Source organism: Stenotrophomonas mexicanensis, assembly GCF_032911605.1.
In the GTDB taxonomy this organism is placed as follows: domain Bacteria; phylum Pseudomonadota; class Gammaproteobacteria; order Xanthomonadales; family Xanthomonadaceae; genus Stenotrophomonas; species Stenotrophomonas maltophilia_A.
In genome coordinates this window covers 1-93,147 of the sequence record NZ_JAWJTG010000010.1, presented here as the reverse complement: position 1 = coordinate 93,147, position 93,147 = coordinate 1, and the positions used below count along the sequence as shown (strand labels likewise).

Annotated in this window: 75 protein-coding genes and 1 riboswitch; of the genes, 30 read left to right on the top strand and 45 right to left on the bottom strand. The window is 66.9% G+C overall.

The features are described 5' to 3' along the window. Window positions 1–74 precede the first annotated feature (74 nt). From pbpC to prpB, 9 genes are all read right to left on the bottom strand, one after another. Window positions 75–2,456 (bottom strand): penicillin-binding protein 1C, encoded by a 2,382-nt coding sequence (gene pbpC / locus R1L06_RS06840; protein ID WP_317217262.1) that lies wholly within the window; start codon window positions 2,454–2,456, stop codon window positions 75–77. 64 nt (window positions 2,457–2,520) lie between these two features. Further along, window positions 2,521–7,428, bottom strand: a complete 4,908-nt coding sequence (locus tag R1L06_RS06835) for an alpha-2-macroglobulin family protein (protein WP_317217261.1) — start codon at window positions 7,426–7,428, stop codon at window positions 2,521–2,523. Window positions 7,429–7,605: 177 nt separating this feature from the next. Beyond that, window positions 7,606–9,066 (bottom strand): bifunctional 2-methylcitrate dehydratase/aconitate hydratase, encoded by a 1,461-nt coding sequence (locus tag R1L06_RS06830; protein WP_317217260.1) that lies wholly within the window; start codon window positions 9,064–9,066, stop codon window positions 7,606–7,608. A gap of 124 nt (window positions 9,067–9,190) precedes the next feature. Beyond that, complete coding sequence (gene prpF / locus R1L06_RS06825) at window positions 9,191–10,369, bottom strand: 2-methylaconitate cis-trans isomerase PrpF (RefSeq protein WP_317217259.1); 1,179 nt, start codon at window positions 10,367–10,369, stop codon at window positions 9,191–9,193. A 23-nt stretch (window positions 10,370–10,392) separates the two neighbouring features. Next, on the bottom strand, window positions 10,393–10,719 hold the full coding sequence (locus tag R1L06_RS06820) for a type II toxin-antitoxin system RelE/ParE family toxin (protein WP_317217258.1): 327 nt from the start codon (window positions 10,717–10,719) through the stop codon (window positions 10,393–10,395). Next, window positions 10,706–10,963 carry a type II toxin-antitoxin system ParD family antitoxin gene (locus R1L06_RS06815; RefSeq protein ID WP_032127809.1) on the bottom strand — a complete coding sequence of 86 codons (258 nt, stop codon included), beginning with the start codon at window positions 10,961–10,963 and terminating at the stop codon, window positions 10,706–10,708. The genes R1L06_RS06820 and R1L06_RS06815 overlap by 14 nt, the downstream gene beginning before the upstream one ends. A gap of 100 nt (window positions 10,964–11,063) precedes the next feature. After that, complete coding sequence (acnD, locus tag R1L06_RS06810) at window positions 11,064–13,682, bottom strand: Fe/S-dependent 2-methylisocitrate dehydratase AcnD (protein WP_317217257.1); 2,619 nt, start codon at window positions 13,680–13,682, stop codon at window positions 11,064–11,066. 109 nt (window positions 13,683–13,791) lie between these two features. Next, window positions 13,792–14,949 carry a bifunctional 2-methylcitrate synthase/citrate synthase gene (gene prpC / locus R1L06_RS06805; RefSeq protein WP_025877010.1) on the bottom strand — a complete coding sequence of 386 codons (1,158 nt, stop codon included), beginning with the start codon at window positions 14,947–14,949 and terminating at the stop codon, window positions 13,792–13,794. A gap of 35 nt (window positions 14,950–14,984) precedes the next feature. Further along, window positions 14,985–15,878: a methylisocitrate lyase gene (prpB, locus tag R1L06_RS06800; RefSeq protein ID WP_059064829.1), complete on the bottom strand. Its 894-nt coding sequence runs from the start codon at window positions 15,876–15,878 to the stop codon at window positions 14,985–14,987. A 162-nt stretch (window positions 15,879–16,040) separates the two neighbouring features. Between prpB and prpR the strand changes: the two genes are divergently transcribed. Continuing rightward, window positions 16,041–17,624 carry a propionate catabolism operon regulatory protein PrpR gene (gene prpR / locus R1L06_RS06795; RefSeq protein WP_317217256.1) on the top strand — a complete coding sequence of 528 codons (1,584 nt, stop codon included), beginning with the start codon at window positions 16,041–16,043 and terminating at the stop codon, window positions 17,622–17,624. A gap of 136 nt (window positions 17,625–17,760) precedes the next feature. Here prpR and R1L06_RS06790 read toward each other — a convergent pair whose 3' ends face one another. From R1L06_RS06790 to pdxH, 3 genes are all read right to left on the bottom strand, one after another. After that, complete coding sequence (locus tag R1L06_RS06790) at window positions 17,761–18,222, bottom strand: DoxX family protein (RefSeq protein WP_317217255.1); 462 nt, start codon at window positions 18,220–18,222, stop codon at window positions 17,761–17,763. A 161-nt stretch (window positions 18,223–18,383) separates the two neighbouring features. Further along, complete coding sequence (locus tag R1L06_RS06785) at window positions 18,384–18,743, bottom strand: YqfO family protein (RefSeq protein ID WP_317217254.1); 360 nt, start codon at window positions 18,741–18,743, stop codon at window positions 18,384–18,386. Window positions 18,744–18,752: 9 nt separating this feature from the next. Continuing rightward, window positions 18,753–19,352, bottom strand: coding sequence for a pyridoxamine 5'-phosphate oxidase (gene pdxH, locus R1L06_RS06780; protein ID WP_032127805.1), 600 nt, complete (start codon window positions 19,350–19,352; stop codon window positions 18,753–18,755). 40 nt (window positions 19,353–19,392) lie between these two features. On the opposite strand from pdxH, the gene R1L06_RS06775 reads away from it, so the two are divergent. Next, window positions 19,393–20,220, top strand: coding sequence for a kinase (locus tag R1L06_RS06775; protein WP_317217253.1), 828 nt, complete (start codon window positions 19,393–19,395; stop codon window positions 20,218–20,220). Between the two features lie 6 nt (window positions 20,221–20,226). Here the strand turns inward: R1L06_RS06775 and R1L06_RS06770 are convergent, their stop codons facing one another. Continuing rightward, complete coding sequence (locus R1L06_RS06770) at window positions 20,227–20,430, bottom strand: dodecin family protein (RefSeq protein ID WP_005410663.1); 204 nt, start codon at window positions 20,428–20,430, stop codon at window positions 20,227–20,229. Window positions 20,431–20,528: 98 nt separating this feature from the next. Between R1L06_RS06770 and R1L06_RS06765 the strand changes: the two genes are divergently transcribed. The 5 genes from R1L06_RS06765 to mdtD all read left to right on the top strand — a co-directional run bounded on the left by R1L06_RS06765 (window position 20,529) and on the right by mdtD (window position 25,098). Continuing rightward, window positions 20,529–21,071, top strand: coding sequence for a shikimate kinase (locus R1L06_RS06765; protein ID WP_317217252.1), 543 nt, complete (start codon window positions 20,529–20,531; stop codon window positions 21,069–21,071). After that, the gene (gene aroB, locus R1L06_RS06760) at window positions 21,068–22,180 is read left to right on the top strand and encodes a 3-dehydroquinate synthase (protein WP_317217251.1); all 1,113 of its coding nucleotides are present in this window, start codon (window positions 21,068–21,070) and stop codon (window positions 22,178–22,180) included. Before R1L06_RS06765 ends, aroB begins: the two co-directional genes overlap by 4 nt. Window positions 22,181–22,247: 67 nt before the next feature. Continuing rightward, on the top strand, window positions 22,248–22,487 hold the full coding sequence (locus tag R1L06_RS06755; RefSeq protein WP_032127800.1) for a WGR domain-containing protein: 240 nt from the start codon (window positions 22,248–22,250) through the stop codon (window positions 22,485–22,487). A gap of 26 nt (window positions 22,488–22,513) precedes the next feature. Next, on the top strand, window positions 22,514–23,596 hold the full coding sequence (hemE, locus tag R1L06_RS06750) for a uroporphyrinogen decarboxylase (RefSeq protein ID WP_019336385.1): 1,083 nt from the start codon (window positions 22,514–22,516) through the stop codon (window positions 23,594–23,596). A 92-nt stretch (window positions 23,597–23,688) separates the two neighbouring features. Beyond that, window positions 23,689–25,098 carry a multidrug transporter subunit MdtD gene (mdtD, locus tag R1L06_RS06745; RefSeq protein WP_317217250.1) on the top strand — a complete coding sequence of 470 codons (1,410 nt, stop codon included), beginning with the start codon at window positions 23,689–23,691 and terminating at the stop codon, window positions 25,096–25,098. A gap of 588 nt (window positions 25,099–25,686) precedes the next feature. Here mdtD and R1L06_RS06740 read toward each other — a convergent pair. Then, entirely contained in the window at window positions 25,687–29,214 is a 3,528-nt protein-coding gene (locus R1L06_RS06740) for a hybrid sensor histidine kinase/response regulator (protein ID WP_317217249.1), read from the bottom strand. A 96-nt stretch (window positions 29,215–29,310) separates the two neighbouring features. Then, window positions 29,311–32,856, bottom strand: coding sequence for a hybrid sensor histidine kinase/response regulator (locus R1L06_RS06735; RefSeq protein WP_317217248.1), 3,546 nt, complete (start codon window positions 32,854–32,856; stop codon window positions 29,311–29,313). 165 nt (window positions 32,857–33,021) lie between these two features. Here R1L06_RS06735 and R1L06_RS06730 point away from each other — a divergent pair, with 165 nt between their 5' ends. Genes R1L06_RS06730 through R1L06_RS06720 form a run of 3 tightly spaced genes read left to right on the top strand, consistent with a single transcriptional unit; the run spans window position 33,022 to window position 34,813 of the window. After that, complete coding sequence (locus R1L06_RS06730) at window positions 33,022–33,654, top strand: YceI family protein (RefSeq protein ID WP_049461928.1); 633 nt, start codon at window positions 33,022–33,024, stop codon at window positions 33,652–33,654. A gap of 10 nt (window positions 33,655–33,664) precedes the next feature. Next, a complete protein-coding gene (locus tag R1L06_RS06725) occupies window positions 33,665–34,237 on the top strand; it encodes a cytochrome b (protein ID WP_317217247.1) in 573 nt (190 codons plus the stop codon). Between the two features lie 3 nt (window positions 34,238–34,240). Next, window positions 34,241–34,813 carry a YceI family protein gene (locus R1L06_RS06720; RefSeq protein ID WP_010482754.1) on the top strand — a complete coding sequence of 191 codons (573 nt, stop codon included), beginning with the start codon at window positions 34,241–34,243 and terminating at the stop codon, window positions 34,811–34,813. A 99-nt stretch (window positions 34,814–34,912) separates the two neighbouring features. Here R1L06_RS06720 and R1L06_RS06715 read toward each other — a convergent pair whose 3' ends face one another. Beyond that, entirely contained in the window at window positions 34,913–35,143 is a 231-nt protein-coding gene (locus tag R1L06_RS06715) for a glutaredoxin family protein (protein WP_149909241.1), read from the bottom strand. Window positions 35,144–35,243: 100 nt separating this feature from the next. Here R1L06_RS06715 and R1L06_RS06710 point away from each other — a divergent pair, with 100 nt between their 5' ends. Continuing rightward, window positions 35,244–36,626: an L-serine ammonia-lyase gene (locus R1L06_RS06710; RefSeq protein ID WP_024956918.1), complete on the top strand. Its 1,383-nt coding sequence runs from the start codon at window positions 35,244–35,246 to the stop codon at window positions 36,624–36,626. A gap of 122 nt (window positions 36,627–36,748) precedes the next feature. After that, on the top strand, window positions 36,749–37,744 hold the full coding sequence (locus R1L06_RS06705) for an alpha/beta fold hydrolase (protein WP_317217246.1): 996 nt from the start codon (window positions 36,749–36,751) through the stop codon (window positions 37,742–37,744). Between the two features lie 48 nt (window positions 37,745–37,792). Here the strand turns inward: R1L06_RS06705 and R1L06_RS06700 are convergent, their stop codons facing one another. Genes R1L06_RS06700 through metX form a run of 3 tightly spaced genes read right to left on the bottom strand, consistent with a single transcriptional unit; the run spans window position 37,793 to window position 41,120 of the window. Beyond that, a complete protein-coding gene (locus tag R1L06_RS06700) occupies window positions 37,793–38,860 on the bottom strand; it encodes a homoserine dehydrogenase family protein (RefSeq protein ID WP_317217245.1) in 1,068 nt (355 codons plus the stop codon). Further along, window positions 38,857–40,092, bottom strand: a complete 1,236-nt coding sequence (locus R1L06_RS06695; protein WP_032127792.1) for an O-succinylhomoserine (thiol)-lyase — start codon at window positions 40,090–40,092, stop codon at window positions 38,857–38,859. The genes R1L06_RS06700 and R1L06_RS06695 overlap by 4 nt, the downstream gene beginning before the upstream one ends. Next, window positions 40,089–41,120 carry a homoserine O-succinyltransferase MetX gene (metX, locus tag R1L06_RS06690; protein ID WP_049401407.1) on the bottom strand — a complete coding sequence of 344 codons (1,032 nt, stop codon included), beginning with the start codon at window positions 41,118–41,120 and terminating at the stop codon, window positions 40,089–40,091. Before metX ends, R1L06_RS06695 begins: the two co-directional genes overlap by 4 nt. 77 nt (window positions 41,121–41,197) lie before the next feature. Further along, a riboswitch (SAM riboswitch) is annotated at window positions 41,198–41,316 on the bottom strand. 149 nt (window positions 41,317–41,465) lie between these two features. On the opposite strand from metX, the gene R1L06_RS06685 reads away from it, so the two are divergent. The 4 genes from R1L06_RS06685 (at window position 41,466) to R1L06_RS06670 (ending at window position 46,931) form a co-directional block, all read left to right on the top strand. Further along, window positions 41,466–42,350 (top strand): M23 family metallopeptidase, encoded by an 885-nt coding sequence (locus R1L06_RS06685; RefSeq protein ID WP_317217244.1) that lies wholly within the window; start codon window positions 41,466–41,468, stop codon window positions 42,348–42,350. 66 nt (window positions 42,351–42,416) lie between these two features. Next, on the top strand, window positions 42,417–44,021 hold the full coding sequence (locus R1L06_RS06680; protein WP_014038155.1) for a peptide chain release factor 3: 1,605 nt from the start codon (window positions 42,417–42,419) through the stop codon (window positions 44,019–44,021). A gap of 214 nt (window positions 44,022–44,235) precedes the next feature. Continuing rightward, window positions 44,236–44,874: a PAQR family membrane homeostasis protein TrhA gene (gene trhA / locus R1L06_RS06675; protein WP_005410682.1), complete on the top strand. Its 639-nt coding sequence runs from the start codon at window positions 44,236–44,238 to the stop codon at window positions 44,872–44,874. Between the two features lie 83 nt (window positions 44,875–44,957). Continuing rightward, window positions 44,958–46,931 carry an AsmA family protein gene (locus R1L06_RS06670; protein WP_317217243.1) on the top strand — a complete coding sequence of 658 codons (1,974 nt, stop codon included), beginning with the start codon at window positions 44,958–44,960 and terminating at the stop codon, window positions 46,929–46,931. Between the two features lie 490 nt (window positions 46,932–47,421). Here R1L06_RS06670 and R1L06_RS06665 read toward each other — a convergent pair whose 3' ends face one another. From R1L06_RS06665 to mtgA, 3 genes are read right to left on the bottom strand one after another with little or no spacing between them, the layout of a single operon-like run. Then, window positions 47,422–47,853: a CBS domain-containing protein gene (locus R1L06_RS06665; protein WP_019336409.1), complete on the bottom strand. Its 432-nt coding sequence runs from the start codon at window positions 47,851–47,853 to the stop codon at window positions 47,422–47,424. After that, window positions 47,813–48,832, bottom strand: coding sequence for a glycosyltransferase family 2 protein (locus R1L06_RS06660; protein ID WP_032130071.1), 1,020 nt, complete (start codon window positions 48,830–48,832; stop codon window positions 47,813–47,815). Before R1L06_RS06660 ends, R1L06_RS06665 begins: the two co-directional genes overlap by 41 nt. A 57-nt stretch (window positions 48,833–48,889) precedes the next feature. After that, window positions 48,890–49,639: a monofunctional biosynthetic peptidoglycan transglycosylase gene (gene mtgA, locus R1L06_RS06655; protein ID WP_032130069.1), complete on the bottom strand. Its 750-nt coding sequence runs from the start codon at window positions 49,637–49,639 to the stop codon at window positions 48,890–48,892. Window positions 49,640–49,716: 77 nt separating this feature from the next. Between mtgA and hslO the strand changes: the two genes are divergently transcribed. From hslO to R1L06_RS06640, 3 genes are all read left to right on the top strand, one after another. Further along, window positions 49,717–50,610, top strand: a complete 894-nt coding sequence (gene hslO / locus R1L06_RS06650; RefSeq protein WP_032130068.1) for an Hsp33 family molecular chaperone HslO — start codon at window positions 49,717–49,719, stop codon at window positions 50,608–50,610. Between the two features lie 116 nt (window positions 50,611–50,726). Further along, window positions 50,727–51,575, top strand: coding sequence for an XOO1806 family protein (locus R1L06_RS06645; protein ID WP_049420960.1), 849 nt, complete (start codon window positions 50,727–50,729; stop codon window positions 51,573–51,575). Between the two features lie 382 nt (window positions 51,576–51,957). Continuing rightward, window positions 51,958–54,711: a TonB-dependent receptor plug domain-containing protein gene (locus tag R1L06_RS06640; RefSeq protein ID WP_317217242.1), complete on the top strand. Its 2,754-nt coding sequence runs from the start codon at window positions 51,958–51,960 to the stop codon at window positions 54,709–54,711. A 138-nt stretch (window positions 54,712–54,849) separates the two neighbouring features. Here the strand turns inward: R1L06_RS06640 and R1L06_RS06635 are convergent, their stop codons facing one another. After that, a complete protein-coding gene (locus tag R1L06_RS06635; RefSeq protein WP_006464233.1) occupies window positions 54,850–55,452 on the bottom strand; it encodes a TetR/AcrR family transcriptional regulator in 603 nt (200 codons plus the stop codon). Between the two features lie 141 nt (window positions 55,453–55,593). On the opposite strand from R1L06_RS06635, the gene R1L06_RS06630 reads away from it, so the two are divergent. The 4 genes from R1L06_RS06630 to R1L06_RS06615 all read left to right on the top strand — a co-directional run bounded on the left by R1L06_RS06630 (window position 55,594) and on the right by R1L06_RS06615 (window position 59,951). Continuing rightward, the gene (locus R1L06_RS06630; protein ID WP_317217241.1) at window positions 55,594–56,511 is read left to right on the top strand and encodes an alpha/beta fold hydrolase; all 918 of its coding nucleotides are present in this window, start codon (window positions 55,594–55,596) and stop codon (window positions 56,509–56,511) included. Then, the gene (locus tag R1L06_RS06625; protein WP_032130064.1) at window positions 56,508–58,985 is read left to right on the top strand and encodes an acyl-CoA dehydrogenase; all 2,478 of its coding nucleotides are present in this window, start codon (window positions 56,508–56,510) and stop codon (window positions 58,983–58,985) included. Before R1L06_RS06630 ends, R1L06_RS06625 begins: the two co-directional genes overlap by 4 nt. A gap of 75 nt (window positions 58,986–59,060) precedes the next feature. Next, on the top strand, window positions 59,061–59,540 hold the full coding sequence (locus R1L06_RS06620) for a hotdog fold domain-containing protein (protein WP_121504652.1): 480 nt from the start codon (window positions 59,061–59,063) through the stop codon (window positions 59,538–59,540). Window positions 59,541–59,567: 27 nt separating this feature from the next. Next, window positions 59,568–59,951, top strand: a complete 384-nt coding sequence (locus tag R1L06_RS06615; protein WP_317217240.1) for a hypothetical protein — start codon at window positions 59,568–59,570, stop codon at window positions 59,949–59,951. 29 nt (window positions 59,952–59,980) lie between these two features. Here R1L06_RS06615 and R1L06_RS06610 read toward each other — a convergent pair whose 3' ends face one another. Both R1L06_RS06610 and R1L06_RS06605 read right to left on the bottom strand, forming a co-directional pair. Continuing rightward, window positions 59,981–60,328 (bottom strand): DUF1304 domain-containing protein, encoded by a 348-nt coding sequence (locus R1L06_RS06610; RefSeq protein WP_049463540.1) that lies wholly within the window; start codon window positions 60,326–60,328, stop codon window positions 59,981–59,983. 77 nt (window positions 60,329–60,405) lie between these two features. After that, entirely contained in the window at window positions 60,406–61,686 is a 1,281-nt protein-coding gene (locus tag R1L06_RS06605) for an NTP/NDP exchange transporter (RefSeq protein ID WP_317217263.1), read from the bottom strand. 334 nt (window positions 61,687–62,020) lie between these two features. Between R1L06_RS06605 and R1L06_RS06600 the strand changes: the two genes are divergently transcribed. Continuing rightward, window positions 62,021–63,418: a serine hydrolase domain-containing protein gene (locus tag R1L06_RS06600; protein ID WP_317217239.1), complete on the top strand. Its 1,398-nt coding sequence runs from the start codon at window positions 62,021–62,023 to the stop codon at window positions 63,416–63,418. Window positions 63,419–63,525: 107 nt separating this feature from the next. Here the strand turns inward: R1L06_RS06600 and R1L06_RS06595 are convergent, their stop codons facing one another. Next, a complete protein-coding gene (locus R1L06_RS06595; protein WP_032130070.1) occupies window positions 63,526–64,284 on the bottom strand; it encodes an SDR family NAD(P)-dependent oxidoreductase in 759 nt (252 codons plus the stop codon). 114 nt (window positions 64,285–64,398) lie between these two features. Here R1L06_RS06595 and R1L06_RS06590 point away from each other — a divergent pair, with 114 nt between their 5' ends. Beyond that, complete coding sequence (locus R1L06_RS06590) at window positions 64,399–65,292, top strand: LysR family transcriptional regulator (protein ID WP_317217238.1); 894 nt, start codon at window positions 64,399–64,401, stop codon at window positions 65,290–65,292. A gap of 119 nt (window positions 65,293–65,411) precedes the next feature. On the opposite strand, the gene R1L06_RS06585 is transcribed toward R1L06_RS06590, so the two are convergent. Continuing rightward, a complete protein-coding gene (locus R1L06_RS06585; protein WP_032130057.1) occupies window positions 65,412–65,930 on the bottom strand; it encodes a hypothetical protein in 519 nt (172 codons plus the stop codon). A gap of 183 nt (window positions 65,931–66,113) precedes the next feature. On the opposite strand from R1L06_RS06585, the gene R1L06_RS06580 reads away from it, so the two are divergent. Then, window positions 66,114–66,413, top strand: a complete 300-nt coding sequence (locus R1L06_RS06580) for a hypothetical protein (RefSeq protein ID WP_125895567.1) — start codon at window positions 66,114–66,116, stop codon at window positions 66,411–66,413. Window positions 66,414–66,705: 292 nt separating this feature from the next. Here the strand turns inward: R1L06_RS06580 and gcvH are convergent, their stop codons facing one another. From gcvH to nudE, 9 genes are all read right to left on the bottom strand, one after another. Beyond that, window positions 66,706–67,101: a glycine cleavage system protein GcvH gene (gene gcvH / locus R1L06_RS06575; RefSeq protein ID WP_005410701.1), complete on the bottom strand. Its 396-nt coding sequence runs from the start codon at window positions 67,099–67,101 to the stop codon at window positions 66,706–66,708. A gap of 93 nt (window positions 67,102–67,194) precedes the next feature. After that, entirely contained in the window at window positions 67,195–68,307 is a 1,113-nt protein-coding gene (gene gcvT / locus R1L06_RS06570) for a glycine cleavage system aminomethyltransferase GcvT (RefSeq protein WP_125895566.1), read from the bottom strand. Window positions 68,308–68,795: 488 nt separating this feature from the next. Continuing rightward, entirely contained in the window at window positions 68,796–69,230 is a 435-nt protein-coding gene (locus R1L06_RS06565) for an NfeD family protein (protein WP_317217237.1), read from the bottom strand. A gap of 1 nt (window position 69,231) precedes the next feature. Next, window positions 69,232–70,191 (bottom strand): SPFH domain-containing protein, encoded by a 960-nt coding sequence (locus R1L06_RS06560; RefSeq protein WP_317217236.1) that lies wholly within the window; start codon window positions 70,189–70,191, stop codon window positions 69,232–69,234. Between the two features lie 66 nt (window positions 70,192–70,257). Then, a complete protein-coding gene (locus R1L06_RS06555; protein WP_049422150.1) occupies window positions 70,258–70,560 on the bottom strand; it encodes an Mpo1-like protein in 303 nt (100 codons plus the stop codon). A 245-nt stretch (window positions 70,561–70,805) separates the two neighbouring features. After that, window positions 70,806–71,135: a YnfA family protein gene (locus R1L06_RS06550; protein WP_032130110.1), complete on the bottom strand. Its 330-nt coding sequence runs from the start codon at window positions 71,133–71,135 to the stop codon at window positions 70,806–70,808. Further along, window positions 71,132–71,971 carry a nucleoside triphosphate pyrophosphohydrolase gene (mazG, locus tag R1L06_RS06545; RefSeq protein ID WP_049422149.1) on the bottom strand — a complete coding sequence of 280 codons (840 nt, stop codon included), beginning with the start codon at window positions 71,969–71,971 and terminating at the stop codon, window positions 71,132–71,134. The genes R1L06_RS06550 and mazG overlap by 4 nt, the downstream gene beginning before the upstream one ends. 13 nt (window positions 71,972–71,984) lie before the next feature. Next, window positions 71,985–72,788, bottom strand: coding sequence for a 3'(2'),5'-bisphosphate nucleotidase CysQ (cysQ, locus tag R1L06_RS06540; RefSeq protein ID WP_006385123.1), 804 nt, complete (start codon window positions 72,786–72,788; stop codon window positions 71,985–71,987). Further along, entirely contained in the window at window positions 72,785–73,348 is a 564-nt protein-coding gene (gene nudE, locus R1L06_RS06535) for an ADP compounds hydrolase NudE (protein ID WP_010482713.1), read from the bottom strand. The genes cysQ and nudE overlap by 4 nt, the downstream gene beginning before the upstream one ends. Window positions 73,349–73,425: 77 nt before the next feature. Here nudE and bioA point away from each other — a divergent pair, with 77 nt between their 5' ends. Continuing rightward, a complete protein-coding gene (gene bioA, locus R1L06_RS06530; protein ID WP_317217235.1) occupies window positions 73,426–74,817 on the top strand; it encodes an adenosylmethionine--8-amino-7-oxononanoate transaminase in 1,392 nt (463 codons plus the stop codon). Then, entirely contained in the window at window positions 74,808–75,545 is a 738-nt protein-coding gene (locus R1L06_RS06525) for a 16S rRNA (uracil(1498)-N(3))-methyltransferase (RefSeq protein WP_317217234.1), read from the top strand. Before bioA ends, R1L06_RS06525 begins: the two co-directional genes overlap by 10 nt. 108 nt (window positions 75,546–75,653) lie before the next feature. Here R1L06_RS06525 and R1L06_RS06520 read toward each other — a convergent pair whose 3' ends face one another. The 7 genes from R1L06_RS06520 to pilG all read right to left on the bottom strand — a co-directional run bounded on the left by R1L06_RS06520 (window position 75,654) and on the right by pilG (window position 87,625). After that, complete coding sequence (locus tag R1L06_RS06520; RefSeq protein ID WP_065723902.1) at window positions 75,654–76,118, bottom strand: chemotaxis protein CheW; 465 nt, start codon at window positions 76,116–76,118, stop codon at window positions 75,654–75,656. Further along, window positions 76,115–77,455 carry a chemotaxis protein CheB gene (locus R1L06_RS06515; protein WP_317217233.1) on the bottom strand — a complete coding sequence of 447 codons (1,341 nt, stop codon included), beginning with the start codon at window positions 77,453–77,455 and terminating at the stop codon, window positions 76,115–76,117. Before R1L06_RS06515 ends, R1L06_RS06520 begins: the two co-directional genes overlap by 4 nt. Then, window positions 77,442–84,134: a hybrid sensor histidine kinase/response regulator gene (locus tag R1L06_RS06510; RefSeq protein WP_317217232.1), complete on the bottom strand. Its 6,693-nt coding sequence runs from the start codon at window positions 84,132–84,134 to the stop codon at window positions 77,442–77,444. The genes R1L06_RS06515 and R1L06_RS06510 overlap by 14 nt, the downstream gene beginning before the upstream one ends. 100 nt (window positions 84,135–84,234) lie before the next feature. Continuing rightward, window positions 84,235–86,271 (bottom strand): methyl-accepting chemotaxis protein, encoded by a 2,037-nt coding sequence (locus R1L06_RS06505; protein ID WP_032130100.1) that lies wholly within the window; start codon window positions 86,269–86,271, stop codon window positions 84,235–84,237. A gap of 41 nt (window positions 86,272–86,312) precedes the next feature. Continuing rightward, window positions 86,313–86,843: a chemotaxis protein CheW gene (locus R1L06_RS06500; protein ID WP_005410716.1), complete on the bottom strand. Its 531-nt coding sequence runs from the start codon at window positions 86,841–86,843 to the stop codon at window positions 86,313–86,315. Continuing rightward, window positions 86,843–87,205 (bottom strand): response regulator, encoded by a 363-nt coding sequence (locus tag R1L06_RS06495; protein WP_005410717.1) that lies wholly within the window; start codon window positions 87,203–87,205, stop codon window positions 86,843–86,845. Before R1L06_RS06495 ends, R1L06_RS06500 begins: the two co-directional genes overlap by 1 nt. A gap of 18 nt (window positions 87,206–87,223) precedes the next feature. Beyond that, entirely contained in the window at window positions 87,224–87,625 is a 402-nt protein-coding gene (pilG, locus tag R1L06_RS06490) for a twitching motility response regulator PilG (RefSeq protein WP_005418455.1), read from the bottom strand. Window positions 87,626–87,865: 240 nt separating this feature from the next. On the opposite strand from pilG, the gene gshB reads away from it, so the two are divergent. Beyond that, on the top strand, window positions 87,866–88,813 hold the full coding sequence (gene gshB, locus R1L06_RS06485; protein WP_012511876.1) for a glutathione synthase: 948 nt from the start codon (window positions 87,866–87,868) through the stop codon (window positions 88,811–88,813). Next, window positions 88,813–89,697 carry an energy transducer TonB family protein gene (locus R1L06_RS06480; RefSeq protein ID WP_049422140.1) on the top strand — a complete coding sequence of 295 codons (885 nt, stop codon included), beginning with the start codon at window positions 88,813–88,815 and terminating at the stop codon, window positions 89,695–89,697. Before gshB ends, R1L06_RS06480 begins: the two co-directional genes overlap by 1 nt. Window positions 89,698–90,193: 496 nt before the next feature. On the opposite strand, the gene tsaB is transcribed toward R1L06_RS06480, so the two are convergent. Then, a complete protein-coding gene (gene tsaB, locus R1L06_RS06475) occupies window positions 90,194–90,907 on the bottom strand; it encodes a tRNA (adenosine(37)-N6)-threonylcarbamoyltransferase complex dimerization subunit type 1 TsaB (RefSeq protein ID WP_317217231.1) in 714 nt (237 codons plus the stop codon). 9 nt (window positions 90,908–90,916) lie between these two features. Then, complete coding sequence (gene yoaA, locus R1L06_RS06470) at window positions 90,917–92,965, bottom strand: DNA repair helicase YoaA (protein ID WP_164081507.1); 2,049 nt, start codon at window positions 92,963–92,965, stop codon at window positions 90,917–90,919. Window positions 92,966–93,147: the final 182 nt, after the last annotated feature.

Below are 93,147 nucleotides of genomic sequence, written 5' to 3'. Positions count from 1 at the left end.
AGCCATGCTCGACTGGGGAAAAGCAGTCGAGCATGGCTCGACTCTACAAGGGCCCGGTACCTACCGCAGGACATTTACCGGAGAACGTTGAACCGCACCTGCGTCCACGCGCCGTCGGTCGCCAGCGCGGTCAGGGTGTGTGCGCCCGGCTCGGCGAATTCGCGCTGCATCAACTGCGCGCCGTGGGTCTGTGCGATCCAGCGTCCATCCAGCAACCAGTCCACCACCTGTTCGCTGCCCAGCGCGCGCAGCTGCAGGCGCACGCCATGTTCCGAGTTCGGCGCACGCGCCAGCGTGGCGCCATCATTGAGGCCATCGATGTGCAGGGCCACGCTGGCCTCACGCCCGTCGTCGCGGCAATCCGGCGACAGCGCCGGCAACTGCGAGGCAGCGCGCGTGGCCTTGGGCAGCCACGGTGACAACAACGCCGGCCAGCGCGCGATCTCGCGCGCTACTTCCTCATGTGGATTACGGCAATCGGCCGATACACGCAGTCCGGTCCGCGCGTCGGCCAGGTAACGCTGCCGCCCCGGCTGCCAGCGCCGCGCCTCGCGCTCGGGGAAGGTCGGTGGTGCCGCGCCGTCCAGCAGATAGGCTGGCATCCGCCGTTGGCACAGCGCCGTCGGCAGGCCTTCGGCGCGTTCACCGGTCGGCCAGCAGATGTCTTCCTGGCTGACACTGGCCGGCATCGGCGCAGCAGCGGAATCGCCGCGCTGGCGCGGCAGGCTGTCCACCACTTCGAACATCAGCGGCAGCGCGGTCACCGCGCCGTACTGGCCCGGTAGCGGTGTGCCGTCCGGCCGGCCCACCCACACGCCCACGGTGTAGTGGCGCGTGCTGCCGATTGCCCACGCATCGCGGTACCCGTAACTGGTGCCGGTCTTCCAGGCCACGCGCGGGCGACCGCCAACATCGAAGGTGCCAGCGCTGTAGCCTGGGCGCGGGTTCGATTCCAGCATTTCGCGCACGATCCAGCTGGCGCCGGGCGAGGCCAATCGCCGCTCGATCATCGGTTCGTCATCGGTGTAGCGCACGCGTCCGGCAATGCCGTTGCGGTTGAGCGCGGCGAACGCGCCGACCAGATCTTCCAGCCGCGCACCGGTGCCGCCCAGAATCAAAGACAGGTTGGGCGTGCTGCCCGGCGGGAAGCGCAGCTGGATGCCGGAGTGCGACAGGCGCGCGGCGAAGCGCGCGGCCCCGACCCGCTGCAGCAGGTCCACCGAGGGCACATTGAGTGACAGCCGCAATGCACTGGAGGCACCAATCGGCCCATTGAAGGCCATGTCGAAGTTGCCGGGCCGGTAGCTGCCGAAACTCTGCGGCGCATCGACCAGCAGGCTTTCCGAATGGATCAGGCCATCGTCCAGCGCCATCGCATACAGGAACGGCTTGAGCGTGGAGCCCGGCGACCGCCAGGCCTGCACCATGTCGACGTGGCCGAGCCGCTGGCGGTCACCAAAGGACAACGTACCGACGTAGGCACGCGCCTGCAGAGTCTGGTTGTCGACCACCAGCAAGGCCGCCGAAGTACGCTCGGGCAATGTCGAGAAATAGCTCGCCACGCGTTCTTCCAGCGTGCGCTGCAGGCCGATGTCGATGCTGCTCTGGATGCGCGCCTGGCCCGGATGCGCCGAATGCAGGCGCTGCGCCAGCAGCGCGGCGTGCAACGGAGGTCGCAGCGAGCGTGCCACCACGTTCTCGATGCGCGCATCCTGCACTTCCTCCGGCGTCCACGCGCCCAGTTCGGCCATGCGTGACAGCACCTTGTCACGCGCTTTCTGCGCGGCTTCCGGGTGGCGGTCCGGGCGCAGCCGGCTCGGTGCCTGTGGCAGTACCGCCAGCAAGGCGGCCTCGGCATGTGACAGCTGCGCCGCCGGCTTGCCCAGATAGGCCCAGCTGGCCGCTTCCACGCCCTCGATGGTGCCACCGTAGGGCGCGCGCTCCAGATACAGGGCCAGGATCTGCCGCTTGCTCAGGTGAACTTCCAGCTGCACCGCGCGCAGCATCTGCTTGAGCTTTCCCCAGGGCGTGCGCGTATGCGGGTCGAGGATGCGCGCGACCTGCATGGTCAGGGTCGAGCCACCAGAAACGATGCGACCACCGCGCAGCAGCTGGCCGCTGGCACGCAGGATGGCCAGCGGGTTGATACCCGGATGGCGCCAGAACCAGCGGTCTTCGTAGGTCAGCAGCGCCTGCAGGTACAGCGGCGAGACGCTGTCGATCGACGCCGGATAGCGCCACACGCCCTCGGCATCGGCGAACGCACGCAGCGGCGTACCGTCGGCAGCCACCACCAGGGTGCTGGTATCGCGCTGCTTCGGCAGCGGCGGCGGGAAGGCGAAATCCAGCACCAGCAGCAGCGCCAGCGTGGCGGCCGTGCCCCAGCGCAGCCACGGCCACAGCGGCCGCAGCCGGCGGCGCAGGGCCGCCAGCCGGGTCGTCATCGTCTTCTTCATTGCAGCGTGCCGGATTGGAGCTCGCCAGCAGGACGGGCCGCGCCGTCGCGGCCCGTCCGCGCGGTCACGGCTGTACCACCGTGATCGTGGTCGGGTTGCTGCGGCCGACGCCACGCAGCTGCGGCCGGTACATGTCCTCCACCAGCGGCGGCGGCACCGAGTAGGTACCCGGGGTCACCGCACGCACCAGATAGAACACGTTGGCCTTGCTGCCACGCGAGAGCTTCAGCGCAGCCACATAGCGGTCGTCGCGGAACTCTTCGTGCTTGGTGTCGGCAGCTTCGCCGCGGTCGCTGATGGTGATGCCATCAACCACTACGTCGGCCCACTGCTTGGCATCGCCCAGGTTGAAGTTCTCGATCTCCAGGCCGGCCGGCAGCAGGTCGGTCAGCAGTGCATCGGGCATCGTGGTGTCGGCGGTGACGGTGACGCGCACGATCAGCGCTTCGCCTTCCTTCAGCGGACGCGGCGACCACAGCTTGCCATCGGTGCCGAAGTAGCTGCGCTCAATGCCCAGCACGCTGTTGTCCGGTGCCGGCGCACTGCGCGGGATGCCGGCCACGTCGATGCTGGCGAACATCGGCGGCTGGCCCTGCGGGGTGAAGCGCACGCCACTGGCCAGTTCGCTGGCACTGAAGTTGCGGCCGAACAGCTTGCGCTCACCGATGGCTTCGGTGTTGCCACCGATCACCAGCTCACCGGCCACCAGCGCCTTCTGATTGGCGGCGAGCGCCTTGCCAAGGCGGGCGATGGCCACCTGCTCCTGCGTGCTCAGCCACATCCAGCCGGCATTGCGGCGCGCATCCAGGCCACGGCCGAGGTCAACCGCACGGGCATCCCAGGCCGGCTTGGCCAGCTTGTTCTCGTGCGTCAGCGCGATCATCAGCGCGTCATCACGGATGGCGCTGCCATAGTCGCCGAAGTACGACGGGCGTTCGCTGCTGGACTTGGCGAAGGCTGCGGCCAGCGCAGCCTGGCCACGCTTGGCGTCACCCTGCAGCGACAGCGCCACGCCCAGATGGACCAGCGACAGGCCGCCGACCGCCTTGCTGCGCTCGTTGTCGTACAGCGTGCGCAGGGTACCCAGCGGCGCGCGGTTGACGCGGGCCAGCACGTAACCCGAGTACGCCTGGTTGGCGAACTTCAGGCTTTCGCGTTTTTCCTGGCCGTAGAACTGGTTGCCACCGGACAGCAGGTCTTCGCTCAGGCGGTTCAGCGCCTTCTGCAGCACGTTGTCCGGCACCGCGAAGCCACCGTCCTTGGCATCGAGCAGGAACTCGGCGATGTACGGGGTCAGCCACGGGTTCACGTAGCCGTCGTCACCCCACATCGAGAAGTTGCCGTTGGCCACCTGCATCGATGCCAGGCGACCGAACGCACCTTCCATGCGCTCGCGACGGGTCTTCGCATCCAGGCCGTCAGCGCCGAGCATGGACGACGTGGCCTGGTCCAGGATCAGCGCGGCGTAGCCCTTGCTGGTGGTCTGTTCGGCACAGCCGTACGGGTAGTTCAGCGCGCCCTGCAGCGCGCTGGCGAACGGGATCGGCGGCAGCGGGCTGACCAGCAGGCGGGCATTGACCGACTCGGACATCAGGCCATCGGTCAGGCTGTTGTCGAGGCTGACCGCGGCCAGGGGATCCAGCGTACGCACCTGCGAACGCAATACCTGCGGCCACGCCGCACGCACCGGCAGCTCGTAGCGGCGGTCGGCCTTGAAGCCGTTGCCGTCCACACGTACGCGCACCTTGGCCACGCTGTGGCCCTCACGCGCGGACAGCGGGAAACTCAGCGTTGTCTTGGCATCGGCATTCAACTGCACGCTGCGGCTGCCCTCGCCCAGGTTCAACGGGCCCTCGGTGTCCACCTTCACGTTGAACTGGCCCGGCTTGCCGGTGAAGTTCTGCACGTCCAGGGTCACCGTGCTGCGGTCGCCCGGGGCCAGCACGCGCGGCATGCTGGCTTCGGCCAGGATCGGCGCGCGCACCACGGTTTCCACGTCGCGCTTGCCGTACTGGTCATCGCTGTAGACCAGCGCCGACACCCGCAGGGTACCGTTGAAGTCCGGCACCTTCAGGCGGATGCGGGCGATGCCCTTGGCATCGAGCTGCACCGGGCCGGAGAACAGGTCCACGGTCTGCACGCGCGCGGTCGGGCGCTTGGCCTGCGGCAATGCCTGCAGCGCCATGTCGCCACCGAACTTCAGCTTGCCGGCACCGCCGTCAAAGCTCTCGATCACCCGGCTGTAGATGTCATAGGCATCAATGCCGAGGCGACGCTGGGCGAAGAAGTGCGCACCGGCATCGGGCACCGGGAAGCGGGTGATGTTGAGGATGCCCACGTCCACCGCCGAGACGGTGACGTGCGCCATCTTGCCGGCCAGCTGCGGTGCACTGACCGTCACCGGCAGGTCCTGCTCCGGTCGCATCTGCTTGGGCGCTGCCAGGCCGACGGCCACGGTGCGGCCCTTGCGGTCCATCGGCACGTGCACCACGCCCACGGCACGGGCTGGGGTGATCTTGCTCGGCGCACTGCCGCCACGGAACACCAGCGCGGTGATGTAGACGTCGTGGCGCTCCCAGTCGGCGGTGACTGGAATCTTGAAGGTCGACCCCGGCTTGGCGTCGATGTCCTGCACGTACAGCATGCGGTCGGTCTCGACCATCAGGATGCCCTTGCCGGCATGCGGCGGGGTCACCGTCACTTCCAGGGTGTCACCGGCCTTGTAGCCGGTCTTGTCCAGGCCCAGCTTGACCTTGTCCGGGCGCGCGTCCAGGCCGCGGTTGTCATCGCCCCAGCTCCAGCCGGCACGGAACGGGTAGCGGCTGGTCAGGCCGGTGGACGGATCGAACACGTCCACCCGGTACTCGCCCCACTCCACCGGGAAATCGAAGGCGACCGCGCTGCTGCCGGCGTCGACGGTGCGCGTTTCCTTGTTCTCGAAGCGGCGGGTGAAATCGTAGTCCCAGCGGTTGTCGTTGAAGGTCCAGTGGTAGTCGCGCAGCTCGCGCACCAGGGTGATCTTCAGGCCCTTGGCCGGCTGCGGCTTGCCGGCGACATCCACGCGCATCAGTTCGAAGCGCGCATTGCCGTTGGAATCAGCACCATCGTCGGGGTTGAACAGCGGCCGCACGCCGACCAGCGCGTTGGCCGGCCACATCACCCGCTTCAGGGTGCGGGTGACGGTACGGCCACCGGTTTCATACAGGCTGCCGGACAGCACCACCGCGATCGGTGCCTTGGCCTTGGCGGCCTCTTCCGGCAACGCCACATCCTCACGCAGCTGGCCGTTGCCCGGCAGCGTGGTGTCGATCACGTCCTTGGCTTCGCGCGGCAGCTGCAGGGTCGGGTCACCGAAGAAGTAGCCCGGCAGGCCTTCGACTGGCTGCTGTTCGGCGGCCACCGCCATGCGCGCAGTGAAACGGTTGCCGTCGGCCGGCGCACCGTACAGGTAGGCACCATTGGCCTGCAGGCGCAGGTCCTCGCCCGGCTTCAGCGTCTTCTGCGCGCTGTCCAGGTCCAGCTTCATGCGCTCGGGCAGGAACTCCTCGATGCGCAGGGTCATGCCCTGGATCGCTTCCTTGCTGGCCGGATCGGTGCGGAACTCGACCTGCCAGCGCCCGGTCGGCGCCTCGGCGGGGATCACCTGCTCGAAGTTGATGTAGCCCTGCTCGCCCGGCTGCAGGCGAGTCTCGCGGAAGGTCTTGCCGTCGGGCTGCTTCAGGCGCAGGAACACCGGCTGTGCCTTGACCGGCTTGCCATCGTTGTCGCGCAGCAGGGCGGACAGGCGCACGGTCTCACCCGGGCGGTACAGGTCACGGCCGGACCAGGCGTAAACGTCGAACCAGGCATTGTCACGACCGGCCACGGCAAATTCGCTCAGGTCCAGCGCCGGCTGGTTGAACGGCAGGAAGCTGGTGTCCTTGCCCGTGCTGGCGACCAGCACGTGGGTGGCATCCAGGGTGTAGTTCAGCAGCGCATTGCCATTGCCGTCGGTGCTGCCCTTCAGCACCACCTCGCCCTTGGCGTCGAGCACGCGCAGGTCGATGCTCTTCAGCGGCGCACCGTCCTTGAGGCCGGCGGTGTGCACGAACAGCTTGTCCTTGTAGGCACGGGTATGCAGGCCGATGTCACTGACCGAGAAGAACGCGGTATCGAACTCGCCTTCGTAGTCACCGGTACGCTTGAGCAGGGCGAAGTACAGGCCTGGCTCCTGCAGTTCCTTGATGTCCTGGGTCGGCAGGTAGGTCAGCACCCGCTCGTTCTTCTTGCCACCAAGGATGAAGCGGTTGACGTAGACCGGCTCGGCCAGCTTGTTGATCGGGCTGCGCTCGTAGTCGCTGCTCAGTTCCCAGCTGCCGCGGCGGCCGCCGCGCTGGTACTGGCTGAAGAAGGTCGGCAGGTCCTTCTCGCGCACGCGCAGGAATTCGACGTCGACTTCCGGCACGTTCACCGAGACCACCGGCAGGCCACGGCTGTCCTTGGCCGGCAGCACGCTGCCCTGCGAGGCGAAACCCACCACCGGCTTCAGCTCGCCGCTGAACACCTTCTGCTTCAGTTCATTGCCCAGCCGGCTGCCATCGGCGGCCAGCAGGTCGGGCGAGACCACCAGGCTGAATTCCTTGCCGGCCTCGACGAACGGATAGCGCAGGGTCAGGCCGTCATCGGACAGCGTCCAGCTGCTGTCGTCGGTGCCGACCTTCTCCTCGAAGCGCACCAGCTTGTCGAAATCCTGGGTGCCAACCAGCGGCCGCGAGAACTCCAGCGCCAGCGACAGGCCGTCATTCTTCTGGTCCGGGTAGGCACGCAGCAGGGTGAACTCCTTCACCTGCTCGGCCTGGGTGGTGATGGCTTCACCGCTGGCCTTGGGCAGCTGCCCGCTGTCGTTGCGGCAACCGGCCAGGCCCAGCAACAGGCCTCCTGCCAGTACCGCCGCCGCCCATCCCCACCGCTTCCGCCGTGCCGGACCGCTCATGTCGTCACTCCTTGATCGAGGCGGCCATTATAGGCAGGCCGCGTCAAGGTGTTGACGCGAATTCGGCAGCAAAGCATCGGAACGGTAGCGCCAGGCCATGCCCGGCGGGACCGGTAGTCGCCAACCTTGGTTGGCGTTGGGCCCGTGCCAACCAAGGTTGGCACCCACCAACGACGCCTACCCCGGCAGGTACAGGTCCACGTAATCGGTCACCGGCATTGCCGCCAGCGCCACCGGATCCAGCGATGCCGCCAGGATGCGCTGCTGCTGGGCGGTCGGGAAGCGGTGGGCCAGGTGCCGGCGGAACTTGTCCATCAGCAGCGGAATGCCCTCCCCGCGGCGCCGGGCGTGGCCCAGCGGATACTCCACCAGCACCTCCGGCAGTTCACTGCCATCGTTGAAGCGCACGCTCAGGCCGTTGGCGATGCTGCGCTTGTCCGGGTCCAGGTAATCGGCGCTGAGCTGCGGGTCTTCATGGCAGGTCATCTTCGCGCGCAGCGCATCGATGCGCGGATCCGCCGCCACATCGTCTTCGTAGTCCTCTGCCAGCAGCCGCCCATGCAGCAACGCGATGGCGACCATGTACTGCACGCAGTGGTCGCGGTCGGCCGGATTGTGCAGTGGGCCCCTCTTGTCGATGATGCGGATGCAGGCTTCCTGGGTGCGGATGGCGATGTGCGCGATATCCTCGACCTGCCGCCCCATCGCGCGCAATTGCTGGTGCAGCGCGATCGCTGCCTCCACCGCAGTCTGGCCGTGGAACTCGGCCGGGTAGCTGATCTTGAACAGCACGTTCTCCATCACATAGCTGCCCAGCGGCCGCTCCAGCGTCAGTGCCTGTCCATGCATGGACACAGCCTCGAAGCCCCAGGTCGGTGCACTGAGCACGCTCGGATAGCCCATTTCACCCGTTGCCGCGATCAGCGCCAGGCGTACGCCACGGCTGGTCGCATCGCCTGCGGCCCAGCTCTTGCGCGAGCCGGTGTTGGGCGCGTGCCGGTAGGTCCGCAGCGCCTGGCCATCGACCCAGGCCAGCGACACTGCATTGAGCATGCGTTCGCGATCCAGCCCGAGCAGCTGCGCCACCACAGCGGTGGTGGCGACCTTGACCAGCACCACATGGTCCAGCCCGACCCGATTGAAGGAATTCTGCAGGGCCAGTACACCCTGGATCTCGTGCGCCTTGATCATCGCCAGCAGCACGTCGTGCACGGTCGGCGGCGGGCGGCGCAGGGCCTGCGCGTTGCGACCCAGCCAATCGCAGACGGCAAGGATGCCGCCGAGGTTATCCGACGGGTGGCCCCATTCGGCGGCCAACCAGGTGTCGTTGAAATCGAGCCAGCGCACCATCGCGCCCAGGTTGAAGGCGGCCTGCACCGGGTCCAGCACGTAGTGCGTGCCCGGTACGCGCGCGCCGTTGACCACGCTGATGCCCGGCACCAGCGGACCAAGCAGCTTGCTGCAGGCCGGGAAGGACAGTGCTTCCAGGCCGCAGCCCAGCGTATCGAGCAGGCAGTGGTGCGCGGTCTGGAACGCCAGGGGTGAGTCGATGCGCGCGTCGCGCACGTAGTCGACGATGTCCACCAGCAGCGCATCCCACGCTGCACGCTCGTTGGATGGGGTGTGGTTGTCGGACATCGTCGATCTCCTCGTTACGGTGCACGGTTGCCCGTGCACCATGCCAACCAAGGTTGGCATCTACCAAAGCAATTGGTCACTGCGGCCCGGTAGTCGCCAACCTTGGTTGGCGTTTACCAACGCATCACTCGGCCGGCACCCGCACCTTGCCTTCCATCAGCACACGGGCGCTGCGGCTCATGATGGCCTTGGTCACCGTCCACTGGCCGTCAACGAGACCGGCCTGCGCACCCACGCGCAACGTGCCGGACGGATGGCCGAACGTCACCGCTTCGCGTTCGCCGCCACCGGCCGCACGATTGACCAGGGTGCCCGGAATCGCCGCGGCAGTGCCGATCGCCACGGCGGCGGTGCCCATCATCGCGTGGTGCAGCTTGCCCATCGACAGTGCGCGCGCATGCAGGTCGATGGCCGAGGCCGGAATGGCCTTGCCGCTGGATGACACATAGTCCTGCGCCGGCGCCACGAAGGCGACCTTCGGCGTGTGCTGGCGGGTTGCCGCATCTTCCAGGTTCTTGATCAGACCCATGCGCAGCGCGCCATGCGCGCGGATGGTCTCGAACTTCTGCAGTGCGGCCTTGTCCTCATTGATCGCCGGCTGCAGCTCGGTGCCGGTGTAGCCCAGGTCCGCGGCGTTGAGGAAGATGGTCGGGATGCCGGCGGTGATCATCGTCACCTCGAAGCTGCCCACGCCGGGAACATCGAGGGTGTCGACCAGGTTACCGGTCGGGAACATCGCGCCCGCATCACCGTCATCGGACGGATCGATGAATTCCAGCTGGATCTCGGCCGCCGGGAAGGTCACGCCGTCCAGTTCGAAATCGCCGATCTCCTGCACTTCGCCATCGCGCATCGGCACGTGCGCGATGATGGTCTTGCCGATGTTGGCCTGCCAGATGCGCACGGTGCACAGGCCATCGCGCGGCACCCGGGCCGGATCGATCAGACCATTGGCAATCGCGAAAGGACCCACTGCAGTACTGAGATTGCCGCAGTTGCCGCTCCAATCGACGAAGGCGGTGTCGATCGACACCTGGCCGTACAGGTAGTCCACGTCGTGGTCAGGCACCGAGGCGGTGGAGATGATCACGCACTTGCTGGTGCTGGAGGTGGCGCCGCCCATGCCGTCGGTCTGCTTGCCATACGGATCGGGCGAGCCGATCACGCGCATCAGCAGCGCATCGCGCGCGGCGCCCGGCATCTGCGCGGCCTCGGGCAGGTCCTGCAGGCGGAAAAACACGCCCTTGCTGGTGCCGCCGCGCATGTAGGTGGCGGGAATTCGGAGTTGCGGAAGAAAATTCATCGTCGGATCCAAGCGTTTGGATTTCAGGAAATGTCTTGCATCAGTGCGTCAAGGCCACGATCAACGCACCACACCCGCATGACGTCCACGCGGTCCGGCAGATCGAGGTAGTAGACGAGATAGCGTTCAAAGCCCGGAACCTGCATGAAGCGCAGGAGTGCCGGCAACTGTGCGGCGAGGTCGGCATGGCGGACGGAATCTGACGCAGGGAACATCGCAATACGTTGAAGCGTGGCCTCCAGCTCGGCGAGAAAGCGCTGACCCAGTGCCAGCCCTCCCTGTCGTGCGTACCACAGCGCGGCGTCGGCTGCGTCTGTCTCGGCCCGGGGCCTCCATTCAATCGCCTTCACGCTCCATCCTTTCGGTCAGTTCGCGACGCATCCGCTCGAATGTGGCCGCAGTCACCGGAACGGCAGGCCCCGACGCCAGCCCCTCGGCAATCAACTGCTTGAGCAGCGCTTCAGCCTTGCTGCGCTGACGCTGGCGGATCAGGTCACGCACATAATCCGACGTACTGGAGTAGCCGCCTTCGCGCACTTCCTCGTCCACGAACTGCTTGAGCGGATCGGTCAGCGAAATGTTCATGGTGGCCATGAAACTCTCCTTTGGCAGTTTTTGCCAAGTCAGTGTGCGCCCTGCCCTGGTGTCGGACAAGCCCGCCCCCGGCCTCCGGGGGCAGGCATTCAGTCCGGCATCACGCCACCTTGGCGCCTTCCAGGAAGTCCTGGGCGAAGCGCTGCAGCACGCCGCCGGCTTCGTAGATCGCCACTTCCTCGTCGCTGTCCAGGCGGCAGGTGACCGGCACGATCACGTCCTGGCCGTCGCGGCGGTGGATGACCAGGGTCAGGTCAGCGCGCGGGGTGCGCTCGCCGATCACGTCGAAGGTCTCGGTGCCATCGATGCCCAGGGTCAGGCGGGTGGTGCCCGGCTTGAACTCCAGCGGCAGCACGCCCATGCCGATCAGGTTGGTACGGTGAATCCGTTCGAAGCCTTCGGCCGCGATCGCCTCCACGCCAGCCAGGCGCACGCCCTTGGCGGCCCAGTCGCGCGAGCTGCCCTGCCCGTAGTCGGCACCGGCAATGATGATCAGCGGCTGCTTGCGGTCCATGTAGGTCTCGATCGCTTCCCACATGCGCATCACCTTGCCTTCCGGCTCCACGCGCGCCAGCGAACCCTGCTTCACGCTGCCGTCGTCGTTGCGCACCATCTCGTTGAACAGCTTCGGATTGGCGAACGTAGCGCGCTGCGCGGTCAGGTGGTCACCGCGGTGGGTCGCGTAGGAATTGAAGTCCTCTTCCGGCAGGCCCATCTTCGCCAGGTACTCACCGGCGGCACTGGACGCCAGGATCGCGTTGGACGGCGACAGGTGGTCGGTGGTGATGTTGTCCGGCAGCACCGCCAGCGCGCGCATGCCAGACAGCGTACGCTCACCGGCCAGCGCGCCCTCCCAGTACGGCGGGCGACGGATGTAGGTGCTCTGCGGGCGCCAGTCGTACAGCGGACTGACCGCCGCACCGTGCTCCACGCGCACGTTGAACATCGGGTTGTAGACCTTGCGGAACTGCTCGGGCTTCACCGAAGCCTTCACCACAGCATCGATCTCGGCATCGGTCGGCCAGATGTCCTTCAGACGCACCTCGTTGCCATCGGCATCCACACCCAGCACGTCCTTCTCGATATCGAAGCGCACGGTACCAGCGATGGCATAGGCGATCACCAGCGGCGGCGAGGCCAGGAAGGCCTGCTTCGCGTACGGGTGGATGCGGCCGTCGAAGTTGCGGTTGCCCGACAGCACGGCGGTGGAATACAGGTCGCGGTCGATGATTTCCTGCTGGATCTTCGGGTCCAGCGCACCGCTCATGCCGTTGCAGGTAGTGCAGGCGAAGGCGACGATACCGAAGCCCAGCTTCTCCAGGTCCGGCAGCAGGCCGGATTCTTCCAGGTACAGCTGCACCGCCTTCGAGCCCGGCGCCAGCGAGGACTTCACCCACGGCTTGCGCAGCAGGCCACGTTCGTTGGCCTTGCGCGCCAGCAGCGCGGCGGCGATCACGTTGCGCGGATTGGAGGTGTTGGTGCAGCTGGTGATGGCGGCGATGATCACCGCGCCATCGGGCATCAGGCCCTGCGCCTGCTCGGCCTTGCCCGCTTCCAGCTTGGCTTCGTCGGCGATGCCGCGCTCGGCCAGCTCGGCGGTCGCCACGCGCTTGTGCGGGTTGGACGGGCCGGCCATGTTGCGCACCACGCTGGACAGGTCGAAGCGCAGCACACGCTCGTATTGTGCGGTGGCCAGGTCATCGGCCCAGAGGCCGGTGGTACGGGCGTAGTTCTCCACCAGCGCCACCTGCGATTCCTCGCGGCCGGTCAGGCGCAGGTAATCGATGGTCTGCCCGTCGATGTAGAACATCGCGGCGGTCGCGCCGTACTCCGGGCACATGTTGGAAATGGTGGCGCGGTCACCGATGGTCAGTGCCGCGGCACCCTCGCCGAAGAATTCAAGATACGCACCGACCACGCGCTCCTTGCGCAGGAACTCGGTCAGCGCCAGCACCACGTCGGTGGCGGTGATGCCCGGCTGCGGCCTGCCGGTCAGCTCGACACCGATGATGTCCGGCAGACGCATCCACGAGGCGCGGCCCAGCATCACGTTCTCGGCTTCCAGGCCGCCAACACCAATCGCGATCACGCCCAGTGCATCCACGTGCGGGGTATGGCTGTCGGTACCCACGCAGGTATCCGGGAAGGCCACGCCGTCCTGCACGTAGACCACCGGCGACATCTTCTCCAGGTTGATCTGGTGCATGATGCCGTTGCCCGGCGGAATCACGTCCACGTTCTCGAAGGCCAGCTTGGTCCAGTCGATGAAGTGGAAACGGTCTTCGTTGCGGCGATCTTCGATGGCGCGGTTCTTCTCGAACGCCTGCGGATCGAAACCACCGCACTCCACTGCCAGCGAGTGATCGACGATCAGCTGCACCGGCACCACCGGGTTGACCTTGGCCGGATCACCGCCCTTGTCGGCGATCGCATCGCGCAGGCCGGCCAGATCCACCAGCGCGGTCTGGCCGAGGATGTCATGGCACACCACGCGCGCCGGGAACCACGGGAAATCCAGGTCGCGACGGCGCTCGATCAGCTGCTTCAGCGAGTCGGTCAGCGTGGCCGGATCGCAGCGACGCACCAGGTTCTCGGCCAGCACGCGCGATACGTACGGCAGCGTGGCGTAGGCGCCGGGCTGGATCGCGTCGACGGCGGCGCGCGCATCGAAATAGTCCAGCGAGGCGCCGGGGAGGGACTTGCGGTAATCGGTATTCATGGGCTGGCGGAATGCTCGTGGCGGGCCGGGTGCCGGCAATACGGCGGTGACGGCATCCGGCCGGCACGGGGCCGGCCGGATGCATGCAGCAGTGCAACAGTGGCGATGATCAGGAACGCTTGTCGATGGCCACGAAGTCGCGATCTTCCGGGCCGATGTAGTTGGCGCTCGGGCGGATGATCTTGCCGTCGATACGCTGTTCGACGATGTGCGCGCTCCAGCCGGCGGTGCGGGCGATCACAAACAGGGGGGTGAACATCGCGGTCGGCACGCCCATCATGTGGTAGCTGACGGCGCTGAACCAGTCCAGGTTCGGGAACATCTTCTTGATGTCCCACATCACCGTTTCCAGGCGCTCGGCGATGTCGTACATCTTCATGCTCGACTGCTCTTCGGACAGTTCGCGGGCGACGTCCTTGATCACCTTGTTGCGCGGATCGGACACGGTGTAGACCGGGTGGCCGAAACCGATCACCACTTCCTTGCGCTCCACGCGGGCCTTGATGTCTTCCTCGGCTTCGTCCGGATTGTCATAGCGCTTCTGCACTTCGAACGCCACTTCGTTGGCGCCGCCGTGCTTGGGGCCACGCAGCGCGCCGATGCCACCGCAGATCGCGCTGTACATGTCGCTGCCGGTGCCGGCGATGACGCGGCAGGCGAAGGTCGAAGCGTTGAACTCGTGCTCGGCGTACAGGATCAGCGAGGTGTGCATCGCCTTCACCCACGAATCCTGCGGCTTCTCGCCGTGCAGCAGGTGCAGGAAGTGGCCACCGATGGAGTCATCATCGGTTTCCACGTCGATCGCGCGGCCGTTGTGGCTCCAGTGGTACCAGTACAGCAGCATCGAACCGAGGCAGGCCATCAGCTTGTCGGCGATGTCGCGCGCGCCCGGATGGTTGTGGTCATCCTTCTCCGGCGCCACGCAGCCGAGCACGGACACGCCGGTGCGCATCACATCCATCGGGTGCGCCGACGGCGGCAGTTCTTCCAGCGCGGCCTTCACCGCGGCCGGAATGCCACGCAGCGACTTCAGCTTGGCCTTGTAGGAGACCAGCTCGGCGCGGGTCGGCAGCTTGCCATGCACCAGCAGGTAGGCGATTTCCTCGAACTCGCTGGTGTTGGCCAGGTCCAGGATGTCGTAGCCACGGTAGTGCAGGTCGTTGCCACTGCGGCCGACGCTGCACAGCGCGGTGTTGCCGGCAGCGGTGCCGGACAGGGCGACGGACTTCTTCGGCTTGAAGGTCGGGGTTGCGGTCGTATCGTTCATGTTTCCCTCCGAAACTTGATGGTGCAGGGTACTGCTTATTTCTTGGCGGCGAACAGCGCATCGAGCTGCTGCTCGAAGGCGTGATAGCCGATACGGTCATACAGCTCCTCGCGGGTCTGCATGCTGTCGATCAGGTTGCGCTGGTGGCCCTCACGGCGGATCGTCTGGTAGACGTTCTCGGCGGCCTTGTTGGCGGCGCGGAAAGCGGACAGCGGGAACAGCTGGATGGCCACGCCGGCCGAAGCCAGCTCGTCGCGGCTGAACAGCGGGGTCGCGCCGAATTCAGTGATGTTGGCCAGCACCGGCACCTTCACCGCATCGACGAAGCGGCGGTAGGTCTCCAGGTCATAGGCGGCCTCGGCGAAGATGCCGTCGGCACCGGCTTCGACGCAGGCGATGGCACGCTCGATGGCCTTGTCCACGCCGTCCACCTGGATGGCGTCGGTGCGCGCGATCAGGAAGAAGTCCGGATCGGTCTTGGCATCGGCAGCGGCCTTCACGCGGTCGACCATTTCGCCCTGCGAGACGATCTCCTTGCCCGGGCGATGACCGCAGCGCTTGGCGCCGACCTGGTCTTCGATATGGCAGGCGGCCGCGCCGGCCTTGATCAGCGACTTCACCGTGCGCGCGATGTTGAACGCGCTCGGGCCAAAGCCGGTGTCGATGTCGACCATCAGCGGCAGGTCGCAGACATCGGTGATGCGGCGCACGTCCACCAGCACGTCTTCCAGGGTGTTGATGCCGAGGTCCGGCAGGCCCAACGAGCCGGCGGCCACGCCACCGCCGGACAGGTAGATGGCACGGAAACCCGCGCGCTTGGCCAGCAGCGCATGGTTGGCGTTGATCGCGCCGATCACCTGCAGCGGCGATTCGGCAGCCAGTGCCTCGCGGAAGCGGGCACCGGCGGAAGAGAGGGTCGAAACGGTCATGCGGCGATCCAGGTTGAAGAACGGATGGGTAGGCGCAAGCACCATGCCAAGCTGCAAGCCGTTGATTTCACGGACATGACCGTCACTCAACAGTGAAACATATGAAACATATGAAACACTGAAACAGATGTATCATGAAACACTTCGCCCGAACCCGCCGCCATGTACCTGCCCCGCTCACCCCTGCGCCATGCCGATGCCGACCCCGGCCGCCCGGTGATCTGGACGGTCAGCGTCTCGCGGCTGACCGGCCTGCTGGGCGACGTCATTCCGGAGTTCGACCGTCGCGCGCGCATCGAGCAGATCAACCTCGGCTTCGAGGAAGCGGTGGAGGTGATCGGCCAGCGCCTGCGTCGCGAGCACTGCGATGTGGTGATCGCGGGTGGCTCCAACGCCGCCTGGCTGCGCGGCCGGCTGGAGCTACCGCTGGTGCCGATCCAGGCCAACGGCTTCGACCTGATGGAGGCGCTGGCCCGCGCCCGCCGGATCGCCAGCCGCATCGGCCTGGTCACCCACGCCAGCGACGTACCGGTGTTCAGCAACTTCCAGCAGAGCTTCGGCCTGGACATCGAGCATCGCCGCTTCGTCACCCGCGAGGACGCACGCGACTGCATCGCCGACCTGCGCGCCAACGGCATCGAAGTGATCGTCGGCACCGGCATGGCCATCGACCATGCCGAGCAGGCCGGCCTGCCCGGAGTGCTGCTGTATTCGGCCGACTCGGTGCGGCAGGCGTTCGAACATGCACTGGAACTGACCCAGACCCTGGCACGTTCCGGCAGCAACCGCCCTGCCCCGCGCCGGCGCCCGGCAGCGCGTGCCGATGCGCATGAACTGCTCGGCGACAGCGATGCGATGGCGCAGGTGCGCGCACAGATCGCGCTGTATGCCCCGCATGACAGCACCGTGCTGGTCACCGGCGAAACCGGCACCGGCAAGGAACTGGTCGCGCGCCAGCTGCACGCGGCCAGCGGCCGTCGAGGCCGCTTCGTCGCGTTGAACTGCGGCGCGATCAGCGAATCGCTGCTGGAAGCGGAGCTGTTCGGCTACAGCGATGGGGCATTCACCGGCGCACGCCGTGGCGGCCGTGTCGGCCTGATCGAGGCCGCAGACGGTGGCACCCTGTTCCTGGACGAAATCGGCGAATTGCCGCTACCGCTGCAGACCCGCCTGCTGCGGGTGCTGGAAGAACGCGAGGTACTGCGTGTCGGCGCCACCGAACCCACACCCGTGGATCTGCGCGTCGTCGCTGCCACGCTGCAGTCACTGGAACAACGCGCCGCCGCCGGAAGTTTCCGCCGTGATCTGTATTACCGCCTGGCCGCGCTGCGTATCGCGCTGCCGCCGCTGCGTGCGCGACGCAGTGATATCCCGCTGCTGGCGCAGCACTTCTTCCGTCAACTGCGCGGCATCGACGCGCCGTTGGATGAGGACGCACTGGCGGTGCTGACCACCGCCGAGTGGCCCGGTAACGTGCGCGAACTGCGCAATCTGGTCGATCGCCTGCGCATCCACTGGCAGCCCGGTGAAGGGCTGATTGATGCGGCGCGACTACTGCAGCTGGCGCCCGAACTTGTGAATGAGGGCGTTGCAGCATTGCCGGTGGAAAGCAACGGCAAGCGCCCACCGCGCGCGCAGCTGGAAACGCTGTTGCAGGAACACCGCAATGATCGCGAGGGGATGGCGCAGGCGCTGGGCGTGTCACGCACCACGCTATGGCGCTGGCTGCGCGCGGAGGGGTTGTAACCACTCGTTGCCTGGTGGGTGCGAACCTTGGTTCGCACCGCTCTTCCGTCAAGCATCTCATCCACGCATGGCGTGGATCTACCGGAACACACCAAATGCTACAGGCGCACTCCGGCTGCGCGCGGACGAGGAGCACTCACCGTACCCAGCGCGCCTCGATGGCGAACCGTCCACTCCCCACCGCCGCAATCCAAAGCAGCAACACCCCCAGCGGCACTTCGCTCAGGTAGAAGAACCAGCTCAACCAATCCGGCACGCTCAATCCTGCTGGAATGCGTGCGATGCCATCCGTCAATGCGGCCACCGCGCAGATGCCCGCCAGCAGCAGGGCCGAGGGCCGGCTGAGCAGGCCCAGCACCAGTAGGCCACCCGCAATCCATTCAATGCCGCCGAGCACCGGCGCACTGAATACCGGGAACGGGATACCCGCATCGACCAGCGTATGCACCATGCGCTCGCGCCCGGCATCGGTGAACACCTTGTTCCAGCCAGACACACAGAACATCACACCGGCGACAATGCGGGCGAGCAGTAACAGAAAGGCTTCCACGCCACGACGCGGTGATGGCACGGCAAACAGGCAACGCCAGGAGGGCATGGCGACTCCGGAAATCGAGGGCATTCGTCGGAGTGTGCCGGTTGCTGGCCTGCTCGCAGATGAAGCTGACCTGTCCGTTCGCGACAACCTGCTCTTATAGAGCCAAGCCATGCTCGACTGCCTTGCGCGCCAGAGCACCCGCAGTCGAGCATGGCTCGACTCTACGACGACCGCCTGTCGGCCAGCAGCAGCTCGATTTCCTCCACCTGCACCACCGGCACCTGCCACGGGTGATGCGGCACGATGCCCTGTTCGAAGATGCGCTGCAGCCGCTGCGCGTCGCGTGGCAGGCAGAATTCCAGGCGCACGCTGTCGACCACTTCGGTGCGGCCCGCCTCACCCTGCACGGGCGACGCACCCATGCGCGGGCGGAACTGCTCGAACCCCGGCGCCGACCACCACATCCCGTGCTCGTAGTCGCCGGCCGCCAGCGCGTCCACCGCCAGGATGCCCTGCTTCACCGCATCCAGTGCTGCCGACGGCACGAAAACCACCACGCGGTACAGCGGCAGGCGTTGCATCGGGCAGCCTTACGGGTACAGCAGGCGCTTGCTCCAGCGCCCTTCGGCACCGGCTTCATAGCACCAGCGCTCGTGCAGGCGGAACTGCGCGCCGTACCAGAACTCGATGCGGTCGGGCACCACGCGCAGGCCGCTCCAGCCGTCCGGGCGCGGCACGTCCTTGCCCTCAAAGCGGGCTTCGATCTCGGCCACGCGCGCGTCGAATTCCTCGCGCGTCGCCAGCGTCTTCGACTGCTGCGAGGCCCAGGCGCCGATCTGGCTCATGCGCGGGCGGCTGGCGAAATAGGCGTCGGCTTCAGCATCGGCAACCTGCTCGACACGGCCTTCGATGCGCACCTGGATGCCGGCCTCGCGCAGGCTGCGCCACAGGAACAACAGCGCGGCCTGCGGATTGGCCTGCAGCTCCTGGCCCTTGTGGCTGTCCAGGTGGGTATAGAAGACGAAGCCACGCTCGTCGAAGGCCTTCAGCAGCACGGTACGCGCCGAGGGACGGCCCTGCGTATCGGCGGTGGCCACGGTCATCGCATTCGGCTCGACCTCGCGGCTCTGCTTGGCCTCGTCGAACAGGCCGGCAAACGTGGACAGGGCTTCGGCGTACAGGTCGCTCATGATTGCGTTCTTCTCACACGGATTGGGCTATTGTGGCTGCATGGCCGCTGCTGCGTATATGCCCCAGGTGAAAGGATTCCCCGAAACATTGGCCGAACAGGCGCTGGATGATGCGCTGGGCAGCGGCGCAGCGGTTCCAGTATTGGCGATCAGCGGCCTGCAGGGGAGCGGCAAATCGACGCTGGCCGCGCAGGTGGTGGCGCGCGCCCAGGCACGCGGCCTGAACGCGGCCACGCTGTCGATCGATGACGTCTACCTCACCCGTGCGCAGCGCCAGCGACTGGCCCGCCAGGTGCATCCGCTGCTGATCACCCGCGGCCCGCCCGGCACCCACGACCTGCCGCTGGCCCATGCCGTGCTGGACGCCGTGGCCACACGCCAGCCCTTCGCGATGCCGCGCTTCGACAAGCTGGCCGATGAACGCCTGCCCGAGGCTCAGTGGCCGCAGCTGCAGCAGCCATTGGACCTGCTGGTGTTCGAAGGCTGGTTCCTCGGCACACCGGCGCAGGATGACAACGCACTGGACAGCCCGCTGAACGCACTGGAGCGCGAGGCCGACGCCGATGGCCGTTGGCGCCGCTGGTGCAACCAGGCGCTGGCCCGCGACTACCCCGCGTTGTGGCAGCGCTGCGACCGCCTGTGGTTCCTGCAGCCGCCGGATTTCTCGGTGGTACCACGCTGGCGCTGGCAGCAGGAGCAGAACCTGCAGGCCGCGCAGCCGGGCCGACACGGCATGAGCCGGCCACAGCTGGAACGCTTCGTGCAGTACTACGAGCGGGTCAGCCGGCAGGCACTGCGCGCCCTGCCCGCCCTGGCCGACCACGTGGTGGTGCTGGACGGCCAGCGCCAGGTGCAGGACGTACGCTGAGCGCGCCTATTCCACCAGGAAGGTTACACGCAGGTTGACCCGCCATTCGGTGATTTCGCCGCTGCCATTGGTGACCACCTTGGTCTCGTTCACCCAGGCGCCCTGGATGCCCTTGACCGTCTCGGAAACCTTCTTCAGCCCGCTGCGCACGGCGTCTTCCACGCTTTTGGGCGAGGAGGCGGTGATTTCGATGACCTTGGCGACCGTCATGGCCTGTACTCCGGTTGGCGCGGGACACCCCGCAGGAACGCCTACCCTGACGTGAAGGACGTAAAGGCAAGGGCACGGAGGTGTTAGCATCAGAGGGCATGAATCCTGCTCCGAACCTGATCCTGATCGGCCCGATGGGCGCCGGCAAAACCTGCATCGGCCGCCGCCTGGCCGAGCGCTTCACGCTGGACTTCGTCGATGTCGACCAGGCCATCGTCGATGCCGCCGGCGCCAGCATCCCGACCATCTTCGAGCACTCGGGTGAAACCGGCTTCCGCAGCCATGAGCGCGAAGCCTTGGCCCGTGTGCTGGAAGGCCGCGGCCAGCTGGTCTCCACCGGTGGCGGCGCTGTACTGGATCCGGACAACCGTACGCTGATCGCCCAGCGCGGCTTCGTGGTCTACCTGCGGGTCAGCGTGGCCGCGCAGCTGGAACGCCTGGCCCGCGACAAAGGCAGGCCACTGCTGCAGCGCCGGGACCGCGAGCAGGTGCTGCACGATCTGGCTGCTCACCGCGACCCGCTGTACCGCGAACTGGCCGACCTCACCCTTGATACCGACCCGTATACCGCTGCCGACGCGACCGCCCACCTGGTGGTCAAGCTGGCCACGCAATGGCAGCGCCAGGACCTGACCGCATGACTTCCCCCGCCCTGCTGCAGGTCGCCGTTGGCGGCGACCGCCCCTACTCCATCACCATCGGCGCTGGTGCCCAGGCCGACGGCACCGCGCTGGCCTCGCATGTGCGCGGCCGCCACGTGCTGCTGCTCAGCGACAGCGAAGTGGCTCCGCGCTACCTGGCAGCCGTGAAGCAGACGCTGCTGGCCGCACGCCCCGACCTGATCGTCGGCGAGCACGTGCTGGCCGCCGGCGAAGCCTCCAAGACCCTGGCCGAATTCGGTCGTGCGATCGAAGCGCTGGCCGCGCTCGGCGCCACCCGCGACGCCTGTGTGTTCGCCCTCGGTGGCGGCGTGGTCGGTGATCTCGCCGGTTTTGCCGCGGCCTGCTGGATGCGCGGCGTGGACTGCGTGCAGCTTCCGACCACCCTGTTGGCGATGGTCGATTCGTCGGTGGGCGGCAAGACCGCGGTCGACATTCCGGCCGGCAAGAACCTGGTCGGCGCATTCCATCCGCCGCGCGCGGTCATTGCCGATACCCGCGTGCTGGCCACCCTGCCACCGCGCGAGCTGCGCGCCGGCCTGGCCGAAGTGGTGAAGTACGGCGCGCTGGGCGACGCGGTGTTCTTCGAATGGCTGCAGCAGCATGCCGATGCACTGCTGGCCGGCGAGGATGCGGTACTGTCCGAAGCCATCGCGCGCAGCTGCCGGCACAAGGCCGCCATCGTCGAGCGTGATCCGTTCGAGAAGGGCGAGCGTGCCCTGCTCAACCTCGGCCATACCTTCGGCCATGCCATCGAGACCGAACAGGGCTACTCGGCCCCGGGCCGCGATGCGCTGAACCACGGCGAAGCGGTGGCGGTGGGCATGGTGCTGGCGGCAACGCTGTCCACCGACCTGGGCCTGGCCGACGATGCCGACCGCGTGCGCCTGCAGGCACTGCTGGAGCGTCTGGGCCTGCCGGTGACGATCCCCGCAGGACTGGATCCGCAGGCCCTGCTCGGCCGCATGCGGCTGGACAAGAAGAACGTGGCCGGCCGCCTGCGCCTGGTGCTGTGGCGTGGCATGGGCCGCGCCGAAGTGGTGCCGGACGTGGATGAGGCGGCGGTGCTGAAGGTGCTGTCGGCCCGGTAGTGCCGGCGAGCGGCCGGCACCACCGCGTTGCGGCCGGGGTCACCCTGGCCCCGCTACAATCGGCGCCATGCACGTCTACCTGCAACATCCCGACGCCGGTGCGCAGGCACCGCGCTTCCTGCGCCTGAGCCTGCAGCCGGATCTGTTCGGCGGCTGGGAACTGCTGCGCGAGAGCGGTCGCGTCGGCAGCCGCTCGCAGCTGCGGCGCGAGCTGTTCCTGCAGGCCGACGAAGCCCGCCATGCCTTCGAGAAGGCCCGCGATGCCGAACTGCATCGCGGTTTCCAGATCCTCTCGCACGGCGACTGACGCCGCTGCCAACTTTCGTCCAAGGAATGCCCATCGTGACCAGCCCTCTCCGCAACGATCGCCTGCTGCGCGCCCTGCGCCGCGAACCGGTGGACTGCACCCCCGTCTGGCTGATGCGCCAGGCCGGACGCTACCTGCCGGAATACCGCGCGACCCGGGCCAAGGCCGGCAGCTTCCTGGCCATGGCCAAGAATCCGGAGATTGCCTGCGAGGTCACCCTGCAGCCGCTGCGCCGCTTCCCGCTGGATGCGGCCATCCTGTTCTCGGACATCCTCACCATTCCCGATGCGATGGGCCTGGAGCTGTACTTCGTCGAAGGCGAAGGCCCGAAGTTCCGCCACCCGGTGCGTGATGAAGCCGCCATCGCCAGGCTGGCGGTGCCGGACATGGAACAGGACCTGGGCTACGTGATGGACGCGGTGCGCCTGATCCGCCGTGAGCTGGACGGCCAGGTGCCGCTGATCGGTTTCTCCGGCAGCCCGTGGACGCTGGCCTGCTACATGGTGGAAGGCGGCGGCAGCAAGGACTTCGCGCGGATCAAGGCGATGGCACTGAACCATCCGCAGGCCCTGCACCGCCTGCTGGAGGTCACCACCGAGGCGGTGATCGCCTATCTCGGCGCGCAGCGCGCGGCCGGTGCACAGGCACTGCAGGTGTTCGACACCTGGGGCGGCGTGCTGTCGCCGTCGATGTACCGCGAGTTCTCGCTGCGCTACCTGCAGCGGATTGCCGAGGGTCTGGAGCGTGGCGAAGGCAGCGAGCGCACGCCGCTGATCCTGTTCGGCAAGGGCACCGGCCTGCACCTGGAAGCGCTGTCGCAGACCGGCGCCGATGCGCTGGGCCTGGACTGGACCCTGGACCTCGACGAAGCGATGCGCCGCACCGGTGGCCGCGTCGCCCTGCAGGGCAACCTCGACCCGACCACGTTGTACGCCTCGCCGGATGCGATCGCCGCCGCTGCAGCACGCGTGCTCGACACCTATGCCGCCGGCAACGGTGGTTCGCGCGAGGGCCATGTGTTCAACCTCGGCCACGGCATGTCGCCGGACATGGACCCGGCGCACGTGCAGGTGCTGGTCGACGCGGTGCACGCGCACAGCCAGCGCTGAACAATGCCCATGCGGTTGCGGCGCGATGTTGATCGCGCCGTGACCCGCAGTGCGCGATCATGGCGTCCCCCACGCTGCACCGGCCGCACCCCATGTCCACATCGCCATCGACCTACAACCGCCAGCGCCCCCTGCTGTGGCTGGTTTCGTTGGCGATCTTCATGCAGATGCTGGACTCGACCATCGTCAACACGGCCTTGCCGGCGATGGCGGCCAGCCTGGGCGAGAGCCCGCTGCAGATGCAGTCGGTGGTGTTCAGCTACGCGCTGGCAGTGGCCACCTTCATTCCCGCCTCCGGCTGGATCGCCGACCGCTACGGCACCCACCGTACCTTCCTGGTGGCGATCATCCTGTTCACCCTCGGCTCGCTGGCCTGCGCGCTTGCCCAGCACCTGCACCAGCTGGTCGGTGCGCGCGTGCTGCAGGGTATCGGCGGTGCGATGCTGCTGCCGGTCGGCCGCCTGGCAGTGATGCGTTCGGTGCCACGCGAGGATTTCCTGCGCGCGATGAGCTTCATCGCCATCCCGGCCCTGGTCGGCCCGTTGATCGGCCCCACGTTGGGTGGCTGGCTGGTCGAGATCGCATCGTGGCACTGGGTGTTTCTGATCAACCTGCCGATCGGCGTGATCGGTTTCATCGCCGCGATGAAGATCATGCCCGACCACTACGCCAGCCATCGCACCCGTTTCGACCTGCGCGGCTACATCATGCTGGCCTTTGCGATGGTGGTGCTGTCGCTGGCGCTGGACGGCATCTCCGGGCTCGGAACGCCACATGCGCTGGTGATGCTGATGACCGTGGCCGGCCTGGCCGCACTGGTCGGTTACTGGCTGCATGCCGCCAACTCCACCGCGCCGTTGTTCTCGCTGGCCCTGTTCCGCGTGCCCAGCTACCGCATCGGCATCCTTGGCAACCTGTTCTCGCGCATCGGCAGCAGCGCCATGCCGATGCTGATCCCGTTGCTGCTGCAGGTCGGCCTGGGCCTTGGCCCGATGAACGCCGGCCTGATGATGGTGCCGGTGGCGGCGGCCGGCATGGTGTCGAAGAAGCTGGCGGTGAAGCTGGTCGAGCGCTACGGCTACCGCCGCGTGTTGATGGTCAACACCGTGCTGGTGGGCCTGGCGATGGCCAGCTTCATCCTGATGACACCCGGCCAGCACCTGGCCTGGCGCCTGCTGCAGCTGGCGTTCTTCGGCGCGGTCAATTCACTGCAGTTCACCGTGATGAACACCGTGACGCTGCGGGATCTGGACCGCGAGTTCGCCAGTTCCGGCAACAGCCTGCTGTCGATGGTGATGATGCTCGCCGCCGGTTTCGGTGCTGCGGCGGCCGGCAGCCTGCTGGCCGCGTTCGGCAATCACCTGGACAGCAACAGCGCCACCGCGGCACTGCATGCGACGTTCCTGTGCGTGGGCGCGATCACCCTGACCTCGACGATGATCTTCTGGCAGCTGCCGGACACCAAGCCGGAGCCACGGCAGGTCGAGCACGTCGCGGAGTGAGGGGGTTCGGCAGGGCTGCGCCCTGCACCCGCTAGAAGCCGCAGCAACAGCAAAAACCGGCTCTGTGAATGCTGTGCGCTGGGCGGTGCGGTGTGGGGCTTCAGGACACGCCGTAAACCCATCCTTGGGGGCTCGATGGCGCCATCCATGGCGCCAACGGTCCTGCAGCCCCACACCGCCCCACCCCCGACAGTTTCCCGGTGACGGTAAGTAGATCCACGCCATGCGTGGATGAAACTTCATCGAAATCGAATATTTCGATATCGGAAAGATCTGAGCCGAGCATGGCTCGGCTCTACAGAAAGCAACTGTCGGCACCTCGCGAGAATCTGTCGAAGGCGGGGTGGGTTTGGTTGTGGGGGCGTGAGCCGCATGGGCCCGAGGCATGCCTCGGGCGAGTTGGGCAGGAGGCCCAACCCCGGTCTTGCCGTGTGCGCAGGACAGCGCACACGAGCAAGCGGCGACCGAGCTTACATGGATGTACTTGCAGCGTCCCCCGCAACCGGATCCACCCCGCCATCGCATGGAATGCACGCTTTTGACGTTGACGTTGATCCTGCGGGTGCAGGGCCGCAGGCCCTGCCGAACCTACCTTCCCATCACCCGGGCGATCGCTTCCACCAGCAGTTCCCCGGTCACCGGCTTGCGCAGGAAGCCACCGATGCCGGCCGCCTCCACCTGCTGCTGCAGGTCCGGGTCGGTACGCGCGGTCACCGCCAGCAGCGGCAGCATGTAGCCCTGGTTGCGCAGATGCTGGGCCAGCTCGAAGCCGCTCAGGCCCGGCAGGTCGAGATCCAGCAGGCCGACGTCGAAATCACCGGCACTGATCTCACGCAGTGCCGCCAGCGCATGGCCCGCATGTACCACCTCGTGCCCGCGCGCACTCAGCAGCCCGCGCACTACATCGGCCACAGTCGCGTCGTCCTCCACCAGCAGTACCCGCAATGGCGGCATGTTGGCCGCGTCCTCGCGGTGCGTTTCACCATCTGCTTCGGCATCGGCATCGACCACCATCGGCAACGGCAACGTCACGCCGAAGCAGGTGCCGCGACCGAGCTGGCTCTCCACCTGGATCCGCCCCTGCATCGCATGCGCCAGTTCGCGGCAGATCGCCAGGCCCAGGCCACTGCCGCCGTACTGCGCCGCGGTACGTGCACCATCGGCCTGCTCGAAGCGGCGGAACAGGCGTTGCTGTTGCTCCTGGCTGATGCCGGGGCCGGTGTCGCGCACTTCGAAATGCAGAGATCGCAGCTCGGCGTCGCTGCGCGCGTGCAGGGTGATGGTGCCGCGGCTGGTGAACTTGACCGCATTCGAAAGCAGGTTCAGCAGGATCTGCCGTACCCGCATCGCGTCGCCGGTGGCCTGCAGGCCGGGCGGCAACTGGTTGTCGAGGGTGAAGCGCAGGCCCTTCTGTGCAGCCAACGGGCCCATCAGCGCCGCCAGGTCCTGCAGCAGGCAGCTCAGCGCGAACGGCTTGGACTGCAACTCCAGACGGCCCGATTCGATCCGCGCCAGGTCCAGCGCATCGTTGACCAGATGCAGCAGGTGCTCGCCGGCGTGGCGGATTGATTGTGTATAGCCGCGCTGCTGCGGATCCAGCGGTGAGGACAGCAGCAGCTCGCTCATGCCGAGCACACCGGTCATCGGCGTGCGGATCTCATGACCAAGGTTGGCCAGGAAGCGGGTCTTGGCCGCCGACGCCTGCTCGGCCAGCTCCTGCTTGTGCAGCGCCAGCTGATAGGCGTGGCGACGCTGCAGGCGGCGACGGTACAGCCAGGCGAACCAGCTGGTCAGCAGCAGCGCGAACGAGGCCAGCACCAGCAGGCCGGACAGGCTGCGCCACCACGGTGGCTGCACGCGGAATTCCAGGCTCTGCACCCGTGACCAGACATGGTCGGCCGACCGCGCCTGCACTTCCAGCCGATAGCTGCCCGGTGCCAGCCGCGAGAACAGGCGCTCACCGGCCGGTCCCACTTCCACCCAGTCCGGGTCATAGCCGGCCAACCGGTAACGATAGGTATTGGACGCCGAATCGGCGAACGACAACAGGCGCGCGACGATGCGCAGATCGCGGTCGCCATCGGCGATCTGCAACGGCGTGTCGTGGGTGAGGTCCAGCACCTGCTCGTTGCGGCGCACCTCCACCCGCTCGATCACCAGCGGCGCACGCCGCATCGAGGGCCGCACCTGCTCCGGGTCGAACACCACCACACCGGCCGGCGTACCCGCCACCAGATGGCCGTCTCCCGACATCACCAGCGTGTGCTCGCGAAATTCCTGGCTCGGCAGGCCGTCATGCACGCCATACAGGCGCACGCTCTGGCCATCGGCGCCGATGCGCACCAGGCCACGCGCGCTGGTTGCCCACGCCACCCCCTGTACATCGACCACCAGCCCCGAAGCGGAGATCGCCGGGTAGCCCTGCTCGGCACCGATCACGGCCTGCCGCTCCAGCCGGCCCTGGCTCCAGCGGTAGCGCGACAGGCGGCCATCCTCGGACAGCCAGACCTGGCCATCGCTGCCCACGTGCAGTGCATGGATCGCGGTCGCCGGTGCGCCCGGCACCGGCTGGAAGCGCTCGCTTTCCGGCAGCCACTGCAGCAGGCCTCGGCTGCTGGCCAGCCAGATATGGTCCTGCGGCCCGCATTCCACATCGAGATTGAGCTGGCCCTGCTGCAATCCGCGCTGGCCATTGTCCAGCTGGCGCCGCAGGCGCCCATCCAGATCGCGCTGCTGAAGACCCGACGGCAGCATCAGCCAGAGGCTGTCACCATCACAGGTCATCATCGATTCGATGACCCCTTCCATGGTCGCGTCGGCGGCGGCATCCCGGCCCCAGCGGCGCAGATCTCGCCGCTTCGGGTCGTAGCGCAGCAGCGCGTCGTTGGAGCCGATCCAGACCTGGCCGCGGCGATCCTCGCGCACCGAGGTCAGCCAGTGCATGCCGTTGACCCAGGTGCGGTGCTGTTCGATGCGGCCGGTCTTCGGATCGAAGCGGTCCAGCGCGCCGTGGCTGCCGACCGTCCAGATGCCGCCGTTGCTGGACGGGCTGGTACCCAGCACGAAGGCATTGCGCAGCGAGCGCGGGTCGTCCTCCAGCCGCGACAGCACCGAGAACTGCCACCAGCGCGGCAGCAGGTGCCACAGGCCGGCGTTGGTGCTGGCCAGCCAGATGCCCCCCTCGCGATCCTCGTAGGCGCCGGTCCAGTTCGGGCGTACCGGGCCACGCGCCACCGCGCTGTACAGCGGCACGGCCTGGTACTGGCCATCGACCGCGCGGCCAAGGCCGGTGCGGGTGTCCAGCCAGTGCCCGCCCTGCTCGTCGCGCAGCATCATGCCCAGCACCTGTTCGCCTTCGGGCAGCTTCCAGGACGGTGCCTCGAAACGACCATCGGGACGACGCACGATGGCACCGGCCATCGTGCTGATCCAGAGGCTGCCATCGGGCTCGGCCGTCAGGCCATTGATCAGCAGGCTAGGAACGATGCCGGCACCAACCCGTTCAAAGTCCGTGCCGGTCCAGCGCGCGACACCATGCTTGGTGCCGATCCACAGGCTGCCATCGGCCAGGGTTGCCAGATAAGGCACCGATGCGGCCGGCAGGCTGCGTGGGTTGTTCGCTTCGGGCAGGAAGCGCTGCAGCCGGTCCTGGTTGTCCAGGCGGTACAGACCACCTTCGTGGGTGCCGAACCAGACCGAACCATCCGGCGTGGTGGCCAGGCTCCAGACCGTGTTGGTGCCCATCAACGGCTGGCTGCTGCGGTCGTAGAAATGCAGCTGGCGGCGATCGGCCGACATCCGTACCAGACCGGCGTTCTCGGTGCCGATCCAGAGCTGGTTGCGGGCATCGACCAGCACCGTCCAGATGCGGTTGTCGCGCAGGCCGTCTTCCGAGCGCCAGATCCGGTAGTTGCGCCCGTCGTAGCGGGCCAGACCGTCGTTGGTGGCGATCCAGAGGTAACCGTAACGATCCTCGGCCATGCGGTTCACGGTATTGGACGGCAAGCCGTCGAACACCGTCACCTGGCGCGGGCTCGGTGGCACCGGCTGCGCCGCAGCGGGCGACAGGCAGCACAGGAGGACCAGCAGCAGCATCGCCGCCCGCAGATACACCACCGATTGCCTCCTCACGCTGCTTCTGATGATTCCCGCACTACGGGCGTCGGCATGGTAAACCGAAAGTCGCGCCGTTCACGCCCGGCGCTGGCGCATTCAAAGGGCGGTTTGTCGTTTTGCGCGCGCCTGGGCAATGGCAGTCACCAGCATGTCACCGGTCACCGGCTTGCGCAGGAAGCCATCGAACCCGGCCGCCAGGACCTGGCTCTCGGCGTAGGCATCGGAGCGCGCGGTGACCGCCACCAGGGGGAGTTCATAGCCCATGGTGCGCAGCTGGCGAGCGATGGCGGTGCCGTCCAGCGCGGGCAGATCGAGATCGAGCAGGCCCACGTCAAAACCATCGGTGGCAATCTCCGAAAGCGCGCCCAGGCCATGCAGCACGTGCACCACGTCGTGGCCACGGCCACGCAGCAGGCCGGCGATGACCTCGGCCACGGTCGCGTCATCTTCCACCAGCAGGATGCGCAGCGGCGGCAGCACCGGCAGCACCGGCGACTCGCCCGGCGCATTGGCGGCCTGCCGGATCCAGGGCAGCGGCAACCACACCCGGAATCGCGCGCCCTTGCCCGGCTGGCTGTCCACTTCGATGCGTCCGTTCATGGCCACGGCCAGCTCCTGGCAGATCGCCAGGCCCAAACCGCTGCCGCCATAGCGCGACGCGGTGCGCGGGCCGTCCGCCTGTTCGAAGCGATGGAACAGGCGGTCCTGCTGTTCGGCGTTGATGCCCGGGCCGGTGTCATGCACTTCGAAGCAGAGTCCGCCACCGTTCTCTTCCAGGCGCACGGCCAGGCCGACGTGCCCGCGCTCGGTGAACTTGATTGCATTGCCCAGCAGGTTGAGCAGGATCTGCCGCACGCGCATCTCGTCGCCGCTGACGCTGATCGGCCCCGGCGGATCGCCCCCACGCTGGAACCCCAGGTTGCGCTGCTTCGCCATCGGCTCCATCAACGCCTGCACCTGGTCGAGCAGGCCAGCCAGATCGAATGGTCGCAGGTCCAGCTCCAGCCGGCCTGCCTCGATGCGGGCCAGATCCAGCGCGTCATTGACCAGCCGTAGCAGGTGGCTGCCAGCCTGCTGGATCGAGCCTGCATAGCTGCGCTGCACCGCATCCAGCGGGGTGGCCAGCAGCAACTCGCTCATGCCGAGCACACCGGTCATCGGCGTGCGCACCTCATGGCCCAGCGTGGCCAGGAACCGGCTCTTGGCCTGAGAGGCCTGCTCTGCCAGTTGCTGCTTGTGCACGGTCAACTGCCATTGCTGGCGGCGGCGCAGGCGCGCACGGATCGACCACACCAGGATAAGCAGCAGCAGCGAGCCGATCAGCAGGTAGCCGAAGATCGCCATGCCGCTGCGCCACCAGGGTGGCAGCACCTTCACCTGCAACCGCTGTGAAGGCGTCCACGTGCCACTGGCCGTTGCCGCCTGGACTTCAATGACGTAGCTGCCGGTCGGCAGCCGCGACAGCGTGCGCTGGCCGTCACCGCCCTGCTCCACCCAGTTCTGGTCGTAGCCCTGCACCCGGAAGCGGTAACGGTTGCCCTGCGGATTGGCATAGGAAAGCAGTCGCGCATCGATCTGCAGATCACGATCATCCGGCCCCAGCAACAGCGTGCCGGTGGTCGGCAGCGGTTGCCAGCCACGGGCATCATCGCGCCGCACGCGGACCTCGGCGATCACCAGCGACGACGGCGGCAGCACCGCATCGGCAGCATTCACATCGAACACGACCAGGCCGGTCTGGGCCACCGCGAGCACGCGACCATCGGCATTCACCGCCGGCGGCCTGCTGGTGAACTCGGCGTCGGGCAGGCCATCGCGTTCGTTGAACTGCTGCAGGCGGCGCGTCTTCGGGTCCCACCGCAGCAGGCCACGTGGCGTGGTCGCCCACAGGCGGCCGTCTTCGGCCAGCGCCAGTCCTCCCATGCTGACCGACGGCACACCAGCACTGCCATCGATGCGCTGGATCAGGCGCAGGCTCATGCCATCCCATTGGTAGCGTTCCAGCGCCCCCTGCCGGGCCAGCCACAGCTGCTGCGGATCCACCCACACCAGATCGTAGATCAACCCGCGCGAAACGCCCGGCACCGCTTCGAAGCGCCCGGCCTGTTCACGCCAGATCCCCATGTCGCCCATCACCCAGGCCTTGCCCTGTGCATCAAAGCGGATCTGCTCGACAGGTGAATCGGCGGTCTTGCGGAGATCCTCCAGCGGGTAACTACGCAGCACGCGGCCATCGGCGCTGCGCTGCTGCAGGCCCAGGTTCATCACCGACAGCCAGACCGTGCCATCGGGGGCCTGCCGCATCAGATCGATGCGCTGGCGCAGATCGGCTCCCCCATCGATATGCCAATCGTGCAGCGCGCGGGTGGCCGGGTCGTACACGCTGATGCGGCCGGCACGCCCCAGCCACAGGCGCCCGTCCGGCCGCGGCAGCACCGACCACACCGCCCCGCTGCCGATCTCGCGATCGCTGGCCAGCAACTTCAGTACTCCCTGCGCGTCCAGCTGGTACACGCCATGCGCTGAGCCGACGTAGTAATTCCGGCCATCACTGGCTGCACTCAGCAGGTACTGGCTGTCCAGCGGCTTGCCGTCAAGCTGGTTCCAGATCGAAAACCGGCGCCAGTCCGGCGGCAGGTAGGCCAGGCCCTGGGTCAGCAGCGCCACCCACAATCCGCCCTCATGGTCCTGCATCAGATCAAGCACACCGCTCTGGGCAGTGAGGAAGCCACTGCCGCGGTCGCCGTCGAGCCGCCGCAGCATGCTGGCATCTCCACGCAACAGGCCATCGGAGGTGCCCGCCCAGTAACCGCCCTGGCGATCGGCCAGCACCAGTGCCGAACGCAGGTGTGCACTGTCGGCCCAGCGCGGACGGCTGACCCGGTCCTGCGCGTCGATACGGTAGAGGCCGTCATTCTGGCTGCCGGCCCAGATCGAGCCATCGGGGTCGCGGCTCAGCCGCAATACACTAAGCGCCCCCAGTTCGCGCGGCGCGACAGCCTCGAATCCAGTCCCGTTCCAGCGCGCAATGCCCGCCTCGGTGCCGATCCACAGTCGCCCCTGCGCATCGACCAGGCTGCTGTAGATGGTATTGCTGGGCAACCCGCCAGGACGGGCCGGATCATGCTCGAAGAAGCGCAGGCTGCCGTCTTCACCGAAACGGCAGACGCCATGGCCACTGGTGCCGATCCACAGTGCATCCTCGGCGTAGGCCAGCGTCCAGAACTGGCTCATGCAGGGGCCGTTGACCGCATCGAAGGTCTTGAAGCGTTCGCGGTCAGCATCCAGCCGGGCCACGCCCTTGCCATTGATGCCGACCCAGACGCGGTCCAGGGGATCGACCAGCAGGGTCTCGATCTCGTTGCCGGGCAGCGAGCCCGGCTGCTCCGGATCATGTTCCCAGACCCGCAGGTTGCCGCCGTCATAGCGCACCAGGCCACCATCGGTGGCCGCCCAGATATGGCCCTGGCGGTCCTCGGCCAGCGCCAGCACCATGCGCGAGGGCATGCCTTCGGCTGCACCGAAACGGCGCAGGCGCGGTGTTTCCGCCATGTCGAGGGCCGTGGCCGCCGTGGCGAACGCCATCAGCAGCAGCCCCATTCCCGCGATGCCTCGGCACCACCGGCGCCAACCGCTCGTCATCCTGAACCCCCTGTCCTGTCCCGATTGTCACACAGGGCCGGGTTCATGGCTGCAACAGGCTGTTTCCACCGGTGGACCCACCACGAACTGTTGCAGCCATGCACGCAACGTTGGCAGGGGGCTGTGCGTATGATCGCAACGTCCCCCTTCCGGAGCCCGCCATCGATGCGTCCCTGCCTGGCCCTGCTGCCGATGCTGCTCGCCACCGCCCCCGCCTGGGCGGATGCAGATACCTATCGCCTCGATCCGGTGCATACGCGTGTGCTGTTCACCATCGACCACGCGGGTTACTCGCAGGCGATGGGGACGGTCTCCGGCAGTGAGGGCCGCCTGCAGTTCGATCCCGACAACTGGCGCGAGGCCACACTGGATGTCGAGGTCCCCGTGTCGCGATTGGACCTTGGTGATGCCAAATGGAACCAGGCCACGCTGGCCCGCAGCCTTCTGGATGGCGAGCGTTTCCCGAAGGCACATTTCGTCTCCAGCCGGGTCGAACCGATCGATGCCAGGCGCGCCCACGTGATCGGTACCCTGACCCTGCGCGGCGTCAGTCAGGAAGTCACCCTGGACGTGACCCTCAACGCCATCAAGCGCTACCCCCTCCCCCCGTTCCGACGCACCGCCGGTTTTTCCGCCAGCACCACGCTGAGCCGGCGCGCGTTCGGCATCACCGCCTGGCCGGGCGTCATCGGTGATGCAGTACAGCTGAGGATCGAGGCTGAAGCCACCCTCGACCGCAGCGACGCCCCGGGAACTCCCGCTCCCGTTCCGCACTCCGACCCCAAGACGGCCCGCTAGAGGACCTTTCATGACCGCCAAGAACACCCCCGCCGCCTGGGGGAGTGTCAGCCAGATCCTGCATTGGTTGATCGCACTGCTGATCCTCGCCCTGGGCATGGTCGGCCTGACCATGGGCGAACTGCCCAAGACGCCCAAGTACTTCTGGGTCTACACCGCACACAAGTCGATCGGCATCACCGTACTGGCGCTGGTGCTGTTCCGCCTCGGCTGGCGCCTGTACGCCGGCGCCCCCAAGCCGGTGCCGGGCGTGCCCAGCTGGCAGGAGCGCATCGCCAGCGCCACCCACGTGCTGTTGTATGTGCTGATGTTCGCCATCCCGCTGTCGGGCTGGCTGTACGACTCGGCCAGTGGCCTGCGCCCGTTCCGCTGGTTCGGCCTGGTTGATGTGCCCAAGCTGAGTGGCCCGGATCCGCAGGTCGTCGCGGTGTCCCACGCCATCCACGAATACGGCTTCTGGCTGTTGATCGCGGTGGTGCTGGCCCATGCCGGCGCTGCCTTCTACCACCACCTGTTCCAGCGCGATGCAACGTTGTCCCGCATGTTGCCGCGCGGCTGGCTCGCCTCCCCTCAGAAGGACTGACCGATGAACCTGAAACTGACCACTCCGGCCGCCGTGGCCGCCGCCCTGGCCGGCATGCTGGCCACCGCCCCGGCGCTCGCCGCGGACTACGCGCAGGCCCCCGGCGCCGGCTCGATCCTGGTGTTCGCCACCAAGTACGACGGCGAAGTGTTCACCGGCAGCTTTCCGGGCTTTGCCACCAAGCTCAGCTTCGACCCGGCCAACCCGGCCGCCGGTTCGCTGGACGTGGTGATTCCGCTCGCCGGTGCCAAGAGCGGCAACAGCGACCGCGACTCGACCCTGCAGACCGCCGACTTCTTCAACGTCGGCAAGTTCGCCACTGCGCGTTACACCGCCAAGGGCTTCCGTGCGGTGGGCAACGACCAGTTCGCCGCCGACGGCACGCTGGAGCTGCGCGGCGTCAGCAAGCCGGTCACCCTCACCTTCACCTGGAAGCCGGGCACCCAGCCGGTGTTGACCGGCAAGGCCACCGTCAAGCGCCTGGACTTCGGCGTCGGCAGCGGTGACTGGGCCGACACCAAGACCATCCCGGACGAAACCGCGATCAGCACGATCGTGAAGTTCGACGCGAAATGATCAACAGGCCGGGGCACCGCCCCGGCCATCATCTCCGGTGGTGCCGGCCGCTGGCCGGCAACCTCACCGATGCGGGCAGGTGCCGGCCAGCGGCCGGCACTACCGATCGACGGCCAGCCACGCCCGAACCGCAGCCGCGTCGAACGGCCAGTCCAGCTCACGGTCGCCGCGCTCGTCGCGCAGCACCGGCACCCGCGCGCCGTAGCGCGATTCCAGCGCTGGCTGGTCATCCAGGAACACCGATTCGAATTCCGGCGCCCGGGCCTTGGCCAGCTCGGCCAGCGCCATGTCGCACAGGTGGCAGTCGTCACGCTGGAACAGAGTCAACACCGGCAGGGTCCCCTTGGTGGAAATGCTGCGCCGCAGCCATTGAAGTGCGGCGTGAACCGCTAGAATAGCGGTCTCTTCCGGTACCCGCAGTACGGCAACCATGGCTGTCAGCACGTTCGACGTTTTCAAGATCGGCATTGGCCCGAGCTCCTCGCACACCGTCGGGCCGATGAAGGCCGCCGAGCGATTCATCCACCGCTGGTTGCTCGACCCGGGCCGCCTGCACGAGGTCGCGCGCATCCGTGCCGACGTCTACGGCTCGCTGGCGCTGACCGGCCGCGGCCATGGTACCGACAAGGCGATCCTGCTGGGCCTGGAAGGGCAGCGGCCGAACCTGATCGACCCGGACATCATCCCGGCCACGCTGGAGCGCATCCGCAGCAGCAAGCGCATCCAGCTGATGGGCCAGCACGAGATCGCCTTCGACGAGAAGCGCGACCTCGGCATGAACAAGCGCCAGAAGCTGCCCTACCACACCAACGGCATGCGCTTCACCGCGTACAACGCCGAGGACGAAGTGATCGCCACCCGCGATTATTACTCGGTCGGTGGCGGCTTCGTGGTCAACCAGGACGACGCGGCCGATGACCGCATCGTGCCCGACGAGACCCCGCTGCCCTACCCGTTCAAGAGCGGCGACGAGCTGCTGGCGCAGACCGCACGCAGCGGCCTGAGCATCGCCCAGCTGATGTTCGAGAACGAGAAGTGCTGGCGCAGCGAAGACGAGATCCGCGCCAACCTGCGCGAGATCTGGAGCGCGATGCAGTCGTGCGTCGCGCGTGGCATCCGCGAGGAAGGCGTGCTGCCGGGCGGCCTGAAGGTCGGCCGTCGCGCACCGGCGCTGTACCGCGAGCTGTCGTCGAAGCCGGAAGCGGCGATGCGCGATCCGCTGACCACGCTGGACTGGGTCAACCTGTACGCACTAGCGGTCAACGAAGAAAACGCCGCCGGTGGTCGCGTGGTGACCGCGCCGACCAACGGTGCAGCCGGCGTGCTGCCGGCGGTGCTGCATTACTTCGACCGTTTCTGCCCGGGCGCCAACGAGCAGCGTGTGTTCGACTTCCTGCTGACTTCGGCGGCGATCGGCATCCTGTACAAGGAAAACGCTTCGATTTCCGGTGCCGAAGTGGGCTGCCAGGGCGAAGTGGGCGTGGCCTGCTCGATGGCGGCCGGCGGCTTGGTCGCGGCGCTGGGCGGCAACCCGAGCCAGATCGAGAATGCTGCGGAAATCGGCATGGAACACAACCTGGGCCTGACCTGCGACCCGATTGGTGGACTGGTGCAGATTCCTTGCATCGAGCGCAATGCGATGGGTGCGGTGAAGGCGATCAATGCCTCGCGCATGGCGATGCGTGGCGACGGCAAGCACAAGGTGTCGCTGGACAAGGTGATCAAGACCATGCGCGATACCGGCCGCGACATGCAGGACAAATACAAGGAAACCAGCCGCGGTGGCCTGGCGGTGAACGTCATCGAGTGCTGATGGCCGCAGCCAGGCATGGCCTGGCTCTACCCTGCAGCCGGGCGTGAGCCCGGCTCAACATCGGACGACACCGTCACCGCGTTCCGGTTAGGCTCGGGGCTCCCCTACCCCGGATTGGCCCCATGCGCGTGATCGCTGCTGCCCTGCTTGCCTGCCTGCCGCTGTCCGCGCTTGCCGCGCCGACCTATGGTCCGCGGCTGGAAGGTTTCGACTATGGCTATCCGGTGAAGACTTTCGCGCTGGAGTCGCAGCGGCAGCCACTGGAAATGGCCTATCTGGATGTCCTGCCCAAACGCCGCGCCATCGGCGTGGTGGTGCTGCTGCACGGCAAGAATTTCTGCGCAGCCACCTGGCAGCAGACCATCGCGCCGCTGCTGAACGCCGGCTACCGGGTCATCGCCCCGGACCAGGTGGGCTTCTGCAAATCCAGCAAGCCCGAACGCTACCAGTATTCGTTCGCGCAGCTGGCCGCCAACACCCATGCCCTGCTGCAACAGCTGCAGCTGGGTGATGTACCGGTGCACCTGGTCGGTCATTCGATGGGCGGCATGCTGGCGGTGCGCTACGCGCTGATGTTCCCGCAGGACCTGCGCAGCCTGTCACTGGTCAATCCAATCGGGCTGGAAGACTGGAAGGCGCTGGGTGTTCCCTGGCGCAGCGTGGACACGTGGTACGCCGGCGAAATGAACATCAGCTATGACAGCATCCGCCGCTACCAGCTGGACGTGTACTACGACGGCAAGTGGAAACCGGCGTATGAACCGTGGGCGCGGATGCAGTCGGGCATGTATGAAGGCCCGGGCAAGCAGGTCGTTGCATGGAGCCAGGCACTGGCATCGGACATGGTGTTCAACCAGCCGGTGGTCTACGAACTGAAGAATCTGCAGGTGCCGACCACGTTGTTCATCGGCCAGAAGGACCGCACCGCGATCGGCCGTGACCTGGCGCCGCCTGCGGTGAAGGCGACGCTGGGCAATTATCCGGTGCTGGGCAGAGCAGCGGCCGCGGCCATTCCGGGCGCGACGCTGGTCGAGTTCGCCGAACTGGGCCATTCGCCGCAGGTGCAGGACCCGAAGCAGTTCAATGCGGCATTGTTGAAGGCGTTGAGGTCGCGTTGAGATTGCGGGCCCGCCGGGCATGGCCCGGCGAGCGCAGCAGCACGGACATCAACCCACGATCCGCAGCACGTCATCCAGCAACGCGGCCGCAGTGACTTCCGCACCCGCGCCCGGCCCCTGGATCAGCAACGGCTGGCGGCGGTAGCGATCACTGTGGATGGCCACGCGGTTGTCGGTGCCCGCACCCTGCGCCAAGGGGTGATCGGCCGGCAACTCGCGCAGGCCTACCTGCGCACCCTCGCCATCAACGCGGCCGACGAAACGCAGCACACGACCATTGTCGCGTGCCTGCTGCCAGCGCGCCTGCAGCGGCGCATCCAGCTGCTCGAGCGCAGCCACCGCATCCTCCAGCGGCAGCGCTGCCAGCGCTTCAGGCACCAGTGAATCCACCTGCACCTGCGAAGCATCCAGCGCCAGCCCGCTGCTGCGCGCCAGGATCAGCAGCTTGCGGCGCACGTCCTCGCCGGACAGATCCAGACGCGGGTCCGGTTCGGTATAACCGGCCGCCAGCGCCTCGCGCACCGCCGCCGAGAACGGCGATTGGCCGTCATAGCGATGGAACAGCCACGCCAGCGAGCCGGACAGCACGCCCTCGATGGCGTGGATGTGGTCGCCACCGGCTACCAGCGCGCGCAGGCTGCTCAGCAACGGCAGGCCGGCACCGACGGTGGCGCTGTCGCCATAGCGTGCGCCACTGTCTGCGCAGCTCTCGGCGATGGCCGTGGCACGTGCCAGCTGCGCACCGCGGCCCAGCTTGTTGGCGGTGACCACGTGCACCCCACGCGCCAGCCACTGCACGTGACGTGCGGCCACATCTTCGCTGGCAGTGGCGTCGACCACCACGTCACCCCGTTCCAGCCCTTCGGCGTTCGCCCATGGCGGCGAACTGAGTCCGTCACGCGGTGCGCGTCGTGCCAGCTCCAGCGGCAACGCCAGATCACGGTCGATCGCCAGTGCGGTGCGCGAATTGGCCAGCCACTGCACGCTGGGCAGTTCCAACCCGCGTGCCTGCAACGCCTGGTAACGCTGCACGAAGGCCGAGCCCACCGTGCCGGTGCCGAGCAACGCCAGGCGTCCCACGCCCAGCGCAGGAATGTCAGCGGCGAGCGCGTTCATGCATCCACCACCTGTTTGCGGCGCGCAGCCGCATCGATCACCGCTTCGGCGCGCTGCAGCGCTGCGCCGAGATCAGCCAGCAGGTCACGCTCGGCCTCGATGCCGACCGACAGGCGCAGCAGGCCTTCGCTGATGCCGGCGGCCGCACGCGCTTCAGCGGTCATCGCTGCATGGGTCATGGTGGCCGGGTGCGCGATCAGGCTTTCGACGCCACCCAGCGATTCAGCCAGGGTGAAGCAGCGCAGGCCATCGACGAAGGCACGCACTGCGGCATGCGGATCATCGCCTTCGCAGTCGGCCAGTTCGAACGACAGCATCGCGCCGAAGCCGCTTTGCTGGCGCGCGGCGATGGCGTGGCCCGGGTGATCGGCCAGGCCTGGGTAGTACACCGCGCCGACCGCCGGATGCTGGTCCAGCAGGGCGACGATCGACGCGGTGTTTTCCTGGTGCACGCGCAGGCGCGCATCCAGCGTGCGCAGGCCGCGCAGGGTCAGGAACGCATCGAACGGCGAGCCGGTCAGGCCCAGCGCGTTGCCCCACCACACCAGCTGCTCGTGCAGCGCCGGATCGCGCGCGACCACCGCCCCACCGACCACATCGCTGTGGCCATTGATGTACTTGGTGGTGGAATGCAGCACGAGGTCCGCGCCGAACGACAGCGGCTGCTGCAGTGCCGGCGACAGGAAGGTGTTGTCGACTACCACCAGTGCACCGGCCTTGTGCGCGGCCTCGATGACGAAGCGCAGGTCGGTGATGCGCAGCAGCGGGTTGGACGGCGTTTCCACCAGCACCAGCTTCGGCTGCGTGGCCAGCGCCTGCGCCAGCGCGCGCGGATCGGTCAGGTCGGCGGTGACCAGTTCGAAGTGGCCCTTCTTCGCCAGCGCATTGAACAGCCGCCAGCTGCCGCCGTATGCATCGTGCGGCACCACCAGGGTGTCGCCCGGCTGCAGCAATGCGTTCAACACCAGGTTGATCGCACCCATGCCGGTGGCGGTGATGACACCGCCGGCGCCGCCCTCCAGTTCCGCCAGCGCCTCGCCGAGCAGGTCACGGGTCGGGTTGCCACTGCGCGTGTAGTCGTACTGGCGCTTGTTGCCGAAGCCTTCAAAGCTGAAGTTCGACGACAGCACGATCGGCGGCGTGACCGCACCATGCGCGGTGTCCCGATCGATGCCGGCACGGACGGCGGCAGTGGTGCGACTACAGGACGGCTCGTTTGCGTGCAGGCTCATGCGGACTCTCCAGAAGTGCGGAAGGCGGTGGCGAGGATCGCGTCGATGCGATCGGTTTCTTTGAGGAAGGCGTCGTGGCCGTAGGGCGAGCGCAGCACGCGCAGACTGCCGCGCGGGCCCAGCCCTTCGACCAGACCGACCAGGTCGGCCAGCGGCACCAGGCGGTCACCCTCCACCGCGACAACTACGGTGGGCGGCAGGATCGCGGTGGGGTCGACGCGGTGCAGGTCGATCGATTCGGACAGGCGCAGGTAAGCAGTCACTGGCGTGCGCGCGACGTACTGCGCACCGGCCGCATCGAGATAGTCTTCGGCGGCCACGCGCACGCGGCCATTGATCACTTCCGGCGCGGCATCGAAGCGCTCGCCGAACTCTTCCGGGGTGCGGTAGCTGAGCATGGCGAACTGCCGGGCCAACGCCAGACCGTGGTCTTCGCCGCACTGCAGCTGGCCCAACGCGACCGCGCGGCGCTGCAATGCGCGCCAGGCGGCGGCATACGGATGCGGGCGATGCGCGCCACTGGCCAGCACCAGCTGGCGCACGCGTGCACGGTGGCGGATCGCGAACTGCTGGCCGACCAGCGCCCCGTAGGAGTAGCCCACGAACGCCTTCAGCGTGCGGATGCCGAGATGGTCCAGCAGCAGCGCCAGTGCATCGGCCTGGTCGGCGGTATCGATCGGCACATCCAGTGCACCATCGGCGCCGATGAAGTCGAAGGCCAGTACACGCAGCTGCTGCGGATCCAGCGCGCGCCCGCTGCCGACCAGGTCTTCGGCCCAGCCCTTCTCGCTGAACTGTGCATTGGACGCCACGTGGCGATGGGCGGAAATGCCGCCGGCCAGCACCACCACCGGCGCATTGGCCGGGCCGACCCACTCATAGCGCAGGCGCACCGGGCTGGGGCCGGCGTGACGCATCGACAGCACCGCGGCGAACTCACCGCGCTCGGCATGCACGCGGTCTTCGACCGGCACGCTGACGGGGACAAAGGGTTCGGGGCGAAGCGCGGTACTGGCGGCGAAGCTCATGGCGGGATCCGGTTGGGGAATCGGCCATCGAGCCTTCGCGGGGCCCGCGTTCGAGATGCACGTGGGGTGCATGGTTCGAACCATCTTTCGGTGGACGCCACGGTCCCCGCAGGATTTGGCACCTACGCAGACGCTTTCGCATCCGCGGGCTGCCCCGGCTTCAAAGGGCCTGTCCCTCTGCCGGTCTCGATGGTGGGGCCACGATGCCAGCCCTTTCCGGCACTGTCAATCCCTTCATGCGGATAAAGCGATGAATATTTTCAACGCGACTATGCGAAGGCGGTCGCGGTCGTCCTGTTCAGGATCGGCTACAGTCCCGGCGGTCCCTACCCTCTGGAACCACTGATGCTGCGCCTGCCCCTGACCTGCCTGCTGATGTCCCTGCTGGCGAGCACGACGGCCAGCGCCGGTGACTGGCGCCAGGGCTGGGGACTGGCTGCCTCGCCTGCCCCGGCAACCCGCGCAGGCAGCACCGAGGGCGCCGCCCCCATGGCCCGGCTGCGCCTGCAGCCGGTCGGCACGCAATGGCAGGCCCGGATCGACAATGGGCTGGCAGGACCGCTGCAGATCGAACTGCGCGCTGCACCCGGACGCCCGGTCGAAGGGCTGCCGCTGCAATCGCTGATCCAGGGCGACAGCAGCCTGGTGGTCGGCCACCTGCCCGCCCCGCTCGATGGCCGCACGCTGGATCTGCGCCTGCAGTCGGTGCCGGGCAACCCGGCCGCACAGGCCGAAGATGTCGCCTATCGCCTGCCTTTCGATGCGGCCCGTCCGCGCGTGGACCAGGCGCCGCAGGGCCGGTTCAGCCACGATGACGAGGAGAACCGCGACGCGGTGGACTTCGCACTGCCGGAGGGCACGCTGGTGCTGGCCGCGCGCGAGGGCACGGTGATGCAGATCCAGGATGGCTTCCGTGGCAACGGCCAGGACCGCGAACGTGATGGTGCCCGCGCCAACTTCATCCGTGTGCTGCACAGCGACGGCAGCATGGCGCTGTACGGCCACCTGCAGGCCGGCGGCATGCGCGTGCGTCGCGGCCAGGCGGTGGGGACCGGACAGCCGCTCGGCCTGTCCGGCAACAGCGGCTTCAGCAGCGCGCCGCACCTGCACTTCGTGGTGCAGGTCAACCGCGGCATGGGCCTGCGCTCGGTGCCGGCACGCATCTTCGCCGAGCAGGGCCAACTGCAGTTCGCCCGCCAGGGCGAGGTCGAGGGCGGCATCGGGCGCTGAACGGCCCCGGCCGGTATAATCGGGCGCTTATCTCTTTGAAAAGCGCCCCGGGCGGGCGCCACTGCCATGTCCGAAGTCGCCAACGAAGCGTCGCGTCGCCGCACCTTCGCCATCATCTCCCACCCTGACGCCGGCAAGACCACGCTGACCGAAAAGCTGCTGCTGTTCGGAGGCGCGATCCAGATGGCCGGTTCGGTCAAGGGCCGCAAGGCCGCCCGCCACGCCACCTCCGACTGGATGGCGCTGGAAAAGGAGCGCGGCATCTCCGTCACCTCCTCGGTGATGCAGTTCCCGTACGAAGGCAAGATCGTCAACCTGCTCGACACCCCCGGCCACGCCGACTTCGGCGAGGACACCTACCGCGTGCTGACCGCGGTGGACTCGGCGCTGATGGTGATCGACGTGGCCAAGGGCGTGGAAGAGCGCACCATCAAGCTGATGGAAGTCTGCCGCCTGCGCGACACCCCGATCATGACCTTCATCAACAAGCTCGACCGCGAGGGCAAGGACCCGATCGAGCTGCTGGATGAAGTGGAAACCGTGCTGGGCATCCAGTGCGCGCCGGTCACCTGGCCGATCGGCATGGGCCAGCGCCTGAAGGGGGTGGTCCACCTGCTGACCGGCGAAGTGCACCTGTACGAACCGGGCCGCAACTTCACCCGCCAGGACTCGACCATCTTCCCGTCCATCGATGCGCCCGGCCTGGCCGAGAAGATCGGTGCACAGATGCTGGCCGACCTGCGCGACGAACTGGAACTGGTGCAGGGCGCCAGCCATCCGTTCGACCTGGACGCCTACCGCGCCGGCAAGCAGACCCCGGTGTTCTTCGGTTCCGGCGTGAACAATTTCGGCGTGCAGCCGCTGCTGGACTTCTTCGTCGAACATGCCCCGTCGCCGCAGGCGCGTTCCACCACCGGCCGCGAGATCGCCCCGGAAGAGAACAAGCTGACCGGCTTCGTGTTCAAGATCCAGGCCAACATGGACCCGCAGCACCGTGACCGCGTGGCGTTCATGCGGGTCTGCTCGGGCCGCTTCAGCGCCGGCATGAAGACCTTCCACGTGCGCACCGGCAAGGAAATGAAGCTGGCCAACGCGCTGACCTTCATGGCCAGCGACCGCGAGATCGCCGCCGAGGCGTGGCCGGGCGATGTGATCGGCATCCACAACCACGGCACCATTTCCATCGGCGATACCTTCACCGAAGGCGAAGCAGTCACCTTCACCGGCATCCCCAACTTCGCCCCGGAACTGTTCCGCCGCGCCCGCCTGCGCGATCCGCTCAAGCTCAAGCAGCTGCAGAAGGGCCTGGCCCAGCTGTCCGAGGAAGGTGCGACCCAGTTCTTCCGGCCGCTGACCAGCAACGACCTGATCCTGGGTGCGGTCGGCGTGCTGCAGTTCGACGTGGCCGCCTACCGCCTGAAGGACGAGTACGGCGTGGAAGCCACCTTCGAGCCGGTCAGCGTGACCACTGCGCGTTGGGTCCACTGCAGCAACGAGAAGAAGCTGGAAGAGTTCCGCGAGAAGAATGCGCTGAACCTGGCGCTGGATGCGGCCGGCCACCTGGTCTACCTGGCACCGACCCGGGTCAACCTGCAGCTGGCCCAGGAACGCTCGCCGGACGTGCGCTTCTCGGCCACCCGCGAAGCGGCGCATACGGTTTCGGTGGGCTGATGCCAGCGGGCCGGATCCCTTTCCGCAAGGAAAGGGCTCTGCCCCCGGCCGTCGCGGGTGGTTCATCCACGCATGGCGTGGATCTACCGCTCACGGATTCATCGGCGCAACGCAGGGATTCACCCACCATACGGTGACGGGCGTGCACACGGCGGCCATCGCGGCGATGATAGGGGGACGCGGGTCCCCCTCCCCGTGAACGATGCCCATGCCCATGTCCACGACGTCCATTGCTTCGATCCGTGAAGAAATCGCCAGCGCCCTGACCCATGGCCTGGGCGCGGTGTTCGCCCTGGCCGCCAGCGCGGTGCTGATCACCCTGGCTGCGATCTACGGCGACGGCTGGCAGCTGGCCAGTGCGATCGTATTCGGTATCGCGCTGTTGCTGCTGTACACCGCCTCCACCCTGTATCACGCCATCCAGCATCCGGTCGCCAAGGGCCGCTTGAAGGTGTTCGACCACTGCGCGATCTACGTGCTGATCGCGGGCACCTATACCCCGTTCACCCTGATCGGCCTGCGTGGTCCGTGGGGCTGGGGCCTGTTCACCGCGATCTGGGCGCTGGCGCTGGGCGGCGTGGTGTTCAAGCTGTTCTACACCGGTCGCTTCAAGGTGCTCTCAACGGTGATCTACATCGCCATGGGCTGGCTGGTGGTCGTGGCGATCAAGCCGATGTGGGCTTCGATCGACGGCGGCACCCTCACCTGGCTGTTCGCCGGCGGCCTGTCGTACACGCTGGGGACCTACTTCTACCACCGTGAATCGATCCCGTATTCGCATGCGATCTGGCACCTGTTCGTGATCGGTGGCAGCGTCTGCCACTTCGTCGCGGTCACCATGCAGGTGCTGTAAACCAGCGTTCGAACGCGGCGTGTGCACACCACGCACATGGACGCTTCGCGCCCTGTCCACGAAGAGGGGGCAACCATGGCGGCGTGAATGCTGCCGCCTCCCCTGACGCAAAGCGCTCGACCCGCTGGCGCCTCCGCCGCCCCGGCCCACGAGGCCGGCGCTGGCTCACGATCCTGATCTTCCTGCTGGCGGCACTCCTGCTGCTGATCGCGCTGTGGGACTGGAACTGGTTCAAGGGGCCGGTTGAGCGCGCGGTGCAGGCACGCACCGGCCGTGCGCTGCACATCGGGAACCTTGATGTCGACCTCGGCCGCACCAGTACGATCCGCGCCGATGCGATCACCTTCGCCAATGCAAGCTGGGCGAAACAACCCGATATGGCCACCGCAGACCGCGTCGAGATCGACGTGCGGGTGTGGCCCCTGCTGCGCGGCAGCGTGCAGCTGCCCGAAGTACGCCTGACCCGGCCGGACGTGCTGCTGGAAACAGCGCCGCGCAAGGGCGACCCGGGCAACTGGGATTTCCTCGGTGGCAGCGCCGGTGCGACCAGCCCCCAGCTCAAACGGTTGCGCATCGATGACGGTCGCCTGCAGTTCCTCGACGCGCTCGGCCGTACCGATATCCGCGTGGACGTACGCAGCGGCCAGCCGAAACAGGCCGACGCGGCGCCACCGCTTCTGGTGCAGGGCAAGGGACACTGGCAGGGCAATCCGTTCACCCTGCGTGGCGGCACGGAATCACCGCTGGAGCTGACCGACAGCGACCATCCGTTCCGCATCCATCTCGATGGCCGCGCAGGCGCCACCCACGCGGTAGCCAGTGGCACGCTGACCAATCCCTTCCAGCTGCGCGTGTTCGATCTGCAGTTTGCGCTCAGCGGCCAGGACCTCGCCGACCTCTATCCGCTGCTCGGCATTGCCATTCCGCCGTCGCCACCCTATGCGTTGAACGGCCGGCTCAAGCGTGACCACAACGTCTGGCGCTACGACGCCTTCACCGGCAAGGTCGGCGACAGCGACCTCGGTGGCAATCTGCAGTTCGAAGTGGGCGCTGCGCGGCCGCGGCTGACCGCCACGCTGGAATCCAAGCGCCTGGACTTCGATGACCTTGCCGGCTTCGTCGGTGCCCCACCGAAAACCGGCGGCGGTGAAACCGCAAACGCCGAACAGAAGGCCGAGGCCGCACGGGTTGCCGCCCGCGCACGCGTGCTGCCCGACACGCCCTACAACCTCGGCAAGCTGCGCGCGATGGATGCCGACGTGCGCTGGAAAGCCCACCGCATCAACGCGCCATCGCTGCCATTGGATGACATGGATGCGCACCTGTTTCTGGATGACGGCGTACTGCGGCTGGACCCGCTGAACTTCGGCGTGGCCGGAGGCGATATCCGCAGCACGATCCGCATGGACGCGCGCCGTCCGCAGATCAGCACCGCCCTGAAGGCCAGCGTGCGCGGCGTGCAGCTCGGCCAGCTGTTTCCGGACGCGAAACTTGCCGAGCAGGCCAAGGGCGGCATCGGCGGCGAGGTGGACCTGAGCGGCCGCGGCAACTCGATCGCCGCGATGCTCGGCAGCAGCAGTGGCAAGGTCGGCCTGGCGATGGGCCGCGGCCATGTCGGCAACCTGGTGATGGAACTGGCAGGGCTGGACATTACCGAATCGCTGAAATTCCTGGTGACCGGCGACAAACAGATTCCCCTGCGCTGCGCCTTCGCCGACTTCGGCGTGCGCGACGGCCTGATGACCAGCCAGGCGCTGGCGGTGGACACTACCGATACGATCCTCATCGGCGAAGGCACGGTCAGCCTGCGCGACGAGACCCTGGACCTGCTGCTGAAACCGCGCCCGAAGGACAAGAGCATCCTGGTACTGCGCTCTCCACTGCACATCAGTGGCACGTTCAAGGACCCGTCCTTCCGCCCGGACTTCAAGGCGTTGGGGATTCGTGGCGCGGTGGCCCTGGTACTGGGCAGCATTGCCCCGCCGGCGGCGTTGCTGGCGACCATCGAACTGGGGCCGGGCAAGGATGCCGACTGCGGTGGGCAGTATGCGAAGTAGGTTTACAGCGTTGTTCACTGCGCCTGTATTGATCGTGGCTTGAGGGGGATGGGTGGCCCAGGCAGGACACGCCGTGAACCCATCCTTGGGGGCTCGATGGCGCCATCCATGGCGCCAACGGTCCTGCCTGGGCCACCCATCCCCCTCCTGACAGTTTCCCGCGCGCGGAACGAGAGCGGAAATTCAAAGTCAAAAAAAAAAGCAAAGTCAAAAGCTGTTGCCAACCAAGGTTGGCAACTACCAAAAGCGAGCCAACGCGCATGTGCGCACCGCGCTCGCAGGAACGTGTCCAGAGGCGGAGGGTGCGGCTGGGCAGGACCGTGAGGCGCATGGATGCGCCGATCGAGCCCCCATGGATGGGTTTACGGCGTGTCCTGCACGGCCATGCCCTCCGCCCTCCGACGTAGCAGGAAGGCGCTGCTTTGGCTTTGGCTTTGGCTTTGAGCTTCGAAAAGCGGGCCGGCGGGCCGCAGGCCCGCCAGCGAACAACTCACCCCGCCACGATGTACTGCTGCAGCTGATCCAGCTCGCGCCGCTGCGCATCGATCACCGACTTCACCAGGTCGCCGATGGAAATCACCCCCAGCACCTGTGCCCCCTCCACCACTGGCAGGTGGCGGATGCGGTAGTCGGTCACCAGCTGCAGGCAGTGCTCCACCTGCTCGCCCGGCGAAACCGTCACCACCTTCGCCGTCATGATCTCGGCCACCGCCGTATCCCGCGACGAACGATCACGCAGCACGATCTTGCGCGCGTAATCGCGCTCCGAAAGGATCCCGACCAGCCGCGGACCGTCCATCACCAGCACCGCGCCAATGCCCTTTTCCGCCATCAACCGGATCGCATCGATCACCGCCGCATCCGGCGCGACCGCATGTACTTCAGGAGACTTGCCGTCCAACAGTTGCCGTACCGTGGTCATCTGCCTGCCCTCCGAGGGTGGGTTGCAGGGCCGAGTCTGCCACGGCGGATGCTAGCCAGGCGTCAACCAGGTACAACGGGCGCTGCTTGGATTCCTCGTACAGCCGTCCCAGGTACTCACCGATCAGGCCCAGCGCGATCAACTGTACCCCGCCCAGAAACAGGATCACCGCCATCATCGTCGGCCAACCCGCCACCCGGTCACCGTACAGGGCCGCCTTGGCAATCACCCACACGCCGAATACGAAGGCCACCGCCGCCGTTGCCAGGCCCATGTAGGTCGCCGCCCGCAGGGGAACGGTCGAGAACCCGGTGATGCCCTCCAGCGCGAAGTTCCACAGCCGCCACAGGCTGAACTTGCTGGAGCCGGCCACCCGCGCGTGACGGTGGTAGGGCACAGCAATACGCTTGAATCCGACCCAGCTGAAAAGGCCCTTCATGAAGCGGTGGCGTTCACGCATCTCGCGCAGCGCACTCAGCGCGCGTGGCGACAACAGACGGAAATCACCGGTGTCGGCAGGGATCGGCGTGCGTGACAGGCGGCCGATCACCCGATAGAACGCCGCCGCCGTGGCGCGCTTGATCCAGGCTTCGCCATCGCGGGCCATGCGCGTGCCATAGACGTTGTCATGGCCCTCGCGCCAGCGCGCAACGAACTGCGGCACCAGTTCCGGCGGGTCCTGGCCATCGGCATCCAGGATCATCGCCGCGCCGTCGCGCACCAGATCCAGGCCGGCAGTCAGCGCGGCCTCCTTGCCGAAATTGCGCGACAGCTTCAACGCCGATACGCGCGCGTCGTCCTGCGCCAATCCTGCAATCACCTGCCAGGTACCGTCGTGGCTGCCATCGTCCACATACAGGATGTGGCCATCGATGTCGGGCATTCCGTCCAGCACCGCACACAGGCGGGGATGCAGGCACGGCAGCGCCTGCTCCTCGTTGTAGGCGGCGATGACGACAGTAAGGCGTTCGCGATTCATGCCCGGATTGTACGTCGCCTGCAGGTGCACGGCCTGCCGCCCCGATGGCAGGTGTCCTCAGTCTTCCGACAGGTACGCCGCGCCGCCCAGCTGCCGTGCCTGGCGCTGGATCCATGCCGCGCGCCGCTGCACGTACGGCCCTGGCTTTGCCGCGTTGTAGCGCCGCGGTGCCGGCAACACCGCCGCCAGCCGTGCACTCTCGGCCGGACTCAACCGGGACGCATCCTTGCCCCAGAACGTCTGCGCCGCCGCCTGCGCGCCATAGACGCCGTCGCCGAACTCGGCGATGTTGGCGTACATCTCCAGGATCCGTTCCTTCGGCCACAGTGCTTCGATCAGCACCGTGTACCAGACTTCCAGGCCTTTGCGGATCCAGCTGCGGCCCTGCCAGAGGAACAGGTTCTTGGCGACCTGCTGGCTGATCGTGCTGGCCCCCCGCAGGCGTCCGCCCTTGGCGTTGTGGTCGCGGGCCTTCTCGATGGCCTGCAGGTCGAAGCCATTGTGGTCGGGGAAGCGCTGGTCCTCCGCGGCCACCAGCGAGATCGGCAGGCTCGCTGCCATCTGGTCCAGGTCGCGCCACTGGTAATGCAGGCGATAGGACCAGTCGGCCTCCCCCAATGCCTCGCCATAGCGCCACAGCATGACCGTGGATACCGGCGGGTCGATGAACCGCAGCACCAGTACCTGCAGGCAGCTGAAAGCGGCCAGCAGCAGCGGCAGCCAGAGCAGCCGTTTCCAGCGCCAGCGCCTGCGGCGCGGGACTTCCGCGATGGCCTCCACCTTGTGCTGCTCTCCCCCTGCCCCCATTACTGGTGCATCCTTCTTCTATCCGGTTGTCGGCGCATTATCCGGCAACCGCCCTCGTTTACGCGCGATGTGAGCCGATGACCGCCAACCCCGATTCCCTGATCCGCTTCCTGCTTCCCGACGCTGGCGTCCGTGGCGTCCACGTGCGCCTGCAGGCTACCTGGCAGGAGATCCTGTCCCACGCCGAGTACCCGGATACCGCCGCCGAACTGCTCGGCGAGGCCTGCGTGGCCTCGGCGCTGTTCACCGGCCACACCAAGATCGATGGCCGCCTCTCGATCCAGCTGCGCAGCAGCACCGCGCTGCGCACCCTGTTTGCCGAGTGCACCGCCGCCGGTACCCTGCGCGGCATCGCCCAGCTCAGCGACGGCGCCGATGCGCCGCGCGACCTGTCCAGCCTGGGTGATGACGCCCTGCTCGCGATCACCATCGAGAACCCGGGCCTGGACCCGCGCGAGCCGCAGCGCTACCAGAGCCTGGTCGCGCTGACCGCACCGGAGCTGGACGAGGCCTTCGAGGACTACTTCCGCCAGTCCGAACAGCTGCCGACCCGCCTGCTGCTGGCCGCCGACCGCAACGGCGCCGCCGGCCTGCTGCTGCAGAAGCTGCCGGGTGACGAGGGTGACGAAGACGGCTGGGCGCGTGCCAGCGCCCTGTTCGAGACCCTGGGCAAGGCCGAGCTGCTGGCGACCCCGGCGGAGCAGTTGCTGCACCGCCTGTTCCACGAAGAGAAGCCGGAACTGATGGGCGGCAAGCCGCTGTCCTTCGCCTGCTCCTGTTCCCGCGAGCGGGTCGCGTCGATGCTGCAGTCGCTGGGCGAGGACGAGGCCCGTGCCGCAGCCGCGGACACCGGCGCCGTCGAGGTCCGTTGCGAATTCTGCGGGCGGGAGTATCACTTTCCTTTGACGGAGTTCGGCATACTGTTCCACGGTGCCGAGGGGACTGTACCGGCGCCTGAACGGCTTCAGTAAACGGCTTGTCTTGCATCTGGGGGGATCAAGGCTTGTTAAGAATTCATAAACACCCTAGGATCAAGTTCCCGTCTCCGCGGGAACTTCCGTTGTCCGTCCCTGTCTGAACTGGTCCGATGCGTACCTTCCTGCGTCTACCGCTGGCCCTGCTGATCGCCCTTGGCGCGATCACGGGCGTGCACGCGCAGAGCAAGGACACCCGGACCGTGCTGCCGGTATGGAACAAGGGCAGCGGCAAGGTCGAGGCCCTGCTGTACCTGGAGCCCACCGGTGAACAGGCCGCCGGCGCCCGCTGGCACTTCGGCCGCAACTCGCTGGATGCGGCCTTCGGCCTGTCCTCCGGCGATTCGCTGGGCCTGCTCTGCAACAGCAGCAGCGGGACCAGCATGAGCGGCCTGGCCAGTCACTGCATGCTGGCCAGCCTGGGTGACGACGACGACCTCAACAGCCGCCGCTTCACCGGTACCGCCGCGCTGAACCGCGGCAGCAGCCGTCTCGGCATCACCGCCGGCACCGGTCGTGAAACACTTCCGGCGTGGCTGTCCGGCCCGAACAAGACACCCTCGCTGCGTGCCGAGCAGAACGATCTGACCGTATTCGCGCAGAAGAACATCGGCCGCGAGGGTTTTGTCTCGATCGCCGGTACCTACGCCAAGGCCCGCCTGGTACCGCTGGCCGATGCCGCACCGTCCATCGTCGACCGCTGGGACAGCAAGAGCCTGAGCATCGGCGCCGGCTACGGCAACTTCACCGGCAGCATCATCGGCCGCGTGATCGACGTGCCGGGCAAGCCCGGCAAGTGGGAGGGCCTGGGCATCGGCCTGACCTGGCGTACCCCGTGGTCTGGCCAACTTACCGTTGGCGCCGAGAACGTGATCAGCCGCGGCAAGAATCCGTTCTCCCCGCGCAATGAAAGCAATGACGACGGCACCGTGCCGTATGTGCGTTACGAACAGGATCTCTGACCCCACCTCCCGGGTCTTCCTGAAGTGACTTCTCCCGGGCGCCGAAAGGCGCCCGTTGCGTATGCGCGTTCGTGATACACGCAGAGCGCTTTTCGACGAATTGGATACCGCGCAATTCACGTCGACACACTGCGATACACATCAACGGAAACTTTTTTCGTCACTTTGCGCTAACAAACGAGACAGAGTGATGTCACCTGCGATTCAACCCCTTGATTTCGTGCATCAATTTTCATTTTTACCAAAATCATAGACTTGATTAACGCAGCTTTAATTCTTGGCGAACGCCCGCTACTATCGGCTCAGCCTCGCGATTTGGGAGCGCTTTTCGCTCCCCCGCCGGGCATTAACCCAGCCAAGATTTCTTGGAGAGAGAGAGCCAATGAATTTCCAGTCCAACAAGCTGCGCGATGCCGTTCTGGTCGCGCTCGTTGCCGGTGTGGCGTCCACTGCCACCGCCCAGGCCCAGGAAGCGACCAACCTTGACCGCATCTCGGTCACCGGTTCGCGCATCAAGAGCACCGACATCGAAACCTCGCAGCCGGTCCTGAGCCTGACCCGCGCCGACATCGACAAGCAGGGCGTGACTTCGGTCGCCGACATCCTGCAGCGCGTTGCCGCCAACGGCGCCGCCCTGAACCGTACCTACAACAACGGCGGTGACGGTTCGGCCGGCGTCAGCCTGCGCAACCTGGGTTCCGAGCGCACCCTGGTACTGGTCAATGGCCGTCGCTGGACCACCGGCCTGGATGGCAGCGTCGACCTGAACACCATTCCGACCGCGATGATCGAGCGCATCGACGTCCTGAAGGACGGCGCTTCGACCATCTACGGTTCGGACGCGATCGCCGGCGTGGTGAACATCATCACCAAGCAGAACTTCGATGGCGCGGAAGCCAACTTCTACAAGGGCCAGTACAGCGCCGGTGACGGCGACCGCGAAGCGGCCGACTTCACCCTGGGCACCACCACTGACCGCGCGTCGCTGGTGCTCGGCGTGTCCTACGTCAACGAAAAGGCCGTGATGGCTGGCGATCGCAAGATCTCCGCCGGCGGCCCGCCGTTCTTCAGCGGCCAGAGCAGCACCGGCATTCCGGGTTCGTATCTGCGTAATGACGAGCGTTACGTCATCCTCAACGGCGTGGAAACGCCGTTCGATCCCAATGTTCACGGCTACAACACCGCGCCGGACAACTACCTGCTGACCCCCAACGAGCGCACCTCGCTGTTTGCTGTGGGTTCTTATAACGTTACTGACAACATCACCTTCCGTACCGAGGCGATGTACAACGAACGCAAGTCCGAGCAGCTGCTGGCCGCCATGCCTGTCACTGGCATGGACCTGAGCGCGGGCAGCATGTACAACCCATACGGTGTTGAGCTGGAAGGTGTCGCACGCCGCTTCAACGAAACCGGTGGACGCTCGTTCAACCAGAACGTCAAGAACTGGCACTTCTATGGCGGTTTCGAAGGCTTCTTCGAGTTCGCCGACCGTAACTTCGACTGGGATGTCGGCTACCGCTACGACAAGACCGACCAGAACGACCTGACCTACGGTCTGTTCAATGTGCAGCGCCTGGAAGAAGCCTACGGCCCGTCGGCCATCCGCGATGGCAAGCCAGCCTGCTTGAATGCGGCAGGCGAAGTCATCCCGGGCTGCGCCCCGATCAACCCGCTGGGTGGGTTGGGCTCAATCTCGCAGGAGGCACTGGATTACACCTCGTTCACCGCGCATGACTCCGCAAGTCTGGTGTCCAAGGGCTATTACGCCAACATCTCCGGCGAGATCGTGCAGCTGCCGGCTGGTGCATTGGGCTTCGCAGCTGGTTACGAATATCGCAAGGAAACCGGCCAGTTCGATCCGGACGCCTTCATCGCCTCTGGCCTGAGCACCGGCAACGGAGCATCGCCCACCAAGGGTAGCTATGACCTGGACGAGTTCTTCCTGGAACTGTCGATCCCGGTGCTGGCTGACCTGCCAGGTGCCAAGCTACTCGACTTCAGCGCGGCAACCCGCTACTCGAAGTACAGCAACTTCGGCAACACCACCAACAACAAGTTCGGTTTCCGCTGGAAGCCGATCGACGACCTGATGGTGCGTGGTAACTACTCGGAAGGCTTCCGCGCCCCGAGCATCAACAACCTGTATCGCGGCGATGCTGACTCGTTCGAGAGCTACATCGATCCCTGCTCCTCAACCTCTGGTCGCCGTACCGGCGCTATCGCTGCCCAATGTGCGGCAGAGGGCGTGCCGATCGGCTTCGTTCAGCCGGGCGCTGGCAGTGGTGCGAAGCAGACTCCTGAGCCGTTCACCTGGCAGGCCAACCCGAACCTGAAGCCGGAAACCTCGACCAGCAAGACGCTGGGCCTGGTATGGAGCCCGAGCTTCGTGCAGGGTCTGAACGTGACCCTGGACTGGTGGCAGATCAAGATCGAGGACGCCATCACCCGTCCGGCCATCCAGGACATCATGGATCGTTGCTATGGCGGCACCGCGCAGGAGCAGGCAGCCAACTGTGGCCTGATCACGCGTGACCCGAACTACGGCAGCACCAACCAGCGTTACACCATCACCAACGTCGACATGCCGCTGCAGAACCTGGCGTCGTACAAGGTGGAAGGTTGGGATCTGGGCATCCTGTACAAGTTGCCGGAAACTTCGATCGGCCAGTTCACCATCACTCTGGACGGCACCTACCTGTCCAAGTGGGATACCAAGTCGACTCAGGATGCTCCGATCGAGGGTCGCCAGGGACGCTATCTCGACCAGGATCCGTACTGGCGCATCCGTTCCAATCTGTATGTCGACTGGTCCTACGGGGACTTCGGGGTCAACTACGGCATTCGTTACAAGTCCGGCATGACTGAACTGTGCCCGTTTGATCCAGTCAAGGAACCGGAAACCTTCGCCTACTGCTCTGATGGCGCGAAGGGAACGAACCACATTGGTGCCACGACCTACCACGACATCCAGTTCCGCTACAACACGCCGTGGAAGGGCACCATCATGGTCGGCCTGAACAACGCGTGGGACAAGAGCCCGCCGGTTTCGTACTACACCTCGTACAACATGTTCGACCCGCAGTACGACCTGCCGGGCCGCTACATGTACATGCAGTACAAGCAGAAGTTCTGATCGATCCACTGATCAGCTGATGCAGCAACGGCCCCGCAAGGGGCCGTTGTTTTTTTGTGCCTGCCAGATCGCGGCAGCACCAACGGAAAAGGCCGCGGCATTGCTGCGGCCTTTCTGCATTCAACGCAGCAACGACGCTCAACCGTTCGGAATCAGCGTCTCGATGAGATGCTCGACATAGGCCTCGAAATCCTCGCGCGCCTGCTTGGGCTGCTGCAACTGCAGCGACAGCTGGAGGAAGCCGACATAGGCCGCGTACGCCAGGCGTGCGCGGTGGCGCGCATCGGTCGAGCTGAGCCCAGCCTGGCGGAACGAGGCGATCAGATAGTCGAGGCGGCGCTGCGACACGCGGTCGATCACCGGACGCACCATCGGATGGTCCAATGCCTTCAGCAGCTCGCTGTAGATGATGTGCGGCTGCACTTCATGCGCCACCATCTGGAACAGCTGGCGCAGGCGCACGCGCGGGTCCGGTACGTCTTCCAGGCTGCCGAACACCTGTTCCTGTTCGAACAGTTCCCAGCGTTCCAGCGCGGCCTGCAGCAAGGCGTCACGCGAGGGGAAATGCCAATAGAAACTGCCCTTGGTCACGCCGAGGCGCCGCGCCAGCGGTTCCACCGCAACGGCGCCTACGCCTTGTTCAGCAATCAGGTCGAGGGCCGCCTGGGCCCAGTCTTCGGCACTCAGGCGGCTGTTGCGGCCGGCGCGCGGTTCGCCGGCGGAAGCGTCAGGTTGATTCATGGGCTGATTTAACCATACGCCGGGGTTCGTTGCAGTACGCCGTTGCGGGCGAAACCGTCAAAGGGCTCTCCCGCAGGGCTGCCGCACCGCACCATACGATGCAGTATTGACTTCCCTCACAAGCGATCCATACTAGCAAGTATGGTTACGTCCTCTACTCCCGCTGCGTTCCATGACCTGCACCTGGAGGCGGCCAATGGTGCCCGCCTCGCCGCCACTGCCAGCGACCACGGTCGTCGTGGCCGGGTGCTGTTCGCGCACGGTTTCGGCCAGACCCGTCACGCCTGGAATGCCACCGCGCGTGCCCTGTCTGCAGCCGGCCTGCAGACGCTGGCTTATGACGCACGTGGTCACGGCGATTCGGACTGGAATGCCGCCGACCTGCCCTATCACGGCGAACAGTTCGCCGATGACCTGATCGTGCTGGCCGGTGAACAGCCGCGCCCGCCGGTGCTGGTTGCGGCCTCGATGGGGGGCCTGTTCGGCCTGCTGGCCGAGTCGCGCTGGCCGGGCCTGTTCTCGGCGATGGTGCTGGTCGACATCACCCCGCGCTGGGATACCGCCGGTGTCGAGCGCATCCTCGCCTTCATGACCGCCCATCCCGACGGATTCGCCTCGCTGAGCCAGGCCGCCGACGTGATCTCGGCCTACATGCCGCACCGCCCGCGCAAATCCGAGCAGTCGCTGCGCGCGCTGCTGCGCGAAGACGGTCACGGCCGCTGGCGCTGGCACTGGGACCCGCGCCTGGTGGCCGAACTGGCCCGCGACAGCGAACAGCACCAGGACGCACTGGCCGAAGCCGCGCGCCAGGTGAAGTGCCCGTTGCTGCTGGTGAGTGGCGGTCGCAGCGACCTGGTCACGCCGCAGACCGTGGCCGAATTCCTGGCGTTGGCGCCGCACGCGCGCCATGTACAGCTGCCGCAGGCCACGCACATGGTCGCCGGCGATGACAACGACGCCTTTACCGCTACTGTGTTGGACTATCTGGACGTGTTGCCCGCAGCAGACGCTGCGGCTTCGTCCGCCACAAACGAGCACGTCACCGGAGCACGCTCATGAGCATCGTTCTTCCCTTCCTCGCCCTGCTGCTGGCAGGCGCGTTCGTCGCCTACCACCGCATGCGGCTGGTTACCTGGACGCTGATCAGCGTGGCCCTGCTGGCCGCCTGCTGGTTCATTCCCTACGTCAACCAGACCGCCACGATCGTCGCAGCCGCTGTATTGGCCGTCATCGCCGTGCCGCTGCTGCTGCCGTTCATCCGCAAGCCGCTGCTGACCGGCCCGATGATGAAGGTGTTCCGCAAGGTGCTGCCGCCACTGTCGCAGACCGAGCGCATCGCGCTGGAAACCGGCTCGGTCGGTTTCGAGGGTGAACTGTTCACCGGTGATCCGGACTGGAACATCCTGCTCAACTATCCCAAGCCGCAGCTGACCGCCGAAGAACAGGCCTTCCTCGATGGCCCGGTGGAAGAGCTGTGCACCATGGTCAACGACTGGGAAATCACCCACGTCCACGCCGACCTGCCGCCGGAACTGTGGGCCTTCATCAAGAAGAACAAGTTCTTCGGCATGATCATCCCGAAGGAGTACGGCGGCCTGGGCTTCTCCGCGCTGGCCCACCACAAGGTGATCCAGAAGCTGGCGTCGGTGTCTTCGGTGGTCAGCTCCACCGTCGGCGTGCCCAACTCGCTGGGCCCGGGTGAACTGCTGGTGCATTACGGCACCCAGGAACAGAAGGACCAGTATCTGCCGCGCCTGGCTGATGGTCGCGAAGTGCCGTGCTTCGGCCTGACCGGTCCGTTCGCCGGCTCCGACGCCACCTCCATTCCGGACTACGGCATCGTCTGCAAGGGCGAGTGGAACGGCGAGCAGGTGCTCGGCGTCAAGCTGACCTTCGACAAGCGCTACATCACCCTGGCCCCGGTTGCTTCGCTGATCGGCCTGGCCTTCCGCATGTACGACCCGGATGGCCTGATCGGCGATACCCGCGACATCGGCATCACCCTGGGCCTGCTGCCGCGCGACACCGCCGGTGTTGAAATCGGCCGCCGCCACTTCCCGCTGAACTCGACGTTCCAGAACGGTCCGATCCGCGGCAAGGACGTGTTCATTCCGCTGACCCAGCTGATCGGTGGCGCTGCCATGGCCGGCAAGGGCTGGAACATGCTCAACGAGTGCCTGGCCGTGGGCCGCTCGATCACCCTGCCGTCCACCGCCAGTGGCGGTGCCAAGGCCGGTGCCGCGGTGACCGGCGCCTATGCACGCATCCGCAAGCAGTTCGGCCTGTCGGTCGGCCGCTTCGAGGGCGTGGAAGAAGCACTGGCCCGCATCGGCGGCAAGGCGTACAAGATCAGCGCGCTGTCGCAGGCCACCGCCGCCGCGGTTGACCGTGGTGACGTGCCGTCTGTGCCGTCGGCGATCGCCAAGTACCACTGCACCAACATGAGCCGCGAAGTGATCTCGGACATGATGGACGTGATCGGCGGCAAGGGCATCATCCTGGGGCCGCGCAACTTCGCCGGCCGCAGCTGGCAGGCCGCGCCGATCGCGATCACCGTGGAAGGCGCCAACATCATGACCCGCAGCCTGCTGATCTTCGGCCAGGGTGCGATCCTCTGCCACCCGTGGGTGCTGAAGGAAATGAAGGCCGCGCAGGATCCGGATACCCGTGCCGGCCTGCAGGAGTTCGATCGCAGCCTGTTCGGCCACATCCGCTATGGCCTCTCCAATGCCGTGCGTTCGTTCTGGTTCGGCCTGACCGGTGCACGCTTCGGTGCTGCCCCGGGTGACGCCTACACCCGCCGCTACTTCCGCAAGCTGGACCGTTACTCGGCCAACCTGGCGCTGATGGCCGACATCTCGATGATGACCCTCGGCGGCAAGCTGAAGTTCAAGGAATCGCTGTCCGGCCGCCTGGGCGATGTGCTGAGCCACGTCTACATGACCAGCGCCATGCTCAAGCGCTACCACGACGAAGGCGCACCGCAGGCCGACCAGCCGCTGCTGGCCTGGGCCTTCCATGACAGCGTGCACAAGATCGAAGAATCACTGTCGGCCGCGCTGCGCAACTTCCCGATCCGTCCGATCGGTTGGCTGATGTGGGCGTTGATCTTCCCGCTGGGCCGTCGTGCCGAGGCCCCCGGCGACCGCCTGAGCCGCCGCGTGGCCGCCCTGCTGATGGCACCGAATGAAGCCCGCGACCGTCTGGCCAGTGGCGTGTTCCTGACCCCGTGCGAGAACAACCCGGGTGGCCGCATCAACAGCTACCTGAGCAAGGCGATCATGGCCGAGCCGGTGGAGCGCAAGTTCCTGAAGGCGCTGAAGAGCAAGGGCATCGAAGCGCTGGACTTCAAGAGCCAGTTGGACGAGGCCGTGGCCGAAGGCGTGATCACCCAGGACGAGCGCAGCCTGCTGGAAGAACTGCGTACGCTGACCCTGGACACCATCACCGTGGACGACTTCGACACCCACGAACTGCGCGCGGCCAGCTACTACGACCGCCAGCACAAGGACCCGCATTCGCAGGCGGCCTGATCGCCCGCGACACGCGTTGCCACGACGGCGGGCCTCGGCCCGCCGTCGCTTTATCCGCCGACCGGAACATCAACCATGTCCACGCCCCTGCTCTCGCTTTACCACCGCCTGCAGCGCTGGCCTGCCGGCAACTGGCTGTTCTCACGCGCGGTGTGCTTCAAGGCGCCCTACTTCGCCAGCATCGCGCCCACCATCACCGCACTGGAGCCAGGCCGCTGCGAAGGCGTGATCCGCCAGCACCGCCGCATCAACAACCACATTGGCACGGTACATGCGATCGCGATGTGCAACCTGGCCGAGCTGGTCGGCGGGGTGATGGTGGACGCCAGCCTGCCGGCAGACATGCGCTGGATCCCCAAGGGCATGGAAGTGAAATACCAGGCCAAGGCCTTGGGCACGTTGAAGGCCGTGGCGACGCCCATGTTGTCCATCGTCAGTGCTGCGGACGGCTACGACCTGCCCGTGAAGGTCAGCGTGACCGATGCGGCAGGGACCGAGGTGTTCCATGCGACCATCGCAATGTGGGTATCGCCGCGCCCTCCGCGCACAGGCTGATCAACCATGACGACCGCTGAACTGCTTGTGCGCCTGGCAGGCATTCACAGCCTGGGGTTTGCCGCCTTCCATCTGGCGTTCTGGCGGCTGTTCGGCTGGAAACGCGAGCTCGCCCAGCTCGGCACGGTCAACCGCGCGATCATGCAGATCCTCAATCTGCGCGTGATCTATGTGTTCCTGGGAATGGGGCTGATCGCGCTGATCTTTGCCCCGGACCTGGTCGACACTCGTCTGGGGTTGGTCCTGCTGGGTTTCATGGCGGTGTTCTGGGTGGGCCGCGCGCTTGAACAATTCGTCTTCCTGCGCATCAACGACTGGCGCATACACCTGCTGACGGGCCTGTTCGTGCTGGGTGCGGCGCTGCATGCCGTGCCAATGTGGCTGGGCTTCATGCGCGCCATCAGCCGCTGAGCGGCGGCGCCTGCCAGCACGCGCCCACGTCAGAGCGCTCGCGACACCAGCGCCAGAATGGCCGGTACGGCCTGGATCATGAAAATGCGCCGACTCACGCTGTAGGCGCCATAGCACCCCGCCACCACCACGCAGGCCAGCGAGAACGTCACCAGCACCGGCTGATCGATCACCAGCCCCACCACGATGCCCGCCGCCAGAAAGCCGTTGTACAGGCCCTGGTTGGCCGCCAGCACGCGCGTGGTCTCTGCCTTCTCGGGCGTGTTGCGGAAGGTCTTCAGGCCCAGCGGGCGCGTCCACAGGAACATTTCCAGCACCAGGAAATAGACGTGCAGCAGGGCGACCAGCAGGGTCAGGGCGAGGGCGATCCAGTACATGGGCGGTTCCTTGGATAGATGGGTGGGGTGATGGGGTCAGAGCCTCTCCGTGGGAGAGGGAGCCGACCCCGCGCGGCTCAGCGGTCGCGCGGCAGCTTCTTTTCTTCGCGCAGCACACCGAATGCGGCGGCGGTCATGCACGCGGCAACCACCACGCCGCCGATGAACACCACATGTGAACCAAACAGCGACAAGCCCTTGTGCACCCACGCAAAGCTCAGGTCCGCGCCGCGGTACACCACGGTATCGATGGCCGCACCGGCCTTGTAGCGCCACTGCCGGTCCACGCGGGTATAGATGGTTTCGCGTGCCGGCTTGGCCAATGCGAACTCGCTGGCGCGGGTCATCACCTGCACCACTGCGACCATCAACGGCATGGGTGAAGCGGCAAGCACCGAAAAGCCGATCAGGATCGCAAAACCAGGGATCAACAGGGCCGGCGCGATACCGTGGCGCGACAGCAGCCAGCGGGTCAGGCCGAGCTGCATCAGCAGCGCCAGTGCGTTCACCGCCAGGTCGATACGCGAGAAGAAGGCCGTGGCAGCGCCTGCATCGTTGAACGCCGCACGCACGATGCTGGCCTGCTGGTTGTACAGCAGGGTGCCCACGCCCACACCGAACACCACCATGATCGCCAGCCAGCGCAGCAACGGCTCACGCACGATCAGTTTCAGACCGTCCAGCACGCTGCCACCCATCGGCTGCTCGCCGGATACCAGCTGCTGCTCCTGCTCACGCAGCACCGCCCAGTGCCGTAGTCGCCAGATGCTCAACAGGCAGATGGCGAGGAATCCGGCCGAGACCAGCATCAGGTTGGCGATGCCCACACGCTGCACCAGTGCACCGGTGATGATCGGCCCGAGAAAGGCACCGATGGTGCCGGCCGCGCCGATGTAACCGTAGAAGGCACGTGCCTGCGCGTTGGAAAACACATCGGCCATGAAGCTCCAGAACACCGCCACCGCGAACAGGTTGAAGACGGTGATCCAGAAAAAGAACGCCATGCCGCGGCCCGGCACACCGCTGTCGAACAGTACGTAGAAACCCAGCAAGGTGACGATGAAGAACCCATACACCGCCGGCAGGAACACCCGCCGTGGGAAGCGGCTGACCAGCCAGCCGTACACCGGCTGCAGCACCAGCATGATCACGAACACGCAGGAGAACAGGAACTGCAGGACGAAATCCTTCAGCGCGATGCCATGGCTGGCGAACCAGGCGATCAGCATCGGCGGGAACACCGTTTCCAGGTCGGCCGAGGCGGCCATCGCCTCCCGCACCGGGCGCAGCACGTAGTAGCCGCTGAGCAGGCAGAAGAAGTACAGGAACGACCACCACAGCGCCGGCGACTCACGCATTGCCGCCGTCAGCCCACGCAACGGCCCCTTGCCCTTCACCGCGCTCACGCGGTGTCCCTCGCCAGAAGACGGCGGTTGGACAGCGGCATGGCAGGCTCCGGGGGCGGTGAAGCGCGTACGTTAGCCAATGCACTGCAACATCGCCAGCAGCAACCACGCAGAACGCCGCAACGCAGTATCACGGCCCCGCCGGGACGACACGTTCCGACACATGCTTTCGGGGCGTCAAAATTCCAACTTTTTCAACGAGATGCGCATTCATCTTCGCTTTGTTTGTGCACAAGGGAAAAGCGGCGCTAGAATCGCCATCAGCAGTCGCGCACGGGTCTCCACGATGAAAAAGAACAGCCTGCGTCGTCCGATCCGTTCGGCGGCCACCGGTTTGCTGGGCATGTTGATGCCCGTTGCCTTGTCCACCACCGCGCAGACCCCGCCGCCATTGCCGCCGATGCCGGCCAACATCGAATCCGCCGCCACCGCCGTCGCCCACACCCAGCCCGCCGCATACCGCACCGGCCTGGTACCGCAGGTGCAGCTGCCGGCGCCCGGCTTCAACGTGGCCAACATCGAATCGATGGCGCAGCAACTCACCTATGGCGAGCGTGTGCCCGGCATGGCCGTGGCCATCGTGCAGGGTGGCCGCGTACTCAGCGCACGTGGTTATGGCGTTACCGATGTCAACAACCCGCTGCCGGTCGACGCCCACACCGTGTTCCGCCTGGCATCGCTGTCCAAGGCCTTCGCCGGCACCATGGCCGGACTGCTGGTCAACGATGGCACGCTGCGCTGGGACAGCAAGGTCACCGACTATGTGCCGGGCTTCCGCCTGAACTCTCCGGAAGCGACCGATCGCCTTACCGTGGCCGACGTGCTCAGCCACCGCGTCGGCCTGCCGTACAACGCCTACGACCGCGACATCGAAGGCAACGCCGAGTACTACGCACTCACCCAGAAGCTGGCCAATACCAGCCTGAAGTGCCTGCCGGGCGACTGCTACGCCTACCAGAACGTGGCCTTCAGCCTGATCGGCGACGTCGTCTATGCCGCCTCGGGCAGCTTCTACGAGCAGTCGGTCGAGCGCCGCATCTTCAAGCCGCTGGGCATGAACGATGCCAGCCTCGGCCTGGCCGGCATCCAGGCCAGCTCGCGCTGGGCGCGTCCGCACGTGCGCAGCCGCAATGGCTGGGTGTCGCTGACACCGAAGCCGACCTACTACCGCGTCGCCCCGGCCGCCGGCGTCAACGCCAGCGCCAGCGACATGGCGCAGTGGCTGCTGGCCCACACCGGCCATCGCCCGGACGTGCTGCCGGCACCGCTGCTGGCCACCCTGCATTCGAGCCTGATCAACACCCCGGGCGAAATGCGTTCGGGCTGGCGCCGCGAGCGCCTGCATTCGGCCGGCTACGCACTGGGCTGGCGCACCTTCGACTACGCCGGCCACGATGTGGTGTTCCATGCCGGTGCCGTGCAGGGCTATCGCGGCCTGGTCGCGCTGGTGCCGGAACGCGATCTCGGCATCGCCATCATGTGGAACGGCGAAAGCGGCCTGCCCAGCGGCCTGCTGCCGACGGTGCTCGATTCCGCGCTCGGCCTGCCGACGCAGCGCTGGCTGGACTTGGACACCGACTTCGGCAGCGACAACCTGATGGCCGAGGGCGCGAGCCCGGCGCAGCAGGACAAGCGCAAGGGCAAGGGTGCTTCGAGCAACCGTGCGGTGGCCTCGCCGCGCTGAGTTGGCGGGCTTCACCGTGTGTGCGAAGGGCGGCCTGCGGGTCGCCCTTTTTATTGGCAGTTGTAGAGCAAAGCAATCGAGCAGTGCTCGACTCTACAAACGGAAGGCTAATGCGCGAAGTAGTGCATGCCGCCATCCACCGGAATCACCGCGCCGGTGATGTAGCCGGCCAAGGGCGAGGCCAGAAAGGCCACCAGCGGCGCCACCTCCTCCGGATCACCAAAACGCCCGATCGGAATGTTGCGTTCGATGAACTCACGCCGGCTTTCCTCGGTTGGATGCAGGCGGTCCCGGATCTGAGCACTGTTGATGCGTCCCGGCGCGATTGCATTGACCGTGATGCCCTGTGAGGCCAGCGCCGACGACAGCCCTTTGCTCCACAGATGCAACGCCGCCTTCGCCGCCGTGGCAGCATTCACCGCGCGCGGTTCCATTGAACCGCTGAGGTTGATCACCCGCCCCCAGCCCTGCGCCTGCATCGCCGGCAGCAGTGCCTGGGTCAGGCGTCGTGCCGAAGAGAAGTTCAAGGCCATGGCTTCCTCCCAGACATCGTCCCCCGCATCCACCGTGGTCGGCCGGCCTCCTCCAGCCGCATTGACGAGGATGTCGACACGCGTCAGTGCCGCCGAGGCTGCATCCGCAATGTGGCGTACCTGCTCCGCATCGGTGAGGTCGCCCAACAGGACGATCGGTGCCGGCGCGCCTGCAGATTCGATCTCCGCCGCCAATGCATGCAGCGGCTCGGCACGCCGTGCACTGATCGCAATGCGTACTCCCTGTGCCGCCAGCAGCCTGGCCACACCGGCACCGATGCCACTGCCCGCCCCGGTGATCAGCGCGGTACGCCCTTCAAGCCCCAGATCCACGATGTTCTCCCAATCCACCAGCCGGTACATCCGGCCCGTGCAGTACATGCTGTTTGATCACCCCTGATTGATAAACTCCGCGCAGGTTTCAGCATTCAACACCCGGGGTGTCAGATGAATCTGCTGGAGAGCATGCAGGTCTACGTGCTGATCGTGGACAAGGGCAGCCTCAGCGCTGCTGCGGCGGCGATGGATATCTCGGCGACGATGGCCGGCAAGCACCTGCGTGCGCTGGAAGCACGGCTGGGGATGCAGCTGTTGAGCCGTACCACCCGGCGCCAGCACATGACGCCCTTCGGCGAGGACTACTACACCCGCTGCCGGGAGATCCTGCGGCTGGTGGAAGAAACGGACGCGCAGGCGCAGCACCAGCAGCTGGCACCGGCGGGCACGTTGCGCATCAGTGCGCCGGTGATCTTCGGCACGCACGCACTGGTACCGGCACTGGCCGAATACATGGCGCGCCATCCGGATGTCCGGGTCGAAGTCACGCTGAGCGACCGCGTTGTCGACCTCGCCGAGGAGGGTTTCGAAGCGGCGCTGCGCATCGGCACGCTGGCCGACAGCAGCATGCTGGTGGCGCGTGCGCTGGCACCGTATCGCTTGATGATGTGCGCATCGCCGGGGTACCTGGCCAGGCATGGCATGCCTCGCAGCCTGCAGGACCTCGCCCTGCATCAGTGCCTGTCCTTCGAACCGAGCGCACTCGCACAGTGGCTGCAGGCCGATGCTGGCGAACTCGAGCGTGTGCCCGGCGGCCGGCTGCAGATCAACAACGGCGAAGCGCTGCGCACGGCAGCGCTGCACGGGCTGGGCATCGTGCTGCAGTCGGCACTGCTGCTGGCTGCCGACATCGACACCGGACGCCTGGTGCAGCTGTTCCCGGAGTTCGGCCAGACCGGTCGGCCGATGCACGTGGTCTACGCCCACGATCGCTACCACTCGACCCGCCTGCGCAGCTTCCTGGACTTCCTGGTGGAGCGCTTTCCACCGGCGCCGCACCGCTAGCGTCGACCGTCAGAAAAGCAGTCGAGCACGGCTCGACCCTGCAAACGGCCCATAAAAAAACCCCCTCCCCGCTGGGCAGTCAGGGAAGGGGGTTTCAGGATGCGGCTATCGGGAAGTACTTAGATCAGCGGCGCCGGGGTTGCCGGCAGAGCGACCGGAGCAGCCTTCTTCTTGCGGGCGGCCGGCTTGCGCTTGGCAACCTTCTTCGCTGCCTTCTTCGGGGCAGCCTTCTTGGTCGCCTTCTTCGCGGTCTTCTTTACTGCCTTCTTGGCGGTCTTCTTGACAGCCTTCTTGGCAGTGGCCTTCTTCGCGACCTTCTTGGCCGGCTTGCGGGCCGTTGCCTTCTTGGCAGTCTTCTTGGTGGCCTTCTTGGCTACCTTCTTGACGGCCTTCTTCGCGGTCTTCTTGACGGCCTTCTTGGCAGTGGACTTCTTGGCTACCTTCTTCGCCGCCTTCTTCACTGCCTTCTTCGCAGTGGTCTTCTTGGCGACCTTCTTCGCAGCCTTCTTCACTGCCTTCTTGGCGGTCGCCTTCTTCGCGACCTTCTTCACTGCCTTCTTGGCAGCGGCCTTCTTCGCGACCTTCTTCACCGCTTTCTTGGCGGCGGGCTTCTTCTTCGCAGCTTTCTTGGTTGCCATGGGATGGCTCCTCGTCAGTGATAGGGAGTTGAAACGCCCAGGTGGATCAAACCCGCGGATGCTGCGTGCGGGGACCGCCGGCGCGTCAGGCGCGCCGTTACGGATGCGGCAATGCCCGCCTCGATCGGCGGAGCGGACATCGGAACGGGAGTTGCCTTGCATTTCTCCGGGGGAAGCGGGGCCATGTCCACCGTCATCAGGGTCGCGGTGGTCTTGAAGGGGCTGCTTCGCATCGGACGATTGATTCTGCGCACTCGGTTGGGCAGGCAAGGTCTGCTGAGGCGAAACCTAATCACGGTTTTTTTTACTGTCAACAACCCCCGCGAAAAATTTTCACATCCGCGCCATCCCGGACGCCGCCCTCGCCACCGCCGTGCGCGCCCTGCAACGACCATTGAAGCGGCGCGCACGCGCGCCGCATACGACGAAGTCGATGCGCTCTCTGAACAAAAAACACTTGAAATAAGCACTCTGCGCAGATAGGCACATGTTCCGGACAACAGCGCACGTGCATCACCGATGGTCACCCGCACCGTCGCCGACGCCAGCACAACGGGGCCGCAACGGGGGGCGAAAAGTTTTCACATTCGATCGCTTCGGCGCGGGGCGGAAACGCGGATTTGCGCAAAACTGCGCACGCTGATCGGCACCGTTCGTCTGTCGGCTGATGCCACGCCGAGGGTGCAGAGCGAACCCGCCGTCATGAGTCCGACGCACTCGCCAAAACAAAAACGGCCACCCGAAGGTGGCCGTTCCAGAACCCGGAAGTGACGATTCAGTGGTCGTCGTTTTCCAGGGCTTCGGCATACGCGTCCGGATCCAGCAGTTCGTTGACCTCTTCAGCGTTGGTCAGTTCGACCACGAACATCCAGCCTTCGCCGTAGGCATCTTCATTGATGGTTTCCGGCTTGTCGGACAGCGCCGAGTTGACCTCGACGACCTTGCCGCTGATCGGGCTGTAGACGTCCGAGGCGGCCTTCACCGACTCGACAACGGCGATCTGCTCGCCAGCCTTTGCGTCGGCGCCGACTTCCGGCAGTTCGACGTAGACCAGGTCACCCAGCAGGCCCTGGGCGTGGTCGGAAATACCGACGGTGACACGGCCATTGCCTTCGACACGGGCCCACTCATGGGACTTGAGGAACTTGAGGTCGCCGGGGATCTCGCTCATGGGACTGCTCCAGAGATATGCAGGGGTGGAAAAAACGGGGCTAGTGTAACCAACCGGCCGCCACTGCTGTCAGTGACGATCGGCAGTTTCGGATCAGGCGTCGGCGAGCACGCCGGGCTGGGCCTGGCCTTCGCGCACGAACGGGAACTTGACCACGCGCACCGGCACCTGCCGGCCACGGATGTCGACGGTGACCTCGCCCAGTTCACCGGCCGGTACACGGGCGAAGGCGATGCCCTTGGCCAGGGTCGGCGAGAAGGTGCCGGACAGGATCTCGCCCTGGCCGCCGGCGGTGGTCACCGCCTGACCATGGCGCAGCACGCCCTTCTCGTCCATCACCAGACCGATCATCTGGCGGGCGGTGCCGGCAGCCTTCTGCGCTTCCAGCACCTCGCGGCCGATGAAGTCGCGGCCTTCGTCCAGCGACACGGTCCAGGCCAGCGCCGCTTCGTACGGGCTGATCTCTTCGTCCATGTCCTGGCCGTACAGGTTCATGCCGGCTTCCAGGCGCAGCGTGTCGCGTGCGCCGAGGCCGGCCGGCTTCACGCCCGCCGCCAGCAGGCGGTTCCAGAACGCGACCACGGCGTCCTGCGGCAGCAGGATTTCGAAGCCGTCTTCGCCGGTGTAACCGGTACGGGCGACAAACAGTTCGACGCCGTCATCGGACTGCACCTGCAGGGCGGCGAAACGGCCCAGCTTGGCCAGCGCTGCGCGATCGCTTTCGCGGGCCAGGCCGATCACGATGTCGCGCGCCTGCGGGCCCTGCACGGCGAGGATGGCCAGGTCCGGGCGCTGCTCGACGGTGACGCCGAACGGTGCAGCCTGCTCGCGCAGCCAGGCCAGGTCCTTCTCGCGGGTGGAGGCATTGACCACCATGCGGAAGAAATCGTCGCCCAGGTAGTAGACGATCAGGTCGTCGATGACGCCGCCGCGCGGATTCAGCATGCACGAGTACAGCGCCTTGCCGGTCACCTTCAGCTTGTCGACCGAGTTGGCCAGCAGGCGGCGCAGGAACGGCTTGACCTGGTCACCGCGCAGGTCGACCACGGTCATGTGGCTGACGTCGAACACACCCGACTCGCGACGAACGAGGTGGTGTTCGTCGAGCTGCGAGCCGTAGTGGATGGGCATGTCCCAACCCCCGAAATCGACCATCTTGGCGCCAAGGGCGCGGTGGGTATCGTTGAGCAGCGTCTTCTGGGTCATGACCGGGTCCGGCAGCAGAGGAAACAAGAATCCCCATTATCCCAGATCGGTCGCCCGCAGGTCGCGCCGCAGCGCAGCGGGGTGTTTGGCCGGCCTGCGGCCGGCGCCGCTTTCTACAGCTGGAGCGCAAAGCCTGAGTTCATCGGCTCTGGATTGACTCGGCCTGGGCGGGTCGGAGCGAGTGCTTTTGCTCTTTGCTCTTTTTCTTTTTCCGTGGGCTGGACGCGCACGGAAACTGTCGGGGGCCGGGCGGGTTGGGTTCGCGGGACCGTTGGCGCCATGGATGGCGCCATCGAGCCCCCATGGGTGAGGGCGCTTTGCTTGCGAAGCACTGCTTCGCAAGCGACCGAACGCGCAGCCGCCAGCGGCTGGGCCGGACCGCGGAGCGGGGTCTACGGCGTGTCCCGCGAACCCAACCCGCCCGACCCAAACACATGAACCGCCTTCCGCGACCACCCACGAGGGGCTCCGCCGTTGGCAGGGAACCCCTAGGCCACCGCTTCGACCACCAGCGTGCTGCCCTGCACCGCCACCACCCGCACCAGGCTGCCGGCCTGCAGATCCGGTCCACTCACCTGCCAGGACGCATCATCGATGCTGACCCGCCCCTGGCCGCCGATGATGGCCTGCTGCAATGCGACCTCCCGGCCGACCAGCTGCTCGGCACGGCGGTTGAGCAACGGCGCATCGCTGGGCCGTGCCCGCGGCCTCCCCCAGCGCCGGTAGCACTGGATCGAGACCACACTCAGCAGGACGAAGGCGATCACCTGCCACAACAGTGGAATGTCGCTGAACACCGCAACCAGTACGAACACTGCCGCCGCGCCAATGCCGATCCACAGCATGAACGCACCCGGCGCCAGCGCTTCGGCCGCGAACAGCAGCAGCGCCAGCGCGCCCCAACCGACGACTTCCCAGCGCATGTCAGCCTCCGAGCGGCGGCGGCCGCTTGCCGGCGGCCTTGTTGTCCTGGCTGGCCAGCGCCTGCTTCGCCAGTTCGGCCACGCCCGCGATCGAACCGATCACGCCACTGGCCTCCATCGGCATCAGCACCAGCTTCTGGTTCGGCGAACTGGCCAGCTCCTTGAACGCTTCCACGTACTTCTGCGCGACGAAGTAGTTGATCGCCTGCACGTCACCCTCGGCAATCGCGGCCGACACCACCTTGGTCGCCATCGCTTCGGCCTCGGCCAGGCGCTCGCGCGCCTCGGCATCGCGGAACGCAGCTTCGCGACGGCCTTCGGCTTCCAGCACGGTGGCCTGCTTCTCGCCATCGGCGCGCAGGATCTCCGACTGCCGTGAACCCTCTGCCTCGAGGATCTGCGCGCGCTTTTCGCGCTCGGCCTTCATCTGCCGCGCCATCGCATCCAGCAGATCGCGCGGCGGCTGGATGTCGCGGATCTCGATGCGGTTGACCTTCACGCCCCAGGGATTGGTGGCATGGTCGACCACGCTCAGCAGCTGGGCATTGATCACCTCGCGCTGGCTGAGCGATTCATCCAGATCCATCGAACCAATCACGGTACGGATGTTGGTCTGCACCAGGGCGATCATCGCCACTTCCAGGTTGGCCACCTCATAGGCGGCCTTGGCGGCATCCAGTACCTGGAAGAACACCACGCCGTCCACGCGCACGGCGGCGTTGTCCTTGGTGATCACTTCCTGGCTGGGCACATCCAGCACCTGCTCCATCATGTTCACCTTGCGCCCCACCCCGTACACGATCGGGATCAGGAAATGCAGGCCGGGGGTCATGGTGTGCGTGTAGCGCCCGAAGCGCTCGACGGTCCACTCGTAGCCCTGGGGCACCATCCGTACTGCCTTGAACAGGATCACCATGGCCACGAAGGCCAGTACCACGGTAAAGAACATGGTCGGGAACATCTTGCTTTCCTTATCTATGACGTCCAGGCCCCAGCATAGCGCGTGAAGGCCACATTCACAGCGGAGCTACCAGGGCACGCGCCCGCGCAGGATGTCGGCGAACATCACCCAGTCGCCCATGAACGAGTACAGCGGGTGCTGGAAGGTGGCCGGGCGGTTCTTCTCGAAGAAGAAATGGCCGACCCAGGCGAAGCTGTAACCGCAGAACAGGGCGGCCAGCAACAGCACCGGCTGCCCGCGCAGGATCGCTGCAACGACCAGCAGCAGCACGCCGCAGCTGCCGACGAAGTGCAGCCGGCGCGATACCGGGTGGCGGTGCTCGCTGAGATAGAACGGATAGAACTCGCGGAAGCTGGCGAAGCGGGACATGTGCGTGCTCCGGGGGCCGTGGTCACCGCCATCATGCGCCTTCCTGGGAGGGAAAGCGGCCTGGACGGCGTGGCCGATTCTGACAAGGCAGTGCATGATCCGGTGGCGCTGCCTTTGTAGCGTCGAGCCATGCTCGACTGGCCCTCCCAGTTGCAGTCGAGCATGGCTCGACTCTACATAAGAGCGGAAGCCGTCGAGCATGGCTCGACGCTACAAAAGCCGAAGCGGCCGAGCATGGCTCGACGCTACACCGGGGGCGTGCGCGGCCCGAACATGATCACCGCCATGCCGGCCAGGCACAGGGCTGCGCCGAACAGGTCCCAGCGGCTGGGGCGGATGCCATCGACCAGCCACAGCCAGAACAGCGCGGTGCCGATGTAGACACCACCGTAGGCCGCATAGACCCGGCCACTGGCGGTCGGGTGCAGAGTCAGCAGCCAGGCGAACAGGGCCAGGCTGGCGGCAGCCGGCAGCAGCAGCCACACGCTGCCTCCCTTGCGCAGCCACAACCACGGCAGGTAGCAGCCGACAATTTCGGCCAGCGCGGTCAGCAGGAACAGCGCGAGCGTCTTCACGCCTTCTCCGCCGCCTTGGCGTGCTGCCACAGTGCTTCCTGCGCATCCAGGTCCATCGACGCCAGCGCTCCACCCTGGGCGTCAGCCTGCGCTTCCATCGCACGGAAGCGGCGTTCGAACTTGTGGTTGGCCCCGCGCAGCGCCGCACCCAGATCGATATCGGCGTGGCGTGCCAGGTTGGCGCAGACGAACAGCAGATCGCCCAGCTCTTCCTGCAGGCGCGCTTTGTTGCCGGCAATATCGCCGCGCTCGAATTCCTCGCGCAGCTCCTGCAGTTCCTCCGCCGCCTTGTCCAGCACCGGCAACGGGCCCGGCCAGTCGAAACCGACCTTGGCCGCGCGAGACTGCAGCTTCACCGCTCGCTGCCATTCGGGCAGGCCACGCGAGATGCCGGCCAATGCGGAGGTGTCCTGCTCGCCCTTGGCGGCACGCTCGGCACGCTTGATCGCATCCCAGTTACGCGTCACCCCGTCGGCGTCATCGACGCTGACATCGGCGAACACGTGCGGGTGGCGGCGCTGCATCTTGTCGCTGATCGCGCGTGCGACCTCAGCGAAGGCGAAGGCGCCCTGCTCCTCGGCCATGCGCGCATGGAACACCACCTGCAGCAGCAGGTCGCCCAGCTCATCGCAGAGATCATCGAGGTCGCCCCGATCGATGGCATCGGCCACCTCGTAGGCTTCCTCGATGGTGTACGGGGCGATGGTCGCGAAGTTCTGCTCCAGGTCCCAGGGGCAGCCGCCCTGCGGATCGCGCAGGCGCGCCATGATCGCCAGCAGGCGTTCCAGTTCGTTGCTGGCTGCACTGCCGGCGATGGGGGTGTCATGCGCGCTCATGCGGCCTCCAGGGTCAGTCGGACAACCAGTCGCGCCAGGGCAGGCTGGTGTCACCAAGGGCAATGAAATCGCCGTTCAACAGGGTCTCGCGGCGGTTGTAGCGGAACGGCTTGCCGGTCGCTGCCGACAGCACCGCGCCACCGGCAGCGTGCAGCACGCACTGGCCGGCGGCGGTGTCCCATTCGGAGGTCGGGCCCAGCCGGGGGTAGACATCCAGGCCGCCTTCAGCGATCCGGCAGAACTTCAGCGATGAGCCCTGAGCGATGGTTTCGATGCGACCCATCCGCGCCAGCAGCGCTTCGGTTTCCGGCGAGCGGTGGGAGCGGCTGGCGGCCACCCGCAGCGGTGCGGTGGCCGGCGTGCGGGTACGCAGCACAGTGTCATGCAGTCCCTGACGACGGTACGCCAGCTCACCGCGCATGGCATGCCAGACGATGCCGGTGACCGGCGCCAGCACCACGCCGAAGGCCGGCGCGCCCTGGTAGATCAATGCGATGTTGACGCTGAACTCGCCGTTGCGCTTGATGAACTCGCGGGTGCCGTCCAGTGGGTCGACCAGCCAGTAGGCGCCCCAATGACGGCGTTGCTCCCACGTGACCTGGGCCGACTCCTCGGACAGGATCGGCAGATCCGGGGTCAGCTGCTGCAGGCCCTGCTCGATGACCTGGTTGGCGGCCAGGTCGGCGGCGGTGACCGGGCTGTTGTCGTCCTTGAGCTGCACGTCGAAGCCATCGGCATAGACCTGCATGATGGCCTGTCCGGCTTCCTGGGCAATGGCGATGGCGGTCTCGCGCAGGTCCGTGGTCAGTTTGATCATCGCAATCCCTGCAGCCACTGGCGGGCGATGAACAGCGCCGCCAGCGAGCGTCCCTCGGAGAAGTCCTCGCGCAGCATCAGCTGGTCCAGCTCGGCCAGCTTCCACGGGACGACTTCCAGCTCTTCCGGCTCGTCGCCGGCCAGCTTTTCCGGGTACAGGTCGCGCGCCACCACCAGCCACGACTGGTGGCTCATGTAGGTCGGGGCCAGGGTCATCGCGCGCAGCACATCCACCCGGCGCGCGCCGTAACCGGCCTCTTCCTTCAGTTCGCGGTCGGCGGCCTGCTCGGGGGTCTCGCCGGCATCGATCCGGCCCTTGACCAGGCCCAGTTCGTAGCGGTGCATGCCGGCGGCGTATTCACGTACCAGCAGCACGGTTTCGTCGTCGAGCATCGGCACCACCACCACCGCGCCATGCCCCCGGCTGACCAGCCGCTCGAAGCGGCGGCGTTCGCCGTTGGAGAACTCCAGGTCCAGGTGCTGGCGCTGGAAGGGACCGTTCTCCTCATCGGTGATCCGATGGATGATCGGCAAGCGACGGCCAGCACGGTCATCGTTCATGCGGAATCTCCGCGGCGGCCGGCGCCTGCGCCGGGGCCGATAGAATGTGCAGGCAGCAACATGTTCATGAGCCCGAAATGCTAGCAGACCCAACCCCCTCCCCGCTGGCCCGCCATTGGCGGCAGCGCGACCTGCAGGTGCTGTGGCACCCCTGCACGCAGATGCGCGAGCATCCGGATACCCTGCCGCTGGTGCCGATCGCCCGCGGCGAAGGTGCCTGGTTGATCGACCACGATGGCAACCGCTATCTGGATGCGGTCAGCAGCTGGTGGACCAATCTGTTCGGCCATGCCGAACCGCGCATCGGTGGCGCCATCGCCGCCCAGGCCACACAGCTGGAACAGGTGATGCTGGCCGGCTTCGGCCATGAGCCGGCCATCACCCTGGCCGAACGCCTGCTGGCGCTGGCCCCGCGCCAGCCTGGCCGCGAACCGCTGGCCAAGGTGTTCTACGCCGACAACGGCTCCGCCGGCGTGGAAGTGGCGCTGAAGATGGCCTTCCAGTATTTCCAGAACCGTGGCGAGCCGCGGCGCACGCGGTTCATCGCACTGGAGAACGGCTACCACGGCGAGACCCTGGGCGCGCTCGCGCTGGGTGACATCCCGCTGTATCGCCGCGTCTATGCGCCGCTGCTGGCCGAAGGGCTGTTCGCGCCCTCGCCCGACGCTTACCTGGCCGAGCCCGGCCAGAGCGCCGCCGATCGTGCGCGCCAGGCCGCGGACGGCCTGGCCACGCTGTTCGACCAGCACCCGGGCGAGATCTGTGCGGTGATCCTGGAACCGCGCCTGCAGTGCGCGGGCGGCATGCGCATGCATGACCCGGTGTACCTGCAGCGGGTGCGTGAACTGTGTGATGCGCACGGTGCATTCATGATCGCCGACGAGATCGCCACCGGCTTCGGCCGCACCGGCACCCTGTTCGCCTGCGAGCAGGCCGGGGTGATGCCGGACCTGATGTGCCTGTCCAAGGGCCTGACCGGCGGCTTCCTGCCGCTTGCCGCGGTACTGGCCACGCAGGCCCTGTACGACGCGTTCCTCGACGACTCGCGCGAGCGCGCCTTCCTGCATTCGCACAGCTACACCGGCAACCCGCTGGCCTGCGCCGCAGCGCTGGCGACGCTGGACATCTTCCGCGACGACGATGTGATCGTGCGCAACCGGGGCATCGCCTCGGTGATGGGCACGCTGGCCGCACCGTTTGCCGACCATCCGCACGTGGCCGACGTGCGCCAGGCCGGCATGGTGGTGGCGTTCGAGCTGTCGCGCGATGGCAACAAGCGCACCCCGTTCGACCCGGCCATGCGGCTGGGCCTGCACGCCTACAAGGCCGCGCTGAAGCGCGGTGTGGTACTGCGTCCGCTGGGCGACGTGCTGTACTGGATGCCACCCTACTGCGTGGATGACGAACAACTGGAGCTGCTGGCACATACCACGCTGGCGGCGATTGACGAGGCGATTGCATGCGCGTGACCCGCTGCCCCATCGACCTGGCGCTGCACAGCGGCCAGACCGTGACCCTGCCGGAAGAGGCCGCCAACCACCTGGTACGGGTGATGCGCCTGCGCGAGGGCGATACCTGTGTGCTGTTCAACGGCGACGGCCATGACTACGGCGCCACGCTGACCGTGGCCGGCAAGCGCGAAGTGCAGGTGCGCATCGACGCCGTGCAGGCCATCGACACCGAATCGCCGCTGGCGATCACCCTGCTGCAAGGCATCGCCCGCGGCGAGAAGATGGACCTGATCCTGCAGAAGGCCACCGAACTGGGCGTGGCGGCGATCATTCCGGTCAACGCCGAGCGCACCGAGGTGAAGCTCGATGCAGCACGCGCGGAGAAGCGCGTGGCGCACTGGAACAACGTGGTGACCTCGGCCTGTGGCCAGTCCGGGCGCGCGCGCATTCCGCACGTGGGATCACCGCTGTCGCTGGCGCAGGCGGCAGCGGCACTGCCGGTGGATACGCTGCGGTTGACCCTGGATCCGCTGGGCACACATCGCTTGTCGACGCTGGCGGCCGCTCCGGCAGGCGGCATCGTGATCGCGATCGGCCCGGAAGGTGGGTGGTCGCCACGCGACCGTGATCAACTGGCGGCCGCGGGCTTCCAGGGCCTGCAGCTGGGACCGCGCATCCTGCGCACGGAAACGGCCGGCCTGGCCGCGATTGCAGCGTTGCAGGCACGGTTGGGGGATCTGGGGTAAGGCCCGATTCCTGGTAGTGCCGGCCGCTGGCCGGCAACCGCATGATTCCGTGGATGCCGGCCAGCGGCCGGCACTACCGGGAATTCAAAATGCCCGGCGGATGTCCGATCAGGCCGCCAGCGAATCCAGGGCGGCTTCCAGCGCGTCCAGGTTCGGCAGCAGCGCGCTCTGCTCGCCCAGCAGCACACGCATGTGCACGATGTCCGGCAGGGTTTCTTCCGAGGCGTCAGCCAGCAGCCCGTCGCGCGGCACCGAAATCAGCTGCGGGAAGTTCTGCGTCAGCAGCGCGTAGTACGGACGCTGCGCGTTGCCGCTGAGGGCCTTCAGTACCACCACCTTGTTATGGCCGCTCACGGCTTCCTCGCCCAGCCCGGAAAGGCGCGCGAACGACACCAGCGGCACCTGCCAGCCGTGCCAACCGATCTCGCCCACCAGCCAGCGCGGCGCATCGGAGACCGGCTGCACCGGCACGCGCGACATCATTTCGGCCACGGTGGCATTGGGCAGCAGCACGCGCGCGTTGCCGGCCTGGATCAGGACGCCACGGATTTCGTCATTGCTGGCATAGCTCATGGTGCTTCTCCGTTGTCGTCCTGCTCACCCCAGCGCGCGGCAATCGCCTGCGCCAGTTCCTGCGGTTCACCGGCCACCATGCCGGCAGCAACCACCGCCGTGGCCGCAGCCGGGTCGTAGCAGCCCTCGCCCACCTGCCCGGCCACCCATGCACCGGCGGCGGCCAGATCCAGCGCCGGACCAACATGCGCAAGGTCAGCGCCGCTGAGCAGGACCAGCGCGGTGTGGTCAGCTGGCAGCGCGGCAATCGCAATGCCCTGCGCGTCGCTGACGAAATGCAGGCCGTCACTGGCTGCCTGCACGCCGATGTCATCGGCCAGCACGTGCACTTCACCCGGAGTTGCACGCTGGCCGGCTTCAGCCAGCTGCACCGGCAACGGCGACACGCGTGCCATCTGCTTGACCAGGTTGCCGTAGCGCCCGCCATCCAGGCGCATGTGCACCAGGACGGGCACGCTCAGCGAAGGCGGCAGCGCGCCGAGCAGGCGACGCAGCGCATCCGGGCCACCGATGCCGGCCAGCACCAGCAGCGATCCGGCGCGTGCGCCCACGGGCGCTGCGGCATCCAGATCGACCAGGCTCAGATGACCGGTATCGAAGGAAGGCAGCGGAGCCTCCACCGCAGCGTGGTGCGGAGCGGTTGCCGAGGCATCGGCCTCGTCCTCGACCAGCGACCAGGCGGTGTGGTCGAAGGAGACCGGCGGTAGCGGCGGTGCTGCAGCAACGGGCTCTGCCAGCGACGGCAGTGCGGGGGCCTGCAGCGGCTCAGGCACCACCGGCTGCAGCGCGGCCAGCGCCTGTTCCAGCGCGATCGGTTCGTGCAGCTGTACAGGCGGCGAGTACAGAGTGTCAGCGGGGACCTCGTCGGCCCAGCTCAATGCCTGCTCGAGGTGCGGCTGCAGCGCTTCTTCCTGCGGCGCCGGTGCCGGTGCCGGGTGGCCCGGCTCCAACTGCAGGCTGGGTTCTTCTTCGGCCCCCGGCGGCAACACCTGCTGGTGGCCATGCAGCTTGGCGGCCAGATGACGGCCCCAGCGCTGAGCCTCCCAGCCATCACGACGTGCAGCCAGTTCGGCCTCGTCGAAGACCAGGGTCAGACCCGGTGCGGACAGCACCGCTTCCAGGCGCTCCAAGGCGTCCTCGATGGCGGCTTCCAGCGCGATCACCACGAATTGCGGGCGCGCCTCCTGCAGGACCCGCGCCTCCAGCGTGTTGGGATCATCTTCCAGCACCAGCTGCACATCGGCGTGCGACAACGCCTCACGCAGGCGCTCGCGCGCCGCGCCGGGACGGGCCAGCAGGGCCACGGCCGGAGCCGCTTGGGTTTCACTCACGGACACGGGCGATCCCCAGCAGGTCGTACACGTTACGCATCAGGTCCAGTTCCTGGTACGGCTTGCCCAGGTAACGCTGGACACCGATCTCGAAGGCGCGCTGGCGGTGCTTGTCACCGCTGCGCGAAGTGATCATCACGATCGGCACGTCCCTGTAGCGCGGGTCGCCACGCATCGCGGTGGCGAGCTCGTAGCCATCCATGCGCGGCATCTCGATATCCAGCAGCATCAGGTCCGGCACGCGCTCTTCCAGGCGTTCCAGCGCTTCCACGCCATCGCGGGCGACGCTGACCTCGAAGTTGTGGCGTTCGAGGATGCGGCCGGTGACCTTGCGCATCGTCAGCGAGTCGTCGACCACCATCACCAGCGGCACCTGGCGCTCCTGGCGCGGTGCGTTGGCCAGCACAGGCAGCGTCGGGTTGGCGAGGAAGCGGCGCACCAGCGGCGCCACGTCCAGGATCACCACCACGCGGCCATCGCCGGTGATGGTCGCGCCGTAGATGCCCGGCACCGACGCGATCTGCAGGCCGACCGGCTTGACCACGATTTCGCGGTTGCCCAGCACCTGGTCGATCGCCACGGCGGCACGCAGATCACCGGCACGGACCAGCAGCAGCGGCACCTGGTCCTGGCCATCGGCACGCGCCGGGGCCTGCCCGACCAGGCTGCCGAGGTCGTACAGCGGATAGTCTTCGCCGCTGTAACGGTAGCTGCTGTCGGCGGCTTCGAAACGCTCGCGCGACAGGCGGCCAATACCACTGACCGAGGCCACCGGCACCGCGAAGGTGGTTTCGCCGATCTGCACGAACACCGCTTGGGTGACGGCCAGCGTCTGCGGCAGGCGCAGGGTGAAGCGTACGCCCTGGCCCCGCACCGACTGGATGTCGACCGAGCCACCGAGCTGGCGCACTTCGTTGCGCACCACGTCCATGCCCACGCCACGACCGGCCAGCTGGCTGACCTGGTCGGCGGTGGTGAAGCCGGACGCGAAGATCAGGTTGTCCAGCTCCTGCTCGTTCGGCTGCGCATCGGCGGCCAGCAGGCCACGGTCGATGGCGCGGCGGCGGATCGCCTCGCGGTCCAGGCCAGCACCGTCATCGGCCACTTCCAGCACGATTTCCGAACCTTCGCGGTGCAGGCGGATGGCGATCTCGCCCTCCTCCGGCTTGCCGGCGGCGCGGCGCTGTTCCGGCGCTTCCAGGCCATGGGCCACGGAGTTGCGCAGCATGTGCTCCAGCGGCGCGACCATGCGGTCGAGGACGTTGCGGTCCAGTTCGCCGTGGGTTCCTTCCAGGGTCAGGTGGACCTGCTTGCCGGTATCCATGCCGGACTGGCGGACCACGCGGCGCAGGCGCGGCACCAGGCCATCGAACGGCACCATGCGCGCGCGCATCAGGCCATCCTGCAGCTCGGAGCTGACGCGCGACTGCTGCTGCAGCAGCGAATCGTACTGGCGTGACAGATCATCGAGCACGCCCTGCAGGCCGCCAAGGTCAGCCGCCGATTCGTTCAGCGCACGGCTGAGCTGCTGCAGGGTGGAGAAGCGGTCCAGCTCCAGCGGATCGAACTTCTGGTCGGCCTGGTCCTGCTCGCGCTGGTAGCGGGCGACGATCTGCGCCTCGGTTTCCAGGTCGAGTCGCCGCAGCTGGTCGCGCAGTCGCGCATTGGTGCGCTCCAGTTCGCCCATGGCACCACGGAAGGCACCCAGCTGCTGTTCAAGCCGCGAGCGGTAGATCGCCACTTCACCGGCATGGTTGACCAGGCGGTCGAGCAGGTCGGCACGCACGCGCACCTGCTCCTGCTGCGGACGCGCCAGCGGATCTTCATCGACCACGCCCTCGGCCGGAAGCGGAGCCGACAGGGGCGCTTCGATCGGGGCCGCCAGCGGGCCCGCGACCTGTGCGGGCACGGTCTCGATCTCGCTGGCCGCACGCGCGGCCGCAGCGGCTGCGGCGATATCGATGGTGGTGCGGACCTCGAAGGCTTCGACCAGATCCTGCGCCGGCTCCACCACGCGGTGCGCGCCGGTGCGGGTGAGCAGCTGGTGCAGGCGGTCAAAGCCACGCTCCAGCAGCTGCACGTCGCGACGTTCGATCTCGGTACGGCCAGCGGCCACCGCCTCCAGCAGCGATTCGATGCTGTGGCCAAGATCGCCGATGGCATTGATGCCAGCCATGCGTGCGCCACCCTTCAGGGTGTGCAGATCACGCTGCAGGCCGGCCAGCACCTCGCGGTCCTGCGGTGCATCGCGCAGTTCGCTGATCAGGCCATCGCAGTGGTCGAGCAGGTCCTTGCCTTCCTCGACAAAGATATCGACCAGTTCGCGGTCGTACACGCTGAAGTCGAGTGCATCGGTGCCGTCTTCGGCATCCGCCGCAACAGGTGCCTGCTCGTGGTGCGGCGCACGCGGCACGATGTCGGTCGCTGCAACCTGTGCATCGGCATCGACCGTACCCTGGCCCGGTGCGTCTTCCATTTCGAAGAAGCGCACCGCAGCAGTGCCGCCCTGCGGCGCCTCCGCGGTGATCTCCTCAATCACCGTCGCCGGGGACGGCTGATCGGCGCTCTCTCCTTCACCGACCGCCGCCTCCCCGCCGACGTCCGCATCCTCGGCAAAGGCATCTGCCTCACCCGGCGCGAGTTCGCTGGCCTGGAGGCCGATCACGGGCCATTGCCCGTCGTCGTCCAGGGTCTGCTCCTCCTCGATCACGTGCAGGCCGGCCTCGAGCGCGGCTGCCAGCGTGACCGGTTCTGCAAAACCCGGCACAGCCATTTCATCCTGCAGGCTCGACAGCTCGCTGTCGAGTGGCAGTGCAGCAGCGTCGTCAATGACGTTGTCATCGTCACTGTCCGAATCAAACGGCAATGGCGTATTCAGGTCGATCGCGTCAACTTCCGCAGACACCGGCAACTCTTCCGCGTCGCGGTCATCCACCGGCAGCGCACTGGCGTCGAGGTACGGCGACAGATCGTCCGCCATGGTCAGGTCAGCGTCGTCGACCGTCGCGATCGCCGGCACGGCATCTGATTCGTCCTGGGCAACATCAGGCGCACTTTCAATCGGCTGGATCGATTCAATCGCCCCGGTGTCGTCCGCGGCAGGTTCACCTTCGCCCGGCACCGACGGCCAGCCGGCGTCGAAGTAACGCGAAAGATCGTCGCTGGCGGTCAGCTCACCCACGTCCAGGCCGCTGTCGGCTGCGACGTCCAGCGCCTCCAGCCCGGTTGCAGCTGGAACCGGTTCCAGCGCATCTTCGGCATGCGACTGCGGCTCGGCAATGAGATCGGTCGCCGCATCGAAAGCGGACGGCATGCTGGTTTCGTCCAGCGTGTCCAGCCCGGCCAGCGGCGCTTCGGCCGCGGATGCCTGCTCGGCATCAGGCGCCAGCTCGACGCCCTCTTCGTCCTCGTCTTCCAGCGCGAACAGCGGCCAGCGCGCTTCCGGCAGCTCGCCGGCCAATGCCTGCAGCCGCTGCACCAACGCGCCCTGCGGAACAATCCGCGGCTGTTCGGCCTGCAGCGCCTCCATGGTCGCGGTGATCGCCTGCGCGGTCGCATCCAGTGCGGCTACGCCCTCGTCGCCAGGCACCACGTCGGCGGCCAGGGCGCGCTTGATGTAGGACTCGGCACCTCCGGTGACCGCCGTGATTTCCGGCACTTCGGTCATCGCGAAGGCGCCGTTCATGGTGTGCACCGCACGCAGCAGTGCGTCGCTGACCGGCTGCGGTGCCTGCTGCGCCGAGCGCAGCCATTCCTGCAGGGTCGCCTGGTGGACTTCGACCTCGGCCTCAAGGATCTCGCGCAGTACGCTGTCGATGTTGGCCGGGGTACCGGCGTCTTCCGCCACCGCCGTGGCATCGGCCTGCGCCGACGCAGCGGCCTCGGCTTCCAGCAGGCGGCTGATTTCGTCTTCGCCTTCCGACTCGGCCAGTGTCGCTGCCGGTGCGGCCGCAGCCGGCAACGGCACGTAGAAGGTCTCCTCGCCGGCACCGACCCGATCGGCAATGGCCTGCATCGCCTGCAGGTCCACGCTGATGCGCTGGCCATGGCGCAGCGCGGCGTTCAGCTGCGGCAGCGCGGCATGGGCGTTGTCGACCATCGCCAGCACCGCCGGAGTCGCCGGGCGACTGCCATCGAGCACGCGATTGAGCATGCCTTCGATCTTCCAGGCGAACTCACCCAGGGTGCGTGCACCCACCAGGCGGCCACTGCCCTTGAGGGTGTGGAAGATGCGGCGGATCGGCCGCAGCCGGTCCATGTTGTCCAGCTGCATGCGCCATGCCGGCAGCAGCGTGCCCAGGTTGGCCAGCTCGTCGTCGAACTCTTCCAGGAACACCTCGCGGATGTCCTCGTCGATGTTCTCGGCATCGTCGTCGAAGCCGGCCTCGAAGCCGGTCTCGGTGCCGGCCACGACCGGGATGTCCGCAGCGGGCGGAGCCGCCATGGCCTGCGGATTGAAATCGGCCGCCGCCGCGCTCAGCTCGGCGAAGAACTGCGCGTCGGCTTCGCTGAAGTCGATGGGCGCGATGGTGTCGATATCAATCACCGACACCGCCGGTGCCGGTGCATCGGAGACCGGCGTCAGCACCTCGGCCATCGGCGCGGGCACGTCCTCCTGCACATCCGCCGGAACCGCGTCCGCTTCGGCAACCACAGGGCTTTCGTCCACCCGCACGGATGCAGCGGGATCGACGATCTCCAGCGCCGGGTGCAATCCGGCGTCGTCGTCCAGCGACAGCGTCTCCATCGCGTGCAGCGACAGCACGTCGTCGGCATTGTCCAGCGCATCGGCGTCGAAACGGAACACCACGTCGTCACCGGCGGCGACCACATCGTGCTCGGCAGCTACCGGGTCGAACATGGGCGCGGCAACGTCAGCGGTGTCAAAAGGCACCGACGCGTCGACGTCGTCCTCGACATCCATCACAGCCACATCGGCCAATGCCGGCGGTGTTGCCTCCGACAGTGTCCACTGCGGCGCCGGTTCCACGCTGGTTTCGGCCCGTTCGAAACTGACCGGGTCGAAGCTGGCGAAGGTCGGACTGCGCTCGTCTTCGGCACTCGCGGTCGGCTCGGAGTCCGGATGGAACGGTGCGAGATCCCATTGCGGTACCTCGGGCGCAGGCGCGCTGGACGCGGCGAAGACCAGCGGTGCATCCGCGTCGTCATGCAGCGACAGCGGTGTGGAGGCGACACTCCCCAGCGCCCCGAACATCAGGCGGTTGTCCACCACCTCCGGTGCAGGCGCGGCCGGTGGCGGATCGAAGGTGAAGTCCGGCAGCGGCACCGGCACCGTGCCGGCGGCGGGCGCGGCCGGCTGCACTGGAATCTCGATGGGCTCCGGCTGCAGCGGCTCGGCCTGCAGCGCGATCGGCTCGCGGTCTACCAGCAGCGATGCGAACGGAATCGGCGCGGCGGCAACAGGCTCCACCGCATTGCGGTCCGGCAACGGCCAATAGCGCAGCGCTTCAAGGCTGCTGCGGGTGATGTCGAGGATGTCCTCGCGGCCCGGGCGGCGGTCGCGCAGAGCCTCGAGGTAGTACTCCAGGCTGGCCATGGCATCGGCCAGGGTGTCCAGCTGGCGGCCACTGGGCACGCGCTGGCGACCGATCAGCTCGGCTTCGATGTACTGCTGCACACCGCGCAGGTAATCGGCGGCGGTGTTCAGGTCGAGCATGCGCAGCGCACCGGACACATCGCCCAGCAGGCGCGGCACGTCCTGCAGCTCGGCATGGTTCCAGCTGGTTTCGATGAAGGCGACGAAATGCTCGCGGGCGGCGGCGAAGTTGGCGATGGCCTCATGTGCCAGCACCTCCACCGTGCGCCGGTTCTCCACCGCGCTGGGGTCATCTTCGCCACTGCCGCCGGCGCCCAGATGGGCGACCTGGTCGTCCAGCGACGCGTCCACGTAGAGCAATGCGCCGGCGATATCCAGCAGCAGGTTCTCGTCGATCTGCTGGCGCCCTTCGACCACGCCACGCAGCGCATCGCGCTGCTGCACGACCACGCCGCGGGCAACGCCCAGGCCCATCATGCCCAGCGTATCGGCCACGGCGCCAAGTTCGTTGGCCTGGGTCTGCAGCTGTTCGGGCGCACCGCCAGTACGCAGGTGCAGGTCCAGCGCATCCTTGATGCGCAGCAGTTCTTCCTTCACCGCGCTGCCCACGGTATCCAGCAGCTCGCGGTTGCGCCCGCTCAGGCTGCCACGGGCATGGTCCAGCTCGGCCTCGGTGGCGCTGACGCTGTCCGGCGCGAACGCCAGCAGCACGCTGTCATGCACGCCCTCTTCGCCACGCGCGGCACGGATTTCGTTGAGCAGCGGCATCAGCACGATCGGAATATCGCGGTGGCCGTTCTGCAGCCGCTCCAGGTAGTCGGGCAGCAGCACGCTGCCACGCATCAGGGTCGCGCAGGCTTCATCCCGATCAGCCACGCTACCGGCGCCGATGGCATTGGCCAGCTGTTCAAGCTCCTCGGCCACCATCGCCGGGGCGTACAGCTCGACCATGCGCAGGGTGCCCTGCACCTGGTGCAGGTAGCCGGCGCAGATGCGCATGCGGCTGGCATCGGCCGGGTCTTCCGCGTAGTACTCGACCTCGTTGCGCACCTGGCGCAGGGTCTCGTCCAGCTCGGGCTTGACCCAGCCCAGCGCTGCGTGGCTCATCGCATCGCGCAGACTGCTCATGGACGCGCTCCGTTCGCCGCCGCGCGGAAGCCGCGCGAGTTCTGGCGTGGGGAATGGAAATGCTTCATCGACTGGTTCCTTGCTCGCCGCCCTGCCCGCGTCACGCCGGCAGCTTGAAGTCGGCGACCGAACGACGCAGGTCGGCCGCCAGCTGCGCGAGGTGACCGATCGATTCGGCGGTCTGCCCGGCACCCTGCGAGGTCTGGCCGGTGATCTGCCGGATCACGCCCATGGTGCGGGTGATGTCCGAGGCCGCAGCCGACTGCTGCTGGGCGGCGATGGAGATGTTCTTGATGAGGGTGTTCAGTGCATTGGACACGCGCTCGATTTCGGTCAGTGCGGTGCCGGCGTCCTCGGCCAGGCGTGCACCGGACACCACTTCGGCGGTGGTCTGTTCCATCGAGGTGACCGCTTCGTTGGTATCGGCCTGAATGGCCTGGACCAGGTTCTCGATGCGTCGGGTTGCGCCCGAAGTGCGTTCTGCCAGGCGCTGCACTTCGTCGGCCACGACCGCGAAACCGCGGCCCGCTTCACCGGCCGAAGCCGCCTGCACCGCCGCGTTCAATGCCAGGATGTTGGTCTGCTCGGAAATGTCGTTGATCAGTTCCACGATCGAGCCGATTTCCTGCGACGACTCGCCCAGGCGCTTGATGCGCTTGGAGGTTTCCTGGATCTGGTCACGGATCTGGTCCATGCCCTGGATGGTCTCGCGCACCACGCCGGCACCTTCGGCAGCGATCACCACCGAGCGCTGTGCCACGTCGGCCGACTCGGCCGAGTTGCGCGACACCTGTTCGATGCTCGCCGCGATTTCACCGATGCGGTCCGAGGCCGAGGTGATCTGGTTGGCCTGATGGCCCGCCGCCTCTGCCAGCTGCATGGCGGTGGCCTGGGTTTCCTGGGTGGACAGCGCGACCTTGGCCGAGGTGTCGTTGATGGTGGTCACCAGGTGGCGCAGCTCGTCCACCGCGTAGTTGATCGCGTCGGCGATGGCGCCGGTCATGTCCTCGGTCACCGAGGCCTTCACGGTCAGGTCGCCCTCACCCAGCGAGGAGATTTCGTCCAGCAACCGCATGATCGCCTGCTGGTTGCGGCTGTTGAATTCCACCTGTGTCTGGTAGCGCAGTTCCTGCTCGCGCGAGCGGCTGCGCACGTTGGTGGAGACGAAGCCGATGATCGCGATCAGCGACAGCGCACCGGACACCACGCCGATCCAGAAGTTCGGGAACAGGCGGGTATCGGACACCGAGCCGAACGAGGAGAACGCCTCGAACAGCTTGCGGCTGTCGTCCAGCATGTGCGCCGAGCCCTGGCCCAGCGCGGTGGCGGCGGACTGGGCGGCGAACAGCTGGCGCGAGCTGGCCAGGATCGCATCGGCGTCCTGCTTCATTGCCTCCCACTTCTGCTGCGACTGCTCCAGCGCGGCCACGGCGGCGGCACCGCGCACGGCGGTAATGCCCAGTTCCTCGTTTCCGTTGCGCAGGCCGTCGAGCACCTGCGAGAACACGGTAATGTCGCGTGCCAGTGCATCGCCCGAGGTGGCAGCGGCGCTGCCACCGGCACGCATTTCGGTCACGCGGCGGGCCATCGAACCGGCCACCACGACCTGCTGCAGTGCGCTGTACACCTGCGACGACGGCGCGCCCGAGGCGGACATCGCGCGCACCAGCTCGTTCAGCTGGGCCTGCAGGCCCGGCACCGCGCCGGTGAAGTTGTTGGCATTGCCGGCCAGCGCCAGCACGGCGGGCTCGCTGGCGACCAGCTGCCCGGCCTGCTTGCCCAGCGGCGCCCAGGTCTCGGCCAGGGTGGCGATCGCACCGGACACGCCCGGTTCCTTGCCGTAGCGCCCCTGCAGGGTCGACACGTTCTGTTCGATCGCGTTGCGGGTGGCCTTGAAGGCGGTGAACGCCTGCGCGTTGCCGCCCACCGCATCACGGCCCTGGTTGGCCAGCTGCTGTGACAGCACCTGCAGGTCGGCCGCCTTGGAGCCGGCATCGGCCAGGCGACTGCCCTGCCAGGTGGCGACGCCGGTGTTGACGCCGAACAGGATCATCGATGCCAGCAGCAGGAACAACCAGAGGTTGCTGCCGCCCAGCCGCAGCTTGCCGGTCTTGGTGGCGTCCGAAGCAGTACTCATCGTTCAACCTCGATCTTCAATGCAGGGGGCGATGCCCGGCCTCAGGCCGCGGCTTGCCGGAATTCAGGGGTCCGCGACAGCAGCGAGAGCGAGAACACGCCCCAGTCGTGGCCGTCGGCGTGGAAGGCGCGATCGACGAAGTGGCCGTAACGTCCTTCGGCCAGCGTGCCGGCCGCGATCTGCTGGTCCAGTTCGAAGCTGCGCTGGCCGAACAGTTCATCGATGGTCAGCGCGACGTCGCCACCCGCCTGGCGCATGATCAGCACGCGCTGGCCTTCCTGCTGCACGGTGCGCGTGCCTTCCAGGAAGTACTTCAGGTCGACCACCGGGAACAGGTTGCCGCGCAGGTTGCCTACGCCCAGCAGCCACGGCTGCGCGCACGGCACCGGGGTGACCGGCGGCATCGGCACGATTTCCACCACTTCGCGGAAATCGGACACCAGCCGGCGCTGGCCGACGCGGTAGCCCACGCCACGCCAGAGGTCCTGGGCGAACTGCCGTTCGGGCAGCTGCACCGCATGGGCCAGGCTGCGCCGTTCGTAGGCTTCGAGAATGTCGAAGGGCGAGCGCATCAGGCCACCAGTTCGTTGATCCGCGCGATCAGTTCATCCTCGCGCGGCGGCTTGACGATGTAATCGGCTGCGCCCTGGCGCAGGCCCCATGCTTTGTCGGTTTCCATCGCCTTGGTGCTGACGATGATCACCGGGATGTGCTTGATCGCTGCGTCACGGGCCATCGCGCGGGTGGCCTGGAAGCCGCTCATGCCGGGCAGGACCACGTCCATCAGCACCAGCTGCGGCACCTGGTCGCGGACCAGCTGCAGTCCATCCTCGGCGTTGTCCGCTTCCAGCACCTCATGGCCGGCACGGCGCAGCCACTGGGTGAACACCGCGCGGTCGGTCGGTGAATCCTCGATCAGAACGATACGAGCCATTGTGCCTTTCCCCCCTGGTCAGGCGTTGACGTATGTGCGGATGGCACCCAGCAGTTCTTCACGCGTGAAAGGCTTCGTCAGGTACTGCTCCGAGCCGACGATGCGTCCCCGCGCCTTGTCGAACAGGCCATCCTTGGACGACAGCATGATGACCGGGGTCGCCTTGAACAGCTGGTTGCCCTTGATCAGCGCACAGGTCTGGTAGCCGTCCAGGCGCGGCATCATGATGTCGACGAAGATGATCTGCGGTTGCTGGTCTGCGATCTTCGCAAGCGCTTCGAAGCCGTCGGTGGCGGTGACCACCTCGCAGCCTTCGCGCTTGAGCAGCGTTTCCGCAGTCCTGCGGATGGTCTTCGAATCATCGATGACCATCACCCGGAGTCCTGCGAGTTCCCCGCCCGCAGTCGTGTTTTCAGTCATTGCCTATCCCCAAGCGCACGGCCCGATCTCTGGCGGGGGCCGCTACGAAAGCGTATCTATATCGCACTTTCCGCGCCCGCTTCAAGGCCGCCCCATGGCGCGGGGCATGGCACCCTCCTGAACGTGACGGGTTTCGCAATGCGTGCGCGACCGCCGGGCGGACGCTGCGTTGCAGTAAGGCGGGGAGGCGCGCGACCGGCGTTGCCGCTACCATCAACGCCTTGCCAGACAGGTGCGCCCATGCCGTTGAACGTCATCGTGGTGATGGACCCCATCGCCCACATCAAGATCGCCAAGGACACCACCTTCGCCATGTTGCTGGAAGCCCAGCGCCGCGGCCATGCCCTGCACTACGTGCGCCCGGGCGGGTTGGCCCTGGAAGGTGGCGTGGCGGTGGCCCAGACCGCACCGCTGCAGGTGCGCGACGACCCGGCCGGCTGGTATGAGCTGGGCGCGTTCAGCCGTACCGAGTTCGGTCCCGGCCAGATCGTGCTGATGCGCAAGGACCCGCCGGTCGACGCCGAGTACATCTACGACACCCAGGTGCTGGACGTGGCCGCCGCTGCCGGTGCCTGCGTGGTCAACAACCCGCAGGGCCTGCGCGACTACAACGAGAAGCTTGCCGCCCTGCTGTTCCCGCAGTGCTGCCCGCCGACCCTGGTCAGCCGCGATGCCAAGGCGCTGAAGGCCTTTGCCCTGGAACACGGCCAGGCGGTTCTGAAGCCACTGGATGGCATGGGCGGCCGCTCGATCTTCCGCAGCGGCCAGGGCGATCCGAACCTGAATGTGATCCTGGAAACCCTGACCGACGGCGGCCACAGGATGGCGCTGGCACAGAAGTTCATTCCCGACATCACCGCTGGCGACAAGCGCATCCTGCTGGTCGATGGCGAACCCGTCGACTACTGCCTGGCGCGCATCCCGCAGGGTGATGAATTCCGCGGCAATCTGGCCGCCGGTGGCCGCGGTGAAGGTCGCCCGCTGAGCGAGCGCGACCGCTGGATCGCCGCCCAGGTCGGGCCGGAGATGAAGCGTCGCGGCATGCGCTTCGTCGGCCTGGACGTGATCGGTGATTACCTGACCGAGGTCAACGTGACCAGCCCGACCTGCGTGCGCGAACTGGACGCACAGTACGGCCTGAACATTGCCGGCACCCTGTTCGACGCACTCGAGGCCGGCCTGCGCTGATGCCGTCCGCACCTGCCGTACTGCCCCCGCCGCCGCGCGAAGCGCAACGGCTGGGGGCGACCATCGCGTTGTCGGTGCTGGTCCACGCCCTGCTGATCCTGGGCGTGGGCTTCGCCGTGAAGGGCGATGCGCCGCTGGTGCCGACGCTGGAAGTGATCTTCAGCCAGACCCGCACCGCACTGACGCCGAAGCAGGCTGATTTCCTGGCCGCAGCCAACCAGGAAGGCGGTGGCGAACACGACCGCGCACAGCGTCCGCGCGACAACCAGGCCGGCATCGTGCCGCAGGCGCAATCCGGAATCAGCCCGATTCCGCAGCAGCAGCAATCGGCCGCACCGGTTCCGCCGCCGCAGGCGCGGGTGGTCAGCAGCCGCAATGGCGAAGAGGTGGTCGCGCAGGCACAGTCCCGGCCCACGCCGGATCAGCCCGAACCGGATGCGCCCTTGAGCGCACGCGAACAGCGCGACGTGGAGATGGCGCGCCTGGCCGCCGAAGTGCACCTGCGCTCGGCGCAGTACGCCAAGCGTCCGAACCGCAAGTTCGTGTCGGCCAGCACGCGCGAATATGCCTATGCCAACTACCTGCGTGCCTGGGTCGATCGCGCCGAGCGCGTCGGCAACCTGAACTACCCGGACGAGGCCCGGCAGCGCCGCCTGGGTGGCCAGGTGGTGATCAGCGTGGGTGTGCGCCGCGATGGCAGCGTGGAAAGCAGCCGGATCCTGCGTTCGAGCGGGACGCCGTTGCTGGATGAGGCGGCTCTGCGGGTGGTGAAGCTGGCGCAGCCGTTCCCGCCGTTGCCGAAGACCGAGGATGAGATCGATATCCTGCAGGTCACCCGCACGTGGGTGTTCCTGCCGGGCGGCACCCTGCACGACGATCGGTAGGGTTTGTTGCCCGGGCCTGCGGCCCGGGACCCGCTGAACGTCAACGTCAACGTCAAAGGCGGCGGTTGGACTGTGGATTTGGTGTGGCGGGGTGGCTGGGCAGGACACGCCGTAAACCCATCCTTGGGGGCTCGATGGCGCCATCCATGGCGCCAACGGTCCTGCCCAGCCACCCCGCCCCACCTCTGACAGATCCCGGCGCATCGCGTCCCGCTCCGCTGTTGGTAGGTGTCGACCTTGGTCGACACACATCCACGCTATGCGTGGATGCGAGCGAAGCGATCCGCTTTTGACTTTGATTTTCTTTTGATTTTCCGTGGCGGACGCACACGGAAACTGTCAGAGGTCGGGCGGGGTGGGTTCGCGGGGGTATCCGCGCCATGGATGGCGCGGCTAAGCCCCCAGGGACGGGTTCACGGCGTCCCCCGCGAACCCACCCCGCCCGGCCAAGCGCGGCTTTTGATTTACGCGATCAACCAACCCCGCCACGAGGGGCTCAGCCGTTGGCCTTCGCCTTCGCCTCGCGCGCGGCCTGTTGCTCGACCAGGGTCAGTGCCACGTTGTCACGCAGGTACGCCGGCTCGACCTTCTCCGGTGCGATGGCTTCGCCGCGCGCGAAGGCCGGCACCGCGAGCGCCAGCACGTCCGATGCCCGCGGCAGCGCAGTGGCATCAAAGCCGCGCAGGCCAGCGCCCAACTGCGTAACAAGCGCGCCCTCGGCCGCACCAAACCCGGTACCAACGCCGTAGGCGGACAGCCCTTCCGGCAGCGATACCGCAGCGGGTGCGCATACGCGCTCGGCATCACGCGCCACCGGCAGGCCGTCCACGCGCTCGAAGCGGGCAACGTAGAGTTCGCCCATCCGCGCATCGATCGCTGACAGGATCTGCGTTTCTTCCGCCGGTGCCCGCAACGCCAGCACCTGCAGCGTCGAGACCGGCAACAGCGGACGGTCCAGGGCCAGCGCAATGCCCTGGGCAATCGCGATCGCAAGACGCACGCCGGTGAACGCGCCGGGGCCGCGGCTGAGCGCGATGCCGTCCAGCTGGCGGCGGCTGATGCCGGCTTCGGCCAGCAGCGCCTCCGCCCACGGCAGGCTCAGTTCGGCGTGCCGGCGCGGGGCAATCTCGAAGCGTTCCAGCACCTGCCCATCGACATGCAGGGCAACGGAACAGGCTTCGGTGGCGGTTTCAAAGGCGAGCAGTTTCATCGGATCGGGTCAGAACAGGGGGAACGTGGCACCGGGCGCCGGCTCAGGGCCGGTCGCAACAGCGACTGGGGCAGCCGCATCATCGGACACGGGCGCCCATTGTGGCGTAAAGAAGGCCTGCACATCGGCCAGGCTGCGAGTACGCCGGAACGGCGGCAACGAATCGAGGAAGACCCGGCCATAGCCCCGGTTGAGCAGGCGCGGGTCGCACAGTACCAGCACGCCACGGTCGCTCTCGCTGCGGATCAGGCGGCCGACACCCTGCTTCAATGCGATCACCGCCTGCGGCAACTGCTCGTCGCGGAACGGATTGCCGCCCTGGCTGCGGATCGCCTCCAGCCGCGCCTCGTACACCGGATCGTCCGGCGCCGCGAACGGCAGCTTGTCGATCATCACCACGCTCAGCGCTTCGCCGACCACATCCACGCCCTCGCGGAAACTGGCCGAGCCGAGCAGCACGCCATTGCCGGATTCACGGAAGCGCTGCAGCAGCGTCGCGCGCGGTGCCTCGCCCTGCACGAACAGCGGCCATGGCCCGTCGCGCAATGCCTCGGCGGCCTCACGCAATGCACGGTGCGAGGCGAACAACAGGAAGGCCCTGCCCTGCGAGGCCTGCAACACCGGCCGCAAGGTCTGGATCAGCGCGGTGCCAAACCCGCGCGCCGCCGGATCGGGCAGGCCTTCGGGCAGGTAGCACAGCGCCTGCTCGGGCCAATTGAACGGGCTTGGCTGGACCAGCGTGTGCGGATCGTCCAGGCCCAGACGCGTGGCGATGTGATCGAAACCACCGCCCACGGTCAGCGTCGCCGAGGTGAAGATCCATGCCGCGCGACTACGCTCACGATGCTCGCGCAACGGGCCGGATACATCCATCGGCGTGCGCTGGCAGCGGAAACCACGTGGCGTGAGCTCGTACCAGAGCACATCAGCCGCGCTGGCTGTGTCCGCCGGATCGGTATCGAAGTCGAGAGTGGGCTCGTCATCGCCCAACCAGCGGCTGAGCCGCGAGACCGCCTCACGCGCCCGCGCATGGCAGGCATCCAGACCCGCCGCCGCTTCGCGCAGCGGCTGCAATGCCTGCTCCAGGGTCACCAACCCTGCCATCACCGTATCGAAGCCGTCGCGTACCTGAGGCATCGCCAGCGCGCGCCATTGCGTGCCACGCGGCGGCAGTCCCTCCATCGCCGAACGCAGCGCCAGCAGCGCCTGCTGCAACTGGTCGACCGGTTCCTGCAGCGCCGACTGCGCGCCGCCCACACCGCGTGCTTCAGCCAGGCAATCGCGCCCGAGCTCCTGCCACGGGCGCATGCCAAAACCCTCGCCGAAGAACTGCGCGGCCAGTTCGGGCAACTGGTGCGCCTCGTCGATGACGAAGGCCTGGGCGCCCGGCAGCAGTTCACCGAAGCCATCCTGCTTCAGGGCCAGATCGGCCAGCAGCAGGTGATGGTTGACCACCACCACATCGGCAGCCTGTGCACGCTGCCGCGCACGCACCACGAAGCAGTCATCCCAGAACGGGCAATCGGTGCCCAGGCAGTTGTCGACGGTGGAGGTGACCATCGGCAGCAATGGGGAGTCGTCGGCCAGCCCGTCGAGCTCGGCGATGTCACCGAACTCCGAGCGACCGGACCAGGCCAGGATGCGCTGGAACTGCGCGGCCTGCTCGGGACTGGAAAACCGCGGTTCGCCGCGCGCCTGCTGCAGGCGATAGCGGCACAGGTAGTTCGCACGCCCTTTCAGCAGCGCACTGCGCAGGCCGACCCCGAGGGCCTGGCGCACCCGTGGCAGATCGCGGTGGTAGAGCTGGTCCTGCAGCGCGCGGGTGCCTGTGGAGATGATGGTGCGCAACCCGGACAGCAGCACCGGCACCAGATAGGCAAACGTCTTGCCGGTGCCGGTACCAGCCTCGGCCAGCAGCAGATCACGCTGCTGCAGCGCATCGGCGATGGCTTCGGTCAGGTGCAGCTGTGCCGGACGCGGGACGAATGCATCCAGGTGCGAGGCGAGCGCGCCGCCGTCGCTGAGGGCTTCGCGGCTGGCATGGACAAGGTCGGACATCAGAGGGAAAGGATACCCGGCCGGGCGCTGCCCGGCACCCGTTTCAAGCCAGAGCCAGAGCACCAGCAACGGCAACGGCGTTGTTAACGGCTCTGGGTTTCTGCGTGCTGGGTGGGGCGGGAGGGGCAGGCAGGACACGCCGTAAACCCATCCATGGGGGCTCGATGGCGCCATCCATGGCG

Excerpts from the sequence above, each read along its gene's own strand:
- pbpC (WP_317217262.1), bottom strand. The coding sequence starts at position 2,456 with ATGAAGAAGACGATGACGACCCGGCTGGCGGCCCTGCGCCGCCGGCTG.
- R1L06_RS06835 (WP_317217261.1), bottom strand. The coding sequence starts at position 7,428 with ATGAGCGGTCCGGCACGGCGGAAGCGGTGGGGATGGGCGGCGGCGGTA.
- R1L06_RS06830 (WP_317217260.1), bottom strand. The coding sequence starts at position 9,066 with ATGTCCGACAACCACACCCCATCCAACGAGCGTGCAGCGTGGGATGCG.
- prpF (WP_317217259.1), bottom strand. The coding sequence starts at position 10,369 with ATGAATTTTCTTCCGCAACTCCGAATTCCCGCCACCTACATGCGCGGC.
- R1L06_RS06815 (WP_032127809.1), bottom strand. The coding sequence starts at position 10,963 with ATGGCCACCATGAACATTTCGCTGACCGATCCGCTCAAGCAGTTCGTG.
- acnD (WP_317217257.1), bottom strand. The coding sequence starts at position 13,682 with ATGAATACCGATTACCGCAAGTCCCTCCCCGGCGCCTCGCTGGACTAT.
- prpC (WP_025877010.1), bottom strand. The coding sequence starts at position 14,949 with ATGAACGATACGACCGCAACCCCGACCTTCAAGCCGAAGAAGTCCGTC.
- prpB (WP_059064829.1), bottom strand. The coding sequence starts at position 15,878 with ATGACCGTTTCGACCCTCTCTTCCGCCGGTGCCCGCTTCCGCGAGGCA.
- prpR (WP_317217256.1), top strand. The coding sequence starts at position 16,041 with ATGTACCTGCCCCGCTCACCCCTGCGCCATGCCGATGCCGACCCCGGC.
- R1L06_RS06790 (WP_317217255.1), bottom strand. The coding sequence starts at position 18,222 with ATGCCCTCCTGGCGTTGCCTGTTTGCCGTGCCATCACCGCGTCGTGGC.
- R1L06_RS06785 (WP_317217254.1), bottom strand. The coding sequence starts at position 18,743 with ATGCAACGCCTGCCGCTGTACCGCGTGGTGGTTTTCGTGCCGTCGGCA.
- pdxH (WP_032127805.1), bottom strand. The coding sequence starts at position 19,352 with ATGAGCGACCTGTACGCCGAAGCCCTGTCCACGTTTGCCGGCCTGTTC.
- R1L06_RS06775 (WP_317217253.1), top strand. The coding sequence starts at position 19,393 with ATGGCCGCTGCTGCGTATATGCCCCAGGTGAAAGGATTCCCCGAAACA.
- R1L06_RS06770 (WP_005410663.1), bottom strand. The coding sequence starts at position 20,430 with ATGACGGTCGCCAAGGTCATCGAAATCACCGCCTCCTCGCCCAAAAGC.
- R1L06_RS06765 (WP_317217252.1), top strand. The coding sequence starts at position 20,529 with ATGAATCCTGCTCCGAACCTGATCCTGATCGGCCCGATGGGCGCCGGC.
- aroB (WP_317217251.1), top strand. The coding sequence starts at position 21,068 with ATGACTTCCCCCGCCCTGCTGCAGGTCGCCGTTGGCGGCGACCGCCCC.
- R1L06_RS06755 (WP_032127800.1), top strand. The coding sequence starts at position 22,248 with ATGCACGTCTACCTGCAACATCCCGACGCCGGTGCGCAGGCACCGCGC.
- hemE (WP_019336385.1), top strand. The coding sequence starts at position 22,514 with ATGCCCATCGTGACCAGCCCTCTCCGCAACGATCGCCTGCTGCGCGCC.
- mdtD (WP_317217250.1), top strand. The coding sequence starts at position 23,689 with ATGTCCACATCGCCATCGACCTACAACCGCCAGCGCCCCCTGCTGTGG.
- R1L06_RS06735 (WP_317217248.1), bottom strand. The coding sequence starts at position 32,856 with ATGACGAGCGGTTGGCGCCGGTGGTGCCGAGGCATCGCGGGAATGGGG.
- R1L06_RS06730 (WP_049461928.1), top strand. The coding sequence starts at position 33,022 with ATGCGTCCCTGCCTGGCCCTGCTGCCGATGCTGCTCGCCACCGCCCCC.
- R1L06_RS06725 (WP_317217247.1), top strand. The coding sequence starts at position 33,665 with ATGACCGCCAAGAACACCCCCGCCGCCTGGGGGAGTGTCAGCCAGATC.
- R1L06_RS06720 (WP_010482754.1), top strand. The coding sequence starts at position 34,241 with ATGAACCTGAAACTGACCACTCCGGCCGCCGTGGCCGCCGCCCTGGCC.
- R1L06_RS06710 (WP_024956918.1), top strand. The coding sequence starts at position 35,244 with ATGGCTGTCAGCACGTTCGACGTTTTCAAGATCGGCATTGGCCCGAGC.
- R1L06_RS06705 (WP_317217246.1), top strand. The coding sequence starts at position 36,749 with ATGCGCGTGATCGCTGCTGCCCTGCTTGCCTGCCTGCCGCTGTCCGCG.
- R1L06_RS06700 (WP_317217245.1), bottom strand. The coding sequence starts at position 38,860 with ATGAACGCGCTCGCCGCTGACATTCCTGCGCTGGGCGTGGGACGCCTG.
- R1L06_RS06695 (WP_032127792.1), bottom strand. The coding sequence starts at position 40,092 with ATGAGCCTGCACGCAAACGAGCCGTCCTGTAGTCGCACCACTGCCGCC.
- metX (WP_049401407.1), bottom strand. The coding sequence starts at position 41,120 with ATGAGCTTCGCCGCCAGTACCGCGCTTCGCCCCGAACCCTTTGTCCCC.
- R1L06_RS06685 (WP_317217244.1), top strand. The coding sequence starts at position 41,466 with ATGCTGCGCCTGCCCCTGACCTGCCTGCTGATGTCCCTGCTGGCGAGC.
- R1L06_RS06680 (WP_014038155.1), top strand. The coding sequence starts at position 42,417 with ATGTCCGAAGTCGCCAACGAAGCGTCGCGTCGCCGCACCTTCGCCATC.
- trhA (WP_005410682.1), top strand. The coding sequence starts at position 44,236 with ATGTCCACGACGTCCATTGCTTCGATCCGTGAAGAAATCGCCAGCGCC.
- R1L06_RS06665 (WP_019336409.1), bottom strand. The coding sequence starts at position 47,853 with ATGACCACGGTACGGCAACTGTTGGACGGCAAGTCTCCTGAAGTACAT.
- R1L06_RS06660 (WP_032130071.1), bottom strand. The coding sequence starts at position 48,832 with ATGAATCGCGAACGCCTTACTGTCGTCATCGCCGCCTACAACGAGGAG.
- mtgA (WP_032130069.1), bottom strand. The coding sequence starts at position 49,639 with ATGGGGGCAGGGGGAGAGCAGCACAAGGTGGAGGCCATCGCGGAAGTC.
- hslO (WP_032130068.1), top strand. The coding sequence starts at position 49,717 with ATGACCGCCAACCCCGATTCCCTGATCCGCTTCCTGCTTCCCGACGCT.
- R1L06_RS06645 (WP_049420960.1), top strand. The coding sequence starts at position 50,727 with ATGCGTACCTTCCTGCGTCTACCGCTGGCCCTGCTGATCGCCCTTGGC.
- R1L06_RS06640 (WP_317217242.1), top strand. The coding sequence starts at position 51,958 with ATGAATTTCCAGTCCAACAAGCTGCGCGATGCCGTTCTGGTCGCGCTC.
- R1L06_RS06635 (WP_006464233.1), bottom strand. The coding sequence starts at position 55,452 with ATGAATCAACCTGACGCTTCCGCCGGCGAACCGCGCGCCGGCCGCAAC.
- R1L06_RS06630 (WP_317217241.1), top strand. The coding sequence starts at position 55,594 with ATGGTTACGTCCTCTACTCCCGCTGCGTTCCATGACCTGCACCTGGAG.
- R1L06_RS06625 (WP_032130064.1), top strand. The coding sequence starts at position 56,508 with ATGAGCATCGTTCTTCCCTTCCTCGCCCTGCTGCTGGCAGGCGCGTTC.
- R1L06_RS06620 (WP_121504652.1), top strand. The coding sequence starts at position 59,061 with ATGTCCACGCCCCTGCTCTCGCTTTACCACCGCCTGCAGCGCTGGCCT.
- R1L06_RS06610 (WP_049463540.1), bottom strand. The coding sequence starts at position 60,328 with ATGTACTGGATCGCCCTCGCCCTGACCCTGCTGGTCGCCCTGCTGCAC.
- R1L06_RS06605 (WP_317217263.1), bottom strand. The coding sequence starts at position 61,686 with ATGCGTGAGTCGCCGGCGCTGTGGTGGTCGTTCCTGTACTTCTTCTGC.
- R1L06_RS06600 (WP_317217239.1), top strand. The coding sequence starts at position 62,021 with ATGAAAAAGAACAGCCTGCGTCGTCCGATCCGTTCGGCGGCCACCGGT.
- R1L06_RS06590 (WP_317217238.1), top strand. The coding sequence starts at position 64,399 with ATGAATCTGCTGGAGAGCATGCAGGTCTACGTGCTGATCGTGGACAAG.
- R1L06_RS06585 (WP_032130057.1), bottom strand. The coding sequence starts at position 65,930 with ATGGCAACCAAGAAAGCTGCGAAGAAGAAGCCCGCCGCCAAGAAAGCG.
- R1L06_RS06580 (WP_125895567.1), top strand. The coding sequence starts at position 66,114 with ATGTCCACCGTCATCAGGGTCGCGGTGGTCTTGAAGGGGCTGCTTCGC.
- gcvH (WP_005410701.1), bottom strand. The coding sequence starts at position 67,101 with ATGAGCGAGATCCCCGGCGACCTCAAGTTCCTCAAGTCCCATGAGTGG.
- gcvT (WP_125895566.1), bottom strand. The coding sequence starts at position 68,307 with ATGACCCAGAAGACGCTGCTCAACGATACCCACCGCGCCCTTGGCGCC.
- R1L06_RS06565 (WP_317217237.1), bottom strand. The coding sequence starts at position 69,230 with ATGCGCTGGGAAGTCGTCGGTTGGGGCGCGCTGGCGCTGCTGCTGTTC.
- R1L06_RS06560 (WP_317217236.1), bottom strand. The coding sequence starts at position 70,191 with ATGTTCCCGACCATGTTCTTTACCGTGGTACTGGCCTTCGTGGCCATG.
- R1L06_RS06555 (WP_049422150.1), bottom strand. The coding sequence starts at position 70,560 with ATGTCCCGCTTCGCCAGCTTCCGCGAGTTCTATCCGTTCTATCTCAGC.
- mazG (WP_049422149.1), bottom strand. The coding sequence starts at position 71,971 with ATGAGCGCGCATGACACCCCCATCGCCGGCAGTGCAGCCAGCAACGAA.
- cysQ (WP_006385123.1), bottom strand. The coding sequence starts at position 72,788 with ATGATCAAACTGACCACGGACCTGCGCGAGACCGCCATCGCCATTGCC.
- nudE (WP_010482713.1), bottom strand. The coding sequence starts at position 73,348 with ATGAACGATGACCGTGCTGGCCGTCGCTTGCCGATCATCCATCGGATC.
- bioA (WP_317217235.1), top strand. The coding sequence starts at position 73,426 with ATGCTAGCAGACCCAACCCCCTCCCCGCTGGCCCGCCATTGGCGGCAG.
- R1L06_RS06525 (WP_317217234.1), top strand. The coding sequence starts at position 74,808 with ATGCGCGTGACCCGCTGCCCCATCGACCTGGCGCTGCACAGCGGCCAG.
- R1L06_RS06520 (WP_065723902.1), bottom strand. The coding sequence starts at position 76,118 with ATGAGCTATGCCAGCAATGACGAAATCCGTGGCGTCCTGATCCAGGCC.
- R1L06_RS06510 (WP_317217232.1), bottom strand. The coding sequence starts at position 84,134 with ATGAGCAGTCTGCGCGATGCGATGAGCCACGCAGCGCTGGGCTGGGTC.
- R1L06_RS06505 (WP_032130100.1), bottom strand. The coding sequence starts at position 86,271 with ATGAGTACTGCTTCGGACGCCACCAAGACCGGCAAGCTGCGGCTGGGC.
- R1L06_RS06500 (WP_005410716.1), bottom strand. The coding sequence starts at position 86,843 with ATGCGCTCGCCCTTCGACATTCTCGAAGCCTACGAACGGCGCAGCCTG.
- R1L06_RS06495 (WP_005410717.1), bottom strand. The coding sequence starts at position 87,205 with ATGGCTCGTATCGTTCTGATCGAGGATTCACCGACCGACCGCGCGGTG.
- pilG (WP_005418455.1), bottom strand. The coding sequence starts at position 87,625 with ATGACTGAAAACACGACTGCGGGCGGGGAACTCGCAGGACTCCGGGTG.
- gshB (WP_012511876.1), top strand. The coding sequence starts at position 87,866 with ATGCCGTTGAACGTCATCGTGGTGATGGACCCCATCGCCCACATCAAG.
- R1L06_RS06480 (WP_049422140.1), top strand. The coding sequence starts at position 88,813 with ATGCCGTCCGCACCTGCCGTACTGCCCCCGCCGCCGCGCGAAGCGCAA.
- tsaB (WP_317217231.1), bottom strand. The coding sequence starts at position 90,907 with ATGAAACTGCTCGCCTTTGAAACCGCCACCGAAGCCTGTTCCGTTGCC.
- yoaA (WP_164081507.1), bottom strand. The coding sequence starts at position 92,965 with ATGTCCGACCTTGTCCATGCCAGCCGCGAAGCCCTCAGCGACGGCGGC.